The organism is Pseudonocardia sulfidoxydans NBRC 16205 (genome assembly GCF_007989085.1).
GTDB classification, from domain to species: domain Bacteria; phylum Actinomycetota; class Actinomycetes; order Mycobacteriales; family Pseudonocardiaceae; genus Pseudonocardia; species Pseudonocardia sulfidoxydans.
This window is the reverse complement of record NZ_BJVJ01000019.1, coordinates 1-88,610: the sequence shown is the minus strand read 5'-3', so window position 1 is coordinate 88,610 and position 88,610 is coordinate 1. Positions and strand designations below refer to the sequence as shown.

Here is an 88,610-nt window from a genome sequence, read left to right as displayed (position 1 = left end):
CCCCCGCCGCGCCCGCCCCGATCGCGAACGAACGGCACAGTGGCGCCACTGAGTTGCGTGACAGTGCCGTTCGTGCAGCCCCGGAGGCGGCGCCCGCGGCGGCACCCCCGGCGGCACCCGCGGCGGCACCCCCGGCGAACGAACGGCACAGTGGCGCAACTCAGTCGCGTGACAGTGTCGTTCGTGCAACGCCGGGGGTGGGCGGGGGCGTCGACACCACCGGGTGTGTGGCCGTCAGCTCGCCCGCGGTGGGGGCGTTCTGGGTGGCGCCGAGCCCCGGCCAGCCGCCGTTCGTGGCTGTCGGCGACACCGTGACCCACGACCAGCAGCTCGCGATCGTCGAGGTCATGAAGCTGATGAACCCCGTCGTCGCGCCGGTGGCGGGGACCGTCGTGCAGGTGTGTGCGGCCAACGCGGACCTCGTGGAGTTCGAGCAGACGCTGTTCCTCATCAGGCCGGCCGATGGCTAGCCCGGCGCTTTCCGCGACGCAGGTCGAGGCCCGTCCGCTGCGCCGGGTGCTCGTCGCGAACCGCGGGGAGATCGCGGTGCGGGTCGTGAAGGCGTGCCGGTCGCTGGGGATCGAGTCGGTCGTCGTGACCTCGACGGTCGACCGGGACGGTATGGCCGCGCGGCTCGCCGACCGGGCGGTCTGCATCGGCCCTCCCTCCGCGGGCCAGAGCTATCTCGCGATCCCGTCCGTGCTCAGCGCGGCGCTCGGCACCGGCTGCGACGCCGTCCATCCCGGGTACGGGTTTCTGTCGGAGAATCCGGAGTTCGCGGCGGCGTGCGTGAACGAGGGGCTGACGTTCGTCGGGCCGCGGCCGGAGGCGGTCGCGCAGGCGGGGGACAAGGCCCGGGCCCGTGAGCTGGCCCGGACCGCCGGCATCCCGACGCTGGACGGATCGCCGATCTTGGAAACGACGGCGGACGCCGTCGCTGCAGCCGACGCGTTGGGCTATCCAGTTCTCGTCAAGGCCGCGGCCGGGGGTGGCGGGCGCGGTATGTCGGTCGTGGAGGACGAGGCGCAGCTGCGCAGCCGGTTCGTCGCCGCGGCGGAGGAGGCCCGTTCGGCGTTCGGCGACGGCCGCGTCTACCTGGAGCGTTTCGTGCGCAACGCCCGCCACATCGAGGTGCAGGTGCTCGGCGACAAGCACGGCACCGTCGTGCACGTCGGCGAGCGGGACTGCACGCTGCAGCGCCGGCACCAGAAGGTCGTCGAGGAGTCCCCGGCCCCGAACATCCCCGACGACGTGCGGCGCGACATCCGCCGCAGCGGCGTCGCGTTCGCGCGGGCGCTGGAGCTGGACAGCGCGGGGACCGTCGAGTTCATCTACGACGCCGACAGTTCTGATGAAACCGGCCCGGCCGGCAGTTCTGAGGAAACCGGCCCGGCCGGCAGTTCTGATGAAACCGGCCCGGCCGGCAGGCAGCCGTACGCGTTCCTGGAGTTCAACGCGCGCATCCAGGTCGAGCACCCGGTGAGCGAGCTGGTGTCGGGCATCGACCTCGTCGCCGCGCAGCTCCGGGTCGCGGGTGGCGCGCCGCTCGGGTTCACCCAGGACGACGTCGAGGTGACAGGCCACGCCGTCGAGGTCCGCATCACGACGGAGGACCCCGCGCGCGGCTTCGTGCCGCACCCCGGCACGGTGTCGGTCTGGGAGCCGCCGACGGGCGAGGGCATCCGCGTCGACAGCCACTGCGAGCCCGGGTACGTCGTGACCCCGTACTACGACTCGTTGCTCGCCAAGATCATCGCCTTCGGGCCGGACCGCGACACCGCGATCGACCGGATGCTCGCCGCGCTCGACGCGCTTCGCGTCGAGGGCGTGCCCACGACCCGCGAGTTCTGCCGCGCGGCACTCGACCATCCCGACTTCCGCGCCGGGCGCGTCACCACGAACTGGATCGCCGAGCACGGCCTGCCCCACTACCTGGAGACTCGTCGATGAGTTATCTGAACGTCGCCCCGGAGAAGCGCAAGATCGAGATCATCGACCAGACGTTGCGCGACGGCCCGCAGAGCTGGTGGGGCATGAAGCTGCGCCGTGACATGGGCCTGCCCATCGCGGGCGAGCTGGACCGGACGGGCTTCCACACGATCGACCTCGTCGGCAGCTCGATCTTCGAGGTCCTTGCGCGGCACTGCAAGGAGGACCCGTGGGAGCAGCTGATCTCGCTGTCGCGGGCCATGCCGCGCACCACGGTCCGGGCCGGGACGCGCTCCAACGGGATCGTGACGTTCGGGCTCACCGCCGACAGCGTCATGGACCTGTGGGTGCAGCGGCTCGTCGCGCACGGGATCGGCAGCTTCTGGATCTACGACGGCCTGTTCAACACCGACAAGATCGGTCGCCTCGTCAAGACCGCGCAGGCCGAGGGCGCCCGGGCGATCCCGTGCATCCTTTACGCGGACAGCCCGTTCCACACCGACGAGTACTACGCCGCCCGCACCCGTGAGCTGGTCGCGCTCGGCGCCGACGGCATCGAGCTGGAGGACGCCGCCGGGCTGCTCACCCCCGAGCGGACCCGGACCCTGGTGCGTGCCATCAAGGCCGCCGCGCCGGACATCCCCGTCGAGATCCACTTCCACAGCAACAACGCGCTCGCCCCGATCAACTACCAGGAGGGTGTGCTCGCGGGCGCCGACGTCGTGCACACCGCGTCGGGGCCCCTCGCCGCCGGGGTGTCGTTGCCCAGCACGGAGAACACCGTCGCCAACCTGCGCTACGCGGGATACGACGTCGATCTCGACGAGACGCGGTTCGCGCCCGTCGCCGAGCACCTGCTGCGGGTGGCGGAGTACGAGAACCTGCCCGTCGGCAAGCCGGCCGAGTACTCGCTGTTCCTCTACCGCCACCAGCTGCCCGGCGGCATGACCGGCACGTTCAAGGACCAGCTCAAGGCGCGTGGGATGGAGGACCGGTTCGAGGAGGTTCTCGACGAGATGTCGCGGGTGCGCGAGGAGCTCGGCTACCCCGTGATGGCGACGCCGTTCTCGCAGCTCGTGGGCACGCAGGCGGTGCTGAACATCGTCACGGGCAAGCGGTACTCGGTCGTCCCGGACGAGGTGATGATCTACGCGCACGGCTTCTACGGGACGCCCGTGGCGCCACTCGACCAGAACGTCCTCGACACGATCATGGGCTCGGCGAAGGCGAAGAGCTACACGGACTGGCAGCCGCCGCAGCCGTCGCTGGACGAGCTGCGCACGCGCTTCGGCGGCAACATCTCCGACGACGAGCTGATCCTGCGGCTGCTCGTCCCGGAGGCCGACGTCGAGGCCATGCGGGCCACCCCGCAGCGCAACCGCGACTTCGCCCCGACCACGAAGCAGGCCCGCTTCATCCGTGAGCTCGTGGAGACGTCGGTGGGGGCGTACCTGCACATCGACGGCCCGGGCTTCGAGCTGACCCTGGAGGGGGACCACTGATGGCGCTCGGAGAGGGCCGCCCGACGAAACGGCGCCCGGGGTCGGCGGTCGGTGGGCTGCCCGTCGCCGACTCCCGCCCGGTGTTCGACGGCGACGCGGTCGTCGGCGTGCGGTGCACGGTGTGCCGGTACCCGGTGGCGCAGAACGGGATCCCGTGGTGCCCGTCGTGCTACGGCACGGTGGAGCCGGCCCGGTTCGCGACGACGGGCGCGGCGTGGACGTCGACGGTCGTCGGGATCCCGGTGGGGGAGCGGCGCCCGCCGTTCGGGCTCGCCTATCTCGATCTCGACGACGGCCCCCGCGTCCTGGTGCACCTCGTCGAGCCCGCGATCCTGAGAACAGGCGAGCGGCTGCGCATCACCGGCACCGACGCCGGTGACCTGGTCGCGGAGGTGACGGCGTGAACCCCATGCTCTGGGGCGTCGGCACCAGCGACTACGGCCTGCAGCCCGAGAAGCGTGTCGAACAGCTGTGCTGGACCGCGATTGCCGAGGCCGTCGCCGACGCCGGGATCACCCCGGCGGACATCGACGCGATCATCGTCGGCTCCGTGTTCGGCCCGCCCGGCGTCGCGACGCGGGTGCAGCGCGGCATCGGCCTGCCCGGTGTTCCGATGTGGACGGTCGAGAATGCCTGCGCCAGTGGGACGAGCGCGTACCACGAGGCCGTCGAGGCGGTGCGTTCCGGCAGGTTCGGCTGCGTGCTCGTCCTCGGCGTCGACCAGATGTCGACGCTGTTCTCCGGCGCCATCGTCCCCGAGGCCACCGACCCCGAGGGCGCGTCGTCGCTGCCCCTGCCGGGGCTCTACGCCCTGGGTGCGCAGCGCTACGTCCAGGAGTTCGGGGTGACGCCCGAGCAGCTCGCGGCCGTCGCGGTGAAGAACAAGCGCAACGGTCTCGACAACCCACGCGCCCAGCTGCGCAAGGCGGCGCCGACGATCGAGGAGGTGTTGTCGTCGCGCATGATCGCCGAGCCGCTGACGTTCCTGCAGTGCTGTCCCACCAGCGACGGCGCGGGCGCGGTGATCGTCGGCGGGGAGCGCGGCCGGGAAGGGGACCTGCGGATCGAGGCGTCGGCGATGGTGTCCGGCGCGCTGTGGGACCACCGCAGCGACGACGTCTGGGGCTATGCGAGCGTCGCCCGCGCCGCCGAGCAGGCCTACGCCCAGGCCGAGCGGACCCCGTCGGAGATCGACGTCATGGAGGTCCACGACGCCTTCACGATCGGCGAGATCGTCACCCTGGAGGCGCTCGGCGTCGCGCCCCGCGGCAAGGGCGCGGAGCTGGCCCCCTCCGGGCACACCGCTCGTGACGGCGTCCAGCCCGTCAACCCCAGCGGCGGCCTCCTGTCGCGGGGACATCCGTTGGGCGGCACCGGGACCGCGCAGATCGCCGAGATCGCCTGGCAGCTGCGCGGGCGCGCCGGGGCTCGTCAGGTGGCGCGCCACCGCGTCGGCATGGTCGAGACGATGGGCGGGGGCGCCGCAGGCATGGACGGCAACGCCTGCGTCGTCACGATCCTGTCCCGTCCCTGACACCGGTCGACACGAGCGACGTCCCGACCTCGTAAGGGTTCGGCGCCGCGGTCGGCCGATAGCGTGACCCGGTGCGCGCCATTCGCGAGCGGACCGGCGTCCGTACGGACGCAGTGGTCGTCGGCGCCGTCGTAGTGCTCGTCGTCGTGGCGGCGGTGGTGGGGCGCCGGCTGCTGGCCGCGGGCGTCGACATCTTCCTGGGCTGGCCGCCGCTGCTCGCGGAATGGCTGCCCCATGTCGGGCCGGGGACGCCGGCTGCGGTCGTCGTGGCGGTCGCGACGGTCGCGTGGGGTCCGGGCCTGGCGGCGCGGCTGCGCTGGGGGCCGCTGCTGCGGGCGGGGTTCGCGGCGGCGTTCGCGTGGACGGTCTCGCTGGCGCTGGTCGACGGCTGGCAGCGGGGCGTGGTGGAGCGGCTGACCAGCGGCGAGGAGTACCTGCACGACGTGCCGCGGGTCGCGGAGCTCGGCGGTGTCGGCCCGATGCTGCGGGTGTTCGCCGACCACATCCTGACCACGGCGGTCGACCCGGCGCAGACGTGGTTCTGGACGACGCACGTCGGCGGGCACCCGCCCGGCGCGTTCCTGGTGTTCACGGTGCTCGACCGGATCGGGCTCGGGTCCGGCGGCGCGGCGGGTGTCGTCGTGATGGCGGTGGGGTCGTCGGCGGCCGTCGCGGTGGCGGTGACCCTGCGGGCGCTGGGCCACGAGGACCTGGCGCGACGGGTGCTGCCCTTCTCGGTGCTGTTCCCCGGCGCGGTGTGGGTCGGGGTGTCGGCCGACGGGCTGTTCGCCGGGTGGCTGGCGTGGGGCGTCGCGTTGCTCGCGATCGCGGCGGCCCGGAAGAGCACGGTCGTCGCCGTCGGGGCCGGTGCGGTCCTGGGCTACGCGCTGTACCTGTCGTACGGCCTGGTGCTGGGTGCGTTGTTCCCGCTCGCGGTGCTCGTCGCGACGCGGCGGTGGCGGCTCCTCGTCCCCGCACTGGCCGGGGTCGCCGTCGTGGTCGCCGGGTTCACCGCGGCCGGGTTCTGGTGGGGCACCGGCTACGCGGACGTGAAGGTCATCTACGCCGCGAGCATCGCCGCGACCCGGCCGTACGGCTTCTTCGTGTGGGCGAACCTGGCGGCGGTCGCGTTCGCGCTGGGCCCGGCGACCGTCGCCGCGCTGTCGCGGGTCCGCGCCCTGCCACGCGCGGCGGGGCTGCTCGTCGGGGCCGCCGTCGCCGCGATCCTGCTCGCCGACCTGTCCGGCATGTCGAAGGCCGAGGTGGAGCGCATCTGGCTGCCGTTCGCGGTGTGGGCGACCCTCGCGTGCGGGGCGTTGCCGCGGCCCCGCGCGTGGCTGCTCGCGCAGGCGGTGGTGGCGCTGGCCGTCAACCATCTGCTGCTGACCGTCTGGTGACCCGCACGACCCAGACCAGCGCCGACACCCCGGTCATCGCCAGCACCAGCCACAGCCAGCGCACGAGGTACGGGCCCTGGTCCAGGCCCGACGCGCCGAGGACGACGGGTTCGCCCTGCCGGACGATCCCCGGCAGGTACACCAGCAACGTCAGCGCCGCGCCTAGCAGGGGGACCCGGACGTGGTTGACCAGCGGCACCCGGGTCGCGGGCAGCAGCCCGATCACCCGGTCGGCCGCCGTGTAGAGCGGGAACAGCACGAGGTCGTGCAGCAGCAGCGCACCGGCGAACCAGATCAGCATGCCGACGATCGACGGGTGCAGCGTCGGGTCCCGGACGATGATCGTCGCGGCGTACCCGGCGAGCGCGACGCAGGCGAGGACGCCGACCATCCTGACCCGGTTCATCGGGAGAACCCGATCGCGGCGACCCACTTCGTGCAGTGCACCCCGGGCAGCGCCGGGACGATCACCCGCGCCGGGTAGCCGTGGTCGCGGGTGAGGTCGGATCCGTTGACGCGCAACGCGAGCAGCGAGTCGGGGTCGAGGACCTGCCCGGCCGTGAGCGCGGCGCGGGCGAACGGCCCCTCCTCGACCGAGCGCACGGTCGCGCCCGTGGGGTCCGCGACGCCGGCGAGCGCGGCGAGGTCGCGCAGCCGCACCCCGGACCACGTCTGCTGCGTCGACCAGCCCTCGACGCAGGCGATCGGCAGGTCGGCGGTGTGCTGGGGCAGCGCGGCCAGCTCGTCGCGGGTCAGCCGGACGGCGCCGAGGTCGAGACGCCAGCCCGTACCCACGGCGTCCGGGGAGATGCCGGAGGCGACGAACGTGCGGTTGACGGGGAAGTCGCCGGGGGCGGTCCGTCCGCGGGGGAGCAGCAGGGCGGTGGCGCGCAACGGGCCGTCGAGGGTCTGGCCGACGGTGAGCCCGGCGAGCAGCACCGCGCCCCCGCCGACGAGCGCGAGCGCGCCGCGCCGGCTCGTCGTCGGCGGGTCGGGCTCGGGAGCGACGAGGCCGCCCTCGTCGGGCGGCTCCGGCCGGGTCCGCGCCGGCGGCGTGCGCAGCTCGGTCCGCAACGACCGCGACCGCAGGCTGCGCACCATCGTCGGCAGCTTGAGCGCGACGTGCAGCACGAACCCGGCGATGAACACCCACGCCCCCGCGTAGTGCGCGGCGTAGAAGCTGAACCCGAACACGTAGTCGTACTGGATGTTCAGCAGCCCGGTGACGATCTCGAACAGGATGCCGCCGACGAGCAGCACGAGCGTGGCGCGCTCGGCCAGCTTCAGCAGGTTGCGGTCGGGCCGGGCGAACAGCTTCGGGATGACCGACCACAGCTTGGCCAGCACGACCGGGACCAGCACGATCCCGAGGCCGACGTGCAGACCCTGGGTGAGCCGGAACAGCCACGCGGGCCGCGTCGGCCAGTCGAGGCGCGGCAGGTGCAGAGCCCCGACGTCGGCGGGGATGGCGCCGGGACCGTAGGCGACCCAGTCGAGGAGCCCGGTCACGATGACCACGGGCAGGGCACACAGCAGCACCAGGCCGAACACCGAGGTCAACCACGGGCCCCGGATCGGGCTGCGCCAACGTATCCGCATGGCGACCGACGCTAGGGCCGCGCGGGCCCGCCCGAGCCGTTCCGTCACCACCTCGTCAGCCCGCCTTACCGACCGGTGACGAACCCGCTCGACGGGTCCGCGGCGGTCTAGCGTGACGTGCGTGTGCGCACACGTCCTGGTGGTCGACGACGACGAGACCGTCCGCGACGTCGTCGGCCGCTACCTGGGCGCGGCCGGTCACGATGTCGCGCTGGTGGCCGACGGGGTCGCGGCGCTGCGGTCGGCCCGGGCGACCCCGCCCGACGTCGTCGTGCTCGACCTGATGCTGCCCGGCCTGGGTGGGCTCGAGGTGTGCCGCGCCCTGCGCGCCGACGGCGAGCTGCCCCCGATCGTCATGCTCACCGCGCTCGGCGAGGAGGACGACCGGCTGCTGGGCCTGGAGCTGGGCGCCGACGACTACGTCACGAAGCCGTTCAGCCCGCGTGAGCTGGTCCTGCGGGTCGCGTCGATCCTGCGGCGCACGGCCGCGCAGCCCGCGTCGGCGGTGCTCGTCGACGGCACCCTGCGCGTCGACCCGGCCGCCCGGACTGCCACGCTCGACGGCGGCCCGCTGGCCTTGACGACCCGGGAGTTCGACCTCCTCGCCTTCCTGCTGACCCACCCTGGGCAGGCGTTCACCCGTGAGGAGCTGCTCGCGCGGGTGTGGGGCTGGGAGTTCGGCGACCGCTCGACCGTCACCGTCCACGTGCGGCGGCTGCGGGAGAAGGTCGAGCAGGACCCGACGGCGCCCCGCCGGATCGCGACCATCTGGGGCACCGGCTACCGCTACGACCTGCAGGGGTGAGTGATGCTCGCCGACCTCGCGCACGCCGTCCCGCTCGCGCTGCTGTTCGCGCTCCCGGTCGCCGCGGTGGGCGGGGTGCTGTTGCACGTCATGCGGCGCAGGTCGATCGCCGCAGCGATGGTCACCCTCGGCCTCGTGCCGCTGGCCGCGGCCCTCGGCGGGGTCATCGGGGTCAGCGGGCTGATGTACACCCCGCAGCTGCTCGGGACGATCGCGGTGTGCGCCGTCGTCGGCGTCGTCACCGTCCCGGTGGCGTGGTGGCTGGGCCGCCGCTTCGCCCGGGAGGCGCTGTGGCAGCGCGAGGCCGACGCCGCCGAGCATGCGGCCGAACGGCACGCCGAGGCCGCCCGCCGCGAGCTGGTCGCATGGATGAGCCACGACCTGCGCTCCCCGCTGGCGGGGATCCGGGGGATGACCGACGCGATCGCCGACGGCATCGTCAGCGACCCGGTCGACGTCGCCGACTACCTGGCGCGCATCCGCCGCGAGTCCGACCGGATGGCGGGCATGGTCGAGGACCTGTTCCAGCTGTCGCGGGCCACGTCGGCGTCCCTGCAGCTCTCGCTCGTCCCCCTGGCACTGGGCGAGGTCGTGTCCGACGCCGTCGCCGCGGAGGGCCCGGTGGCCGCGGCCGCGGGCGTCGAGATCGTCGCGGACGACCCCGATCGGTGGCCGGTGGTGCGCGGCAGCGACTCCGAGCTCACCCGGACCGTGCGCAACCTGCTCGCCAACGCCGTGCGGCACACCCCGCCCGGCGGGCGCATCGAGCTCACCGCCGGGCAGCGCGACGACCACGCGTGGCTGCGGGTGCAGGACGGCTGCGGCGGGATCGCCGAGGAGGACCTGCCGCGGGTGTTCACCGTCGGGTTCCGCGGCGGCGGCGCCGCCCGCACCCCCGGGGAGGGCCCCGGCGCCGGTCTCGGGCTCGCCATCGCGCGCGCGTTCGCCGAGGCCCACGGCGGCACGATCGGCGTCCGCAACCGGGAACCGGGCTGCGTGTTCGAGCTGGCGCTCCCGCGGGCGTCCGCGTCGCGCGCCTGACCCGCTCACGCCGCGACCAGCTCCGCGAAGCACCTCCCGGCGGCCACCGCGACGTCCGCGACCCGCAGGCCGGCCCACGGCGCGACCGTGCGCAGCGCGTCGGCACCGACGCACGCCCACGGCACCGGGTCGCCGAGCGCGCCGTCGGCGCAGGGCCGCGCGGTCCCGCACCACCACTCGCCCGGGTGCGGCCCCGTCTCGACGAGCACCGTCCCGCCCGGCGCGAGCAACGCCGCCGCCCGCGCCAGCAGCCGCACCGGGTCGCCGCCGACGCCGATGTTCCCGTCGACGAGCAGCACGTGAGACCACGCGGCCTCGCCCGGCAACGGGTCGAAGACGTCGCGACGCACCATCGGCGCCCCCCGCCGCCGGCACAGGACGTGGGCCACGGGGGAGTGGTCGACCCCCAGCGCGGGGACCCCGCGGCCGGTGAGCGCGGCCACCAGCCTGCCCGGACCGCACCCCAGATCGACGACCGGACCGCGGCAGCGGTCCAGCACCCACCCGTCCGCCGCGCCGGCCGTTGCCCGCCAACGGTTCGTGTCCATCGCGACGACGACGCCGTCGTCGCGGTGCAGGTGGCCGCCGCGCCCGGCGAGCAGCGCGTCGAACGGCTCGTGGACAGCCGTGCTCACGCGGTCGACCCCGGCGGCGTGCCGATCGCGTCGACGGCCGCGGCGAACCGTGAGCCCGGCACGAGCGCCGCGACCGCCCGGGCGTCCTCGACGGTGTCGACGTCGGTGAGCTCGGGAAGCAGCGTGACGCGCAGTCCGCTGCCGAGCAACGCGGACAGCGTCCGCGCGCCGGTGTCGGACCGCGAGGTGGGCACGTCGGTGACCAGGGCCGCGTCGGCCGGGTCGCGCAGCCCGAGAGCCCACCAGCCGCCGTCGTGGGCGAGGCCGAGGACGGCGTCGGTGTCGTGCCCGCCGAGCCGGTCCAGGCAGTGGGCCAGCAACGGGGGATCGACCTGCGGGGTGTCCATTCCGATCTGCAGCGTGGCGAGGCCGGGGTGGCGGGCGGCGGCGTCGTGGTGGGCCGCGGCGATCCGGGAGCCGAGACCGTTCCCGCGCTGCGCGATCCGGTCGGCGCGACCCACCGCGGCACCGACCTCCCGGGCGCGGGCGGCCGCCGCGAGGTCCCCGGTGAACGCGACGACCGTCCGCGTGCGGGGGACCGCCGTGGTGGCGTCGAGGGTGTCGAGCAGCGCGCCCGCGGCGACGGCCGCGGCCTGCGCGGGTGTCGCCGGTGGACACAGCCGCGTCTTGGCCCGCCCCGGCACCGGCGCCTTGGCCAGGACGATCAGCATCGCCCTCACCGCAGCAGCCCCGCCATGTCACGGACGGCCCGGGCCGTCCCGGCGACCGACCCGGAGACCTTCGACCGGCCGCCGCCGCGTCGCGAGTAGCGCACGGGACGCTCGTCGATGCGCCAGCCTGCCGATCCCGCCCGCAACAGCAGTTCCAGCGGGTAGCCGAACGCACGGTCGGCGATCTCGAGACCCAGCAGCGCATCACGCCGGGCGACCCGGATCGGCGCGATGTCGTGCACCGCGACCCCGCGCCGTCGCAGCTCCGCCGAGATCAGCGCGTTGCCCGCCCGGGCGTGCCACGGCCAGCTCCCGGGATCGGGCACGCGGCGCCCGACGGCCAGGTCCGCCCGCCCCGACGCGACCTCGTCGGCCATCCCGGGCAGCGCGGCGGCGTCGAGGGAGCCGTCGCCGTCGAGGAACGCGACCAGCTCCGACGTCGCGTTCACCAGCCCGGTGTGCACGGCCGCGCCGTATCCGCGGCGGGGCTCGGCGACCACCCGGGCACCGTGCGCCCGCGCGACCGCGGCGGTGTCGTCGACCGACCCGTTGTCCACCACGAGTACGGGCCAGCCCGGCGGCAGCCCGGCCAGGACACCCGGCAGCGCGTCGGCCTCGTCGAGGCAGGGCAGGACGATCTCGGGACGGTGCACACACCGATCTTCGATCCGCGGGGGCCGATCGGATCGCTCACGCGTGCTTACCGATCGATGACGTCCACCTCCGTCACCCGACCGGGGACCGCAGCGGGTCGGTGGCGAACGCTGCCACGCCCTCGGCGAACGACGTCCGGGCCCGGAACCCGAGCCGCTCGCGTGCGAACGCCGGGTCCGCGACGACGTGCCGGACGTCGCCGGGCCGGGCCCCGCCCACGACCTGGGGCTCCGGACCGTCCATCGCCCTGGCGAGCTCGCGCGCCAGGGCGCCGACGGTGTGCGGTTCCCCGGAGCACACGTTCGCCGCGGCGAACCCGTCGACGGGCGTGGTCAGCGCGGCCAGGTTGGCTGCCGCGACGTCGCTGACGTGCACGAAGTCGCGGCGCTGGCGCCCGTCCTCCATGACCCGGGGTGCCTCGCCGCGCTCCAGGGCCGACCGGAAGATCGACGCGACCCCCGCGTACGGGGTGCCGAACGGCATCCGCGCCCCGTAGACGTTGTGGTAGCGCAGCGACCACACCGAACCGCCGGTCTGCCGCGCCCAGGCACTCGCCAGGTGCTCCTGCGCCAGCTTCGTCGCCGCGTAGGTGGAGCGCGGGTCGAGCGGCGCGTCCTCCGGCACCAGGCCGGGCACCAGCTCACGCGCGCACACCGGGCAGCGTGGCTCGAAGACCCCGGCCTCGACGTCGGCCCGCGCCCTCGGACCCGGCCGCACCACCCCGTGCTCCGCACAGTCGTAGCGCCCCTCGCCGTAGACGACCATCGAGCCCGCGAGCACCAGCCGCCCGACACCGCCACGGTGCATCTCGGCCAGCAGCACCGCGGTGCCGACGTCGTTGTGCGCCGCGTAGTCCGGCGCGTCGAACGGGTCGACCCCGTGCCCGACCATCGCGGCCTGGTGACAGACGACGTCGACGCCACCGAGCAGCCCCCGGACCACGTCGGCGTCGCGCACGTCCCCGCGCACGAACTCGTGACCGGCCGTCCACTCCGGCGCCCCGGCCCCGTGGGCCTGGGGGAGCAACGCGTCGAGCACGACGACGTCGTGGCCGTCGGCCGCGACCAGGTCGGCGACGTGGGAGCCGATGAAACCGGCGCCGCCGGTGATCAGGACTCGCATCGCGCGACCGTAGCAACGCCCCCTGGAGCCGGTCAGGGCGCCGTGGGGAGCGGGTCGAAGACGGTCACCCGCGGCGGCTCACCCTCGAAACGCTCGATGTCGACGAGGCAGCTGTGCGCGCTCGGGCCCTGGGCCAGCGGCGAGGTGCCGCGGTCGCCGGTGAGGACGTTGGGGTTGCCGTGCACGTCGAGGCCGTCGGGCCCGGACGGGTCGTACCAGGCCCCGGTCGAGAGCCGCGCGACCCCGGGACGGATCGCGTCCGACACCACCGCGCCGGCGAGGCAGGCGCCCCGGGCGTTGTGGATGCGCACGACGGCGCCGTCGACGATGCCGCGGGCGGCAGCGTCGACGGGGTTGAGCAGCACCGGCTCGCGGCCGGCGACCTTGCCCGCCGACGAGTGCGACCCGTTGTCGAACTGCGAGTGCAGCCGCCGCTCCGGTTGCCCCGACACCAGGTGCAGCGGGTAGGTCACGGCCGCGGGCGCGCCCAGCCACTCCTTCGGCTCGAGCCACGTCGGGTGCCCCGGGCAGCCGGGGAGGCCGAAGCCGGCGATGGTGTCGGAGAAGATCTCGATACGACCCGAGGGCGTGGCGATGGGGTTGGCCGCGGGATCGGCACGCAGTGCCGTGTAGGGGGCGACGGTCCGCGGCGGCTGCGGCAGCGCGACGGTGCCGACGCGGCGCAGCTCGTCGAGCGTCGGCAGGGTCGCGCCCAGCCGCGCGGCGCGGTCGCGGGTCTGCTCGTAGAGATGCTCGACCCACTCCTGCTCGGAGCGGCCCTCGGTGAACTCGTCGGCGATCCCGAGCTTGTCGGCGACGGCCGCGAGGATGGTGTGGTCGGTGCGGACGCCGGGTGGGGGCTGGGCCGCCCGCACCATCGCCGAGACGTACGGGTCGGCAGCGCCCGCCGCGAAGTCGTCGCGTTCGAGCCACGTCGCCGCGGGCAGCACGATGTCGGCGTGGCGGGCGAGCGCGTTGGCGAAGTGCTCGTGCACGACGACGGTGTCGGGGCGCTGCCACGCGCGCACCAGCCGGTTGAGGTCCTGGTGGTGGTGGAACGGGTTGCCGCCGACCCAGTAGAGGAGCCGCGCGTCGGGGTAGGTGTGGCGGCCGCCGTCGTAGTCGAACTGCTCGCCGGGGTGCAGGAGCATGTCCGCGATCCGGGCGACGGGGATGAACGAGTCGATGCGGCGCAGGCCCTGCGGCAGCGCTGCCGGGTGGAACCGGGACTGCTCGAGCCCCAGCTGGTGCAGGGCGCCCAGCGCCGCGCCGAAGCCGCCGCCGGGCCGGCCGAGCGACCCGCTGATCGCCGCCAGGGTGAGCGCCATCCACGGTGCCTGCTCGCCGTGGTCGGCGCGCTGCAGCGAGTACGACGTCGTGATCACTGTGCGCCTGCCGCGCATCCGCCGGGCGAGGTCGCCGATGTCGCCCGCGGGCAGCCCGCTGATCGGGGCGGCCCACGCTGGGGTCTTGGGGATGCCGTCGGAGCGCCCGAGCAGGTAGTCCTCGAACCGATTCCACCCGACGGTGCAGCGCTGCAGGAAGTCGACGTCGTGCGCTCCGGCGACGACGAGCTCGTGGGCCAGCGCCAGCATGATCGCGACGTCGGTCCCGGGCCGGGCGGGCAGCCGGGTGGCGTCGAGTGCGTCGTCGATGTCGGTGCGCAGCGGGGAGATCGAGACGAACTCCGCGCCCTGCTCGCGGGCCCGGCGCTGGTCGCGCAGGTTGGTGTGACGGCCGATGCCGCCCCCGTTGACCTGCGTGTTGCGGCCGGGCAGTCCGCCGAATGCGACGACGAGGGAGCGCTGCTCGCCGATCTCGCGCCAGATCGGGTTCGACGCCAGTCCCGCCGCGTAGCCGCCGCCGACCCGGCGCAGGATGACCTGCATCGCCGCCGACGAGTACGACTCCACCGAGCGCGTGTAGCCCCCGAGCAGGTTGAGGAAGCGGTGGATCTGCGACTGCGGGTGATGGAAGCGCCCGGCCGAGCCCCAGCCGTACGAGCCGCCGAACACCGCGGCGTTGCCGTGCACGTCGATCGTGTCGCGCAGGGCGTCGGCGGTGAGCGAGACGGCAGTGTCCCAGTCGACGCGGACGTAGGTGTCGCGCCCGCGCACCCCCCGCTTCCCGCCCGCCGGACCGGGACCGTGCTCGAGGTACCCGCGGCGCACGTACGGTGCGGTGAGCCGCGACGGCGCGGTCAGGCTGGACGGCACGCCCAGCCCGATCGGTGAGGGCTCCGGGTCGGCCGGGTCGGGGCGGAGGCCGAGGACGCGGGTGCCGTCGGTCTCGGCGAGGTAGGTACCGAAGTGGCCCGCGGTGGGGACCTCGTGTGGCGCGGACGAGGGCATGTCTCATCGTGACCCGACCGGACGGCGGTGCGGCCGGGCAGTGACGAGAGCGACAGGTGGTCGTCACGGGACGGGCCGGGGCGCCGGCGGGAATGTCCGGTCGATGTGGCCATCCGGTCGTGAACCGTCGTGCTGATCGGGATTCCGGGACGACTTGTTCGGACAGGTCGACGACTCGCGACCGGTTTCGGCGCCCGGTGCGTCACATCGTCGAGCGGATCATTGACGCGACACGACGACCCATACGTAGAGTGCGGGAGTCCCCCGGGACACCATCCAGAGCGGCCGAGAGACCTGGCTCGACGACGCCGCAGCAACCCCCCGCCTGGCGGGAGCGGGTGCTCACGCCGGGACCGATGGAGGATGCGATTCCGATGGCCCACTTCCACCCCGCCGCCTGGTGGGAGCCCGACGCCGGCACGACGCTGTGCGACGACCTGGGCCTGCACCCACCCGCAGGCCTCTGCGAGCCGCGCCGTCCGCGGGCGGTGTCGTGAGCGCACGACCTGCCCGCACGCTGCGGACGGTGACGGCGGCGGGCGCGGCCGACACCTACGACCTCGCCGTGGATCCGACCCGGTCCACACTGGACACCGCGCTGCGGGTCGCCCGGCTGGCCGAGGACGCCCGGATCGACATGCTCTTCACCGCAGACCTGCTGTCGTTCGGTGCGCAGGGCTCGATCGGGTCGCAGGAACCGCTGGTCTTCGTCTCCGCGCTCAGCCAGGTGACCTCGCGCATCGGGCTGATCGCCACCGTGTCGACGACCTTCCACCACCCCTTCAACCTCGCCCGCCTGTTCGGCACGCTCGACCACGTCAGCAACGGTCGGGCCGCCTGGAACCTGGTGACGTCCTCCCTCGGCGAGGAGAACTTCGGACCGGGCGGGCTGCCGAGTCCCGAGGACCGCTACGCGCGCGCCGCGGAGACTCTCGACGTCGTCAACGCGCTGTGGGACAGCTGGGATCCCGACGCGCTGACCGTGGGCGCCGACGGGAGGGCGGTCCTGCACCCGGAGCGCGTGCACCGCATCGACCACTCGGGCCGGTTCTTCGACGTCGCCGGCCCGATCAACATCCCGCCGCTGCCGCAGCGGCGACCGGTGCAGATCCAGGCCGGGCAGTCCGACGCCGGGCGGGCGCTCGGTGCGCGCTACGCCGAGATCGTCTTCACCTCGCTGCCCACGCTCGACATCGCGCTCGACTTCACTCGCCGCATCCGGGCCGAGGCCGCCGCGCACGGGCGCGCCGACGGCCTGCCGTTGATCTTCAGCTCGTTCCACGCGACGTACGGCGCCACCGAGGAGGAGGCCCGGCGGCTGCTGCGGGAGCGGCGGGAGTCGATCGACTTCGACCGTGGCCGGGCGCAGGTCGCCGACATGCTCGGCGGGGGAGTCGACCTCGCCGCGCTCGCCGAGCTGCCCCTCGACGCGCCGCTCCCGGAGAGCCTGCTGCCCGACGTCCGCACCGTGAACCGGCGGCGCGGGCGGGTCGGCATCTTCGCCGGCTACGTCCGGCAGGGCTACACGTTGCGTGAGCTGGTGGTCGCCGCGCAGGACACCGGGCACTGGGCCGAGGTCGGGACGCCCGAGCAGCTCGCCGACAAGGTCGAGGAACGGTTCCGGGCGGGCGTGCTCGACGTGATCTCGCTCAACGGGTTGGCCGACCCGCGGCAGCACGAGCTCGTCGTCGACGGGCTACTGGCCGAGCTGCGCAGGCGCGGGATCGTCGCCGACGACTACGAGGGGACCACGCTGCGCGAGAACCTCGGGCTGGAGCTGCCCGCCCGGCGGCCCGTGGTCAGGCTCTGAGGGAGTCGCCCGGCGGGGTCAGGTGCCGCAGTAGGTGACGTGCGGCTGCGCCCCGAGGGGTGCGGGCCGGGCGAGGTCCGCGGTGCCGGAGCGCTCCTCGAACGGGGCCCGGACCGCGTCGAGCACCCGGTGGAACGGTGCGAGGCCGCCGTCCTCGGCGGCCCGCAACGCCGCGTCGACGACGTGGTTGCGCGGGACGACCGCGGGGTTGACCCGGTCCATGTCGCTCGCGACGCGCGCCCGGTCCGGCGGCAGCGCCGCCTCGCGGCGCGCGGCCCAGGCGTCGAACGCGTCCCGGTCGAGGAACAGGTCGCGGGCGGTGCCGGCCGCGAGCGCCCGGAAGAACGTCGTGAAGTCGACGCGCTGCGCGTGCAACAGCGCCATCAGGTCGGTGCCGAGCGCGTGGTCCGGCCCGGTGAGGCCCAGCTTCGCGGCCATGCCGGCCGCCCAGTGGTGCTCGTAGGTGTCGGGGTAGGACGCGAGAACGGCCTCGGTGGCCGCGGGGTCGCCGATCAGGGGCTGGAGGGCCTCGCCCAGCCTGGCGAGGTTCCACTGCAGGATCGACGGTTGCCTGCCGTAGGCGTAGCGGCCCTTGTCGTCGAGGGAGCTGAACACGGTCGCGGGGTCGACGGCGTCCATGAACGCGCAGGGGCCGTAGTCGATCGTCTCGCCCGAGACGGTCGTGTTGTCGGTGCTCATCACGCCGTGGACGAACCCGACGAGCATCCAGCGGGCCACGAGCGAGGCCTGGACGTCGACGACGCGACGGAAGAGGTCGAGGTAGGGCCGCGCCGCGTCGGCCGCCTCCGGGTGGTGGCGGGCGATGGTGTGGTCGGCGAGGGCCCGCAGCATGCCGGGGTCGTCCGCGGCCGCGGCGTACTGGAACGTCCCGATCCGCAGGTGGCTCGACGCGACCCGGCACAGCACCGCGCCCGGCAGCGGTCGGTCGCGCTCCACCAGGGCACCGGTCGCGACGACGGCCAGCGCACGCGTGGTCGGGATACCCAACGCGTGCATGGCCGCGCCCATCAGGTACTCGCGCAGCATCGGCGCGACCGCGGCCATGCCGTCGTACCCGCGGGAGAACGGCGTGGGCCCGGTGCCCTTCAGGTGCAGGTCACGACGCCGGCCGCCGGTGTCGACGACCTCGCCGAGCAGCAGCGCGCGCCCGTCGCCGAGGCGGGGCTTGTAGACGCCCCACTGGTGGCCGGAGTACACCTGCGCGGTCGGGGTCACCCCGTCGGGCAGACCGTTGCCCACCAGCCACGACACCCCGGCAGGCTCGCGCAGCGCCGCGGGGTCGGCGCCCAGTTCGGCGGCGAGCTCCTCGTCGAGCACGAGCAGCCTCGGTGCCGGTGCCTCGGCCGCCGACCACGGCAGCGACATCCCCGGGACGTCGCGGGCGTAGGAGTCGTCGAGGTCGAGCAGGACCCGTGCTGCGGTCATGGTCGCGACACTACGTCGCCCACGCCGCGGCTCGCCGCCGTAGGCCGGCGTTCATCGTCGACGCAGTCAGACGGCCGCGGCGGTCGCCGCGGAGCGCAGCCGCGCGGCCTCGACCGTGTTCCACAGCAGCATCGCGATGGTCATGGGCCCGACCCCGCCGGGCACGGGCGTGACCGCGCCGGCCACCTCTGCGACAGCCGCGGTGTCGACGTCCCCGCACAGTCCCGTGTCGGTCCGGTGGATGCCGACGTCGATCACCGTGGCGCCCGGTGCGACCGCGTCGGCGCCCACCAGGTGCGGCACGCCCGCGGCGACGACGAGCACGTCGGCGGTGCGGGTGATCGCGGCCAGGTCGGTGGTGTGCCGGTGGCAGATCGAGACGGTCGCGTCGCGTTCCAGCAGCAGCTGGGCCTGCGGCTTGCCCACCAGGTTCGACCGGCCCACCACGACGGCGTGCCTGCCCCGGAGCTCGACGCCGGCGCTGTCGAGCATCCGGATCACCCCCGACGGCGTGCAGGGGCGCAGCCCGGGTTTGCCGAGGGCGAGGCGTCCCGCGCTGGCCTCGGTGAGGCCGTCGACGTCCTTGTCCGGGTCGATCAGGGCGAGCAGGTCGTCGGCGCGCAGGTGCTTCGGCAGTGGCAGCTGCAGCAGGATTCCGGTGACCGCGGGGTCGGCGTTGAGGTCGCTGATGATCGCGGCGAGCTCGCCCTGGCTGACGTCGGCGGGCAGGTGCCGGTGCAGGTCGCGCATGCCGACCTGGGTGCACAGCCGTCGCTTGTTGCGAACGTAGATCTCCGACGCCGCGTCGTCGCCGACCAGCAGTGTCGCGAGCCCGGGTGGTTCCTGCATCGATGCCACCTGTGTGGCGACCTCCTCGCGGAGGCGGGCGGCGAGCGCCCTGCCGTCGATGACCGTCGCGGGCATGGGTACCTCCTCGGAAGACGATTCGGACAACGATTCAGAAGACGATGGTGGTGCGGCCGTTGACCATGACGCGGTCCTCGCAGTGCCACTTCACCGCACGGGCCAGGACGGTGCGTTCGATGTCGGCGCCGAGACGGACCAGGTCGGCGGCGCTGCTGCGGTGGGTGACGCGGATGACGTCCTGCTCGATGATCGGACCCTCGTCGAGGTCCTCGGTGGCGTAGTGGGCGGTGGCGCCGATGAGCTTCACCCCGCGTTGCTTCGCGCGCTCGTACGGTCCGGCGCCGGCGAACGCGGGCAGGAACGAGTGGTGGATGTTGATGACGGGTGCACCGATGCGGTCCAGCAGGTCACCGGAGAGGATCTGCATGTACCGGGCCATCACGACCAGGTCGACGCGACCGTGCAGCAGATCGATCTGGGCCTGCTCGGCCTGCGGCTTCGTGGCCTTGGTGACGGGGATGTGTTCGTAGGGGACCCCGAACCCGGCGACGGCCTCGGCCATGTCCGGGTGGTTGGAGACCACCTGCACGATGTCGATCGGCAGGTCGCCGCGTCGCCAGCGCCACAACAGGTCCAGCAGGCAGTGGTCGTAGCGTGACACGAACACTGCCACGCGGGGTGCCACGTCGACGTCGCGCATCCGCCACGTCATGTCGAACCGGTCGCCGACCTCGGTGGCGAACTCGGCGGAGAACCGGGGCAGCCGCTCGGCGAGGTCGGGGAGGTGGAACACCAGGCGCTGGAAGAAGCGACCACCGACCGGGTCGGTGGTCTCCTGGTCGTACTGCACGATGTTCGCCCCACGGGAGTGGAGGAACGCCGTGATCGCCGAGACGATCCCGGGCCGGTCGACGCACGACGCGAGCAGCCGTCCGAGGTTGGACGAGCTCGGGGTGGCGGCGACCGGGCCCGGGCCGGTGGCGACCCGGGTCGTCGGCGGTGGGGTGACGGTCGTCTGTGTCATCGCGGGTGACCCGTGGCGTCGTCGTGCTCGGTCGGAGCGCCGACCTCGATCCCGTACTCGATGCCTGCGTCGACCAGCGAGTCGGCGAGGTACTGGCCCGACGAGCGCTCGCAGTGCAGGAGGTAGGAGCGGGTGCCGTCGACGTCGTCGCGCACGACGTCGGTGACGACCCGCGCCACCGACGACCGGAACGCGGCGCCGTCGGGGACGACGCGGTCGGCGAGGTCGACGGCGCAGACCTTGGACAGCAGCAGCGGGGTGTCGGCGCCGGTGAGCCGGACCAGCGCCCGGCCGTGGGTCACGTCGACGACGGAGGCGAACTCGCCGCTGTCGGCGATGATCGAGCGGACCCCCGCGAGCAGTTCGCCACCGGTGCCGGGGGCACCGAGGACCAGCCACTCGCCGGGCCCGGACCCGACGACGAGCGCGCCGGCCAGCGGCCCGCCGCGCGGGCGGACGGTGTGCCCGAACGACGTCCCGAGCGCGGCGCGCACGGAACCGTCGGCGGGGCCGCGGACGGTGAGCTTGACCAGCGGGCCGAGGTCGGCGAGCCGGAGCCCGCCCGCGGCGTGGCGCGCGGTCGTCTCCCAGCCGTCGGTGGTGCGCACCGGTCCCGGGAACGACAGTGCGGTGCGGGCGATCGGCGCAGCGGCGATGTCAGACACGCTGACGTTCTCCCTCGGGATCGAAGTGGGCGTGCTCGGCGGTGACCTCGACCGTCGTGTCGCTGCCGTTGCGCAGCCGGACGGTGAGGCGGGTGCCGGGGTCGGCCAGGTGCGCGTCGACCTGCCCGAGGCAGATCGGGCGGCCCAGCGTCGGCGAGAGCCGGCTGGAGGTGATCCGGCCGACGATGTAGCCGCCGTCGCTGATGATCTGGGCGGCCTCCTCGGGGACGACCGAGGTGTCGAGCGGGCGGAGCCCGACGAGCTTCGGGTGTTCCCCGCGCGCGGCCTGCCAGGCCAGCTCGGGCTTGCCGACGAAGTCGGGCTTGTCGAGCTTGACCGCCCAGTCCAGGCCCGCGGAGTAGGCCTTGGTGAGCCCGTCGGTGTCCTGGCCGACGATGAGGTGGCCCTTCTCCAGGCGCAGGATCCGCTGGGCCTCGACACCGAACGGGGCGATGCCCAGGTCGGCGCCCGTGGCCATGAGCGTCTCCCACACGTGCAGCCCGTAGCTCGCGGGGACGTGCAGCTCGTAGGACAGCTCGCCGGTGAACCCGATGCGCCACAACACGCAGTCGGCGACGCCGGCGATCGTGCCGGTGCGCACGTTCATGTAGCCGAACGCGGCGTTGTCGAGGTCGACGTCGGTCAGCCGGGCGAGCAGCTCACGCGACTTCGGGCCCGCGACGTTGATGCTGGCGTACGCCGTGGTCACCGGGGTGACGTGGACCTGCCACTCGGGGTGCTCGGTCTGCAGCCAGTTCTCGGCCCACTCCCAGACGGTCCCGGCGCCCGAGGACGTCGTCGACATCAGGTAGTGGTTCTCGGCGAGCCGGCCGGTGACGCCGTCGTCGAGGACGACGCCGTCCTCGGCGCACATGACGCCGTAGCGGACCCGCCCGATCCCGAGCTGGGACCACTTGTTGACGTAGAGCAGGTTGAGCAGCTTCGCGACGTCGGGGCCCTGCAGGTCGAGCTTGCCGATCGGCGTGACGTCGATGATCCCGACGTTCTGGCGGACGTTGCGGACCTCGGCCACGGGGTCGCCGTAGTGCTCGGGGCGGATCCACTGGCCCGCGATGAGCGGGGCGGCCTTGTGCGAGGTGTGCCAGGGCTGCATGGGGGAGTGCCGCACCGGCTCGAACTTGCGTCCCGCGAGGGCTCCGAGGGTGATCGGCGTGTACATCGGGCGCCACGTCGTCGCGCCGGTCTCGGCGATCGTCTTCCCGGTCGCGTGGGCGACGAGCGCGACGGTGTTGACGGTCTCGAGCTTGCCCTGGGCCGGGCCCATCGTCGCGGTCGTGTACCGCTTGACCAGCTCGGAGGAGTCGTAGCCCTCCTTCACCGCCGTCAGGATGTCCTTGGCCGACACGTCCTCGGACATGTCGACGAACCCGCCGGTCGGCAGCGCGAAGAACAGCTCCGGGTGGTGATGCAGCCCCAGCTGCGGGACCGCCACGGGATCGCGCGTGTCCGCCGAACCGGCGCGGCTCGCCGCGAGCGCCAGCGCACGCGCCGCGGCCTCGCGTCCCGCCGCGTCGGCGTGCGCGACGAGCTCGTCGCGGGTGCCGTCGCCGGCGATGCCACCCACGGCGATCACGGCGGCGGGCGTCGCGGCCGGGTCGGGCACGAACCGGGCCGCGTCGGGCCGGTAGCCGGGGTTGGCGCCGGACATGTTGAGCAGCGACGTCGGCGCCGTCCACCCGACGGCGGTGACGAGCAGGTCGGCCTCGATCCGGCTGCCGTCGGACAGCTCGACGGCCTCGACGCCGCCGCGCCCGGTGGCGCGCACGACGGTCCGGCCGTGCCGGGCGTCGACCTCGACGACGTCGACCCCGGCCGCGCGGAGGTCGGCGGCCGCGGCATCACCCTCGGGGTTGGCCGTGAACACGACGGCGCGGCTGCCCGGGCGCACCGCGTACAGGTTGAGCAGCCGGCGGACGGCCGTCGACAGCATGACGCCGGGAAGGTCGTTGCCCGCGAACACGTACGGGCGTTCGATCAGCCCGGCCGCGACGACGAGCGTGCCCGCGCGCGCCTTGACCAGCCGCTCGGCGACGTGGGGGAGTCCACGTTGGACGACGGCGAGCCAGTTGTCGTCGTAGCGCGCGGCGACCACCGAGTCGGTGAGGACCTCGATGTTCGACTCGGCCTCGACCGCGGCGACGAGCTCGTCGCGGCACCGCAGGTCCTCGGCGTCGCCCCAGCGCAGGTGCCCGCCCAGCTGGTGCTCCTGCTCGACGAGCATGACGCTCGCCCCGGCCCGCGCCGCCGCGACCGCGGCGGCCATCCCGGCGGGCCCGCCACCGGCGACGAGGACGTCGGGGTGGGCGTAGCGCTTGTCGAAGTAGGGCTGCTCGCTGTCCGGGGACACCTCGCCCGCGTGGACGAACCGGCGCAGCACCTTCTCGTAGGTCGGCCACAGCCGTTCGGGCTTGATGAACGTCTTGTAGTAGAAGCCGGTGGCGAGGAAGCGGCCCGCGAGCTGGTTGACCGCCTTGACGTCGTAGCGCAGCGACGGCCACGTGTTCTGCGAGCGCACGTCCATGCCCGCCTCCACGAGCCGGTGCGCGGCACGGACGTTGGGCTCGTCGCCGACCTGCAGGATGGCGCCCGGGTCGAAGATGTCGGCGGTGAGCAGGCCGCGCGGGCGGTGGTACTTGTAGCTGCGCGCGAACACTCGCACACCGGCGGCGGCCAGCGCGGAGGCGATCGTGTCGCCGGGGTGCGCGGTGTGGGTGACGCCGTTCCACCGGAACTCGATGGTCCGGCTGCGGTCGATGACCTCACCGGGCCGGGCACCGAGCCGGTGGCTGCCACCGGGGCGGGCGCGGCTCACGACGTCACCCCCGCCGGACGCTGCGCGTTGTCGACGGTGTTGCGCTCGATCCCGAAGTACCGCCGGCACCCCGAGCCGTGGTACCAGGTCTCCTTGATCCAGCCGGCCGGGTTGCGGTGGAAGTACAGGTACCGGCGCCACTGTTCGGGCGTGGCCGTCTCCGGGTCGGGCCGGGACTTCGCCTCTCCGACGTAGCGGAACTCGCTCACGTTGCGAGCCCCGCAGTTCGGGCACGTCAGCAACATCATGAAAGGTCTCCGGGTTCGATAACGGGTATGGGCGGCGGCTCAGTGCCCGACGGCGGCCGCACCCTTCTCACCGACGAGGCGGCCCTCCTCGAACCGGTCGAGGCCGAACGCGGCGATGATCTCCGGCGGTTTGCCGTGCGCGATGCACGCGGCCATGGCCTCGCCCGACACGGGTCCCGCCTTGAAGCCGTAGGTGCCCCAGCCGACGTCGACGAAGAAGCCCTCGACCGGGGTCAGGCCCATGATCGGGGAGTAGTCGGGGGTCATGTCGCACAGGCCCGCCCACTGGCGCAGCAGCCGCATCTTCGACAGCGCCGGCATGAGTTCGAGCACGTGCCCGGCGAGGCCCTCGACGAAGTCGAGCGACCCGCGTGTGGAGTAGGAGGCGAACGGGTCGACGCTCGCGCCGAACACCAGCTCGCCGCGGTCGGTCTGGCTGACGTAGGTGTGCAGCGTGCCCGACACGACGACGGTGTCGAGGAACGGTTTCACCGGTTCGGTGACCGCGGCCTGCAGCGGGAACGTCTGCACCGGCATGTCGACGCCGACCATGTCCGAGATCAGGGTCGACCACCCGGCGGTGCAGTTGACCACCACCGGTGCGCTGATCCGGCGGCCGTCGGCGGTGCGCACCCCGGTCACCCGGTTCGACGTGACGTCGATGCCGACGACCTCGGTCTTCTGGTGGATGTGCACGCCGTGGGCGTCGGCGGAGCGGGCGTAGCCCCACACCACCGCGTCGTGGCGGATGATGCCGCCCGGCGGGTGGTAGAGCGCGCCGAGGATCGGGTAGCGCGTCGAGGCGGACACGTCCATGTACGGGACGAGCTTCTTGATCTCGCCCGGGTCGATCACCGACGAGTCGACGCCCTGCAGCTTGTTGACCTCGGCGCGCCAGTGCATCGTGCGCAGCGAGCTGTCGTTGTGGGCCAACGTCATGTGTCCGCGCTGGGAGAACATGACGTTGAAGTTCAGGTCGGCGGCGAGGTGCTCGTAGAGCTTCACCGACCGGTCGTAGAACCGGACGCCTTCGGGGGTCAGGTAGTTCGACCGCAGGATCGCGGTGTTGCGCCCCGATCCACCCGACCCGATGTAGGACTTCTCCAGGACCGCGATGTTCGTGATGCCGTGGTTCTCGGCGAGGTAGTGCGCGGTGGCCAGCCCGTGCACGCCGCCACCGATGATGACGACGTCGTAGGCCTGTCTCGGTGTGTGGTGGCGGAACGCGCGCCCCCACTCGCCGCCCGCGCCGAGGCCGTGTCTGACCAGGCTCCACGCGGAGTACCGCGGTGTGCGTTGTCCGTTGCGGCTCATTCCGGCTTTCTCTCCGAACTGGGTCTGGGTCAGAACTGGGTGAGGTAGCGGTCGATCTCCCACTGGGAGACCGTCGAGTGGTAGGCGTCGAACTCGGCGCGCTTGACGCCGGCGAAGTAGTCGACGAAGTCGCTGCCGTCGGGCAGGACCCCCAGCCCGCGGCGCAGCACCGAGTCCTCGACGAGCTCGTCGACGGCACGGTCCAGCGAACGGGGCAGGTGCTCGATCCCGCGTGCGGCGACCTCGGACGGGTCGAGCGCGAACAGGTTGTCGGTGGTCTGCTCGCCCGGGTCGAGGGCGCGGTCGATGCCGTCGAGACCCCCGGCCAGCAGCACGGCCGACGACAGGTACGGGTTGGCCGAACCGTCCACGCCGCGGTGCTCGACGCGGCCACCCTCCGGCACCCGCAGCAGCAGGCTGCGGTTGTTGCCGCCGTAGGCGACGTAGGCGGGGGCCCAGGTGGCTCCCGAGTCCGGGGCGCCGACGCCGATGCGCTTGTAGGAGTTGACGGTCGGGCAGATGATGCCGGCGCTCGCGCGGCCGTGGTCGAGCAGGCCCGCGACGAACTGGTAGGCGATCTTGGACAGGCCGAGCGTGTCACCGTCGCCCGCGAACAGCGGCTCGTCGTCGGCGGTCCACAGGCTCAGGTGGGTGTGCAGGCCGTTGCCGGTGACGTTGCTGAACGGCTTGGGCATGAACGTCGCCGTCATGCCGGCGTCGTGGGCGAGCATGTGGACCATGTACCGGAAGAAGATCGTCCGGTCGGCCGTGGTGACGGCGTCGGAGTAGGTGAAGTTGCTCTCGAACTGGCCGTTGCCGTCCTCGTGGTCGTTGGCGTAGTTGCCCCACCCGAGCTCGTTCATGTGCGTGGACAGCGTCGAGAGGAAGTCCCACATGCGGGTCAGGCCCTTGACCTCGTAGCAGGGCTTGGCCGAGCTGTCGAGCGCGTCGGCGATCTCCAGGCCGCCGTCGGGGGCGCGGCGCAGCAGCGAGTACTCGGCCTCGACACCGGTCTTGAGCACCCACCCGCGCTCGGCCTCGAGCTGGGACAGCAGCCGCTTGAGGATGACCCGGGGCGCGTAGGGCCAGGGCTCCCCGTCGACCTGCGGGTCGCAGTGCAGCACCGCGACGCCCGGCTTCCACGGCACCCGGGTGTAGGACGCGGCGTCGGGCAGCACCGTGAGGTCCGGGTCGGCCGGGCCCTGGCCGATGTCGCCCGCGGCGAACCCTGCGAAGCCCGCACCGCCGTCCATCAGCATGTTCAGGCTCGACCGCGGTACCGCCTTCGCACACGGCTTGCCGTGCATGTCGACGAACATCGCGAGGAAGAACTCGATCCCGTCCTCGTCGGCCCGTGCCGCGAGGTCGTCCCGTCCGTCACTCATGCCAACTCCTTCATCGGGTGTGAAGAGCGAGTACTAGAAGCCTTGACCGGGGATCCACGAGGTGCCGGCGAGTGGCACCCGGGCCATCGCCGCGGCCTCGATCGTCAGCGCGACGAGGTCCTCGGGCTCCAGGTTGCGCAGGTGCGCCTTCCCGCAGGCCCGCGCGAGGGTCTGCGCCTCCAACGTCAGTACCCGCAGATAGTTGGCGACGCGGCGGCCGCCCTCGACCGGGTCGAGCCGCGCCGAGAGCTCCGGGTCCTGCGTGGTGATCCCGGCGGGGTCGCGCCCGTCCTGGTAGTCGTCGTAGTAGCCCGGCGCCGAGCCGATCTTCGCGTACTCGTCGGCGTAGCGGGGGTGGTTGTCGCCCAGCGCGATCAGCGCGGCGGTGCCGATCGCGACGGCGTCGGCGCCCAGCGCCATCGCCTTCGCGACGTCGGCGCCGGTGCGGATGCCGCCGGAGACGATCAGCTGCACCTTGCGGTGCAGGCCCAGCTCCGCGAGCGCCTGCACGGCCTGCGGGATCGCGGCCAGCGTCGGGATTCCGACGTGCTCGATGAACACCTCCTGGGTGGCGGCGGTGCCGCCCTGCATCCCGTCGACGACCACGACGTCGGCGCCCGCGGCGACCGCGAGCTTCACGTCGTAGTAGGTGCGGGTGGCGCCGACCTTGATGTAGATCGGTTTCTGCCAGTCGGTGATCTCGCGCAGCTCGAGGATCTTGATCGTCAGGTCGTCCGGGCCCGTCCAGTCGGGGTGGCGGCACGCGCTGCGCTGGTCGATCCCGGCGGGCAGGGTGCGCATGCCGGCGACGCGGTCGCTGATCTTCTGCCCGAGCAGCATGCCGCCACCGCCGGGCTTGGCGCCCTGGCCCAGCACGATCTCGATCGCGTCGGCCGAGCGCAGGTCGTCGGGGTTCATCCCGTAGCGCGAGGGCAGGTACTGGTAGACGAGGTTCTTGGACTGGCCGCGTTCCTCGGGGGTCATCCCGCCGTCGCCGGTGGTGGTCGAGGTGCCGACCTCCGTGGCGCCGCGGCCCAGCGCCTCCTTGGCCTGCGCGGACAGGGCGCCGAAGCTCATCCCGGCGATCGTGACCGGGATGTCGAGGTGCAGCGGGTTGCGCGCGTGCCGGTCGCCGAGGACGACGTCGGTGTCGCAGCGCTCGCGGTAGCCCTCCAGCGGGTAGCGCGACATGCTCGCGCCCAGCAGCAGCAGGTCGTCGAAGTGCGGGACGGCGCGCTTGGCGCCCCAGCCGCGGATGTCGTAGACGCCGGTCTCGGCGGCCCGCTGGATGCCGGCGATGGTGGCGCGGTCGAACGTGGCGGACTCGCGCAGCCCGGCCTGGGTGGGATCGGTCATCGAAGGCTCCCTGGGAACGTCGGGCGCGGGTCAGTAGGCGGCCGAGTTGTGGGCGGCGAAGTGGTAGAGCCGGCGGGCCGAGCCGAAGCGGCGGAACTGCGAGACGTCGTGGTCCATGCCCGCGGCGGCGAGCAGCTCGGTCAGCTCGGCGACGTGCTCGTCGCGCATCTGTTTCTCGACGCAGTCCGAACCCAGCGACGCGACGCTGCCGCGGACGTAGAGCCGCGCCTCGTAGATCGAGTCGCCCAGGCCCTCCCCGGCGTCCCCGCACACGACCAGCCGGCCGGCCTGGGCCATGAACGCGCTCATCGGCCCGACGTTGCCGCCCACCACGATGTCGACGCCCTTCATCGAGATCCCGCACCGCATCGACGCGCTGCCCTCGATCACGAGCAGACCGCCGTGCGCGGTGGCCCCGGCGGACTGCGACGCGTCGCCCCTGACCCGCACCGAGCCCGACATCATGTTCTCCGCGACGCCGGTGCCGACGTTGCCGTGCACGACGATGTCGGCGTGCATGTTCATCCCGGCGCAGTAGTAGCCGGCCGGGCCGTGGATCTCGACGTCGATCTCGTCGCGCAGGCCGACCGCGATGGCCTCCGCACCGCGGGGGTTGTGCACCTCGTAGCGCCGTGCCGTCGGGGCGTGCAGCTCGGCGTTCAGCTCGCGGATCGAGCTGGTGGCGAGGTCGATCTTCAGCTCCTGGGTGATCCCGGCGTTCAGCGCGACCATGCGTAGACCCTCTCCGGCTCGGGCTCGACGATCCGGGCGTCGGTGATCCCCGGCAGCTCGGCCAGGGCGTGGTACTCCGAGGCCATCGCAACGTAGTCGGTGGTCTCGGCGATCACGGCAGGCTTGCAGGCGAACGAGTCGCGCAACACCGCGAACTGGGTCGCGGTGGTCACGAGCAGGGTGAAGAACCCGTCGAACTCCTTGAGCACCATCCGCATGGCGTCCTCGAGGTCGGCGCCGCGCGCGATCTCGCGACCGATGAACCGCGCCGCGACCTCGGAGTCGTTGTCGGTGGTGCAGGTGATCCCGTCGAAGGCCAGGTTCCGGCGCACCGACGCGTGGTTGGAGAACGAGCCGTTGTGCACCAACGCGAGACCGGGCGCCGGGGTGAACGGGTGCGCGTGCTCGGGGGTGATCGCCGACTCGGTGGCCATCCGGGTGTGCCCGACGGCCTGGTAGCCGCTGCGCGAGGCGATGTCGTGCGCGGCGCAGATGTCGCGGGGCAGCCCCACGTCCTTGACGACGTGCATGCCCGTGTCGTCGTAGAGCGCGAGACCGGCGCTGTCCGGGCCGCGTGAGGTCATCGCCTCGATCATCGGCACGAAGAGCCGACCGAGCTCCGGCTGCAGCGCGGGGTTCTTCAGGTGCAGTCCGACGATGCCGCACATGTGCCACCGCCTCCTTCCGACGTGGGAGCCGGACTCGCGTGGACGACGTCCTCGTCGACGAGTGCCCGGGAAAGGTTTTGGTGCAAGGTATAGACCTTGTACCTTTGTAGGGCACCATCCCTGGCCACCGATGTCAAGGGCGTCCGGCGCAGCCGCCGACGAGGGTGCCGGGGAGAGGCGGTTACCGTGGAATCCATGGCGAACGGGGTCACCACGCAGACGTTGACGGAGGTCGTCGCCGACCACCTCCGGCGTCTGATCCACCTGGGCGAGGTGGGGCCCGGCGACCGGTTGCCGGCCGAACGCGAGCTGGCCGAACAGCTCGGGATCGCGCGCCTGAGCCTGCGCGAGGCGCTCAAGACGCTGCAGAACGACGGGTACGTCGAGGTCCGCCGCGGCGCACGGGGCGGCACCTACGTCACCGAGCTGGAGGTGCCCGTCGCCCGCTGGCGCGCCCGGATGCGCACCGTGTCCGGCGAGTTCGACGACATCATCGACTTCCGCATCGGCCTGGAGACCGAGACCGCACGCCTCGCCGCGGCCCGCCGCGCACCCGAGGACCTCGCGGCCGTCCGGGCGACGATCGAGGACCTCACCGTCGCCCACGACCGCACGGCGTTCCGGCTGGCCGACTCCCGGTTCCACGCCTCCCTCGCGCGCGCGGCCCGCAGCTCCCGGCTCGGCGCGGCCGTCGAGTCGACCCGCGCGGAGCTGTTCAACACCCATGACCTGCTCCCGTTCATCGACCCCGTACAGGAGTCGGTCGACGACCACGAGACGGTGTTCCGGGCCGTCGAGAAGGGCGACGTCGACGCCGCGGCCGCCGCCATGCGCGACCACATCGAGCACACCCGCACACAGCTGCGGGCGATCGTCTTCGCGACGGAGCCGCCGTCGCCGGAGTCCTTCGGGACCACCGTCAGCTGATCAGGTCCGACAACAGCTTCGCCGCCTCCATCGTCGCCCCGATCTGCTCGGTCATCACCGACGCGCGCGCCGCCGGCCCGGCCAGGCACAGTGCGCCCACGACATCGCCGCCACGGCTGCGGATCGGCGTGGCGCAGCAGGCGATCCCGTCGGTCAGCTCGCCGCGCTGGTGCGCGACGTCGGTGCGGCGCACCTGCGCGAGCTCGGCGTCGAGCACGTCCGGATCGATGATCGTGTGCTCGGTCAGCTGTCGCAGGTGCGGCAGCGCCTGGCGCCAGTCCGGCAGGTGCGCGAGCAGCAGCTTCCCCGCCGCCGAGGCGTGCGGATGGCGCAGCAGGTCGTGCTCGGAGTGCAGCGGCCGGTCGGGGTCCTGGTCGCCCACCCGGACCGTGTCGCCCAGGTAGATCATCAGATGCACCCCGAACCGGATGCGTCCCCGCAGCTCCTCCAGCACGTCGCGGGCGGCCGACGGCACGAACGGCGACACCGCCGCCGTCACGATCTCGTCCATCTTGCGGCCGATGGCGAAGCCGCGCAGGTCGTCGACGCGGACCAGGAACTCGCTGGCCGTCAACGTGTTCAGCAGCCGGTAGCAGGTCGCGGGCGGCATCCCGACGAACGCCGCGAGCTCCTTCGCGGTCACACCCGTGCCCAGCCGTGCGACGCCCTCGACGAGCCGCATCGCCCCGTCGATCGGCGCGGGTGGCCTGCCCCGCCCCAGTGGCCCCGACGTCACCGGAAGATCCCTCGCTGCGCTCCCCGGGAGACGTCCGAGGCGATCGTCTCGTCGTACACGCCGACGGCCGCCAGCCGCGCGGGTGCTCGTCGCCGGAACACCAGCGCGAGGCAGCCGCTGCCGAACAGCACGGCCAGGAACACCGAGACGAGCACCGGTTGTTCGCTGAACGTCTGCACGATCGCGAGCGCGATGATCACCGTCAGCAGCAGGGCCGCGGTGACCGAGACGATCCAGCTCGCCCTGGTCGCCTCGCCGATGCGCCGCAGGAACAGCGGTGTCGCGACGCAGACGACGACGTAGGTGCCCAGGTAGCCCAGCGCGGACAGGGTGAGCAGGTCGGCCAGCGCGTGTTGTTGCGCGCCGGCCAGGATCAGGACGAAGGGCGTCACGACGACCGGGGGCAGCACGACGGCCAGGGCGCGCGACGGCGTGCGGTAGCGGGGATGGGTGTGGCCCAGCCCGCGGGGGACCACCCCTTCGCGGCCCATGCAGAACAGCACCCTGACCAGCGCATTCAACGACGCGAGTGCACAGCTGAACCACGACGCCGCGATGGCCAGGTCGAGCACGATCGACATGACCATCGGCTCGTGCAGCGAGACGAGGTCGGTCACCGGCGTGACCTCGTGGGTGATCGTCGGCGACGGCATCGCCACCGACTGCACGAGGCTGGAGAACACGTAGAGCACGCCGGCGGCGGGCACGGTCCAGCGGACGGCGCGCGGCACCGACTCCAGCGGCTTGGCCGCCTCGACGCTCAGCGTCGTCGCGCTCTCGAAACCGATGAACGCGCTGATCGCGATGACGATGCCGACCGCGAGCGGGCGGATGTCGGGCTTCCACGCGAGCACCGCCGACAGGTCGGCCGTGGGCAGCACGACGACGAACAGCATGATCAGCACGACGAGCACCAGCAGGATCGACACCGACTCGACGAGCAGCGTGACCCGCGCCGACAGCCGGATCCCGGCGACGAGGATGACGCCGACCGTCACCCCGGCCACGAGCACGAACCCGGCGGCCAGCGGGGGACCGATCGACGCCGGCGCGCCGAGGCGTTGGGCCAGGTCGGCCAGGTAGAGGCCGACGGCGAGCAGACCCGCCATGGCCACGACCGCGTAGCCGAGCAGCGCGGACCAGCCCGTGACGAGCGCGCCGCCGGGATGCAGGGCCCGCGCGCTGTAGCTGTAGAGCCCGCCCGGAGCGCGCATCCGGCAGGCGAACTGCTGGATGCACCAGCTGACGAGCATGCACACGACCGTCGTGCAGACGAACGCGAGCAGCGCGCCCGGTCCGGTCGCCCCCAGGACGATCGCCGGGATGATCGCGGCGGCGCCGCTCGGGGCCACGGCGGCGACCGACTGCGCGAGCACGGGCAGCGGTCCGAGGCGTCGTCGGTCGAGCCCGGTCACCGACGACCGGGTGGGCAGCTCGGGGCGAGCGACACCGTGCATCCGCACCTGCCTTTCTGCCGTCGGTGACCGGCACGAGCGGAGCGAGCGTACTTGCCGGAACGGCCGGCGGCACATTACAGGCATGTTTCGCAGGGTGGGAAAAGATGCGCCGACAATTCTCGCGTGGATTCGTGTCACAGGGTTGGCAGCGGGGGGTCCGGTCTCTACTGTCGAGGCACGCGGAGCGCCGCCGATCTCATTTCGCGGTTGCCTGGCATTGTCGGCCCGGAGCTGCACGGGAAACGACCGGGTCACGCCATTCCTTCATCGTCGAAGGGGGACGTCCATGAGTCGGGAAACGTGTTTCCACCATTCGGTGGACTCGTCGTAGCGGGGTCGGACACGTCCGTCACCAGCAGACAGCCGCCGCTCCCGCGGGTGTGGAACAGGTCGTGAGGCCGCCACGTCCGCTTCCCGGCGGATTCGACGAGCGGTGTTCGAATTCGTTGTGCGAACACCGCACCATCCTCACGGAGTCGCCGTGCCCGCATCCCTCGATTCACGTATGGCCGCGTTGGCGCGCCGGGACCGAATTCTCGCGATCACCTTCACCGTTCTCATGTGGGTGGTCCTGGTCTTCGTGTTCTTCGCCGCCACCTCGGTCGCTCCCACGCCCGCGATCACGGTCGTCCTCGCCGTGGCCACCCTGCTGCTCGGGGTGTTCAACACGGCGTCGTTGCTCGCGCTGCTCACGCGGTACGCGGCCAACCGCGACCTGATCTACCGGCCCGACGTCATGCACCTCGACCAGCTCCGTGCCGCGCGCGGGAAGCAGGACTGATCCCATGGCCGAGTACCAGCCCCCCGAGCAGGGCCGGCGCGGACAGCTCGTCGACGCCGCGACCATCCTCGTCCTGCTGTTCGCCACCCTGTTCGTGACGACGTTCCTGGTGCAGGACACCGCGTCCGGCGGTGACGCCGCCGCGGCGGAGCGACCCGTCGCCGAGATGCCGGTCAACCCGACCGAACGCGAGCAGTACCAGGCCCTCATCGACTCCGGGACCACCGACCTCGCCACCGTCAACGCCGCGATCGACGCGCACACCGACAGGGAGGACAAGTACGCGATCAACGTCTGGGCGCTGCTGGGCACGGCGGCGCTGCTGGCGATCTACCTGGCCTTCGTCTACCGCACCTCGTTCCGGGAGTACCGCGAGGTCATCGAGGAGCGGTTCGGGCCGAGCGAACGGGAGCCGACGTCATGACCACCGCGAGCATCCTCAACCTCCTCGCCTGGGTCGTCAGCGCGGTGATCGCCGCCTGGCTGATCCACGACGTCGTCCGCGTCTCGCGCAACCACGACGAGAAGGACCTGATCAACGCCGCGGAGATGTTCGACGATCTCGACCCGCAGGCCGCCGCCCCCGCCGCGCCGTCCACGAAGGAGGACGGCCGATGACAACCGCGGGCGAGTCGGGTGCCCCCACCGTCGCGACGCAGACGCCCGGGCACCACGCACCGGCGCTGCGCAAAGTGTTGTCGCCCATGCACATCTGGGCTCTCGGTGTGGGCATCGTCCTCGTCGGCGAGTTCATGGGCTGGAACTTCTCGGTGGAGAAGGGCGGCATGTACGGAGCGCTGGTCGCCGCCTGGTTCGTCGGCCTGCTCTACACGTGCATCGTGATGATCAACTCCGAGGTCACCTCGGCGATCCCGGCCGCGGGCGGCCAGTACGCGCAGGCCAAGCACACGGTCGGCCCGCTGATGGCGTTCAACGTCGGGCTCTACCTGACGCTGGCCTACACGATGCTCGAGGCCGCCAACGCCAACGTCCTCAGCTACCTGCTCAGCCAGCTGTCGTCACTGACCGGCAGCTCGGAGGAGCTGTCGCCGTACGCGTTCGCGACGCTCGCGATCATGGCGCTGGCCTGGCTCAACTACCGCGGCGTCTTCGCGGCGCTCTCGCTCAACTTCGTCATCACCGGGTTCGCGTTCGTCACGATCATCGTGCTGTTCTTCGGCGTCTCCGGCTGGAACCCCGCCGTCTCGCTGCACCTCGACGGCCTGATCGGCAGCCTCGACAACGGCCTGCCCTACGGCTGGATAGGGGTCATCGCCGCGTTCCAGTTCGGGATGTGGTTCTACCTCGGCATCGAGGGCACCGCGCAGGCCGCGGAGGAGTGCCGGTCGGCGTCGCGGTCGGTCCCGATCGGCAGCATGGCCGGGATCATGACGCTGATCATCGCCGCCGGCCTCACCTGGTACGTCTGCGCGGGCCTGCTCCCGTGGCACTACCTCGGTGTGTCGATCACGCCGCTGTTCGACGCCGCGCGCGTCAGCGGCAGCGGTGTGCTCGTGCTCCTGCTGCTGCTCGGCACCCTGTTCGCGACGATCGCGTCGGCCAACGGCTGCATCAACGACGCCTCGCGCGCCTGGTTCTCGATGAGCCGCGACCGCTACCTGCCGGCCTGGTTCAGCGCGGTCCATCCGCGGTACCACACGCCGTTCCGCTCGGTCGTGTTCCTGGTGCCGATCGCGATCGCGTTCGCGCTGCTGCCGGTGCTGCTGAACCAGCCGACGCTGCTCGCCACCGTCATCACGTTCTCGATCCTGTCCGGCCTGCTGACCTACAGCTTCATGGGCCCCAACTTCATCCGGTTCCGCAAGCTCTGGCCGATGGGCACGATCACCCGTGGCTACGTCCTGCCGCTGCACCCCGCACCGGCGATCGCGCTGCTCCTGCTGTCGGGCATCGTCTTCTTCGCGACGTTCCTCGGCTACGGCACGGCGCTGCTCTCGCTGCTCGCGTTCTACCTGCTCGCGTCGATCTGGTTCGTCCGACGCCGATACAGATACGTCAAACGCGGCGCCCAGTTCACCGCCGACCTGCCCCGGCCCCGTGGCTACTGAGCAGGCCGTCACCCTGACGCTGGCCGCGCTGGTGGTGGCCGCGGTGGCCTGCAGGGAGGTCCGTCGATCGCGGGCCGAACGGGTCGCACGCGACGGCCTGTTCGACGCGGTCGTGTGGATGCTCACCGACGCCCACGTCAGCACCGGAGGCGGCCGCCACCCCGTCCTCACCGGGTCCCACGACGGGCACCCGGTGCGGGCGGAGGTCGTCGTCGACAGCCTCACGCTCCGCAAGCTGCCGCTGCTGTGGCTCGTCGTCACCGTGTCCCGGCCGGTCACCGTCGACGCGACGGTCGACGTCCTGACCCGTCCCAACGGGACGGAGGTGTTCTCGCGCAACGCCTGCCTGGCCCACCGGCTGCCCACCCCGGACGACTTCCCGGTGCCCGCCCGCATCGCGGCGTCACGTGCCGTCGGGCTGCCCGGACCCGCGCTCGCGGCGCTCGGGGAACTCGCGAGCGACGACCGGGTCAAGGAGGTCGAGGCCGGACCCGCCGGTGTCCGCGTCGTGTACCGGTTGGCCGAGGCCGACCAGACCCGCTACCGGGCCGGGCGCCGCGTCGACTTCGGGATGCCCACCCTCACGCCGCTCACGCTGGCGGCCCTGCTCACGGGCCTCGACACCCTCGCCTCGGCCTGTGCCACGAACCCGACCCGGGAGTACATCCGATGACATCCCGCCGGCCCCTGCTCGTCCTCGCGGCTGCGATCGTGGCGCCCGGGGCGGGTCACGTCCTCAACCGGACCCCCGTCCGCGGCTTGATGTTCGTCTTCTACATCCTGCTGCTCGGCGTGGTCACCTACCACCTGACGACACCCGACCACTCGATGATCGGACGCCTCGCCGGCGGGCTGTTCGTCTACGCGATCAGCATCATGGACGCCTACCGGACCGCAGCCCTGCGTGCGGCGCCACGACCGGCGAGCCAGGTCTGACGACCGGTCCGGCGACGCACGCGCGGGACCATCGGCCCTCCCCGGACCCCGCCGGGAGGGCCACGCTGTGACCCGCTGTCCGCTCGGACCCGAGCCCGACGAGAACGGAGGTCAGTGATGAGTGTGATCGTGATCGTGGAGTTCCCCGGTGCCCGTGTCGACGCGTTCACCGCTGCCTACCAGCGGAACGCGGAGACGATGACGGCCATCACCGCCGACGGGCGGAGCAAGGGCGCGCTGCACCACATGTTCGTCGAGAACGAGAACGGCGACGTCATGGCCGTCGACGAGTGGGAGACGCGCGAGCAGTTCGACGCGTTCTTCGCCGCGCAGGACGACATCCGGAAGGTCATCGCCGAGGTCGGCCTCTCGGGTCCGCCCCGCACGACGAGCTACCGCGTCATCGGGACCGCCGACAGCTTCTGAGCCCGACTGTCCTGAGCCCGACTGTCCTGAGCCCGACGGTCCTGAGTCCGGCTGTCCTGAGTCCGGCCACATCGGAGGGCGTCCGCGCGGGGAGGGCCGCGGCGGGCGCCCTCCGGGGTGCACGCGCACCCGCGAACCGGGCGCACGTCACACTGCGCGGGCGCGCAACGTAGGGCAGGCTCACCAAATCAGAATGTCGATGCACGGTCGGGAGCCCGGAGGAGCGGGTGCCGTGCACGGCCCGATCGACAGGAGTGAGATGAGCCGCGACCTCGATCGCGACCGGCGCCGCCACCGTGATCTGCTCGCCGAGGTGCTGGCCGGGTCATCGGCCGCCAAGGTGGCCTACCTCATCGGCATCCGCCGCGTCGAGGTGCTGCGCACCGCTCCGCTGGGCTCGGGTCTGCGGCGGCTGACGTTGGGCGGCCCCGGGCTGGCGGGGTTCGTGAGCCACGTCCCCGACGAGCACGTGCGCGTCGTCTTCCCGGATCCCGACGGCACCCTGCGGCTGCCGGAGCAGGACGGGACGGGGCTGCGGTGGCCCAGGCCGTCCCCGCCGTCGCGCGAGTACACCGTGCGTCGCCACGATCCCGACGCGCTCGAGCTCGATCTCGACGTCGCGCTGCACGGCAACGGTGTCGGTGCGACCTGGGCGGCGACCGCGGCACCCGGGGACCTCGTCCACGTCGCCGGACCACCCGGCGGCCTCGCCGTACCGGGCTCCTACGACCGCTACCTGCTCGCCGGCGACATCACCGCGTTGCCCGCGATCGCGCGGTCGCTGGAGCGGATGGGTCGTGACGCGCGCGGCTGGGCGGTGATCGAGGTCGCCGACGCCTCCGAGGAGACGGAGCTGTCGGCGCCACCGGGTGTCGAGGTGCGGTGGGTGCACCGGGGCGACGCCGCGCCGGGCCTCGACGACACCTGGGTGCGGACGGTGCTCTCGATCGCGGTACCGCAGGACGCGCGGGTCCACGTCTGGATCGCGGGGGAGGCCGCCGCGGTGAAACCGTTGCGCCGCTGGGCCCGCGACGTGCTGGGCGTGCCGCGTGTCGACTGCAGCATCACCGGCTACTGGAAGCGCGGCACCGCCGCCTTCGACGACGACCACGACCACGACCACGACGACGACCACGACCACGACGACGACCACGACCACGACGCCGACCACGACGACGCCGACCACGTTCGGTGACGACCCCGGCCCACCCCTGACCCGGGCCCCGCCACGGTCGCACCCCGAACCGCGACCGACCGCCGCCGCGGGTGTCCACAGGCCGCCGGCGGGGTAACGCGCCCAGGTGCCCGCGCAGGTTCTGCTCGTCGTCGCCGTCCTCGCGGCAGGGGTCGTCGTCGGGCGGTTGGTCAGCCGGCGCACCGGACTGCCCGAGGCGGCGGTGTTCGTCCTGCTGGGCGTCGGCGCCGCGTTCGTGCCCGGGGTGGAGGCGCTGCGGCTGTCGCCGGACTTCGTGCTGCTCGTCTTCCTGCCCCCGCTCATCTACTACGCCGCGTTCTTCAGCGACCTGCGCGAGACCGTGCGGCACCTCGTCCCGGTGGTCGGTCAGGCCGTCGGGCTGGTCGTCGCCACCGCGTTCGCCGTGGCCGCGACCCTGCTCGCGGTGTTCCCCGATGTCGGGTGGGCGGCGGCGATCGCGTTCGGGGCGGCGGTGGCGCCCCCGGATCCCGTCGCCGCGGGGTCGGTGCTCCGCCGGTTCGGGGTGCCGCGGCGGATGGCCACCGTGCTGGAGGCCGAGGGGCTGGTCAACGACGGCGTCGCACTCACCCTGTTCGCCGTGGCGGTCGGCGCGGTCGGGGCGGCGACGACCACCGGTGAGGTGGGGCTCGCGCTGCTCGTCGAGGTGGGCGGCGGGATCGGGCTGGGGCTCGTCGTCGGGTTCGTCGCGGCGGCGGTGCGGCGACGGATCCGCGACATCGCCGTGCAGGTGCTGCTGTCGCTGCTGGTGCCGTACCTGGCGTTCGTGCCCGCGCAGCAGGTGCACGCCTCCGGGGTGCTCGCGACCGTCACCGCCGCCGTCTGGCTCGGGGTGCGTGGCCGGGGCCTCGTCGAACCGACGGTCCGGCTGCACGCCGAGACGTTCTGGCGCGTCCCCAACACGCTGCTCGTCGCGCTGCTGTTCGTCCTGCTCGGCGTCCAGGTGCCGACGGTGTTCCGGGGCATCGAGGGCCAGGCCGTCCGGCCTGTCGTCGGCGCGGCGGTGGCGGTCACGGTGGTCGTGGTCGTCGTGCGGCTCGCGTGGGTGCTGGGGGCCGCGCCGCTGGTGTCGCTGCTGCCGGTGCGCGAGGAGGCGGTCGGGCAGATGCCGTGGCGGGAGCGGCTCGCGGTCGGCTGGTGCGGGCCGCGGGGCGCCGTCTCGCTCGCGGTCGTGCTGTCGCTGCCGTTGACGACCCCCGACGGTGCGCCCTTCCCGCGGCGCGACCTGCTGGTGTTCCTCACCGTCGTCGTCGTGCTGGTGACGCTCGTCGGGCAGACGCTGCCGCTGGCGCTGCTGCTGCGTGCGCTGGACCTGCGTCCGGGCGCGCGGGAACGGACCGAGTCGGTGCGGGCCCGGCAGGCCGCCGTCGACGCGGCGTTGCGCGAGCTCGACGGGGTCGCCGAGCGGGAGGAGCCGGTGCCGCCGGGTGTCGACGAGCTGCGGCAGGTGCTGGAGCTTCGGCGCGACCACCTGCGTGACCGGCTCGACGGCTCCGGTGACGGCGACCGCGACGGCCTCCGGTCGGGCGGGTCGTTCGACGTGCGCGCCCTGCGGTTGCGGCTGATCGAGGTCGAGCGGGCGGCGCTGCGGCGGATGCACGACGAGGGCGAGATCGGCCGGGAGACGGTGGTGGAGATCAGCCGCGAGCTCGACCTGGACGAGGCGCAGCTGCGGCAGCGCCGTCACTGACGACGACGCCCAGCGCGACGAGGACGCGTGCGTCACCAAGAGTGGCACGAGACTCATTGCACTGAGTGCAGCGAGATTCCTAACCTCGACCGGGTGACGGCCCCGACGGTGCGTGATGCGCAGAAGGCGCGGACGCGTCGTGCGCTCATCGACGCGGCCCTCGCCCTCACCGACGAGCGCGGCCGCCAGGGGCTCACCGTCGACGCCGTCGCCGAACGGGCCGGGGTGTCGCGGCGGACCGTCTTCAACCACTTCGCGACGCTCGACGAGATCGTGCTGGCCGCCTGCACGGAGATGCTCGACGTCCTGGTCGACGGGTTCGTCGAAGCCACGGCGGCCGCACCGCCCGGGGAGCCGGGCCTGGCCGCGGTGGTCGACGACGTCGTCCGCGCGTTGCACGCCACCGATCTCGTGGGCCCGATGGCCTACCTGACCCACGTCCTCGGCGGCCGCGGCGAGCAGGACGCCCGCGTCGAGGTGATCGTCGAGGCCGCGTTCGGGCGGTGCGGCCGGCACCTGCTCGGCGTCGTCGCCGCCCGCTACCCCGGCGTCGACCCGCTCGACGTGCAGCTCGTCGTCGGCTCCCTGCTCTCCGGTGTCCAGGTGCTGCACGGGCACTGGTGGGAGCGCACCGGAGCCGTCGACGACGCCGCCTCGCGTCGGGAGTGGGCCCGCCTGCTCGACCGTCTGACCAGCGCACTTCGCACGGGCTTCGGCCGCTGACCGCTACACCTCCCGGGAGCGTCTCCTCGTCATGGCAGAACTGCTGTACCGCCTCGGCCACTTCGCGGCCCGTCGTCCGTGGCGGGTCGTCACGGCCTGGGCCGCCCTGCTCGCCGCGGCCGTCGTCGCCGTCCTCGTCACGGGGGTCAACCTGACGGGCGCGACCTCCATCCCGGGCACCCCGACCGAGCAGGTGTCGGAAAGGCTGCAGGCCGAGCTCCCCGGCGCCGGTGGCGGCACCGGACTGGTCGTCCTGTCGACGGCCGACGGCCGGCCGTTCACCGACGAGCAGCGCGCCGCGGTGTCGTCGGTGCTGCAGCGCGTCGGCGGGATCGACGGCGTCACCCAGGTCGTCGACCCGTTCGCCGTCGCCGCGAGCCGCGCGGCCCAGGAGCGCCAGCTCGCGGGCGGGCGCGCACAGCTCGACCAGGCGCGGGCACAGCTCACAGCGGGGCAGGCGCAGCTCGACGCCGCCCGGGCCTCGGGTGTGCCCGCCGAAGCCCTTGCCGCGCAACAGCAGCAGCTCGACCAGACCCGCGCGGGCCTCGACGCCGGGACCGCGCAGCTGACGGCGGGGGAGTCCCTCGCGGCGCTCGCGGCCGGCATCCGCACGGTCTCCGAGGACGGCAGCGCGGCCGTCGTCACGGTCGCGTTCGGCGCGTCGCAGACGGCGATCCCCACCGAGACGAAGGACGCCGTCACCGCAGCGATGCGCGACGCAGCGATCCCGGGTGTCGACATCGACTTCTCCTCCGAGATCACCCAGAACCTCGACGGCATCGCCGGCCCCGCCGAGGTCGTCGGCGTCGTGATCGCCGCGGTCGTGCTGCTGGTCATGCTCGGCACCCTCGTCGCGGCCGGGCTGCCGATCCTCACCGCGCTCGTCGGCGTCGGCGTCGGCGTGGCCGGCGCGATGGCGTTCTCCGGGCTCGTCGAGATGACGTCGGTGACCCCGATCCTGGGCCTCATGCTGGGCCTCGCGGTGGGCATCGACTACGCGCTGTTCGTCGTGAACCGTCACCGCAGGCAGCTGCGCGCGGGCGTCCCGCTGCGCGAGTCGATCGCGCTGGCCACCGGCACGTCGGGCAACGCGGTCGTCTTCGCGGGCTTCACCGTCGTCATCGCGCTGGTGGCGCTGACGATCACGGGCATCCCGTTCCTGGGCCTGATGGGTGTCGTCGGCGCGGCGTGCGTCGCCGTCGCCGTGCTGGTCGCGGTGACGCTCACCCCCGCGCTGCTGTCGCTGATCGGGCCGCGGCTGTTGTCGCGCAAGGCCCGTTCGCAGCCCCCGGCCCCGCAGACCCCCCACCGCGCCCCGATGTCGACGGGCAAGGCCGTGCTCCGCGCCGTCGGCGGCATCGCGCTGCTGGTCGTGATCGCGGTCCCGGTGCTGTCGATGCGCCTCGGGCTGCCCGACGGCTCGTCCGAGCCGCAGGACTCCACCCAGTACCAGGCGTACGCGACGGTCGCCGACAAGTTCGGGGCCGGGGCGAACGGGCCCCTGGTCGTCGTCGCGGACCTGCCCCCGGGCCTCGACGAGCAGGGCCGCACCGCCGCGCAGGCCGCGGTCGCGCAGCAGATCGGCGACGCCGAGCACGTCGCGGCCGTCGCGCCCGTCGCCGTCGCACCGAACGGGTCGTTCGCGCTGTTCCAGGTGGTGCCCACCGACGGGCCGACGAGCGAGGCGACCGAGCAGCTCGTCGACGACCTGCGCGCGATGACGACGCCGTTCGAACCCGGCACGCCCCTGGGCGTCGCCGGCTCGGCGTCGGGCAACATCGACATCTCCGCCAAGCTCGCCGCGGCGCTGCCGATCTACCTCGCGGTCGTCGTCGGACTGTCGCTGCTGATCATGATCGTCGTGTTCCGGTCCATCCTGGTACCGGTCACGGCCACCGTCGGGTTCGTCCTGTCCTACTTCGCGGCGATGGGCGCGGTCGTCGCGATCTACCAGTGGGGCTGGCTCGGCCCGGTGTTCGGTGTGCACGACCCGGGGCCCGTGCTGAACTTCCTGCCGACCCTGCTCGTCGGCATCCTGTTCGGCCTGGCCATGGACTACCAGCTGTTCCTGGTCTCCGGCATGCGGGAGGCGTTCGTCCACGGCTCGCCGGCACGCCGCGCGGTCACCGAGGGCCTGCACGCGGGCCGCGCCGTCGTCACCGCCGCCGCGATCATCATGTTCTCCGTCTTCGGCGGGTTCGTGTTCTCCCACCTCGCGATGATCCGGCCGATGGGCTTCGGACTGGCCTTCGGCGTGCTGTTCGACGCCTTCGTCGTCCGGATGCTCGTCATCCCCGCGCTGATGCACCTGGCCGGCGACGCCGCCTGGTGGCTGCCGAAGTGGCTGGACCGCATCCTGCCGAACGTCGACGTCGAGGGCGCCTCGCTGGAGCGCGACCACCCGGCGGCGGCGCAGCGCCCCGACGCGCTCACCCCGGCCGGCTAGGCGTCCTACCGGGGCTCGCTCGACCCGACCCGGTCCCAGCCCCGCCGCGGCGGCCCCGCGGCGGGGCCACCGGAGCGGGAGCGGTACACGATGTAGGGACGGAACAGGTAGCCCACCGGCGCCGAGAAGGCGTGCACGAGCCGCGTGAACGGCCAGATCGTGAACAGCGCCATGCCGATCAGCGTGTGGATCCGGAAGGCGAGGCTCGAACCGGCCATCGCGTCGATGTCGGGCTGGAACACGAACAGCGACCGGAACCACGGCGACACCGAGACGCGGTAGTTGTGTTCCTCGCCCCCGGCGACACCGAGCAGCGTCGTCGACAGCCCCGCGACGATCGCCAGCACGAGCACGACGTACATGAGCTTGTCGTTGCGGGTCGTCGCGGAGAAGACCGGGCCGGTGGTGCGGCGCCGGTAGATCAGGATGGCGATCCCGGCGAGAGTGGAGACGCCGGCGATCCCGCCGAGCACGAGCGCCTGCACGTGGTAGGCCGGCTCCGACAGCCCGATGGCCGTGGTCCAGCTCTCGGGGATGACCAGACCGATGACGTGGCCGATGACGACGACGAGCAGCCCGAAGTGGAACATCGGGCTGCCGATGCGCAGCAGCCGCGACTCGTGCAGTTCCGAGGACCGCGTCGTCCAGCCGAACTTGTCGTAGCGGTAGCGCCAGATCGTGCCCGTGACCAGGACGGCGACCATGACGTAGGGCAGCACGCCCCACAGCAGCACGTTCATCGCGGGCCTCCGAAGGGGGCGAGCTCGAGGCCCACCTGTTCGCGGGGTGGCCCGCTGCGCGCGAGGGCCTTGGCGGCGGCGACGTCGGTGGGCGACGGGCCGGGCAGCAACGCGCAGACGGCCTCCAGGACGTGCGCGTACGGGGTCGCCGCCTCGTGCAGCGCCAGCCGCAGCAGCTCCACGCCGGCCCGGTGCTCCTGCAGCAGGGCGAGCCCGTCGGCGAGGTCGGCGGTGGCGGCGTACTCCAGGACCGCGGGCAGGAAGTCGGGAAGCTCGGTGCCCCTGAACTCGACCCCCGACCGCCGGTACCGCTGCTTGAGCGCGGCCAGTGCGCCGCCGCGGCGCCGGGTCTCCCCGTCGGTCCACCAGGTCAGGTAGAGGCAGCAGCGCCGACGGGTGTCGAAGACGGCGACGTAGTGCTCGGCGAGGTCGCGGCGCTGCGCGATGGCGTCGAGGAAGGCGTCGAGGCCGGCGCGGGCGGGCCCGGCGGGCAGCTCGGCCACCGCGGCGCGCACGAGCGGCCACCGGCCGGGGTCGTCGGGGTGGAGCAGGCACAGCGAGGCCGCCTGCAGGACCACCCGGGCGCTCACCGCCGGCCCCGGGGCGGGAAGAGACCCTCCGGTCTGCCCTTGCCGTCCCAGTTCAGCAGGTTGACGCGGCTCGCGGAGGTGTCGGCGACGGTGTCGCTGGTCTGGCGGTCGCGCAGGGCGTGGAACGTCTCGACCGACACCGGCGCGGGCCGCCCCGACGCCTCGCCGAACGGGCCGCCCATCCCGGGGCCGCCGTCGACGTCGAGGCTGCAGCCCAGCTCCTCCAGCTGGTGGGCCTCGCCGACGTGGGCCGTCGGGATGACGTAACGCTCGTCGTACTTGGCGATCGCGAGCAGCCGGTACATCTCCATGATCTCCTCGGCGCCCATCCCGACGGCGGCGGGGATCGACTCGTCGATCTCCCGGCCGAGGGTGACGTCGCGCATGAACGCGCGCATCGCGGCGAGCGTGCGCAGGACCCGGGTGACCGGCTCCGGGTCGCCCGCGGTGAACAGCTCGGCCAGGTACTCGACGGGGATTCGCAGCGCGTCGATCGCGCCGAACAGGTTGCCGGCGGACTCGCCGTCGTGGCCGGTCTCGGTGAGCCGGTCGACGACGGGTGAGAGCGGCGGGACGTACCAGACCATCGGCATGGTCCGGAACTCCGGATGCAGCGGCAGCGCGACCCGGTACTGCGCCACCAGCTTGTGGACGGGCGAGCGCTGCGCCGCCTCCACCCACTCGGGATCGATGCCGTCGCGGTGCGCGGCCGCCACCACCGCGGGGTCGTGCGGGTCGAGCAGCACGTCGAGCTGCGACTGGTAGAGGTCACGTTCGTCCTCGACCGACGCGGCCTCGGTGACGCGGTCGGCGTCGTAGAGGAACAGTCCGATGTAGCGCAACCGGCCGACGCAGGTCTCGCTGCAGACCGTCGGCAGGCCGACCTCGACGCGGGGGTAGCAGAACGTGCACTTCTCGGCCTTGCCGGTGCGGTGGTTGAAGTAGATCTTCTTGTACGGGCAGCCGGTGACGCACATCCGCCAGCCGCGGCAGCGGTCCTGGTCGACGAGCACGATGCCGTCCTCGACCCGCTTGTACATCGCCCCCGAGGGGCAGGAGGCGACGCAGGCGGGGTTGAGGCAGTGCTCGCAGATGCGCGGCAGGTAGAACATGAACGCCTGCTCGTACTCGAAGCGCACCTTGTCCTCGGACTCGCGCCGGATCCGTTCCACGATCGGGTCGAGCTCGCCCTGCTCGGGGATGCCGCCGAGGTCGTCGTCCCAGTTGGCGCTCCACTCGACGGCCATCGGCCTGCCCGACAGCAGCGACCGCGGCTCGGCCACGGGGAAGTCGTCGCCGAGCGGGGCGTCGACGAGCGTCTCGTAGTCGTAGGTCCAGGGCTCGTAGTAGTCGCGGATGTTCGGCAGGACCGGGTTGGCGAAGATCGACAGCAGCTTGCGGACACGCCCGCCCGCGCGCAGGGTCAGCCGGCCGCGCCGGTTGCGCACCCAGCCGCCGCGCCAGCGGTCCTGGTCCTGGTAGCGGCGCGGGTAGCCCTGACCCGGCCGGGTCTCGACGTTGTTGAACCACACGTACTCGACGCCCGCGCGGTTGGTCCAGGCCTGCTTGCAGGTGACCGAGCACGTGTGGCAGCCGATGCACTTGTCGAGGTTCATCACCATGCCCAGCTGGGCCATGACCTTCATCGGTAACGCACCTCCTGCGCGCGGCGGCGGATGACGGTGACCTCGTCGCGCTGGTTGCCGGTCGGACCGAGGTAGTTGAAGGCGTAGGACAGCTGGCCGTAGCCCCCGATCAGGTGCGTCGGCTTGACGAGGATGCGGGTGGCGGAGTTGTGGATGCCGCCGCGCCGGCCCGTCGCCTCCGAGACGGGGACGTTGACGACGCGTTCCTGCGCGTGGTGGACGTACACCGTTCCCTCGGGCATCCGGTGGGAGACGATGGCGCGCAGGACGACGACGCCGTTGCGGTTCACGGCCTCGACCCAGTCGTTGTCGCGCACACCCGCGGTGGCCGCGTCCTGCGGGCTCATCCAGACGACGGGCCCGCCGCGCGAGAGCGACAGCATGAACAGGTTGTCCTGGTACTCGGAGTGGATCGACCACTTCGAGTGCGGTGTGAGGTAGCGGACGGCCACCGACGTGCCGGGTTCGGCGGTGCCCACCGGGGCTTCGCCGAAGAGCCGGTGCATGTCCAGCGGGGCCCGGAAGATCGGCAGCGCCTCGCCGAGCTCGTGCATCCAGTCGTGGTCGAGCAGGAAGTGCATCCGGCCGGTCAGGGTGTGCCAGGGCTTGCCGCGCTCGACGTTGACGGTGAACGGCGCGTAGCGGCGCCCGCCCGACTCGCTGCCCGACCACTCCGGGCTGGTGATCACCGGGACGGGACGGGCCTGGGTGTCGGCGAACCGGATCCGTCGCTCCTCGCTGCCCTCGGCGAGGTCGGCCAGGCCCACCCCGGTCCGGCGCTCCAGCTCGCGGAAGCCCTGGACGGCGAGGCGGCCGTTGGTGGTGGCGGACAGGGCGAGGATGGCCTCCGCCAGCTTGGCGTCGGTGTCGATCGCGGGTCGTCCGTCGCCGGCGCCACCGAGCATGACGCCGTTGACGTGCGCGAGCTCGGCGATCTCCTCGTCGGGCCGGTAGGTGATTCCCTTGGTCGACAGGCCGAGCCGGTCGACGAGCGGCCCGATGCTCGCCATCTTGTCCGCGATCGAGGTGTAGTCGCGCTCGACGACGGTGAACCCGGGCATGGTCCGCCCGGGCACGGGTTCGCACTCGCCGGCGCGCCAGTCGAGGACCCGCCCGCCCGGCTGCGCCGTCTCACCCGGGGTGTCGTGCTGCAGCGGCACGGCGACGACGTCGCGGCGCACCCCGAGGTGCCCGGCGGCGAGCTCGTCGAACCGGCGGGCGACGGCGTGGAAGGCCTCGAAGTCGGTGCGGGTCTCGAACGGCGGGTCGATCGCCGGGTTGAAGGCGTGCACGAACGGGTGCATGTCGGTGGTGTTCAGGTCGTGCTTCTCGTACCAGGTCGCGGCGGGGAACACGACGTCGGCGAGCAGGGTCGAGCTGGTCATCCGGAAGTCGAGCGCGAGCAGCAGGTCGAGCTTGCCCTCTGGCGGGTCGCCGTCGCGCCACACGACGTCACGGGGCCTGCGGTCCGGCGGGGTCTGCGCGGCCCGCAGGTTGTCGTGGGTACCGAGCAGGTGGCGCAGGAAGTACTCGTCGCCCTTGGCCGAGGAGCCCAGCAGGTTGGCCCGCCACAGCGTCAGGCACCGCGGCCAGTTCTCCGGCGCGTCCGGGTCGTCGATCGCGAAGCGGAGCCTGCCGTCGCGCAGCCGCTCGGTCACCGCGGGCCCGACGTCGGCGTCGCCGATCTCGTCGGCCAGGTCGAGGGGGTTGCGGTCGAACTGCGGGTACGACGGCATCCAGCCCAGCCGCGCGGACAGCGCGATGGTGTCGATCGTGGACATCCCGGCGAGCGCGCCGGTGCCCAGCGGGGAGGCGAGCGCGTCGGCGCGGTAGCCGTCGTAGCGCCACTGGTCGGTGTGGGTGTACCAGAACGCGGTGCCGATCATGGTGCGCGGCGGCCGCTGCCAGTCGGTCGCCGACGCCATCGCGGCCCAGCCGGTGAGCGGGCGACACTTCTCCTGCCCGACGTAGTGCGCCCAGCCGCCGCCGTTGCGTCCCATGGCGCCCGTCAGCATGAGCAGGGCGAGGACCGCGCGGTAGGTGGCGTCGCCGTGGAACCACTGGCAGATGCCCGCCCCCATGATGATCATGCTGCGGCCGCCGGACTCCTCGGAGTTCGTGGCCAGCTCGCGGGCGACGCGGATCGCCTGCGCCGCAGGGACCGACGTGATCGCCTCCTGCCAGGCGGGCGTGTACGGCTCGTCGGCGTCGTCGTAGCCCGAGGGCCAGCGGCCGGGCAGCCCGGGTCGGTGCACGCCGTACTGGGCGAGCATCAGGTCGTGGACGGTGGTGACGAGCGACCCGCCCACCCGGCGCACCGGCACCCCGCGCCGCAGGACGCCCGCGTCCGCGGAGTCGAGCCGGGGCAACAGCACCTCCGCCGCCTCGCTGCCCAGCGCGCTCAGCCGCGGGACGACGTCCCCGAGGTCGAGGTTCCACCGCCCGGCACCCGAGTCGGTGTAGCGGAACCCCAGCGACCCGTTGGGCACGACCGCTTCGCCGCTACGGTCGTCGAGGACGACGGTCTTCCACGCCGCGACCTCGCCGGTGTCGCCGAGGTCGGCGGCGGTGAGGAACCTCCCCGGCACGTACGCGCCGTCGCGCTGCTCCAGCGTCACCAGGAACGGCAGGTCCGTCGTACGGCGCACGAAGTCGGTGAAGAACCCCACCTTCCGGTCGACGAAGAACTCCTTCAGGATCACGTGACCCATCGCCATCGCGAGCGCGCCGTCGGTACCCGGCTGGGCGGGCAGCCACTGGTCGGCGAACTTCGTGGCGTCGGAGTAGTCGGGCGAGACGACGACGACCTTCTGCCCCTTGTAGCGGGCCTCGGCCATCCAGTGCGCGTCCGGGGTCCGGGTGACGGGCACGTTGGAGCCCCACACGAGCAGGTAGGTGGCGTTCCACCAGTCGCCGGACTCCGGCACGTCGGTCTGGTCGCCGAACACCTGCGGGCTCGCCACGGGCAGGTCGGCGTACCAGTCGTAGAACGACGTCATCACACCGCCGAGCAGCTGCACGAACCGGGAGCCGGCCGCGTGGCTGACCATCGACATCGCCGGGATCGGCGAGAACCCGACGACCCGGTCCGGCCCGTGGGTCCTGACGGTGTGGACGTGCGCCGCCGCCACGATCTCGACGGCCTCGGCCCAGCTCACCCGCACGTGCCCGCCCTTGCCGCGGGCCCGCTGGTAGCGGCGCCGGCGCTCCGGGTCGCCGGTGACCTCGGCCCACGCGAGCACGGGATCGCCCAGCCGGGCCTTCGCCTCCCGGTACATCTCGACCAGCACACCGCGCGCGTAGGGATAGCGGATCCGGGTGGGGGAGTAGGTGTACCAGGAGAACGCCGCCCCCCGCGGGCAGCCGCGGGGCTCGTACTCCGGCGAGTCCGGCCCCACCGACGGGTAGTCGGTCTCCTGCGTCTCCCAGGTGATGATCCCGTCCTTGACGTAGACCTTCCAGGAGCAGGACCCGGTGCAGTTCACGCCGTGCGTGGACCGGACGATCTTGTCGTGGCTCCACCGGTCCCGGTAGAAGACGTCACCGTCGCGGCCACCGTCGAGGAACTGTGCCCGCAGGTCCTCCGACGTCGGGCGGCGGGTGAAGAACCTGCCGGTCCGCAGCAGCAGGTCCGACGCCGGACCGTCGGTCCCCGTCCCTGCCCCCTTTCCATTGCCCCGGCCTGTCATCGCACCGCCTCCTCGGGTCGTCGGACGAGCGTGTGGACGAGCCCGGCGAAGGTGGCCAGCCACGCCAGCAGTGCCCACCCCAGCGCGACCGGGGGAACCCAGGCCAGGAACCCGAGGTCGAGCGCGGTCCGCATCCGCGCGGTGGCCAGGCTGTACATCCCGATCGGGAACACCAGCGACCAGTACGACGGGTGGTAGCGCAGCGGCACCCGGTGCACGACGTGGCGCCACACCCCGATCGCGACCATGAGCGGCAACCAGAACGTCGCCGTGGCCCACGCCATCAGCGTGAGGAGCTCGACGGCGGGCGCGACCCGTTGCAGCAGCGGGTCGGCCCCGGCCCCGAGCAGCAGGTTCGACCCGGCGAGCGTGGTGATCGCGACCGCGCCCGCCGCGATCCAGATGGGCGGGTCCTCCTCGTCGGGGCTCAACCGGTGAAACGTCCAGCGGGTGAACACCATCGTCATCACGACGACGTAGAGCAACATTCCGAGACCGAAGAACGTCACCGCGACGAACGCGACGAGAGGGTTCTGCAGGCGCGGCGCCAGCAGGGCGCCCAGTACCGAGATCGACTGCGTCGACACCGTCAGCAGGAACCACGTCCCGTTGATGCCGACGCCGATCTCCGGCTTGTCCACCCGCAGCACCACGGCGATCAGCGGCGGGTAGAGCAGCACGACCCACAGCGCCACACCCACCACCCACAGGACCGTGGCGAGCGTCCACCACCCGAACACCAGTGCGCTCGAGGTGCCCATCACCTCGGTCGCGGCGACGGCCGTCGTGAAGGCGAAGCCCTTGGCGTGGCTGAGCAGGTCCGCCCGGAAGCGGTCGGGGTAGCGCAGCAACCGGGCCAGGGTCAGCGCGGCGATCACCACGTACCCGGCCGCGGCGACGACGTAGAGCACCTCGCCCGCGCCCGCCACGCCGAGCGCGCTGCACCCGAGCGCGACGACGCCCGTCGCCATCACGAACGCGAAGTAGCCCGGGAAGAACCGCGCCAGGGGCGGGTCGGGGATCGAGGTGGTCTCGTGCGGCAGTTCGCTCATGGCGCGCACGTCGGGACGAGCCGTTGGAATCGCATGCGTCACCCCGCCTGACGTGAGTGCGGTCCTGCTACCGGGTGCTCGCCGTCCGTCGTCGGACGGTGCCGAAAGGCTTCCACTGTCCGGTTCGGTTGTCCACGATCTCCACCGTCCCCCGGGCCTGCCGCGGGCGACGACCCTGTGAGTGGCGATAGTCGCTATAGCGACTATTGCCACTCACAAGGTTCACAGGCCCTGCTGCCCGAACGGGTAGTGCCGCACCGCTCGAAACGCGTGTGAACTCTGCCGACACGACGACCGCCTCCCTTGCTTGACTCGCTGCAGTACCGGCGACGAAGCGGAGGGCGCAGTGGCGACGCAGAGCAGGACCACCTACACGGTGCCGGGGCTCAGCGGTCCGGTCGAGATCCTCGTCGACCGTTGGGGCGTGCCGCACATCTACGCGACCGACACCTACGACGCCTTCCGCGCGCAGGGCTTCAACGCCGCGCGCGACCGGTTGTGGCAGATCGACTTCTGGCGCCGCCGCGGGCTGGGCCGGCTCGCCGAGGTGTTCGGCGCCGAGCACGTCGAGCGCGACCGGGCGGCGCGGCTGTTCCTCTACCGCGGCGACATGCGTCAGGAGTGGCTGTCCTACGGGTCGGACACCAAGCGGGCGGCGACCGCCTTCGTGGAGGGGGTGAACGCGTTCGTCGAGCTGACCCGCCGCGACCCCTCGCTGCTGCCGGTGGAGTTCCGCGAGCTGGGTTACGAGCCGGCCCTGTGGGAGCCGGCCGACGTCGCGCGCATCCGCAGCCACGGGCTGTTCTACAACGTCCGTGACGAGGTGGCCCGCGCCCGCACCCTGCGTGACCTGCCCCGGGAGGTCGAGGAGCTGCGGCGGCGTCGCCAGCCCGAGCGTGAGCTGACGATCCCCGAGGGGCTGGACCTCGACCTCATCCCGGACGACGTGCTCGCCGTCTACGACCTGGCGACGTCGGCGCCCGCATTCGGCCCGTCGGCCCCGCTCGACCCGCAGGGTGACGTCCTGCCGGAGGGCAGCAACAACTGGGTGCTCGCCGGGTCACGGACCCGGTCGGGCCGGCCACTGCTGGCCAACGACCCGCACCGTGCCGCGGCGGCGCTGCCGGGCCTGCGCTACATCGCGCATCTGTCCGCCCCTGGTTTCGACGTCATCGGCGGCGGCGAGCCCGCACTTCCCGGGATCTCCATCGGGCACAACGGGCGCATTGCGTTCGGCCTGACGATCTTCGCGATCGACCAGGAGGACCTCTACGTCTACGAGACGAACCCGGACGACCCGCAGTCCTACCGCTACGAGAACCGCTGGGAACCGATGCGCCGCGTCACCGAGACCGTGCAGGTCCGCGGCGGCGAACCCGTCGAGGTGGAGCTGCTGTTCACCCGCCACGGCCCGGTGATCCACCAGGACCCGGTGCGGCACACCGCGTTCGTGGTGCGGGCGGCGTGGCTGGAGCCGGGGATGGCGCCGTATCTCGGGAGCATGGACTACATGCGGGCGCGCAACTACGACGAGTTCCTGGCCGCGATGAACCGTTGGGGCGCGCCGCCGGAGAACCAGGTCTTCGCCGACACCGACGGCACGATCGCGTGGAAGACCGGCGGCCTGACCCCGATCCGCCCCAACTGGGACGGCACGCTCCCGGTGCCCGGCGACGGCCGCTACGAGTGGGCGGGCTTCCACGACGCCGACCAGCTGCCCGGCGACGTGAACCCCGAGCAGGGCTTCCTGGCGACGGCGAACGAGTGCAACCTGCCCGCCGACTTCCCGGCCGACCGGCACATCACCTACGACTGGTACGCGCCGTCGCGGCGCCACCGGCTCGACGAGGTCCTCGCCGAGACGACGGATGCGACGCCGGAGTCGATGGTCGCGCTGCAGGCCGACTTCCTGAGCGTCCCGGCCCGGCGCATCCTCGCGAAGGTCCGCGAGCTGGCCGTGCCCGCCGACACCGACGGCCTCGCCCTGCTCCTGGACTGGGACGCGACACTCGCCGCCGACTCGGCCGCCGCCGCGGTCTTCGAGGTCTGGTACCGACGCCACCTGCGCCCGGCCCTGCTGGCCGGGGCCCTCGACGGACACGTCGACGACCCCGCCGCGGTCGCCGCCCGGATCTCCCCGGCCGAGGACCTGCTCGCCGACTCCCGGATCGACCTGGAGCTGGTCGAGCACCCGGGGGAGCGGCTCGGCCCGGACCCGGACAAGTTCCTGGTCGAGACGGTCGCGCAGACGCTGCCCGCGGCGGTCGCCGAGGTCGCGGCGCTGCTCGGCCCGGACCGTGCGACGTGGGGCTGGGGCCGGTTGCACGTCGCGGTGGCCCGCCACCCCCTCGCCGCGCTGCTGACCGACCTGCCCGCCGGGCACCTCGCCGCCGGCCCGGAGCCGCGCGGCGGCAGCGGAGACACCGTCGGCAACACCGCCTACGGGCCCAACTTCGTGCAGAGCGCGGGCTCCACGTTCCGCCTCGTCGTCGACGTGGGGGAATGGGACTCGTCGCTGGCGATGAACGCGCCCGGCCAGTCGGGCAGGCTCGGCGACCCCCATGCCGCGGACCTCTTCGGTCCGTGGGCCCGCAACGAGGCGTTCCCGCTGCTCTACAGCCGTGAGCAGGTCGACGCGGCGACAGAGCACGTCATCGAACTCTGCCCCTGAGAATCCGCCCCTGAGAAGGAGACCAAATGGGCCACCTGCAACTGCCCGAGGGCAAGAAGATCGCCGTCAACCTCGGCACCGACTTCGATGCCCAGGCGCTGTGGCTGGGCGGGTTCAACCGGCCGACCCAGTCGTTCATGTCCCGCGGCCAGTTCGGCGCGGAGGTCGGCGTCCCCCGCCTGCTGGAGCTCTACCGCCGCTACGACGTGACGACGACCTGGTTCACCCCGGGCCACTCCGTCGACACGTTCCCGCAGCAGTGCAAGGACGTGGTGGAGGCGGGCCACGAGATCGGCCACCACGGCTACTACCACGAGATCCCGCCGGGCATCGAACGCGACACCGAACGCCGCCTCGTCGACCTCGCGTTCGCGAGCTACAAGAACGTGCTCGGCCTGCGCCCCACCGGCTACCGCTCGCCGTACTGGGACTACAGCGAGAACACCCTCGACATCATCGAGGAGTCGGGCTTCCTCTACGACACCAGCCTGATGGCGCGCGACCTGGTGCCGTACCACCCGCAGCGCTGGCAGATCAACTGGGAGAAGCCCAACGTCGCCGGCGTCGCGAGCGCGGTCCTGGAGATCCCCGTCAACTGGTACCTCGACGACTTCCCGCCGCTCGCCTACACCGGCGTCTCGACCGGCATGCAGGACACCGAGACGATCTTCCGGCGCTGGCGCGACATCTTCGACTACGCCTACCAGAACGTCGCGCACCCGGTGTTCGCGTCGTGCGTGCACCCGCAGATCATCGGCCAGGCGCACAACATCATGTGGTACGAGAAGCTGATCCAGCACATCGCTGGCCATGACGGTGTCTGGTTCGCGACCTGCGAGGAGATCGCGAAGGCGTGGGTCGACGACGATGAGGACAAGCGGCTCATGTCGCTGCCCGACGTGCGTGGCGTCGAGGCGCCGCCCGCGGACTCGAGCTTCGCGCGAGGCTGACCGACCCTGTGAGTGGCAATAGTCGCTATAGCGACTATTGCCACTCACAGGGTTCGTACGTTCTGCGGCGAGGGCTCAGCGCGTGTCGTCGATCAGGTGCAGGTCCATCGCGAGGCGCACCAGCTCGGCGCGGCGGCCCAGCTCGTGGCGGCGCAGCATCGCCGTCACGTGGAACTTGACCGTGTGCGGGCTGATGCACACCTGCTCACCGATGCCGTGGTTGTCCAGGCCCCGGGCGATGAGCCGGACGATCTCCAGCTCGCGCTCGTTGAACGCCGGCTGCCGCGACCCCGCGGCCCGGCGCAGCAGGCCGCTGGCCAGCCGCGGGTCGAAGTAGCTTCCCGACGACGCCAGCTCCCGGATGATGTCGGGCAGCCGCGCGGTCGTCGTCTCCTTGAGGATGTAGCCGGCCGCCCCCGCGCGGATGGCCTGCTCCAGCAGCTCCGGGTTGCCGTACCCGCTGAACACGGCGATCTTCAGTTCCGGGAACGCCGCCGCCAGCGCGGCGCAGGTGTCGGTGCTGTTGCCGCCGGCCAGCCGCATGTCGAGCAGCAGGACGTCGGGGCGGGCGCCGGCGACGAGCCCCTCGGCCTCGTCCGCGGTCGTCACCGAGCCCGCGAACTCGAGGTCGGCCTCGCGGTCGGCCATGGCGCGCAGGCCGTCGTGGACGATCTCGTGGTCGTCGACGACGCAGAACCGGATCACCGGCCGCCGCTCTTCGGCACCACGACGCGGACGATGTGCCCGCCGCCCGGCCGGTCGAACCGTTCGAGACGGCCCAGCACCCGGTCCGCGGCCCGCTGCATGGCGAGGAGTCCGATGTGGGCGCGGGTGTCGTCGGTCGGTGTGGCCCGGGCCGGGCGGCCGCTGCCGTCGTCGACGATCGAGAGCACCCATTCGTCCGGGGTCACACGCAGGCTGACCTCGGCGGCCCCGCCCGCAGCGTGGACGTCGACGTTGACCAGCGCCTCCTGGCCGATCCGGACCAGCGCGTCGGCGACCGGGTCGGGCAGCAGCCCGTCGGAGGCGTCGGTGACGTAGCGGTGGCGCACCTCGGGGCGCACCGACGCCTCGGCGATCTCCTCGAGGACGGTGTCGGCGCTGCGGCCCGACGTGCCCGCGACGAGCAGGTCGAGCTGCCCGCGCAGCGCCTCCATGCACCGTTCCGCCGCCGAGGCGATCGTGTCGAGCCCGGCCTGCACGTCGGGGGTGCCCTGGTCGACGGCGCGGGCCCGCTCGGCGGCGAACCCGATCTCCAGCAGCCCTCGCACGGCGGTGTCGTGCAGGTCGTAGGCCAGCCGCTCCTGTTCCTGACGACGCAGCACGGCGCGACGGTAGGCCTCCGTCGCCTGACGTTTGAGCCCGAGGGTGGCGTACTCGGCGAACTCGCCGAAGACCTCGCCGTCGGTCTCGCTGAACGGACGCAACGCACGATCTCCCACGTACAGCACTGCCTGGACCTGGTCGTCGACGAAGACGGGGGCCGCCATCGCCGACACGATGCCTTCCTGCGCGGTCTCGGTGACCGGCGCCGCGAAGAGCCGGGAGTCGCGCCCGTAGTTCAATGATCGGACGGGGCTGCGCAGCGACCGTGCGAGCCCGCCGAGGCCCTGCCCCTCGCCCATGCGCAGGTGCCGGAAGTCCGGGGTCCGGATGCCGAGCATCTGGTCGAACGTGAACGTGCCCGCGTCGTCGATCGGCAGCGAGAAGTAGGCGACCTCGGAGTCGAACAACCACTTCGCGGAGACGAGCAGCGTGGTCAGGGCCTCGCCGACGTCCTCGCAGTCGACGGTGGCGGCGGCGATGTCCTTCATGACCCGTTGGAGGCCGCGGTTGATCTCCCCGGCGCCGTCGCGGCGGCCCGCCACCATGCCGCGGCGGACGTCGCCGCGCAGCCGCCGGACGAGGTCGGCGGCGGGGGCGGGCAGCCGGGGCCGTTCCTCGCTGTGGCCGACGACGATCAGCCCGTCGCCGTAGGCGTCGCGCCATGGGACGACGACCGCCGACCGGAGCCGGAACCGGTAGGGGCGCAGCGTCGAGACGAAGTCGAGGTCGGCGAGCACCGCGGCCCGGCGGACGGCGGGCACGCCCGTGCGGAAGGTCTCGTTGGGCAGCGGCGGTTCGGCGAGCTCGGGCGCGTCGGCGGCCAGTACGAGCAGGTCGGCGCCGGGAGCTGCGGGGCGGTAGGCGACGAGTGCCGTCGTCGCGTCCAGCAACGACCGGATCTCCGACAGGACGGGGCGCAGCGCGTCGTGGATGGTGTGCGAGCGTCCCGCGTCCAGCAGGTACTCCGAACGGACACCCACCGGCTCGGGCACTGTGCCTTCCTCCCAGCCTTCCGCCCACGCTCCTCGGCTCCAGTAAAGCCGTACGGGTGCGGAAGCGGAACTGCGGTGCCGGGACGCCGCCGACGGGGGTGGTGCGGCACTGCCCGAACGGGCAGTGGTCCGTGGGGTCAGCTGTCGTGGGGGCGGACGCCGCCGTAGGTCTGCCAGTTCGGCGAGATGAGCCAGCCCGCGTCGACGGGGATGGTCACGCCGGTGATCGCCGACGACTCGGGGCCCGCGAGGAACGCGACGGTGGCGGCGATCTCCTCGGGCTCGATCATGCGGCCCATCGCGGTGGAGTTCGTGATCGACGACGCGTCGCGCTCGCCGGCCTCGATGAGGCGCCGGACCAGCGGGGTCAGCGTGTAGCCGGGGGCGACGCCGTTGACCCGGATGCCGGCGCGGCCCCACTCGCCGGCGAGGTTCTCGGTCATGCGGATGACCGCGGCCTTGCCGATGCCGTAGGAGTGCAGGGGCGTCGAGCGCAGGCCGGTGATCGACGAGATCGTGACGACGGTGCCCCTGCGGCGCTGCACCATGGCCTTCCCGAACCCGACGGCGGCCGACCAGGTCCCCCGCACGTCGACGCGCATGACCTCGTCCCACGTCTCGGTGGCGAGCTCCTCGGCGGGGACGGGCAGGTGCGTGATGCCGGCGGCGGTGACGACGATCGAGACCGGTCCGACCTCGGCCTCGACGCGGTCGGCGCAGGCGCGCACGGCGTCGTCGTCGGTGACGTCGAGGGTGCGGGTGACGTGGTCGGTCCCCTTGAGCGTGCCGACGGCGTCCTGCAGGGCGGACTCGTCGATGTCGGTGAGCACGACGCGGGCGCCGCGTTCGGCGAGCAGCTGGGCGCAGGCGAGCCCGATCCCGCTGGCGCCTCCGGTCACGACCGCGATCTCGCCGTCGAGTGTCACGTCGTCCTCCTGGGTCGTTCGTGTGGTTCGTTCCGGGTGCGGCCGAATTTTCGACCGACCGGTCGGTAGAACCGATGCTCGCAGGGTGTGGGGTGCGGGTCAACCTGCGCGACGAGGACCGGGGGTAGGGCCGCCGCGCCCGGGTAGGCCGCGGCCATGACGTCCTTCGGCTACACCCTGATGACGGAGCAGCGGGGCCCGCGCGAGCTCGTCGCCGACGCGGTCGCCGCGGAGCAGGCCGGCTTCGACTTCGAGGTCATGAGCGACCACTACTTCCCGTGGCTCGACGAGATGGGTCACGCCCCGTACGCGTGGAGCGTGCTCGGCGCGGTCGCCACCGCGACCGAGCACGTGCCGCTCATGACGTACGTGACCTGTCCGATCATGCGCTACCACCCGGCCGTGGTCGCGCAGAAGGCGGCGACGGTGTCCTTGCTGTCCGAGGGCCGGTTCACCCTCGGTCTCGGCGCGGGGGAGAACCTCAACGAGCACGTCGTCGGCCGCGGCTGGCCCACCGCCGACGTCCGCCAGGAGATGCTCGACGAGGCCGTCGAGATCATCCGCGACCTGTTCGCGGGCGGCTACGTGACGCGCGAGGGCGCGCATTTCCGGGTCGACTCGGCGAAGCTGTGGGACCGCCCCGACGAGGGGGTGCCGCTCGCGATCGCGGTGTCGGGGACGCAGTCGGTGCAGCGGTACGCGCCGGTGGCCGACGCGATGGTCGCGGTGCAGCCGGAGGCCGACCTCGTGCGCGGCTGGGACGCCGCGGCGGGAGCCGACCTGCCCAAGATCGGTCAGCAGCCAGTCAGCTGGGGCCCGGACGCCGACGCCGCGACCGACCGCGCGCACGCGCTGTTCCGCTGGTTCGGCGGTGGCTGGAAGGTCAACGCCGAGCTGCCGGGGACGGCGGGGTTCGCGGCGGCGTCGCAGTTCGTGCGCCGCGAGGACGTCGCCGGCGCGATCCCGTGCGGGCCCGCCGTCGACGGTGTCGTCGAGGCCGTCCGGCCGTTCGTCGACGCCGGGTTCACCCATGTCGCGCTCGTCGAGGTGGGCGGGCAGATGCAGCCGGACTTCTGCGAGTTCGCCCGGATGCGGCTGCTGCCCGCGCTGCGCGAGGAGTTCGGCAAGGCCGAGCAGCCCGGGATCGGCGTCCGGCGCGGCTGACCCCGCCCGGCCCGGGGGCGCGGTGCGCGGGGGCCGTGGGCCCGGCCCCCGCGCGGGGTGGGTGTCGGCTCGAGGGGGAGGTCGGCGCCGGCACCTGGGTCGGATCGGCTCCTTCTACCCATTCCCGCGCGGGTCATGCCTGCGGGGCGCGGATTTTCTCCCAGTCGCCGGTGTCGGGGTCGCAGCGGACGAGTCCCGCCGCCGCGAACGCCTCCAGCCAGCCCGTCATCGGCCACCGTCCCCACCGCCGCCGGAACAACGCGCCGTTGCGCAGGATGTCGTCGAGGTGCTCGACGGGCGGGTCGCTCACCGGATGGTGCTGGTGGAAGGCCATGGCGCCGCCCACCCATCGCAATCCCACCCGGGCCGCGGCGGCGGTGCACCCGAAGTCGGTGTCCTCGCCGCCGTAGCCGCGGTAGCCCTCGTGGAACCCGCCGAGGCGTGTCCACACCGGCGTCGTCACCGCGAACGACAGCGACCAGAACAGGTCGTGGTCGTCGGAGTCGACGACCGTCCCGTCGGCGGGGGCGGGCCGGGCGGGGTGCGGTGCGGCGGCCGCGGCCAGCGCGTCGGCCCGGTAGCCGCCCTCGGGTGGCGGTGGCAGGTACGCGACGGGCCCGCACAGCAGTTTCTCGGCCGCGCCGGCGGCGGCCTCCCGGTAGCGGCGGAACAGGGCCGGGCCGGGGATGCAGTCGACGTCGAGGAACACCAGCAGGTCGGCCCCGGCTGCGACCGCGGCGTCCGCGCCGACGTTGCGGGCGTGCGCGACGGGCAGCCCGCGGCCGTCGGAGCCGACCGGGACGGTGCGGACGGTCGGCGGACCTGCGGTGGCGCCGACGATCGTCGCGACCGCCGGGTCGTCGACGGCGACGACGACCCGGGTCGTGGGCGGGTCCTCGACGTCGGCGAGACCGGCCTGGTGACGACGCAGGTGCTCGTGCCGGCCGTGCACCACGGTGATCAGCGCGACGTGCACGGCGCCGCGTCCCCGGTCAGGTCCCCGGCCAGCTCCCGGATCAGGCCCGCGGCCTCGGCGGCCGCGCCGCCGGGGCACCACAGCCGCCACCGGGCGCCGTCGTCGGTGGTCGCGTCGTCGAGCAGGGTCGGCCACACGGCCGGGTCGGGCCAGCGCGGGCAGACGGTCGCGAGACCGGCCTGCGCGAGCGCCGCCGCGGCGGCGAACTGCTCGTCGTGCGGTCGCCGCTGGGGGACGACGATCGCGGGGCGCCGCGCCGCGGCGACCTCGGCCAGCGCGTTCTGGCCGGCGTGGGTGACCACGACGTCGGCGCCGCGCAGCAGCGGCCACGGATCGGGGAGCCAGCCGTCGGCGCCGCCGAGGACCGTCCAGTTCCAGCCGGGTGTCGCGCGCGCGGCCGCGGCCAGGTCCTCGTCGCCGACGTCGTGGCCGCCGGCCCCGAGGAGCACGACGACGCTGCGGCGCGGGTTCTGTGACCGTCCGGGCCCGGAGTCGGCCGAGCCGCCGTCGAACGCCGCGGGGGACGTCGCGATCCGGTCGTCGTAGCGGGACAGGGCGCCGACGAACCGTGTCTTCGCCGTCCATGCCGAGGGCCAGGGCGGGTCGAGGACCTCCCGCGGCCAGCACGCGAGCAGCGCGTCGGCCGCGTCGTAGGCGATCCGGTGGGCCCGGTCGGTCCGGTCCCCGGGCATCGCGACGACCAGGACGGGCACCCCCGCCAGCCGGCACAGGAGCGCGACCTCCACCGACACGTCGACGACGACCAGCCGTGGTGCGGTCCGCTCGATCCACGCCGTGATCGCCGCCATCCGCCCCCGCAGACCCGGGTCGTGGCGGGGCGCCCAGTGCAGCACCCCGCCCGCGGTCGGGTCCTGCGGCGGCTGCGTCTCGTCGTCGCGGGGAAGGTCCACCCAGTCGACGCCGGGGGCCGACCCGTCGGTGGGCCGCGGCATGCTGCTCAGCACCGTGGCGGGGCCGTCGTGGGCGGCGAGGATTTCCAGGGCGCGGGTGAGGTGGCCGCGGCCGTGGTGGTGCACGTAGTAGCCGATCACGCCGCCACCCCCGCGGCCGCGGCCCGCGTGTAGAGCGCCACGTACTCGTCGACCATCCGCCGGTGGCTCCAGTGACGCTCGGCCCGGCGACGGGCGGCCTTGCGGGACAACGACTCGACGGTCGGGACGACGGCGGCCAGCGCCGCGGTGTCACCGGCGGGCACCAGCCGCCCGCAGGTGTCGTCGACGATCTCGGGCAGCGCGCCGACGGCGAACCCGGCGACGGGTGTCCCGCAGGCCAGCGACTCCGCCACCACCAGTCCGTACGGCTCCTCCCAGCACGGTGTCACGAGCATCGCCGCGGCGTGCGCGACGAGCCGGGTCAGTTCGGCGTGCGACAGATGCCCGACGTGGCGGACGTCATCGCCCAGCAGGGGCGCGACCATCGCGTCGAAGTAGGCAGGGTCGCTGACGGGCCCCGCGATGAGCAGCGGACGGCCCGCGGCGCGGGCGGCGCGGGCCGCGAGGTGCGTGCCCTTCTCGGGAACGATCCGGCCGGCCCAGACGAGCGGGCCGCCACCCGGCCCGGGCGGCCGGGTCCCGATGTCGACACCGTTGCGGATCACCGTGATCTCCTCGGCGACGTGGCGCCACGCTCCCGCGGTGTGGCTGCTGACGGCCGTGAGGACCCCGTGGCGCCCGCCCGCCGCGGCGACGGCGGACTCGAGCCACGGCGTCGGCGGGGTGTGCAGCGTCGTGACGAGCGGGACGGGCAGCGTCCGCGCCATCGCCACCGGCAGGTGGTGGAGGCTGTTGTTGTGCACGACGTCGAACTCGCGCCCGCGGGCCAGGCGCAGCATGAGGTCGAGGTAGGCGTGGTGTTCCGCCATGAACCGCTCGGCGGGCCAGGAGCCGTCGCCGCGGGCGGCGTCGCTGAACGTCAGCGCCCGCATCTCCTCGACCTGGGCGCCGGGTACCGCGTCGGAGCCCGGCGCGGCGAACACGGTGACCGCGTGCCCGCGCGTCGTCAGCTCCCGGGCGAGCAGCGCGGTGTGCGCTTCCAGACCGCCCGCGAAGGGCTCGGCGATCGGGTGGGTCGACGACGCGATGAGCGCGATCCGCAGCACGCTCATCCGCGCACCCGCCGGAGTGCGCGGGAGTAGATCCGGTCGTGGGCGTGCGCGAGCGCGACCCGTTCCGCCGTGCGCCGGTCCTGGCCCGGCCGCTCCGGTGGTGTGCTCCGGCACGCCACCGCCACGGCGTCGGCCAGTGACGCCGTGTCGAGCCCGGTGGTCTCGTCGGTGCGGTAGCTCAGGCACGGCCGCTGCTCGCGGTAGTAGCCGCAGTCCGGCGCGACCACGGTCGTCCCGAGGTCGTGGCAGGCCTCCAACCAGCCCGAATGGGTGCCGAAGCGGTACGGCAGCACCGAGACGTCGATCTCGTCGCGCAGGTAGGCGAACAGCGCGGCGTCGGCGAAGAAATCGTGCACCTCCAGCCGGAGCAGGCCCTGCCGCTCGGCCTGCCGCAGCCTGCTCGCCACCTCGGGGTCGTGGTTCTCACCGGCGGGGTCCATGACGTCGCAGTGCACGTCGACGCGCAGCACCACGCCGTCGAGGTCGGCGACCGCGGCCGCCACCGTCTCCACCACGGGGAGGGGGTCGGTGTTGGTGCGCAGGCTCTTCAGATGGACCCCGACGACGCGTTCGTCGCGGGCGGCGCGGGGCGCGTCGATCGAGGTCAGGTCCACGACGTGCGGGTGCGGCAGCACGGTGGCCCCACGCCCCCAGCGGCGGGCGATCTCGTCGGCGGCGCCGCGGGTGAGCGTGACCAGCTCGTCGGCGGCCGGAATCAGGACGTCGAGGTGCCGGTCGTGCTCCTCGCGCCGCGCGTGGTGGGGGTTGCGGAGATCGTGGACGGTCTGCACCAGCGGGGTCCCGGTGGCGCGCAGCGTCGCGACCAGCTCCCGGAGGTCCTCGACGGGTTGGGCGTCGAATCCGAAGTGGACGTGGAACACGTCGAAGGAACCGTGGTTCGCGGCGACCCACGCCGGGTCGAGCATCACCGGTGGCCACCAGACCGACTGGTCGCTCGGCGCCGTGCACGGTCGCGGGTCCGGGAGCCTGCGCACCCGGTCGCGCTCCACCGGGTCCGAGAGGTGCTGGACGTAGACGTGGCCGGCCGGCACGGACGCCACGGTGAGGACGTCCTGGTGCGGCGGACGGCGCACGACGGTGGGGCCGCTCATGGCGCCGGGTCCGCGTCGCCACGGCCGGTGGCAGTCGAGGTCAGGGTCACGGCGCGGGCGATACCCGGGTGCCGGGCGGGGAAAACCGGCCGCGGGCCGTCGTCACGGATCGTGCGCGTGGACGCATCATCGTGCCCGGTATGGGAACCCCCGGTCCTGACGGACGGAGGTCGCATGGACACACACTTGCACCTGGGCGTCGACGCCCAACCTGCCGAGCTCGGTCTCGTCCGCCGCGCGGTGCAGACGTGGCTGGCCGCCCAGGAGTGGCCGGACTCGGGCACGGACGCGCTGGTGTTCGCGGTCGTGGAGGCGTTCGGCAACAGTGTCGAGCACGCGTACCGGGGACTGGACGCGGGTCGGGTGACGATCGACCTCGATGTGGCGCCGGTGCGGTCCGGCCGTCGCCGGGCCACGGCGGTGGTCACCGATTCGGGACGGTGGCGGGACGGGGCCGAGCGCCCGGACGGGCGCGGCAACGGGCTCGCGCTGATCCGCGCGATCGCGCGGGGGATGGACGTGACGACGGGGGAGTCGGGGACCCGGGTGACCGTGTGGACCGAGGACGAGGAGTGCCTGCCCACCCGGCCGTGAGTGCGCTGGTATCGGGTTTGCGCAGGTCGGAGGACGATTTCGCGACAGGGGGTTGCGCCGGGGAATGTGGGGTACCCACTCGTGTTGGGGACCGCGCACGTGCACGCCCCGCACGACGGACGAACCGGTGTCCGGTCCGAACCGCCCGATCCGACGCCCAGAGGTACAACCAGCTGCCTCCCAGTCGCCAACAGCGAGGAGGCTCGATGCACCACGCCGCCGGAACCAGCCCCGAACCGTTGCAGCCGCGGGCCGCCCCCGTCCAGGACCCGCCGGCGCGGCGGGCGGCGGCGGACACCGGACCCAGCGAGTACGCCGACCAGATGCCGTTGCTGCACCGCTACGCCACGCTCGCCGCCGACGATCCCGAACGGGAGCGGATCCGGTCCCGGCTGGTCATGGCGTTCCTGCCGGTCGTCGAGCACCTGGCCCGCCGGCACGGCCACGGGTACCGGGTCGCCGCCTACGACGATCTCGTGCAGACCGGGACCGTCGGTCTCATCACCGCGATCGACCGGTGGGACCCGGAACGGGCGAAGGGTGAGTTCCTCGGTTACCTGATCCCGTGCGTGCGGGGGGAGATCCTCCGCTACTTCCGCGACCGGACCTGGTCCATGCGGGTCCCGCGCCGGCTCAAGGAGCTCGGTGTGACGATCGGCAAGGTGTCGGGAACGATGACGCAGGAGCTGGGCCGGGCGCCCCGGCCCAGCGAGCTCGCGGCGCGTCTCGACGTGGACCGCGAGGAGATCATCGAAGCGTTGGCCGCGAGCGCCGACAGGCACGCCGCGCCGCTCTACCCCGTCGACGACGAGGGCTCCGGCGAGGAGCGGATCGGGACGGTCGAGAAGGCCTACGAGCAGGTCGAGTACGAGCTCGCGCTGCGCCCGCTGATCGACGAGCTGCCCGAGCGCGAGCGGCGCATCCTGCGGCTGCGGTTCTTCGAGGACCAGTCGCAGTCGCGGATCGCCGAGCAGGTCGGCGTCTCGCAGATGCACGTGTCGCGGCTGCTCACCCGCACGCTGCGGCAGCTGCGTGACGGGCTGACCGCCGACGGCCCCGCGCGCCCGTCACGTCCCGCGGACTGACCGACGCCGACGGCCGGCGAGCCGCGGCGGCTTCCGGGGCCCGTCAGCCCTCCGCGTGGTCGCGGCACCGGTCGGTCTCCGGACGCGCCTGCAGCCGCTCGTCGTCGATCTCGCGGCCGCAGACGGCGCAGCGGCCGTAGTCGCCGCTGTCGAGCCGCCCGAGCGCGGCCTCGACCCGCTCGCGCTGCTCACGCAGCGTGCTCTCGATGAGGTCGGCCTCCATCGTCTCGGTGGCGCGGGCCGCCTGGTCCGCATCGTCGACGGCACGTCGGTCGCTCTCGCCGGGGCGCAGCGGGCCACGCTCGCGGTGGGTGGCGGCCTCGGCGTCGATCCGCTCGAGCTCGGCGGTCAGCGCGGTGCGCGCACGGGTGTCGTCCATGTGGTCCTCCGCAGGATCGGGGGTGTCTCCTCGCGGACGCGTCGGACCGTCGGGTCCGGTCGTGCGGGGACGGACCCGCACGTACCCGGGGTGCCGGACGACGAAACCGGGTGCGGTGCTACCGCTGCGCCACGACGGGCTCGGGCCCGTCGGCGCGGTCGTCGAGCGCGGCGTCGGGCGCGGTGGGCCGGTCGTCGTCGCGGCGCAGGGCGCGGTGCGGCGATCCGGGGCGGGTGCCGGGCGCGGCGGGACGCCACAGTCGCAGGTCGCAGTTGTCGATGCTCACGTGTCGATCTCCTCGCTCGACCGGGCGAGGTCCCCGATCACCGTCGATCGGATACCCGCTGTGATCGGCGCGCAACCGCGTCGTGCGACGGGCCGGTGTGCGGGCGTCGTCGTGCGGCCAGAGGCCGCCCCTGGGCGGTGGGCCGGCGCGGCGGCACGCCCGGGCGGCCGCCGCACGGAAGGACGCGCCGAACGGCATGAGCGTCACGTCCGCGTGCCGGTGTCCTGACCCGGCGACTCCCGGTGGCGGGCCGCGATCCCGTCGAGGACCAGGTCGACCTTGTCGGCGACGTGCGGCCACGGGTCCCGCATGACCCGCGGCCGGGGCGATGATCGGCTCGCTGACCAGCGGCTGGACCGGGACCGTGGTGAGGGTGGGGCCGACCATGCTGCTCGCCGCCCTGCTCGCCTGCGCGGGGCTCGCCGCCGCCGGGGCCACGACCTCCGCGGTCGTCACCGGGCTCGCCCTCGCCGCCTTCAGTCTCGGCCGTGCGGTGGGGGACGTCGTCCGGTACGCCGCCGTCCTCGAGGCTACCCCGGATGCGTTGCGCGGCAGGGTGTCCGCCGTCTGGAGCGCGCAGCTGGTGACGTCGGCGGCGGTCGGTGCCGGCGTCGCCGGTGCCGTCGCGGGCCTGGTGCCGGTGCGCTGGACACTGGCCGGGTACGGGCTCGTCGCGCTCGTGGTCCTGGTGCTGGTCGCCCTCGTCCTACGGCCGCTGCGCACCTTGCGCCGCGCCGCCGCGGACGGCGTCGCCACCGGATGACCTGTCGCGCGCAGGCATATCCCGGCGACGACCGGGAAGACGACGGTTGACGGGGGCGGTGTCGCGGGAACCCCGGGTACATCACGCCACCACGACGAGAACGGGAGCACCGATGACCTCGACGCGACGACGGCAGGACGACCGTGACGGCGACAACGCCGATCCTGGGGACGACCTGAACCCTCGCGAGGTGTTCGTCCGACTGCTGCTCGACACCGTGCGCGACGACCCGTACCCGAGTGGGACACAGCTCGACATGATCGAGGAGTCGATCCCGGCGGGGATGGTCCCCGAGTACGTGCGGTTGCTGGCGGACAAGTCCCGGGAAGGCTGCTTCCCGAGCACCGACGTGCTGCGGCGCATGCAGCGCATGTCGTCGGGAGGTGGTGCGCCGCGCTGCTGAACCCCGCTGGACCGCCCCGACGTCGAACGGTCGCGCACGAGTAGCGGCCACGTATCCCGGGTAGAGCCTGATGTGTCCGAAAAGAACGGTTCGCCCGTCGTCGTGTTCGCGCCCTCGCCGATCGTCACCGTCACGATCGAAGACCGTGCCGGAGGCCCCGAGCTGCACGTCCACGCCGGCGGCCAGGGGGTTTGGCAGAGCCGCATGCTCGCCACGCTCGGAACGCCCGTCGTCCTGTGCGCCGGGCTCGGCGGCGAGACCGGCCTGCTGCTGGAACGCATGATCGCCGGCGACGGCGTCGACCTGCGCTGGGTGGCGACGGCGGGCCGCAACGGCGGCTACGTCCACGACCGCCGCGGCAGCGACGAGCGCACCGAGATCGCCGCCGAGCACCCCGCACCGCTCGACCGCCACGAGCTCGACGCACTCTACGAGCTCACCCTCGCCGAGGGGCTGTGCGCGGGCACGGTGCTGCTCTCGGGGGCCCAGGCCGACGACGTCGTGCCCGCGTCCATCTACCGCCGCCTCGCCGCCGACCTGCGCGCCAACGGGGTCCGCGTCGTCGCCGACCTGTCGGGCGAACGGCTCGAGGCCGCGGTCGAGGGCGGCCTCGACCTGCTCAAGGTCAGCGACGAGGAGCTCGTCGAGCACGACCGCGCCGACTCACGCTCGCTGGAGGACATCGTGCGGGCCGCGCGCGTGCTGCGCGACGAGGGCGTCGACCGCGTCGTGGTGAGCCGCGCCCACGAGCCGGCCGTCGCCGTGGACGGCGAGCGCGTCCTCGTCGTCACTCCACCCCCGGTGACCGCGGCCGACCCGCGTGGCGCCGGGGACTCGCAGACCGCGGGCATGACGGCCCGGCTCGCGGCCGGTGGCGACTGGGAGGACGTTCTGCGCATCGGCGCGGCGTGCGGCGCCCTCAACGTCGTCCGGCACGGTCTCGGCACCGGCCGTGACGAGACCGTCGACGTCCTCGCGGCCCGGGTCGAACTGGCCGCCCACCGCTGACACCGCTGGGCCCGCGCCGCGGCCTGTGGGTGCGGCCGGGAAAACGGAGCCCGCGGCGGCCTCCGACGGGAACGGCGGACGCGCTGATGTCGGCGGACGGTGCCGGACATGTCGCCGGTCGACACCGGCGAACACATCACCGCGGCGATGATCGAAATCGGCAGGTGAGCATGAATTCGTGGCTGCCGGTGGGCCGCCACTCGCGAACGTCCGGCCTCCCGGACGGCGGTGCGCGGCGGCCACCGGATGACCCGTTCATTGCGACGGCCGGTTGAAATCCGCGAATTTCGGGCCGGGAACGCGTAACGCGCCACCCTGGTCGGGTAATTCGCGTGCGTCGCCCCACCGCAGTGGGCGTGGGGCGGAGCGGAGGGGTGACGCATGCGGCCGACGACGGCTCTGGAGATCGACGCCGAACGGCACGTCTCGACGAACGGCCACCGGCCGTCCGACGCCGAACGGCGGGCCGCGGCTCTCGCCGACCTCAAGGACAGTCTGAAGGAGCTCCTCCGGTCGGCTCTGCGCGCGACGACGGGCATCGCGCTGGACCAGGTGGAGGGCCTGGCCGCCACGCTGGGCCGGGCGGCGGCCGCCGGCGGGCCGGCCGTCGGCGGCCTGCTCGGCGGTGTACGTGCAGGAATGCAGGGTGGCAACCCCGTCTGGGGTGCGTTCAAGGGGGCCATCGGCGCGCTGAGCCCCGGCATGCGGGCCGCGTTGGTCGGGATCCTCGTGCTCGCGATCCTGCTCCTGCCGATCACCGTGGTGCTCCTGCTCGTGGCGCTCATCGTCCTGGTGATCGTCGCCGCGACGAAGTCCTCGTCCTGACCGAGCGGCCTGCTCCGCCGGTCGTCATGTGCGTGCGTGCCCGCTCCCGGGTTCGCCGCGCGTGCGCAACCACCTGTCGGGGTGCAGCGGATCGCCGACGGGAGATTCCGACGTTCGGGCGCACGTCACCCGGTTGATTCACGATCATCTCCGTGAAATGCCACGGTGCTCTCCGCCGAACGGCGCAAAAATCAGTGAGAACAGCCCCGAAGGTGTGTGTCGGTAGTGCTCCGGGTAATTGGAGGCGTGCATGGTTCGCCCACCCCCCACGCTCGTCGAATTCGATCACCGAATTCGTGATCGCGGACTCCCGGCGCGGGCCACGGAGAAGGAGGAACGATGAAATGCGGCGCACGCGTCGCTCTCGGGGTGGCCGGTGGCTACTTCCTGGGCCGCACCAAGAAGATGAAGCTCGCCTTGATGCTCGGTGGGATGGCAGCGGGTCGACGCGCAGGTGGCCCGGGTGAGCTTCTCGCCGAGGGCAGCAAGCTGCTCGGCAAGTCGCCGGAGCTCGCGGCGCTGACCGACCAGGTCCGCGGCCGGCTGCTCGACGCCGGCAAGGGTGCCGCGATGGCAGTCGCGGCCCGGCAGGTCACTGCGTTGACCGACAAGGTCGGCAAGAGGGTGGAGTCGCTGGGCGACATAGGTTCCGGCGCGAAGGACGCGGGCACGGATGCCGCGTCGTCGGCCCGGGACACCGCATCGGCGGCCGGCAGCACGGTCTCCGACACGGCGCGCGGCCGCCGCCGGTCCGCCGACGACCAGGACCGTGACGACGGGGACCGTGACGACGAGGACCGGGCAGAGGACCGCGCCGACGAGCGCGCCGAGGACCGGGACGACGAGCAGGACGGCGCCGACCGTGCCGACGCCTCCGGTGAGGCCGCCGACGAGGCCGCCGACGAGGCCGCCGACGAGGCCGACGACGAGGCCGAGCAGGCCCCGGCGCCGCGCCGGCGCGCCGCCAAGGCCACCGGCGGGGCCCGGCGCACCGCTGCCGCGGGCAAGCGTGGTGCCGAGGAGACGGCGACCCGCGCGACGCGTTCGCGCAGCGGCGCGGCGTCACGGGCATCGGGCACCGCGGGCAAGGCGACCCGGACCGCGGCGAAGACGACCCGGACCGCCGCGAAGACCGCGGGCGGTGCCGCGAAGACCACCCGGTCCGCGGCGAAGTCGGGGTCCAGCGCGGCGGGCAAGGGCACCGCGCGACGGAGGACGAGCAATGCCTGACACCAAGCTCACCGACGCGCTGGCGACCGACGCGCTCAAGGAGTCCGGCCAGCGCCTGCTGACCCTGCTCGTGCAGCGCGCCGCCGAGGCGGCGACCGATCGGGTCAGCGGTCTGACCGACCGGCTCGACGGCATCACCGAGAACGGCGGCACCGGCGTCCGCAAGGCGCTCGGCCGCGGCGAGGACGACGACGATCGTGACCGTGACGATGATGACGACCGCGACGGCGATCGTGATGACGGCGACTCGGACAACGGGTCCGGCGGCGGGTTCTTCGCCGGCCTCAAGGACAAGGTGTCGGGCATGTTCGGCGGCGATTCCGGCGGTGGCGGTGGTGGCGGCTCCGGCAGCGGCAAGAAGCTGAAGGTCACCAACATCGTCGAGGAGATCGACGTCGGCCTGCCGCTGCGCACCACCTACGACCTGTGGACGCAGCTGTCCGACTTCCCCAGCTTCATGAAGAAGGTGGAGAGCGTCGAGCAGGTCTCCGACGAGAAGACCCAGTGGAAGGCGCAGATCTTCCTGTCCCACCGCGAGTGGGAGGCGACGACCCTCGAGCAGGTCCCCGACTCGCACATCGTGTGGCGGTCCAAGGGCGCGAAGGGACACGTCGACGGCGCGGTCGCGTTCACCGAGATCGGCCCGAACTTGACGCGGATCCTGCTGGTGCTGGAGTACTGGCCGCAGGGCCTGTTCGAGCGCACCGGCAACATCTGGCGCGCCCAGGGCCGCCGGGCCCGGCTGGAGTTCAAGCACTTCCGCCGGCACGCGATGGCGTCGGCGCTGCTGCGTCAGGACGAGATCGAGGGCTGGCGCGGCGAGATCCGCGACAGTGAGGTCGTCACGACGCACGAGGAGGCGCTCGAGGCGGAGGATCCCGACGCCGAGGATCCCGATGCCGAGGATCGTGACGCCGACGAGCGTGACGCCGAGGGTGCCGACGACGAGTACGCCGATGATGACTACGCCGACGAGGACGACGCCGACCGCGCGGACGACGGGTACCGCGACGACGACGAGCCCGACGACGTGGACGGCGCGGACGACGAGTACGCGGACGACGAGTACGAAGACGGCGCCGACGACACAGGCGACGACGAGTACGACGACTACGAGGACTACGACGACGACGCGGACGACGCGGACGACGAGCCGGAGGACGAGCCGCCGGCCCGTCGGCGCAACGCGCGGCGTCGGCCCGCGACAGCCGGAAGGAGCCGATGAATGACCGTCGCGACACAGCCCACCGGTGGCGGTTACGTCGACCGCGGCGGAGGCGGTGGCTCCAGCGGATTGGCCGACGTCGTCGAACTGATCCTCGACAAGGGGTTGGTCATCGACGTCTTCGTCCGGGTGTCCCTGGTCGGGATCGAGATCCTCACCATCGACGCACGGATCGTCGTGGCCAGTGTGGACACGTTCCTGCGGTTCGCCGAGGCCACCAACCGCCTCGATCTCTACGGAGAGGGCAAGGGTGGCAAGGACCTCACACAGCTGACCCAGGGGATGATGGAGGGCGGCGCCAAGGGCAAGACCTCCGGCGTGCTCGACGCGGCCGTCGACAAGGTCGAGGAGGTCCTCGGCGGGAACCGCAACGGTGACCGCGACGACGAGGAGGACGAGCCCGTCCGCAGGCGGCCGCGGCAGCGCGCCCGGGAGCGTGAACGGTGACGGCCACCTACGTCTACGGCCTGGTGGCCGCCGGTGCCGACCTCCCGGACGGACTCGTCGGCCTCGGGCCCTCGGGTGAGGTGCGGACGGTCGAGCACGACGGGGTCGCCGCACTCGTCGGCGACGTCCCGTCCGACCGGCCGCTCGGCACCCGCGACGACCTGATGGCGCACGAGGCCGTCGTCGACAAGGTCGCCGCGGCGACGACTGTGCTGCCCATGCGGTTCCCGGCCGTCGTCGAGGACGACCAGGTCGTCGACGAGTTGCTCGCCCCGCACCGCGACCGGTTCCTGCGGGCCCTGGACGCCCTCGACGGGCTCGTCCAGTACTCGCTCAAGGGCCGCTACGTGCAGGAGGTGCTCGTGCAGGAGATCGTCGAGGAGGAACCGGCGGTCGCCGACCTGCAGGAACGCATCCGCGGCGTGCCCGAGGACGCCTCCTACTACGACCGGGTCAAGCTGGGCGAGATCGTGGCCAGGGCGATGGAGCAGCGTCGCGACGTCGACGCCCGCGATGTCCTCGAGCGCATCGGTCCCTTCGCCGAGCAGGTGTCGAGCTCGACGCCCGCACAGCCCGACGACGTCGTCGAGGCGGCGTTCCTGGTGGCGCGGGACAAGGCGGAGGAGTTCGAGCGGGAGGTCGAGGAACTCGGTGGCGACACCCACGAGTGGCTGCGGCTGCGGCTGCTCGGGCCCCTCGCGCCCTACGACTTCGTGCCGGCGGAGGACTGATTCACCGTGGGAGTGGTATCCGGTCTCCTGGGTCTGCCCCTCGCCCCGGTGCGCGGGGTGTTGTGGCTGGCCCAGCAGATCCAGGAACAGGCGGAGGAGCAGTACTACGACCCGGCCCGCATCCGGGCCGAGCTCGAGGCCGTCGACGAGGCGCGCCGCAGCGGTGCGCTCTCGGAGCAGGAGTGCGTCGAGCGGGAGAACGAGTTGCTGCAACGACTGATGGTCCGCCGGACCTGACCGGCAGCACGTGACGAGAGGAACCGGCCACACATGACCGACGACGACCGCCCCCGCCGTCGGCCCACCGCAGGCCGGCGCCCGAGCCGACGGCAGGACACCGAACGCGACGACACCGAACGCGACGACACCGAACGCGACGACACCGAACGCGACGACACCGAGGACCGGGCCGCCGAGGACGAGCCGGACGGGGCCGGGTCCGAGGCCGAGTCCCGGGACGAGTTCGAGGACGAGGCCGGCGAGCCCGAGGGGGAACCCGCCCCACGCGACGGCGCCCGTCGCACGCGCAGCGCTCGCCGCCCCCGCCGGGCCGACCCGGGGCCGAAGCGGACGCCGTCGAAGCCCGGCCCGTCCCCGCGCCGTGGCAACCGGGCGCTGCTCCCCGCTGCCGCGGCCCGTCGTGCCGCCGAGCAGATCGTCGTCCTCACCGGACGCGAGCTGGAGGGCGTCGTGTCGGTCGAACGCGACCGCGACGAGGGCGGATGGCGGATCGGCATCGAGGTAGTCGAGACCCGCCGCATCCCCGACTCGGCCGACATCCTCGCGATGTTCGAGGTGTGCGTCGACGAACACGGTGACCTGGCGGAGTTCCGCCGTCTCGGCCGCTACAGCCGCGGCCGCGTCCAGCAGGGAGGAGGACGATGACCAGCGGTGGCATCCCGATGCCCGGCCGCGTCGCCAGACCGGCCGAGCACCGCGTCGAGTCGACGAACCTGGCCGACATCCTCGAACGGGTCCTCGACAAGGGGATCGTGATCGCCGGCGACATCCGGGTGAACCTGCTCGACATCGAGCTGCTCACGATCAAGATCAGGCTGCTGGTGGCGTCGGTGGACAAGGCGCGCGAGATGGGGATCGACTGGTGGGAGCACGACCCCAGTCTCAGCTCCGGCGAGCGTGACGTCCACGAGGAGAACCGCAGGCTGCGCCAGCGCATCGGCGAGCTGGAGGCCGACCGCACCGCGCAGCTCGACGAGCCGCCCCCACGCAAGAGGGCCGCGGCGAAGCGGCGTGCGCAGCCGGAGTCCGACGAATGAGCCTGGTGTGGGTGTACGCGGTCCAGGAATCCGGTGCCGGCGACGCCCCTCAGGTGTCCGGTGTGGACGGTGAGCGGCCGCGCATCGTCGGCACGGAGCGGCTCGGTGCGGTGGTGGGCACCGTCGCCGACGACGGCTTCGACGAGGCCGGGCTGGCGGCCGCGATGGAGGACCTCGCGCGGATCGAGATGCTCGTGCGCGCGCACCACGGCGTCGTCGCCGCGACGGCGGAGGACCGGACGGTGGCCCCGGTCCGGCTGGCGACCGTGTTCCGCGACGACGACGCGGTCGTGCACATGCTGCGGGAGCGCGGCGACGCCTTCTGCGACGTGCTCGACCGCATCCGTGAGCGTCGGGAGTGGGGTGTGAAGGTCTACGTCGACGGCGCGGCCGCCGGGCGCGAACCCGCGTCGGAGCCGGGCCCGGCGGCCGCCGCGGACCGGCCGGGGACCTCGTACCTGTTGCGCCGCAGGGCGGATCGTGACCGGAGTGCGGCGGTACGCGCAAGTGCGCGGGCCGTCGCGGACCGCGTCGCCGGCGTCGCCCGGGAGCACGCGGTGGACGTCCGCCGGTTCGCCCCGCAGGACGCGCGGCTGTCCGGCCGCGACCAGGAGATCGTGCTCAACGCGACCTTCCTCGTCGACAGGGCGCGTGAGCAGGAGTTCCGCGACGCGGTCTCGGCTGCGGGCGCGGGCGCGGTCGTCGAGATGACGGGGCCGTGGCCGCCGTTCTCCTTCGCCGACGAGGGGCAGTCGTGAGTGGTCCGGTGTCGCTGTCGCACCCCGACGACGAGCTGAGCCTGGTCGACCTGCTCGACCGGCTGCTCGCGGGTGGGGTGGTGCTCACCGGTGAGGTGACGATCTCCCTCGCCGAGGTCGACCTCGTCCACGTGTCGCTGCGGGCGCTGATCAGCTCGGTGTCGACGCTGCAGCAGGGCAGGCCGGGAGAGCCCGGTGCCTGAGCTGCCGGACCGTATCGACGCCCAGCCCGACACCGTCGCCCGGGACCTGGGGCGGCTGGTGCTGACGATCGTCGAGCTGCTGCGCCAGCTGATGGAACGGCAGGCGCTGCGGCGGGTGGACGCCGGTGACCTGCCCGAGGAGAAGATCGAGGCGCTCGGCGTCGGCCTCATGCGGCTGGAGGAGGCGATGGTGGACCTGCGCGAGCACTTCGGGCTGGAGCCAGGGGACCTGAACATCGACCTCGGCCCGCTCGGGAACCTGCTGGGTCCGGAGGCGGGGCAACGCTGACGGAAAGAACCGGGACGCGCAGATACGCCGGCGTTCCCACTGAAAAGGGACCCGGGAATCACGCCGACCACGAAAGGGTCGCCCTCGGCGGGAATGCGCGCGTTCAGAACGCCGGGTGCTCCGGTGTGCCGCCGCCGGAGTGCAGACGCGAGAGCATCTCGGTCACGGCCTTGTCGCCGGCATCGGTCAGCTGCTGGTCGGCGTAGATTCCCGAGGCCGTCTCCACGCGCTCCCGATCGGTCCCCGGGTCGGCGATGACCGTGTCCGGGGCCGTGCCCGGATCGGCGACGAGTTCTGCGACGGCGGCCCGCACGTCGTCGAGGGAATGCTGCTCCTCGAATGCGATGTCGGAAAGGCGACGGCCCATCCTGGCGACCTCCCGTGTCTCAGGACGACCATTCCGCCGTGGAATCGTCGTGTGACGGCCGGACGACTGTAGAACACGCCGTCCATTCCGGCGCGGCGCACGGGACGATTCCGGGGAATGGTCCGGAATCAGGCGTCGCGGGCGCCGCTGCGTGGCTCCGCAGCACCGTTGCTGACGGCGTGCCGCGTCTCCGCTCGCGGCGGGTCCCGGCGGTCGGAGGGTTGGGCCGTCACGATCGTGGGAACAGTGCCCATGAGGGCGCCTGCCTGACCGGCGCCCGACCCTCGAGGTACAGACAGCTGCCTCCCTCCGACCCCACGTAGGGAAGTGGCCTGTGCCCACGAGTGTTGCCGCGTCCACGTCCGATCCCGCCGACGCCCCGGCCCGGGGCGATCTCGGTCCGAGCGAGTACGCCGACCAGATGCCCCTGCTGCGCCGGTTCGCGGCGCTGCCCGCGGGCGATCCCGAACGCGACGACCTGCGCGCGTCGCTCGTCATGACGTTCCTGCCGGTGGTCCGCCATCTCGCGCGGCGGCACGGCACCGGTCTCGTCGGTCACGACGATCTGGTGCAGACCGGGACCGTCGCCCTGATCTCCGCGATCGACCGCTGGGATCCCGAACGTGCGCAGGGGGAGTTCCTCGGGTATCTGATCCCGTGCGTCCGGGGGGAGATGCTGCGCTACTTCCGCGACCGGACGTGGTCGATGCGGGTGCCGCGGCGGCTCAAGGACCTCGGTGTGGCGATCGGGAAGGCGACGGGTCCGCTGACCCAGGAGCTGGGCCGCGCGCCGCGACCCAGTGAGCTCGCCGCGCGTCTGGGCGTGGGGCGCGAGGAGATCATCGAGGCCCTCGCGGCGCGGTCGGAGCGGTACGCGGCACCGCTGTTCCCCGTCGACGAGAACCCCGGCGGCGCCGCGACGACCGAGACGATCGGCGCCGTCGAGGAGGCCTACAGCCGCGTCGAGTACCGCGAGGCGTTGCGGCCGTTGATCGAGGACCTCCCCGAGCGGGAGCGCCGCATCCTGTTGCTGCGGTTCTTCGGCGACCAGTCCCAGTCGCAGATCGCCGAGCAGATCGGGGTGTCGCAGATGCACGTGTCACGGCTGCTGGCGCGGACCTTGCAGCGGCTGCGCGAGGGGCTGACCGCCGAGCCGGGCGACGCCCGGTCCCGAACGGTTCGGCGGACGGCCTGACGCGCGTGCCCGAGCGACCGGTGCCGGCACCGACCGGTCAGGGCTCTTCCTCGGGGGGCGTCGTCTCGGATGTCGACGGTGTCCGCGAGCTGGTGCCGGAGTCGGGCGGTCCCTGCGGACGGTTCTCGTCGCGGTCGTCGGACTCGTCGTCGGTCCGGCCGCGCTGCGGCTGCAGCGCGTCGGGTTCGTCGCGGGGAAAGGTGTCGGCCGAGCCTTTCCGGTCCTGGCTCATGACCGGGGCGTACCGCGGGCAGGTGTCGGCAAACCCCCGCGGCCGACGCGGTTGTGTCGCGTCGCCCCGGGGTAGAGCCCTCTCGTCCCGCCGGGTCGAGCCACGGCCCGGCTCCGTCGTCGTTCCGCCCGGCAGGGGCGGTGTGAGGAGACCGGCCCCGATGACCGTCTCACCGCCCGGTGTCCGCACCCGCCTGCTCGACGCAGTACCGCCCGATCCGCTGCCGTTCCAGCCCGGTGCGACCTCCGCCGTCGCGCAGCTGCGCGCCCTCGTCGCGGCCGGTGGCGCCGACCTGCCGCTGCCCGCCGGGGGAGCGACGGCGCGCCGGTGGGCCGCGCTGGCGCGCTGGGGCCGGACCGATCTCTCGTTCGCACGGCTCGCCGAGGGCCACGCCGACGCCGTCGCGATCCTCGCCGAGGCCGGCCGGGCCCCCGAGCCATCGGCCGGCTACGGGGTGTGGGCGGCACGTTCGAGCGGAACCGGCGCCGTGCTCGACGGCGGCCCCGGCACCTGGCGGCTGCGTGGCCGGGTGCGGTTCTGCTCGGGCGCCCACGACCTGGACCGTGCGCTCGTCGTCGCGCTGACCGCCGACGGCAGCCGCGTCGCCGGCGTGGCGTTGCGCCGTCGCGGTGTGCGGCCGGTCGAGGGGACCTGGGAGACCGTCGGCATGGCCCGTAGCGACAGTGCCGACGTCGAGTTCGACGACGTTCCCGTCGCCGACGACGCCCTGCTCGGCGGCCCCGGCTGGTACACGGCGCGCGCCGGGTTCTGGCACGGCGGCGCGGGCGTCGCGGCGGTGTGGCTGGGCGGCGCCGCCGGCGTCGTCGACGACCTGCTCGCCGGGCTCACCGGCACCGAGCCGGACCCGCATCGGCTCGCCCTGCTCGGCGAGCTGCACGCCGGTGTCGCGGCGGCCGAGGCGCTGCTGTTCACCACCGCCGCGGCCCTCGACGACGACCCCGCCGACCCGCACCGCGACGCCGTGTGGACCGCCCGCGCGGCCGTCGAGTCGGTGTGCCGCCGCGTGCTCGACGTTGCGCCCCGCCTCGCCGGGGTCGCCGCCCTGACCCGCGGCGGCCCGCTCGCCGGCCGCCTCGCCGACCTCGGCGTCTACGTTCGGCAACACCACGGCGAACGCGATCTCGCCGCACTCGGCGCCGCGGTCCTGGACGGTGCCCGGTGACCGCACGGACCGTCGTGTCACCTGCGGTGTGGGCCGACGCCCTGGCCGCACACGAGCTGCCCGCGATGGACCTGCCGGCGGGCCCGCTCGTCGTGGTCGTCGCCCATCCCGACGACGAGACGCTCGGCGCCGCCGGCTACCTCGCCACGACGCACGCTGCCGGTACCGACGTCCGCCTCGTCGTGGCCACCGACGGCGAGGCAGCGTTCCCGGGCCTCGACTCCGCCGGCCGGGCCGCGCTGGCCCGGGCCCGCCGCGCGGAGCTGGACGACGCGCTGCGCGGGCTCGGCCTGCACGACGTCGACGTCACGTGGCTGGGCCTGCCCGACTCGGGGCTCCAGCAGCGTCGCGACGAGCTCGCCGACGCCGTCCGCCCCCTCCTCGACGGTGCCGCGACCGTGCTCACGCCGTGGGCCGACGACCCGCACCCCGACCACGCCGCCGTGGGTGCCGCCGCGGCGGCCGTCGCCCCCGTGACGGCCGCCTGCTGGGCGTTCCCGGTCTGGGTGTGCGTGTGGGGCACACCCGGGGAGGTGCCCGTCCCGTGGGAGCGCGCCGCCCGCCACGACCTCGACGCCGACGCTGCCGCCCGCAAGCGCACCGCGATCGCCGCGTTCACGTCCCAGGTCGGGGCCGCCCCCGACGGCGGCCCACCGGTCCTGGCCCCGGACGTGCTGGCGCACTTCGACTCCGGCGTCGAGCTGTTCCTGCGGGCGCCGCGACGGGCGGGGGCGCCGGCGGCCCGGTTCGCCGACCTCTACGCGACCCGCGACGGCGACCCGTGGGACACCCGCACCAGCTGGTACGAACGGCGCAAGCGCGCGGTGGCGCTGGCCTGCCTGCCCCGGGAGCGCTACCGGTCGGCGGCCGAACCCGGCTGCGGGACCGGCGAGCTCACCCGCGAGCTGGCCCACCGGTGCGACGCCGTGCACGCCTCCGACTTCGCGCCGGCCGCCGTCGTCGCGGCCAGGGCGGCCGTGGACGGCGCCGGCCACGTCACCGTGGCCGAGGCCGCACTGCCCGAGGTCGCCGCGCTGCCGGCGGGGATCGACCTCGCCGTCCTGTCCGAGGTCCTCTACTACCTGTCCGCCGCCGATCTCGACGCGACGCTCGACCGGCTCGCCGACGCGGTCGTCCCCGGTGGCGACGTGCTCGTCGTGCACTGGCGGGGCTGGCCGGAGGAGGCGCCCCACGACGCGCGCGCGGTCCGGGCACGGTTCGACGCCGACGACCGGTACACCCCGGTCGTCGAGCACGTCGACGACGGTTTCGCACTGCACGTGCACCGCCGCCGGTGAGCCGCGCACACCTGCCGGTGCGAGGCGTCGCCGTCGTCGTGCCCGCCCACGACGAGCAGACCCTGATCGGGCCATGCCTCGACGCGCTCGCCGTGTCCGTCGACGCCGTTGCGCGAGACGACCTCGGGGTCGTCGTTACGGTCGTCCTCGACCGCTGCACCGACGGCACCGCCGACGTCGTCCGCGACACCGTCCGGCGCCGGTTCCGTCCCGGGACCGTCGCCACCCTCGTCAGCGGGACGCCGCGCACGGTCGGCGAGCTGCGCACCCTCGGCCTCGACGACGGGTTTCGCCGCCTCGGCTGCGCGGCCGACAGGACTGTCCCCACCGACCGGGTGTGGCTGTTGTCCACCGACGCCGACACCCGCGTCCCACCGACATGGATCCGCGACCATCTGCGGTTGGCCGACGCCGGGGCCGACGCGGTGGTCGGGCTCGTCGACCTCGACGGGTTCCACGAGCTGCCCACCGACGTGCAGTGCCGCTACACCGCGATCGTCGACGCCGGCACGACCGTCGACGCGCACACCCACGCCTACGCCGCGAACCTCGGGGTGCGCGCCGACGCGTTCGTCGCCGCGGGCGGGTTCCCCGTCGTCGCGGCGGGGGAGGAGCACGCCCTGCTCGCGCAGCTGCGGGCCGCGGGCAGGCGGGTCGCGACACCGCTCGACCTGTGCGTGCACACCAGCGCCCGCACCCGCGGCCGCGCCGCCGGCGGGCTGGCCGACCTGTTGCGGGACCTCGCCCGCGTCGGGGGTGTCCGGGCCGAGCCGGGCTAGCCATGCGCCGACGGTACGAACGGGCGGGCGCCGCGACCGCGACGCCCGCCCGGGACCGGTTGCCCGATCGCCGTCATGCCTTCTGCGCGGCGTCCTCCTCGGTGTCGGCCGCGTCGGTGCTCAGCCGCCCGTCCGACGACTCGAGGTGCGCGCGGACGAACCACTGGTACTGCTCGAGCTCGCCCGCCTGCGAGATCAGCATGTCCTGGGTGACCAGGTCGAGCTTGTCGGTCGTGTCGATCGCGGACCGGTGGTCGCCGATCACGCCGGCGTAGACGAGGTCGAGCGCACCGAGGTGGGCGATCGCGTCGTCACGACCGATCGAGTAGTCGTCCCAGGTCCGCTGCTCGACGAGCGCGCCCGGCGTCCCGACCGGCGAGCCACCGAGGGTGGCGATGCGCTCGGCGACGTCGTCGACCATCGCCCGCACCCCGTCGACCTGCGGGTCGAGCATGGTGTGGACGGCGATGAAATGCGGTCCGGTCACGTTCCAGTGCACATGCTTCAGCGTCAGTGCGAGGTCGTTGAGCGCGTTGAGCCGACCCTGCAGCAGCGTGATCACGTCGCCTGCGGCCCCGGCGTCCAGGCCGGGCACGGTGTAGTGGACGCGAGCGGTGTGGGTCATGGTTCCTCTCTCCCGAGTTCTCTCGATGGTCGATGCGGGGCGGGGGTGCGACGTCGGCGTGCCCCGGTACGTGCGAGGTGAAACGTCACCGGTGCGTGTGGTTCTCCGGGTCCCGGCGGGGTAGGAGGGTCCGCATGGGACTTCTCCTGAGGGGGGTGCTGGTCCGGGCCGCGGCGATCGGGCTGGCCACCGGCGCCCGCAGCACGTCCGCGGCCACCGCGCTCGTCCTGACGGCGATGCCGACCGACCCGGCGCCGCTCGACCGGCTCGCGACGGTACCGGCGAAGATCGCCGCCGGTGTCGCGGCGGCGGGGGAGCTCGTCGTCGACAAGCTGCCCGTCGCCCCGCCGCGCAGCGACCCGCCCGGTCTCGTCCCCCGGTTGCTGCTGGCGCCGGTCGCCGCGGCCGCCGCCGACCGTCGTGACGGCGCCCGCCCCGACCGCTGGACCGCGCTGAACGCCCTGGTGGCGACGGCGGCCGCCGCGGCGTCGGCCGTCGGCGGGGTCCACCTGCGGGCCGCGCTGCAGCGGCGGCTCGGCTCCGACCTGCCCGGCGCGGTCGCGGAGGACGTGCTGGCAGGCGTACTGGCCCGGGTCGGCGGCCGCCGCGAGCCCGGCCCAGGTGTGACCGCGCGGGCGCGCGGGTACGCCGAGTGACCGCACCCGCTGCCCCCTCTCCCACCTGGAGGTCCGCTGTGTTCGACCGTCTCCGATCGCTGCTCGGCAAGCCCCGCACCGCCGAGGACGACGTCCGACCCGACGCCGACGTCGCCCGCACCCGCGAGACGGGTGGGCGCGACACCGAGCGCGGCGACAGCGGGTCCACCACCGGCGTCGGCCGCTCGGAGGAGTTCGTCGGCCGCGCCGCGGGCCAGGACGAGGGCTTCGCCGGGGAGACGGGTGCCGAGATCCGGCGCAACGGGACGTCGTGAGCGGTCGGCGCACGGTCTACGACGCCGTCGTCCTCGACGTCGACGGCACCCTCGTCGACACCAACTACCAGCACGCGCTGGCCTGGTACCGGGCGTTCCGCCGGGTCGGGATCACGCTGCCGGTGTGGCGGCTGCACCGCGCGATCGGCATGGGCGGCGACCAGCTCGTCGCCGCCGTCGCCGGTGACGACGCCGAACACGAGCACGGCGACACGCTGCGCGCGGCGTGGGCCGAGGAGTTCGAGCCGATGCTGGGCGAGGTCGCCGCGTTCGAGCGGGTGCGGGAGCTGCTGCGCGCCGTCGGCGACCGCGGCCCGACCGTCGTGCTGGCCAGCTCGGGCAAACCCGACCACGTCGACGCCTACCTGGACCTGTTCGACGGCCGTGAGCTGGCCGCCGCGTGGACGACGAGCGAGGACGTGGAGCGGACGAAGCCCGAGCCCGACCTCGTCGCCGCCGCGCTCGAGCAGGTCGGCGGGGGCGACGCGCTCGTCGTCGGTGACACGGTGTGGGACATGGAGGCCGCCGCCCGCGCGGGTCAGGACTGCGTCGCCGTCCGGACCGGCGGGTTCTCCGCGGCCGAGCTGCGCGACGCGGGGGCGAAGGCGGTCTACGACTCCGTCGGCGACCTGTGCGACGACCTCGACGCGGTGCTCGCCGGCTCGCCGTCGGTGGCGACGGCGCCGTCGGACTCGCCCGCGGCGTCGGTCACGGGCTGACCGGGCCGGCCCGTGGGCCCGGGTCAGGACGCGGCGGGGTACTGCTGCGCACCGAGCAGCGCGGCCAGGTGCGCGGCGTTCGCGGTCAGCGTCGCGGTCGCCGACGAGACGGCCTCGGGGACCTCGTCGAGGTCCTTGTAGTCCACACCCGACATCGCCTCGCCGTTCCAGTACACCGAGCCCTGGGCCGGCAGGCTGAACCCGACGTCGTTCAACGCCTGCTGCATGTCGGCGACGATCTTGTGGGCGCCATCCTCGTTCCCGACGACCGCGACGACGGCGACCTTGCCGAACATGATCGGGCGGCCGTCGTCGTCGGTCTCGGACAGCTCGGCGTCGAGGCGCTCCAGCATCCGCTGGGCGACCGAGCTCATGTGTCCCAGCCACGTCGGCGTCGCGACGAGCAGGACGTCGGCGGCCCGGATGCGGTCGCGGATCGCGGGCCATTCGTCGCCCGGACCCATGTCGGGCTCCACCCCGGGCTTGACGTCGTGGTCGACCAGCCGCACGACGTCGGAGGCGATGGTCGTGCGGGTCGCGAGGGAGACCAGCACCTCGTCGAGCAGCTTCTGCGTGCTCGACTCCCCGGGCGAGGGCGTCAACGTGCAGTTCAGGGCGACGACGGAGAGTTCTGGCATGACGAGTCGCTACCCGGCCGCCCGGGCATGAAACTCCGGTGGGCGGGCCCCGACACCGCTCCCTGTCCCTCGGCCGAGGTCAGCCGACGCGGCGACGCACCACCATCGGGAAGACGAGCCACAACGCCGCGAACACGGCCAGCGCACACGCCGCGGCGATCACGCCGGCCGCGGCGCCGAGCACGACGTCGAAGATCAGGTCCACGACCGCGACGACCGCGAACCCGAGCGTCCCCAGCCCCGCGATCGCGAAAGCCTGACCGGCCGCGACCAGCGGGCGCCGGGCGTGCAGGCGGAACAGCAGACGGTGCAGCAGGACCGGCGCGATCAGCAGCCCCGTCGCGGTGATCGACAGCCCGAGCGCGACGAGGTAGACGACCCGCTGATGGGTGAGCAGGTCGGGGAACCGGCTCTGGAACGGCACGGTCAGCAGCAGCCCCGTCAGCAGCTGCACACCGGTCTGGGCGACGCGCAGCTCCTGCAGCAGGTCGTTCCAGTTGCGGTCGAGACGCTCGGTCTCCGTCTCGTCACGCGCGGCCTCGTTCCACGCCGCGTCGGCAGGCGGATCGGAATCTGCGGCCACGTCGGGGACCTTTCCTCGTGCGCCGGAGCAGACCTCCGCATGGTCGCACGCGCCGCCGTGTTCCACCGGGCCGTTCCACCGGGCCGTTCCGCCAGCACCTGCCCGGGGTAGAACCGTGGCGGAGGTGGTGCAGGTGAGCGACACCGTCGTCGACGCGGTCGTCGTCGGCGCCGGGCACAACGGGCTCGTCGCCGCGAACATCCTCGCCGACGCCGGCTGGGACGTGCTCGTGTGCGAGGCGTCCGAGGCGCCCGGCGGAGCCGTGCGCAGCGCCGAGGTCACCGCCCCCGGGTTCGTCAACGACCTGTTCAGCGCCTTCTACCCGCTCGGCGCGGCCTCGCCGGTGCTGCGCGAGCTCGACCTGGAACACCACGGCCTGCGCTGGCGGCACGCCCCCGCGGTCCTGGCCCACGTCACCCCGGACGACCGGTGCGCCGTCCTGTCGCGCGACCTCGACACCACCGCCGCCGGGCTCGACGCCTGGGCACCCGGCGACGGCGACGCGTGGCGGGCGCTGGTCGCGCAATGGCAGCGCATCCGGGAACCGTTGCTGGACACCGTGTTGCGACCGTTCCCGCCGCTGCGCGGCACACCGCGGCTGCTGCGGGCCCTGGGTACCGCCGAGGCGCTGCGGTTCGCGCGGATGCTGGTCCAGCCCGTCACCACGTTCGGCCGCGAGCACTTCACCGGCGACGGCGCCGGCCTGCTGCTCGCGGGCAACGCCCTGCACACCGACGTCGGCCCCGACGCCCCCGGCAGCGCCGTGTTCGGCTGGCTGCTCGCGATGCTGGGCCAGGACGTCGGCTTCCCGGTCCCGCAGGGCGGGGCGGGCCGGCTGACCGACGCGCTCGTCACCCGCTTCGGCGGCCGCGGCGGCCGCATCGACGTCGGCCGTCCGGTGTCGCGGGTGCTGGTCGCCGGCGGCCGCGCGCTCGGCGTCCGCGACGGCGACGGGGTCGCGGTCCGCGCGCGGCGTGCCGTGCTCGCCGACGTCGCCGCCCCCGTCCTGTACCGGGACCTCGTGGGGGAGGAGCACCTGCCGGGCCGGTTCGTCGACGACCTGCGCCGCTTCGAGTGGGACCTCGCCACCGTCAAGGTCGACTGGGCGCTCGACGCCCCCGTGCCCTGGACCGCGCCGGGAGCCCGCGACGCCGGCACGGTGCATCTGGGCGTCGGCCTCGACGGGCTGCGCGGCTACGCCGCCGACCTGTCCGCCGGGCGGGTGCCCCGGGAGCCGTTCGTGCTGTTCGGGCAGATGACCACGACCGACCCGACCCGGTCGCCGACGGGCACCGAGTCGGCCTGGGCCTACACCCACGTGCCGCGCGACCTCGGCTGGACCGCCGACGACGCCCGCCGCCACGCCGACCTCGTCGAGGCCCTCGTCGAGCGCAACGCCCCCGGCTTCGCCGGCCTGGTCCGCGCCCGCAGCATCGCCGGCCCCGCCGACCTGCAGGCACGCAACCCCAGCCTCGTCGACGGAGCCATCAACGCCGGGACGGCCGCCATCCACCAGCAGCTGGTGTTCCGGCCCGTCCCCGGGACCGGGCGCGCCGACACCCCCGTCGACCGGCTGTTCCTCGCAGGCGCGTCGGCGCACCCGGGTGGTGCCGTCCACGGCGCCCCGGGTGCCAACGCGGCCCGCGCCGCGCTCGCCGCATCGGGTGCCGCAGGACCGCTGTACCGGGCGGCGGTCCGGGCGGTGCACAGGCGCATCCACCCGCCCGACCAGCCCTGACCGCGCGCCCGGACCGCCGCGCGGCGGCGCCGGGCACGGTGCGCGCGGGACCGATCGGGAGTATGGTCTGACGCTCGGTCGGCGCTCCCGGCCGTCGAGGTGCAACCGGTCGCCTCTCCGCCCTCCTGCGATGCGGAGGCGCCGTGCCCTCAGCAACCCCCGTCCTCCCCGACACGCCACCGGTCGCCGTGTCCGTCGACGACACCCGCCCGTTCGCCGCCGAGCTGACGCAGCTGCAGCGCCTCGCCTCACTGCCGCCCGACGACCCCGCCCGCGCCGCGTTGCGCGACGAGCTGATCGTCGCGTTCCTGCCCGTCGCCGGCCGGATCGCCGGCCGCTACTCGGGCACCCGGCCCTGGTCGCGGGACGACATCGGGCAGGCGGCGTCGGAGGCCGTCGTGCGGGCCGTCGACCACTGGGATCCCGACCGTGCTCGCGGTGACGTCCTCGGCTACCTCGTGCCGTGCGTGCGCGGGGCGATCCTGCGCTGGTACCGCGACCAGTCGTGGAGCGTGCGGGTGCCGCGCCGGCTCAAGGACGTCTCCGTCGCGATCCGCCAGGCCACCGGCCCGCTGACCCAGGAGCTGGGCCGCGCGCCGAAGCCGTCGGAGCTGGCCTCGCCGCCTCGACGTCGACCTGGAGGAGATCGTCGAGGCCCTGCACGCCGAGGACAACCACCAGGCCGCGACACTCGACGCCGCCACCGGGCCGGACGACATCCCGCCCGGCGAGCGCATCGGCGAGCTCGACCCCCGGCTCGGTCTCGTCGACGACCTGGCGACGCTGCGGCCGCTGCTCGCCCGCCTCTCCGAGCGCGAACGCCGCATCCTCGTCCTGCGCTTCTTCGACGGCCGCACCCAGTCGCAGATCGGTGAGGAGATCGGCATCTCGCAGATGCACGTGTCGCGACTGCTCAGCCGCACCCTGCAGAAGCTGCGCGCAGGAATGCTCGACAACCAGCCCTGACCCGGGAGCGCACCCGGGTGTCCGCGGCCCCGCCAGGACCGGCCGGTACTCCCCGACACGCACCAGGGCGAGCGTGATCTGCTCGGCCGCCGTTGCGACACCACGTGTGGGCCGTCGTCGGCGGGGTAGCCGACGGACATCGGCGGGCCACCGGCCCGCCGCGGTACCCCGATGCGGATGACGAGGTGACAGATGGCGGACACCGTCGGCGACGTGCTGCTCGCGCGGCTGCGCGACTGGGGGGTGCGGGAGGTGTTCGCGTACCCGGGCGACGGCATCAACGGGCTCGTGACGGCCTTCGGCCGGGCCGACGACGACCCGTCGTTCATCCAGGTCCGCCACGAGGAGATGGCCGCGTTCGCCGCGGTCGGCCAGGCCAAGTTCTCCGGCGGCGTCGGGGTGTGTGCCGCGACGTCCGGGCCCGGCGCGATCCACCTGCTCAACGGCCTCTACGACGCGAAGCTCGACCACGTACCGGTCGTCGCCGTCGTCGGGCAGACCGAACGCAGCGCGATGGGCGGGGCCTACCAGCAGGAGGTCGACCTCCACACGCTGTTCGCCGACGTGGCGAGCGCCTTCCTGGTCGAGGTGAACGTCCCCGAGCAGCTGCCCAACGCGGTCGACCGGGCCGTCCGCACCGCCCTGACCCACCGCGCCCCGACCGCGATCATCGTGCCCAGCGACGTGCAGGAGCAGACCTACAGCGCCCCGGCGCACGAGTTCAAGCACGTCCCGGCCGGCGGGACGACCGTGCTGCGGACGCCGACGGCCGTACCACCCGACGACGAGCTCGACCGCGCCGCCGAGGTGCTCAACGCCGGCGAGAAGGTCGCGATCCTCGTCGGGCAGGGCGCCCGAGGTGCCTCGGCGGAGGTCACCGCGGTCGCCGACATCCTCGGCGCCGGGGTGGCGAAGGCGTTGCTGGGCAAGGACGTCCTGCCCGACGACCTGCCCTGGGTCACCGGGGCGATCGGCCTGCTGGGCACCCGGGCCAGCTACGAGCTGATGCGCGACTGCGACACCCTGCTGATGGTCGGCACCGGCTTCCCGTACTCGCAGTTCCTCCCGGAGTTCAAGGAAGGGACGCCGCAGGCCAGGGCGGTGCAGATCGACCTCGACGGCAGCCGCGTCGGGATGCGCTACCCGACCGAGGTCACCCTGGTCGGCGACGCCGGGGCGACCCTGCACGCGCTGCTGCCACGGCTGTCCGGGCCCGCCGACCGGTCATGGCGCGAGACCGTCGAGTCCAACGTCGCCCGCTGGTGGGAGACCATCGACGCCCAGTCGCTGGTCGACGCGAAGCCGGTCAACCCCATGCGGATCGTCCGGGAGCTCTCCCAACGCCTGCCCGCGAACGCGATCGTCGCCGCCGACTCCGGGTCCGTCGCCAACTGGTACGCGCGACTGCTGAAGGTCCACGGCGACGTCCGCTGCTCGCTGTCGGGCACGCTCGCGACGATGGGCGCCGCGGTGCCCTACGCGATCGGCGCCAAGTTCGCCCACCCCGACCGGCCCGCGATCGCCCTGGTCGGGGACGGTGCGATGCAGATGAACAACCTCGCCGAGCTGCTGACCATCGCCCGCTACGCCCCACGCTGGGCCGACCCGCGGCTGATCGTGTGCGTCCTGCACAACAACGACCTCACCCAGGTCAGCTGGGAGCTGCGCGCAATGGGTGGGGCGCCGCGGTTCGACGAGTCGCAGGCGCTTCCCGACGTCTCCTACGCCGACTTCGCCGCCGGCATCGGGCTGCACGCCGTGACCGTCGACGATCCCGACGCGCTGGGCCCCGCCTGGGACGCCGCGCTCGCGGCGGACCGGCCGTCGGTGATCGACGTGCACTGCGACCCCGACGTGCCCCCGATCCCGCCGCACGCGACACCGGACCAGGCGATCTCGGTGCTGCAGGCCGTCCTCAAGGGAGACCCGGACGCCGGTCACCTCGTGGCCCAGGGCATCCGGACGAAACTGCGGGAGCTGCTGCCGGGCAACGGGTGAGGGCCGGGGCGCCCTCGGCTGCCCGGTCGGGTGCGACCCGGCCGTCGGTCAGTCGACGGTCTTCGCGCCCGACGGGCCGAGCGGCGGAACGGGGTCGGGCACCGCGGGCCCACCGCCGCCCCCACCGCCCGACATCGCCACCCGCACCTGGCTCGCGGCCTCCACCTGCGTCCCGGCCGCCGGCACCTGCGCCACGACCTGCCCGCCCTCGGCGAGCGCGCCCTCACGTTCGGCCACGATCACCACGCCGGCCTCCATCGACAGCGCGATGGCCTCCCCGCTGTCGAGCCCCACCAGCGCCGGGACCAGCGTCGTCCGCATCCATGCCTCCTCGAACCGAGAGCCGCTCACCGGAGGGTCCCTCCAGGAGCAGGCCCGTCAAACATCGGGCACGACCGACGGGTCAGGCCGTCACGGTCGCCGTCACCTTCGCGACGGTGTCCGGGTCGGCCCGGAACTGGTCCAGGACCTCCTTGATGCGCGTGGCGCCGGCATCACCTGCCGGGTAGGGCCGGTACTGCACCAGCGTCTGGGCCCACATGCCGGGATCGCTGACCCCGGCGTCGCGCAGGGTCGCGGCCAGGTCCTTCTCCGACGCGTCGTTGATCGACGTCTTCTGCGGAGCGACCCCGGTCGGGGTGGCGACGGCGGCGCCCGGGTTGTCGCTCCCGCTCCGCGAGCCGCCCTCGCACCCCGCGACCACGACGGTCGCGAGCGCCACCGCCAGCACGGCGGCGGCGACGCGGTGGGCGGGCCGGCGGCCCGTGTCGATGCCCATGTCGATCTCCCTCTCGTTCCGGACGGTGATCGACGCCTACCCACCACGACAGGAGTCAGACCTTCGTGATGCGGCGGACCCGCTGCCGCACCGGCGCGCACGTTCGGCCGCCGTCCGCGCGGGAGG

Annotated in this window: 92 protein-coding genes, 1 pseudogene and 1 riboswitch; of the genes and pseudogenes, 51 read left to right on the top strand and 42 right to left on the bottom strand. The window is 73.3% G+C overall.

The window, feature by feature from the left end:
* The first annotated feature begins 227 nt into the window (after positions 1–227).
* From PSU4_RS32295 to PSU4_RS12135, 6 genes are all read left to right on the top strand, one after another.
* Entirely contained in the window at positions 228–470 is a 243-nt protein-coding gene (locus tag PSU4_RS32295) for an acetyl-CoA carboxylase biotin carboxyl carrier protein (RefSeq protein ID WP_246115066.1), read from the top strand.
* Entirely contained in the window at positions 463–1,950 is a 1,488-nt protein-coding gene (locus PSU4_RS12155; protein WP_147106642.1) for an acetyl-CoA carboxylase biotin carboxylase subunit, read from the top strand. The genes PSU4_RS32295 and PSU4_RS12155 overlap by 8 nt, the downstream gene beginning before the upstream one ends.
* Positions 1,947–3,431, top strand: a complete 1,485-nt coding sequence (locus PSU4_RS12150) for a hydroxymethylglutaryl-CoA lyase-like TIM-barrel protein (protein WP_147106640.1) — start codon at positions 1,947–1,949, stop codon at positions 3,429–3,431. The genes PSU4_RS12155 and PSU4_RS12150 overlap by 4 nt, the downstream gene beginning before the upstream one ends.
* Complete coding sequence (locus PSU4_RS12145) at positions 3,431–3,835, top strand: OB-fold domain-containing protein (protein ID WP_222596232.1); 405 nt, start codon at positions 3,431–3,433, stop codon at positions 3,833–3,835. Before PSU4_RS12150 ends, PSU4_RS12145 begins: the two co-directional genes overlap by 1 nt.
* A gap of 5 nt (positions 3,836–3,840) precedes the next feature.
* Positions 3,841–4,965, top strand: a complete 1,125-nt coding sequence (locus PSU4_RS12140; RefSeq protein ID WP_186816893.1) for a thiolase family protein — start codon at positions 3,841–3,843, stop codon at positions 4,963–4,965.
* A 71-nt stretch (positions 4,966–5,036) separates the two neighbouring features.
* Positions 5,037–6,362 carry a hypothetical protein gene (locus PSU4_RS12135; RefSeq protein ID WP_147106632.1) on the top strand — a complete coding sequence of 442 codons (1,326 nt, stop codon included), beginning with the start codon at positions 5,037–5,039 and terminating at the stop codon, positions 6,360–6,362.
* Here the strand turns inward: PSU4_RS12135 and PSU4_RS12130 are convergent.
* Together PSU4_RS12130 and PSU4_RS12125 are read right to left on the bottom strand one after the other, a co-directional pair.
* A complete protein-coding gene (locus PSU4_RS12130) occupies positions 6,334–6,768 on the bottom strand; it encodes a hypothetical protein (RefSeq protein ID WP_147106629.1) in 435 nt (144 codons plus the stop codon). The genes PSU4_RS12135 and PSU4_RS12130 overlap by 29 nt on opposite strands.
* Positions 6,765–7,961, bottom strand: coding sequence for a molybdopterin-dependent oxidoreductase (locus PSU4_RS12125; protein WP_147106626.1), 1,197 nt, complete (start codon positions 7,959–7,961; stop codon positions 6,765–6,767). Before PSU4_RS12125 ends, PSU4_RS12130 begins: the two co-directional genes overlap by 4 nt.
* Positions 7,962–8,073: 112 nt before the next feature.
* On the opposite strand from PSU4_RS12125, the gene PSU4_RS12120 reads away from it, so the two are divergent.
* Together PSU4_RS12120 and PSU4_RS12115 are read left to right on the top strand one after the other, a co-directional pair.
* Complete coding sequence (locus PSU4_RS12120; RefSeq protein ID WP_222596231.1) at positions 8,074–8,766, top strand: response regulator transcription factor; 693 nt, start codon at positions 8,074–8,076, stop codon at positions 8,764–8,766.
* Positions 8,767–8,769: 3 nt separating this feature from the next.
* Positions 8,770–9,807, top strand: coding sequence for a sensor histidine kinase (locus PSU4_RS12115; protein WP_147106620.1), 1,038 nt, complete (start codon positions 8,770–8,772; stop codon positions 9,805–9,807).
* A 5-nt stretch (positions 9,808–9,812) separates the two neighbouring features.
* On the opposite strand, the gene PSU4_RS12110 is transcribed toward PSU4_RS12115, so the two are convergent.
* The 5 genes from PSU4_RS12110 to PSU4_RS12090 all read right to left on the bottom strand — a co-directional run bounded on the left by PSU4_RS12110 (position 9,813) and on the right by PSU4_RS12090 (position 15,240).
* Positions 9,813–10,442, bottom strand: a complete 630-nt coding sequence (locus tag PSU4_RS12110) for a methyltransferase domain-containing protein (protein ID WP_246115065.1) — start codon at positions 10,440–10,442, stop codon at positions 9,813–9,815.
* Positions 10,439–11,113 (bottom strand): TIGR04282 family arsenosugar biosynthesis glycosyltransferase, encoded by a 675-nt coding sequence (locus PSU4_RS12105; RefSeq protein ID WP_147106617.1) that lies wholly within the window; start codon positions 11,111–11,113, stop codon positions 10,439–10,441. Before PSU4_RS12105 ends, PSU4_RS12110 begins: the two co-directional genes overlap by 4 nt.
* 5 nt (positions 11,114–11,118) lie before the next feature.
* On the bottom strand, positions 11,119–11,766 hold the full coding sequence (locus tag PSU4_RS12100; RefSeq protein WP_147106614.1) for a glycosyltransferase family 2 protein: 648 nt from the start codon (positions 11,764–11,766) through the stop codon (positions 11,119–11,121).
* Between the two features lie 73 nt (positions 11,767–11,839).
* Positions 11,840–12,889: an NAD-dependent epimerase/dehydratase family protein gene (locus tag PSU4_RS12095; RefSeq protein ID WP_147106611.1), complete on the bottom strand. Its 1,050-nt coding sequence runs from the start codon at positions 12,887–12,889 to the stop codon at positions 11,840–11,842.
* 32 nt (positions 12,890–12,921) lie between these two features.
* Positions 12,922–15,240, bottom strand: a complete 2,319-nt coding sequence (locus PSU4_RS12090; protein ID WP_147106609.1) for a molybdopterin-dependent oxidoreductase — start codon at positions 15,238–15,240, stop codon at positions 12,922–12,924.
* A gap of 269 nt (positions 15,241–15,509) precedes the next feature.
* Positions 15,510–15,603: riboswitch (SAM riboswitch) on the top strand.
* Between PSU4_RS12090 and PSU4_RS31235 the strand changes: the two genes are divergently transcribed.
* Positions 15,597–15,737, top strand: coding sequence for a hypothetical protein (locus PSU4_RS31235; protein ID WP_186816892.1), 141 nt, complete (start codon positions 15,597–15,599; stop codon positions 15,735–15,737). (Overlaps the previous riboswitch by 7 nt.)
* Positions 15,734–17,050, top strand: coding sequence for an NtaA/DmoA family FMN-dependent monooxygenase (locus PSU4_RS12085; RefSeq protein ID WP_147106606.1), 1,317 nt, complete (start codon positions 15,734–15,736; stop codon positions 17,048–17,050). Before PSU4_RS31235 ends, PSU4_RS12085 begins: the two co-directional genes overlap by 4 nt.
* 18 nt (positions 17,051–17,068) lie before the next feature.
* Here PSU4_RS12085 and PSU4_RS12080 read toward each other — a convergent pair whose 3' ends face one another.
* From PSU4_RS12080 to PSU4_RS12030, 11 genes are all read right to left on the bottom strand, one after another.
* Positions 17,069–18,496, bottom strand: coding sequence for a protein adenylyltransferase SelO (locus tag PSU4_RS12080; RefSeq protein WP_147106603.1), 1,428 nt, complete (start codon positions 18,494–18,496; stop codon positions 17,069–17,071).
* A gap of 66 nt (positions 18,497–18,562) precedes the next feature.
* Entirely contained in the window at positions 18,563–19,420 is an 858-nt protein-coding gene (gene folD, locus PSU4_RS12075) for a bifunctional methylenetetrahydrofolate dehydrogenase/methenyltetrahydrofolate cyclohydrolase FolD (RefSeq protein ID WP_147106601.1), read from the bottom strand.
* 34 nt (positions 19,421–19,454) lie between these two features.
* The gene (gene purU / locus PSU4_RS12070; RefSeq protein ID WP_147106598.1) at positions 19,455–20,387 is read right to left on the bottom strand and encodes a formyltetrahydrofolate deformylase; all 933 of its coding nucleotides are present in this window, start codon (positions 20,385–20,387) and stop codon (positions 19,455–19,457) included.
* Positions 20,384–21,052 (bottom strand): sarcosine oxidase subunit gamma, encoded by a 669-nt coding sequence (locus PSU4_RS12065; protein WP_186816891.1) that lies wholly within the window; start codon positions 21,050–21,052, stop codon positions 20,384–20,386. Before PSU4_RS12065 ends, purU begins: the two co-directional genes overlap by 4 nt.
* Complete coding sequence (locus tag PSU4_RS12060) at positions 21,045–23,885, bottom strand: 2Fe-2S iron-sulfur cluster-binding protein (protein ID WP_147106595.1); 2,841 nt, start codon at positions 23,883–23,885, stop codon at positions 21,045–21,047. The genes PSU4_RS12065 and PSU4_RS12060 overlap by 8 nt, the downstream gene beginning before the upstream one ends.
* The gene (locus PSU4_RS12055; RefSeq protein WP_147106593.1) at positions 23,882–24,133 is read right to left on the bottom strand and encodes a sarcosine oxidase subunit delta; all 252 of its coding nucleotides are present in this window, start codon (positions 24,131–24,133) and stop codon (positions 23,882–23,884) included. Before PSU4_RS12055 ends, PSU4_RS12060 begins: the two co-directional genes overlap by 4 nt.
* A gap of 39 nt (positions 24,134–24,172) precedes the next feature.
* Positions 24,173–25,447 carry an FAD-dependent oxidoreductase gene (locus tag PSU4_RS12050; RefSeq protein WP_246115064.1) on the bottom strand — a complete coding sequence of 425 codons (1,275 nt, stop codon included), beginning with the start codon at positions 25,445–25,447 and terminating at the stop codon, positions 24,173–24,175.
* 29 nt (positions 25,448–25,476) lie between these two features.
* Positions 25,477–26,832 carry a type III glutamate--ammonia ligase gene (glnT, locus tag PSU4_RS12045; protein ID WP_147106591.1) on the bottom strand — a complete coding sequence of 452 codons (1,356 nt, stop codon included), beginning with the start codon at positions 26,830–26,832 and terminating at the stop codon, positions 25,477–25,479.
* A 33-nt stretch (positions 26,833–26,865) separates the two neighbouring features.
* Positions 26,866–28,188, bottom strand: coding sequence for an FMN-binding glutamate synthase family protein (locus tag PSU4_RS12040; protein WP_147106587.1), 1,323 nt, complete (start codon positions 28,186–28,188; stop codon positions 26,866–26,868).
* 30 nt (positions 28,189–28,218) lie between these two features.
* A complete protein-coding gene (locus tag PSU4_RS12035) occupies positions 28,219–28,920 on the bottom strand; it encodes a GltB/FmdC/FwdC-like GXGXG domain-containing protein (RefSeq protein ID WP_147106584.1) in 702 nt (233 codons plus the stop codon).
* Positions 28,908–29,588, bottom strand: a complete 681-nt coding sequence (locus PSU4_RS12030) for a class II glutamine amidotransferase domain-containing protein (protein WP_147106581.1) — start codon at positions 29,586–29,588, stop codon at positions 28,908–28,910. The genes PSU4_RS12035 and PSU4_RS12030 overlap by 13 nt, the downstream gene beginning before the upstream one ends.
* A gap of 195 nt (positions 29,589–29,783) precedes the next feature.
* Between PSU4_RS12030 and PSU4_RS12025 the strand changes: the two genes are divergently transcribed.
* Positions 29,784–30,515, top strand: coding sequence for a FadR/GntR family transcriptional regulator (locus tag PSU4_RS12025; RefSeq protein WP_147106577.1), 732 nt, complete (start codon positions 29,784–29,786; stop codon positions 30,513–30,515).
* On the opposite strand, the gene PSU4_RS12020 is transcribed toward PSU4_RS12025, so the two are convergent.
* Together PSU4_RS12020 and PSU4_RS12015 are read right to left on the bottom strand one after the other, a co-directional pair.
* Positions 30,508–31,251 carry an IclR family transcriptional regulator gene (locus PSU4_RS12020; protein WP_147106574.1) on the bottom strand — a complete coding sequence of 248 codons (744 nt, stop codon included), beginning with the start codon at positions 31,249–31,251 and terminating at the stop codon, positions 30,508–30,510. The two genes, PSU4_RS12025 and PSU4_RS12020, sit on opposite strands and share 8 nt — an antisense overlap.
* Positions 31,248–32,708 carry an APC family permease gene (locus PSU4_RS12015; RefSeq protein WP_186816890.1) on the bottom strand — a complete coding sequence of 487 codons (1,461 nt, stop codon included), beginning with the start codon at positions 32,706–32,708 and terminating at the stop codon, positions 31,248–31,250. Before PSU4_RS12015 ends, PSU4_RS12020 begins: the two co-directional genes overlap by 4 nt.
* Positions 32,709–33,189: 481 nt before the next feature.
* Here PSU4_RS12015 and PSU4_RS12010 point away from each other — a divergent pair, with 481 nt between their 5' ends.
* From PSU4_RS12010 to PSU4_RS11960, 11 genes are all read left to right on the top strand, one after another.
* Positions 33,190–33,489 (top strand): hypothetical protein, encoded by a 300-nt coding sequence (locus PSU4_RS12010; protein ID WP_147106569.1) that lies wholly within the window; start codon positions 33,190–33,192, stop codon positions 33,487–33,489.
* Between the two features lie 4 nt (positions 33,490–33,493).
* On the top strand, positions 33,494–33,913 hold the full coding sequence (locus PSU4_RS12005; protein WP_147106566.1) for a hypothetical protein: 420 nt from the start codon (positions 33,494–33,496) through the stop codon (positions 33,911–33,913).
* Positions 33,910–34,107, top strand: coding sequence for a hypothetical protein (locus PSU4_RS12000; RefSeq protein WP_147106563.1), 198 nt, complete (start codon positions 33,910–33,912; stop codon positions 34,105–34,107). The genes PSU4_RS12005 and PSU4_RS12000 overlap by 4 nt, the downstream gene beginning before the upstream one ends.
* Positions 34,104–35,558 carry an APC family permease gene (locus tag PSU4_RS11995; RefSeq protein WP_147106560.1) on the top strand — a complete coding sequence of 485 codons (1,455 nt, stop codon included), beginning with the start codon at positions 34,104–34,106 and terminating at the stop codon, positions 35,556–35,558. The genes PSU4_RS12000 and PSU4_RS11995 overlap by 4 nt, the downstream gene beginning before the upstream one ends.
* Positions 35,548–36,231 carry a hypothetical protein gene (locus PSU4_RS11990; protein WP_147106556.1) on the top strand — a complete coding sequence of 228 codons (684 nt, stop codon included), beginning with the start codon at positions 35,548–35,550 and terminating at the stop codon, positions 36,229–36,231. Before PSU4_RS11995 ends, PSU4_RS11990 begins: the two co-directional genes overlap by 11 nt.
* Positions 36,228–36,494 carry a hypothetical protein gene (locus tag PSU4_RS11985; RefSeq protein WP_147106553.1) on the top strand — a complete coding sequence of 89 codons (267 nt, stop codon included), beginning with the start codon at positions 36,228–36,230 and terminating at the stop codon, positions 36,492–36,494. The genes PSU4_RS11990 and PSU4_RS11985 overlap by 4 nt, the downstream gene beginning before the upstream one ends.
* 117 nt (positions 36,495–36,611) lie before the next feature.
* Positions 36,612–36,920 carry a hypothetical protein gene (locus tag PSU4_RS11980; RefSeq protein ID WP_147106550.1) on the top strand — a complete coding sequence of 103 codons (309 nt, stop codon included), beginning with the start codon at positions 36,612–36,614 and terminating at the stop codon, positions 36,918–36,920.
* 259 nt (positions 36,921–37,179) lie between these two features.
* Positions 37,180–38,115: a siderophore-interacting protein gene (locus tag PSU4_RS11975; protein WP_147106547.1), complete on the top strand. Its 936-nt coding sequence runs from the start codon at positions 37,180–37,182 to the stop codon at positions 38,113–38,115.
* Positions 38,116–38,221: 106 nt separating this feature from the next.
* The gene (locus PSU4_RS11970; protein ID WP_147106544.1) at positions 38,222–39,823 is read left to right on the top strand and encodes a Na+/H+ antiporter; all 1,602 of its coding nucleotides are present in this window, start codon (positions 38,222–38,224) and stop codon (positions 39,821–39,823) included.
* A 93-nt stretch (positions 39,824–39,916) separates the two neighbouring features.
* Positions 39,917–40,546, top strand: coding sequence for a TetR/AcrR family transcriptional regulator (locus PSU4_RS11965; protein WP_186816889.1), 630 nt, complete (start codon positions 39,917–39,919; stop codon positions 40,544–40,546).
* Positions 40,547–40,577: 31 nt separating this feature from the next.
* Positions 40,578–42,992 carry an MMPL family transporter gene (locus PSU4_RS11960; RefSeq protein WP_147106538.1) on the top strand — a complete coding sequence of 805 codons (2,415 nt, stop codon included), beginning with the start codon at positions 40,578–40,580 and terminating at the stop codon, positions 42,990–42,992.
* Positions 42,993–42,997: 5 nt separating this feature from the next.
* On the opposite strand, the gene narI is transcribed toward PSU4_RS11960, so the two are convergent.
* Genes narI through PSU4_RS11935 form a run of 5 tightly spaced genes read right to left on the bottom strand, consistent with a single transcriptional unit; the run spans position 42,998 to position 50,709 of the window.
* Complete coding sequence (narI, locus tag PSU4_RS11955) at positions 42,998–43,732, bottom strand: respiratory nitrate reductase subunit gamma (protein ID WP_147106535.1); 735 nt, start codon at positions 43,730–43,732, stop codon at positions 42,998–43,000.
* Positions 43,729–44,322, bottom strand: coding sequence for a nitrate reductase molybdenum cofactor assembly chaperone (gene narJ / locus PSU4_RS11950; RefSeq protein ID WP_147106532.1), 594 nt, complete (start codon positions 44,320–44,322; stop codon positions 43,729–43,731). Before narJ ends, narI begins: the two co-directional genes overlap by 4 nt.
* A complete protein-coding gene (narH, locus tag PSU4_RS11945; RefSeq protein ID WP_147106529.1) occupies positions 44,319–45,968 on the bottom strand; it encodes a nitrate reductase subunit beta in 1,650 nt (549 codons plus the stop codon). Before narH ends, narJ begins: the two co-directional genes overlap by 4 nt.
* Positions 45,965–49,657 (bottom strand): nitrate reductase subunit alpha, encoded by a 3,693-nt coding sequence (locus tag PSU4_RS11940; RefSeq protein WP_147106526.1) that lies wholly within the window; start codon positions 49,655–49,657, stop codon positions 45,965–45,967. Before PSU4_RS11940 ends, narH begins: the two co-directional genes overlap by 4 nt.
* Entirely contained in the window at positions 49,654–50,709 is a 1,056-nt protein-coding gene (locus PSU4_RS11935; RefSeq protein ID WP_147106523.1) for a tellurite resistance/C4-dicarboxylate transporter family protein, read from the bottom strand. Before PSU4_RS11935 ends, PSU4_RS11940 begins: the two co-directional genes overlap by 4 nt.
* Before the next feature lie 346 nt (positions 50,710–51,055).
* On the opposite strand from PSU4_RS11935, the gene PSU4_RS11930 reads away from it, so the two are divergent.
* Complete coding sequence (locus PSU4_RS11930) at positions 51,056–53,380, top strand: penicillin acylase family protein (protein WP_147106520.1); 2,325 nt, start codon at positions 51,056–51,058, stop codon at positions 53,378–53,380.
* 26 nt (positions 53,381–53,406) lie between these two features.
* Positions 53,407–54,330, top strand: coding sequence for a polysaccharide deacetylase family protein (locus tag PSU4_RS11925; RefSeq protein WP_147106517.1), 924 nt, complete (start codon positions 53,407–53,409; stop codon positions 54,328–54,330).
* Between the two features lie 75 nt (positions 54,331–54,405).
* On the opposite strand, the gene PSU4_RS11920 is transcribed toward PSU4_RS11925, so the two are convergent.
* The 3 genes from PSU4_RS11920 to PSU4_RS11910 form a co-directional block, all read right to left on the bottom strand.
* Entirely contained in the window at positions 54,406–55,035 is a 630-nt protein-coding gene (locus PSU4_RS11920; RefSeq protein ID WP_147106514.1) for a response regulator, read from the bottom strand.
* Positions 55,032–56,648, bottom strand: a complete 1,617-nt coding sequence (locus PSU4_RS11915; protein ID WP_147106511.1) for a GAF domain-containing sensor histidine kinase — start codon at positions 56,646–56,648, stop codon at positions 55,032–55,034. Before PSU4_RS11915 ends, PSU4_RS11920 begins: the two co-directional genes overlap by 4 nt.
* Positions 56,649–56,785: 137 nt before the next feature.
* Positions 56,786–57,574 (bottom strand): SDR family NAD(P)-dependent oxidoreductase, encoded by a 789-nt coding sequence (locus PSU4_RS11910; protein WP_147106508.1) that lies wholly within the window; start codon positions 57,572–57,574, stop codon positions 56,786–56,788.
* A gap of 156 nt (positions 57,575–57,730) precedes the next feature.
* Between PSU4_RS11910 and PSU4_RS11905 the strand changes: the two genes are divergently transcribed.
* Positions 57,731–58,738, top strand: coding sequence for a TIGR03557 family F420-dependent LLM class oxidoreductase (locus PSU4_RS11905; RefSeq protein ID WP_147106506.1), 1,008 nt, complete (start codon positions 57,731–57,733; stop codon positions 58,736–58,738).
* 133 nt (positions 58,739–58,871) lie between these two features.
* Here PSU4_RS11905 and PSU4_RS11900 read toward each other — a convergent pair whose 3' ends face one another.
* The 4 genes from PSU4_RS11900 to PSU4_RS11885 are packed head-to-tail and all read right to left on the bottom strand — an operon-like array spanning position 58,872 to position 62,951.
* On the bottom strand, positions 58,872–59,714 hold the full coding sequence (locus tag PSU4_RS11900) for a glycosyltransferase family 2 protein (RefSeq protein ID WP_147106503.1): 843 nt from the start codon (positions 59,712–59,714) through the stop codon (positions 58,872–58,874).
* Entirely contained in the window at positions 59,699–60,766 is a 1,068-nt protein-coding gene (locus tag PSU4_RS11895; RefSeq protein WP_147106500.1) for a glycosyltransferase, read from the bottom strand. Before PSU4_RS11895 ends, PSU4_RS11900 begins: the two co-directional genes overlap by 16 nt.
* Complete coding sequence (locus PSU4_RS11890) at positions 60,763–61,839, bottom strand: glycosyltransferase (protein WP_147106498.1); 1,077 nt, start codon at positions 61,837–61,839, stop codon at positions 60,763–60,765. Before PSU4_RS11890 ends, PSU4_RS11895 begins: the two co-directional genes overlap by 4 nt.
* Positions 61,836–62,951, bottom strand: a complete 1,116-nt coding sequence (locus tag PSU4_RS11885; RefSeq protein WP_147106495.1) for a glycosyltransferase family protein — start codon at positions 62,949–62,951, stop codon at positions 61,836–61,838. Before PSU4_RS11885 ends, PSU4_RS11890 begins: the two co-directional genes overlap by 4 nt.
* Positions 62,952–63,125: 174 nt before the next feature.
* Here PSU4_RS11885 and PSU4_RS11880 point away from each other — a divergent pair, with 174 nt between their 5' ends.
* Together PSU4_RS11880 and PSU4_RS11875 are read left to right on the top strand one after the other, a co-directional pair.
* A complete protein-coding gene (locus PSU4_RS11880; protein ID WP_147106492.1) occupies positions 63,126–63,545 on the top strand; it encodes an ATP-binding protein in 420 nt (139 codons plus the stop codon).
* Positions 63,546–63,751: 206 nt separating this feature from the next.
* Positions 63,752–64,630: a sigma-70 family RNA polymerase sigma factor gene (locus PSU4_RS11875; protein ID WP_147106489.1), complete on the top strand. Its 879-nt coding sequence runs from the start codon at positions 63,752–63,754 to the stop codon at positions 64,628–64,630.
* 43 nt (positions 64,631–64,673) lie between these two features.
* Here PSU4_RS11875 and PSU4_RS11870 read toward each other — a convergent pair whose 3' ends face one another.
* Positions 64,674–65,009, bottom strand: coding sequence for a TraR/DksA family transcriptional regulator (locus PSU4_RS11870; RefSeq protein ID WP_147106486.1), 336 nt, complete (start codon positions 65,007–65,009; stop codon positions 64,674–64,676).
* 118 nt (positions 65,010–65,127) lie between these two features.
* The gene (locus PSU4_RS31230) at positions 65,128–65,295 is read right to left on the bottom strand and encodes a hypothetical protein (RefSeq protein WP_186816888.1); all 168 of its coding nucleotides are present in this window, start codon (positions 65,293–65,295) and stop codon (positions 65,128–65,130) included.
* Positions 65,296–65,668: 373 nt separating this feature from the next.
* Here PSU4_RS31230 and PSU4_RS11865 point away from each other — a divergent pair, with 373 nt between their 5' ends.
* The 14 genes from PSU4_RS11865 (at position 65,669) to PSU4_RS11800 (ending at position 74,454) form a co-directional block, all read left to right on the top strand.
* A complete protein-coding gene (locus PSU4_RS11865) occupies positions 65,669–66,058 on the top strand; it encodes an MFS transporter (protein ID WP_147106483.1) in 390 nt (129 codons plus the stop codon).
* Between the two features lie 112 nt (positions 66,059–66,170).
* Complete coding sequence (locus tag PSU4_RS11860) at positions 66,171–66,461, top strand: hypothetical protein (protein ID WP_147106479.1); 291 nt, start codon at positions 66,171–66,173, stop codon at positions 66,459–66,461.
* Between the two features lie 72 nt (positions 66,462–66,533).
* Positions 66,534–67,469: a 1-phosphofructokinase family hexose kinase gene (locus PSU4_RS11855; protein ID WP_147106476.1), complete on the top strand. Its 936-nt coding sequence runs from the start codon at positions 66,534–66,536 to the stop codon at positions 67,467–67,469.
* 381 nt (positions 67,470–67,850) lie between these two features.
* The gene (locus PSU4_RS11850) at positions 67,851–68,294 is read left to right on the top strand and encodes a hypothetical protein (RefSeq protein ID WP_147106473.1); all 444 of its coding nucleotides are present in this window, start codon (positions 67,851–67,853) and stop codon (positions 68,292–68,294) included.
* 339 nt (positions 68,295–68,633) lie between these two features.
* Positions 68,634–69,524, top strand: a complete 891-nt coding sequence (locus tag PSU4_RS11845; protein ID WP_147106470.1) for a hypothetical protein — start codon at positions 68,634–68,636, stop codon at positions 69,522–69,524.
* Entirely contained in the window at positions 69,517–70,749 is a 1,233-nt protein-coding gene (locus tag PSU4_RS11840; protein WP_147106467.1) for an SRPBCC family protein, read from the top strand. The genes PSU4_RS11845 and PSU4_RS11840 overlap by 8 nt, the downstream gene beginning before the upstream one ends.
* Positions 70,750–71,196, top strand: coding sequence for a gas vesicle protein GvpJ (gvpJ, locus tag PSU4_RS11835; protein ID WP_147106465.1), 447 nt, complete (start codon positions 70,750–70,752; stop codon positions 71,194–71,196). It abuts the gene before it with no gap.
* Positions 71,193–71,927 (top strand): GvpL/GvpF family gas vesicle protein, encoded by a 735-nt coding sequence (locus PSU4_RS11830; RefSeq protein WP_147106462.1) that lies wholly within the window; start codon positions 71,193–71,195, stop codon positions 71,925–71,927. The genes gvpJ and PSU4_RS11830 overlap by 4 nt, the downstream gene beginning before the upstream one ends.
* A 6-nt stretch (positions 71,928–71,933) precedes the next feature.
* Positions 71,934–72,164 carry a gas vesicle protein GvpG gene (locus PSU4_RS11825; protein WP_147106459.1) on the top strand — a complete coding sequence of 77 codons (231 nt, stop codon included), beginning with the start codon at positions 71,934–71,936 and terminating at the stop codon, positions 72,162–72,164.
* Between the two features lie 33 nt (positions 72,165–72,197).
* Positions 72,198–72,812 carry a gas vesicle protein GvpO gene (gene gvpO, locus PSU4_RS11820; RefSeq protein ID WP_147106456.1) on the top strand — a complete coding sequence of 205 codons (615 nt, stop codon included), beginning with the start codon at positions 72,198–72,200 and terminating at the stop codon, positions 72,810–72,812.
* Positions 72,809–73,204 carry a gas vesicle protein gene (locus PSU4_RS11815; protein WP_373866046.1) on the top strand — a complete coding sequence of 132 codons (396 nt, stop codon included), beginning with the start codon at positions 72,809–72,811 and terminating at the stop codon, positions 73,202–73,204. The genes gvpO and PSU4_RS11815 overlap by 4 nt, the downstream gene beginning before the upstream one ends.
* The gene (locus PSU4_RS11810) at positions 73,201–73,962 is read left to right on the top strand and encodes a GvpL/GvpF family gas vesicle protein (RefSeq protein WP_147106453.1); all 762 of its coding nucleotides are present in this window, start codon (positions 73,201–73,203) and stop codon (positions 73,960–73,962) included. The genes PSU4_RS11815 and PSU4_RS11810 overlap by 4 nt, the downstream gene beginning before the upstream one ends.
* Complete coding sequence (locus tag PSU4_RS11805; protein WP_147106450.1) at positions 73,959–74,165, top strand: gas vesicle protein; 207 nt, start codon at positions 73,959–73,961, stop codon at positions 74,163–74,165. The genes PSU4_RS11810 and PSU4_RS11805 overlap by 4 nt, the downstream gene beginning before the upstream one ends.
* Positions 74,158–74,454: a gas vesicle protein K gene (locus tag PSU4_RS11800; protein WP_147106447.1), complete on the top strand. Its 297-nt coding sequence runs from the start codon at positions 74,158–74,160 to the stop codon at positions 74,452–74,454. The genes PSU4_RS11805 and PSU4_RS11800 overlap by 8 nt, the downstream gene beginning before the upstream one ends.
* A 103-nt stretch (positions 74,455–74,557) precedes the next feature.
* Here the strand turns inward: PSU4_RS11800 and PSU4_RS11795 are convergent, their stop codons facing one another.
* A complete protein-coding gene (locus PSU4_RS11795; RefSeq protein WP_147106445.1) occupies positions 74,558–74,821 on the bottom strand; it encodes a hypothetical protein in 264 nt (87 codons plus the stop codon).
* A gap of 334 nt (positions 74,822–75,155) precedes the next feature.
* Here PSU4_RS11795 and PSU4_RS11790 point away from each other — a divergent pair, with 334 nt between their 5' ends.
* On the top strand, positions 75,156–76,016 hold the full coding sequence (locus tag PSU4_RS11790) for a sigma-70 family RNA polymerase sigma factor (protein ID WP_246115063.1): 861 nt from the start codon (positions 75,156–75,158) through the stop codon (positions 76,014–76,016).
* 37 nt (positions 76,017–76,053) lie between these two features.
* Here PSU4_RS11790 and PSU4_RS11785 read toward each other — a convergent pair whose 3' ends face one another.
* Positions 76,054–76,248 (bottom strand): hypothetical protein, encoded by a 195-nt coding sequence (locus PSU4_RS11785; RefSeq protein WP_147106442.1) that lies wholly within the window; start codon positions 76,246–76,248, stop codon positions 76,054–76,056.
* Between the two features lie 160 nt (positions 76,249–76,408).
* Here PSU4_RS11785 and PSU4_RS11780 point away from each other — a divergent pair, with 160 nt between their 5' ends.
* From PSU4_RS11780 to PSU4_RS11770, 3 genes are read left to right on the top strand one after another with little or no spacing between them, the layout of a single operon-like run.
* Entirely contained in the window at positions 76,409–77,431 is a 1,023-nt protein-coding gene (locus tag PSU4_RS11780; RefSeq protein WP_147106439.1) for an acyl-CoA dehydrogenase family protein, read from the top strand.
* Entirely contained in the window at positions 77,428–78,729 is a 1,302-nt protein-coding gene (locus PSU4_RS11775) for a bifunctional PIG-L family deacetylase/class I SAM-dependent methyltransferase (protein ID WP_246115062.1), read from the top strand. The genes PSU4_RS11780 and PSU4_RS11775 overlap by 4 nt, the downstream gene beginning before the upstream one ends.
* Positions 78,726–79,508, top strand: a complete 783-nt coding sequence (locus PSU4_RS11770; protein WP_147106435.1) for a glycosyltransferase family 2 protein — start codon at positions 78,726–78,728, stop codon at positions 79,506–79,508. Before PSU4_RS11775 ends, PSU4_RS11770 begins: the two co-directional genes overlap by 4 nt.
* Before the next feature lie 73 nt (positions 79,509–79,581).
* On the opposite strand, the gene PSU4_RS11765 is transcribed toward PSU4_RS11770, so the two are convergent.
* Complete coding sequence (locus PSU4_RS11765; protein WP_147106432.1) at positions 79,582–80,133, bottom strand: Dps family protein; 552 nt, start codon at positions 80,131–80,133, stop codon at positions 79,582–79,584.
* 134 nt (positions 80,134–80,267) lie between these two features.
* On the opposite strand from PSU4_RS11765, the gene PSU4_RS11760 reads away from it, so the two are divergent.
* From PSU4_RS11760 to PSU4_RS11750, 3 genes are read left to right on the top strand one after another with little or no spacing between them, the layout of a single operon-like run.
* Entirely contained in the window at positions 80,268–80,789 is a 522-nt protein-coding gene (locus tag PSU4_RS11760) for a hypothetical protein (protein WP_147106428.1), read from the top strand.
* A gap of 38 nt (positions 80,790–80,827) precedes the next feature.
* On the top strand, positions 80,828–81,064 hold the full coding sequence (locus tag PSU4_RS11755; protein ID WP_147106425.1) for a hypothetical protein: 237 nt from the start codon (positions 80,828–80,830) through the stop codon (positions 81,062–81,064).
* Positions 81,061–81,783, top strand: coding sequence for an HAD family hydrolase (locus tag PSU4_RS11750; protein ID WP_147106421.1), 723 nt, complete (start codon positions 81,061–81,063; stop codon positions 81,781–81,783). The genes PSU4_RS11755 and PSU4_RS11750 overlap by 4 nt, the downstream gene beginning before the upstream one ends.
* Before the next feature lie 23 nt (positions 81,784–81,806).
* On the opposite strand, the gene PSU4_RS11745 is transcribed toward PSU4_RS11750, so the two are convergent.
* A complete protein-coding gene (locus PSU4_RS11745) occupies positions 81,807–82,421 on the bottom strand; it encodes a flavodoxin family protein (protein WP_147106418.1) in 615 nt (204 codons plus the stop codon).
* A gap of 79 nt (positions 82,422–82,500) precedes the next feature.
* Entirely contained in the window at positions 82,501–83,004 is a 504-nt protein-coding gene (locus tag PSU4_RS11740; protein ID WP_147106415.1) for a DUF6328 family protein, read from the bottom strand.
* Between the two features lie 133 nt (positions 83,005–83,137).
* Between PSU4_RS11740 and PSU4_RS11735 the strand changes: the two genes are divergently transcribed.
* Both PSU4_RS11735 and PSU4_RS32290 read left to right on the top strand, forming a co-directional pair.
* Positions 83,138–84,742: a phytoene desaturase family protein gene (locus PSU4_RS11735; protein ID WP_147106412.1), complete on the top strand. Its 1,605-nt coding sequence runs from the start codon at positions 83,138–83,140 to the stop codon at positions 84,740–84,742.
* A 143-nt stretch (positions 84,743–84,885) separates the two neighbouring features.
* Positions 84,886–85,191, top strand: a pseudogene (locus PSU4_RS32290) (flagellar biosynthesis protein FliA); the annotation flags it as partial.
* An 82-nt stretch (positions 85,192–85,273) separates the two neighbouring features.
* Here PSU4_RS32290 and PSU4_RS33180 read toward each other — a convergent pair.
* Positions 85,274–85,771 (bottom strand): hypothetical protein, encoded by a 498-nt coding sequence (locus PSU4_RS33180; RefSeq protein WP_445009147.1) that lies wholly within the window; start codon positions 85,769–85,771, stop codon positions 85,274–85,276.
* Between the two features lie 129 nt (positions 85,772–85,900).
* On the opposite strand from PSU4_RS33180, the gene PSU4_RS11725 reads away from it, so the two are divergent.
* The gene (locus PSU4_RS11725) at positions 85,901–87,706 is read left to right on the top strand and encodes a thiamine pyrophosphate-requiring protein (RefSeq protein WP_147106409.1); all 1,806 of its coding nucleotides are present in this window, start codon (positions 85,901–85,903) and stop codon (positions 87,704–87,706) included.
* Positions 87,707–87,754: 48 nt separating this feature from the next.
* On the opposite strand, the gene PSU4_RS11720 is transcribed toward PSU4_RS11725, so the two are convergent.
* A complete protein-coding gene (locus PSU4_RS11720; protein WP_147106407.1) occupies positions 87,755–88,027 on the bottom strand; it encodes a PASTA domain-containing protein in 273 nt (90 codons plus the stop codon).
* A gap of 82 nt (positions 88,028–88,109) precedes the next feature.
* Positions 88,110–88,484, bottom strand: a complete 375-nt coding sequence (locus tag PSU4_RS11715) for a hypothetical protein (protein WP_147106403.1) — start codon at positions 88,482–88,484, stop codon at positions 88,110–88,112.
* Positions 88,485–88,610 lie beyond the last annotated feature (126 nt).

Bases quoted from the DNA above. Each gene is read 5' to 3' on its own strand.
- narH (WP_147106529.1), bottom strand. From the start codon at position 45,968: ATGAAGGTCATGGCCCAGCTGGGCATGGTGATGAACCTCGACAAGTGC.
- PSU4_RS12055 (WP_147106593.1), bottom strand. From the start codon at position 24,133: ATGATGTTGCTGACGTGCCCGAACTGCGGGGCTCGCAACGTGAGCGAG.
- PSU4_RS12145 (WP_222596232.1), top strand. From the start codon at position 3,431: ATGGCGCTCGGAGAGGGCCGCCCGACGAAACGGCGCCCGGGGTCGGCG.
- PSU4_RS11925 (WP_147106517.1), top strand. From the start codon at position 53,407: ATGGGCCACCTGCAACTGCCCGAGGGCAAGAAGATCGCCGTCAACCTC.
- PSU4_RS12000 (WP_147106563.1), top strand. From the start codon at position 33,910: ATGACCACCGCGAGCATCCTCAACCTCCTCGCCTGGGTCGTCAGCGCG.
- folD (WP_147106601.1), bottom strand. From the start codon at position 19,420: ATGCCCGCGACGGTCATCGACGGCAGGGCGCTCGCCGCCCGCCTCCGC.
- PSU4_RS11760 (WP_147106428.1), top strand. From the start codon at position 80,268: ATGGGACTTCTCCTGAGGGGGGTGCTGGTCCGGGCCGCGGCGATCGGG.
- PSU4_RS12150 (WP_147106640.1), top strand. From the start codon at position 1,947: ATGAGTTATCTGAACGTCGCCCCGGAGAAGCGCAAGATCGAGATCATC.
- glnT (WP_147106591.1), bottom strand. From the start codon at position 26,832: ATGAGTGACGGACGGGACGACCTCGCGGCACGGGCCGACGAGGACGGG.
- gvpO (WP_147106456.1), top strand. From the start codon at position 72,198: ATGACCGACGACGACCGCCCCCGCCGTCGGCCCACCGCAGGCCGGCGC.
- PSU4_RS12015 (WP_186816890.1), bottom strand. From the start codon at position 32,708: ATGCACGGTGTCGCTCGCCCCGAGCTGCCCACCCGGTCGTCGGTGACC.
- PSU4_RS11795 (WP_147106445.1), bottom strand. From the start codon at position 74,821: ATGGGCCGTCGCCTTTCCGACATCGCATTCGAGGAGCAGCATTCCCTC.
- gvpJ (WP_147106465.1), top strand. From the start codon at position 70,750: ATGACCGTCGCGACACAGCCCACCGGTGGCGGTTACGTCGACCGCGGC.
- PSU4_RS11905 (WP_147106506.1), top strand. From the start codon at position 57,731: ATGACGTCCTTCGGCTACACCCTGATGACGGAGCAGCGGGGCCCGCGC.
- PSU4_RS12030 (WP_147106581.1), bottom strand. From the start codon at position 29,588: ATGTGCGGCATCGTCGGACTGCACCTGAAGAACCCCGCGCTGCAGCCG.
- PSU4_RS11715 (WP_147106403.1), bottom strand. From the start codon at position 88,484: ATGGGCATCGACACGGGCCGCCGGCCCGCCCACCGCGTCGCCGCCGCC.
- PSU4_RS11765 (WP_147106432.1), bottom strand. From the start codon at position 80,133: ATGACCCACACCGCTCGCGTCCACTACACCGTGCCCGGCCTGGACGCC.
- PSU4_RS12130 (WP_147106629.1), bottom strand. From the start codon at position 6,768: ATGAACCGGGTCAGGATGGTCGGCGTCCTCGCCTGCGTCGCGCTCGCC.
- PSU4_RS11810 (WP_147106453.1), top strand. From the start codon at position 73,201: ATGAGCCTGGTGTGGGTGTACGCGGTCCAGGAATCCGGTGCCGGCGAC.
- PSU4_RS12025 (WP_147106577.1), top strand. From the start codon at position 29,784: ATGGCGAACGGGGTCACCACGCAGACGTTGACGGAGGTCGTCGCCGAC.
- PSU4_RS11815 (WP_373866046.1), top strand. From the start codon at position 72,809: ATGACCAGCGGTGGCATCCCGATGCCCGGCCGCGTCGCCAGACCGGCC.
- PSU4_RS11850 (WP_147106473.1), top strand. From the start codon at position 67,851: ATGCGGCCGACGACGGCTCTGGAGATCGACGCCGAACGGCACGTCTCG.
- PSU4_RS11870 (WP_147106486.1), bottom strand. From the start codon at position 65,009: ATGGACGACACCCGTGCGCGCACCGCGCTGACCGCCGAGCTCGAGCGG.
- purU (WP_147106598.1), bottom strand. From the start codon at position 20,387: ATGACACAGACGACCGTCACCCCACCGCCGACGACCCGGGTCGCCACC.
- PSU4_RS31235 (WP_186816892.1), top strand. From the start codon at position 15,597: ATGGAGGATGCGATTCCGATGGCCCACTTCCACCCCGCCGCCTGGTGG.
- PSU4_RS12115 (WP_147106620.1), top strand. From the start codon at position 8,770: ATGCTCGCCGACCTCGCGCACGCCGTCCCGCTCGCGCTGCTGTTCGCG.
- PSU4_RS11875 (WP_147106489.1), top strand. From the start codon at position 63,752: ATGCACCACGCCGCCGGAACCAGCCCCGAACCGTTGCAGCCGCGGGCC.
- PSU4_RS11860 (WP_147106479.1), top strand. From the start codon at position 66,171: ATGACCTCGACGCGACGACGGCAGGACGACCGTGACGGCGACAACGCC.
- PSU4_RS11885 (WP_147106495.1), bottom strand. From the start codon at position 62,951: ATGAGCGGCCCCACCGTCGTGCGCCGTCCGCCGCACCAGGACGTCCTC.
- PSU4_RS11780 (WP_147106439.1), top strand. From the start codon at position 76,409: ATGACCGTCTCACCGCCCGGTGTCCGCACCCGCCTGCTCGACGCAGTA.
- PSU4_RS11995 (WP_147106560.1), top strand. From the start codon at position 34,104: ATGACAACCGCGGGCGAGTCGGGTGCCCCCACCGTCGCGACGCAGACG.
- PSU4_RS11745 (WP_147106418.1), bottom strand. From the start codon at position 82,421: ATGCCAGAACTCTCCGTCGTCGCCCTGAACTGCACGTTGACGCCCTCG.
- PSU4_RS12080 (WP_147106603.1), bottom strand. From the start codon at position 18,496: ATGACCGCAGCACGGGTCCTGCTCGACCTCGACGACTCCTACGCCCGC.
- PSU4_RS11785 (WP_147106442.1), bottom strand. From the start codon at position 76,248: ATGAGCCAGGACCGGAAAGGCTCGGCCGACACCTTTCCCCGCGACGAA.
- PSU4_RS11935 (WP_147106523.1), bottom strand. From the start codon at position 50,709: ATGAGCGAACTGCCGCACGAGACCACCTCGATCCCCGACCCGCCCCTG.
- PSU4_RS11985 (WP_147106553.1), top strand. From the start codon at position 36,228: ATGACATCCCGCCGGCCCCTGCTCGTCCTCGCGGCTGCGATCGTGGCG.
- PSU4_RS12040 (WP_147106587.1), bottom strand. From the start codon at position 28,188: ATGACCGATCCCACCCAGGCCGGGCTGCGCGAGTCCGCCACGTTCGAC.
- PSU4_RS12095 (WP_147106611.1), bottom strand. From the start codon at position 12,889: ATGCGAGTCCTGATCACCGGCGGCGCCGGTTTCATCGGCTCCCACGTC.
- PSU4_RS11840 (WP_147106467.1), top strand. From the start codon at position 69,517: ATGCCTGACACCAAGCTCACCGACGCGCTGGCGACCGACGCGCTCAAG.
- PSU4_RS12005 (WP_147106566.1), top strand. From the start codon at position 33,494: ATGGCCGAGTACCAGCCCCCCGAGCAGGGCCGGCGCGGACAGCTCGTC.
- PSU4_RS11890 (WP_147106498.1), bottom strand. From the start codon at position 61,839: ATGAGCGTGCTGCGGATCGCGCTCATCGCGTCGTCGACCCACCCGATC.
- PSU4_RS11980 (WP_147106550.1), top strand. From the start codon at position 36,612: ATGAGTGTGATCGTGATCGTGGAGTTCCCCGGTGCCCGTGTCGACGCG.
- PSU4_RS11960 (WP_147106538.1), top strand. From the start codon at position 40,578: ATGGCAGAACTGCTGTACCGCCTCGGCCACTTCGCGGCCCGTCGTCCG.
- narI (WP_147106535.1), bottom strand. From the start codon at position 43,732: ATGAACGTGCTGCTGTGGGGCGTGCTGCCCTACGTCATGGTCGCCGTC.
- PSU4_RS11975 (WP_147106547.1), top strand. From the start codon at position 37,180: ATGAGCCGCGACCTCGATCGCGACCGGCGCCGCCACCGTGATCTGCTC.
- PSU4_RS12105 (WP_147106617.1), bottom strand. From the start codon at position 11,113: ATGCTGATCGTCCTGGCCAAGGCGCCGGTGCCGGGGCGGGCCAAGACG.
- PSU4_RS12140 (WP_186816893.1), top strand. From the start codon at position 3,841: ATGCTCTGGGGCGTCGGCACCAGCGACTACGGCCTGCAGCCCGAGAAG.
- PSU4_RS12125 (WP_147106626.1), bottom strand. From the start codon at position 7,961: ATGCGGATACGTTGGCGCAGCCCGATCCGGGGCCCGTGGTTGACCTCG.
- PSU4_RS12035 (WP_147106584.1), bottom strand. From the start codon at position 28,920: ATGGTCGCGCTGAACGCCGGGATCACCCAGGAGCTGAAGATCGACCTC.
- PSU4_RS12090 (WP_147106609.1), bottom strand. From the start codon at position 15,240: ATGCCCTCGTCCGCGCCACACGAGGTCCCCACCGCGGGCCACTTCGGT.
- PSU4_RS11725 (WP_147106409.1), top strand. From the start codon at position 85,901: ATGGCGGACACCGTCGGCGACGTGCTGCTCGCGCGGCTGCGCGACTGG.
- PSU4_RS11940 (WP_147106526.1), bottom strand. From the start codon at position 49,657: ATGACAGGCCGGGGCAATGGAAAGGGGGCAGGGACGGGGACCGACGGT.
- PSU4_RS11720 (WP_147106407.1), bottom strand. From the start codon at position 88,027: ATGCGGACGACGCTGGTCCCGGCGCTGGTGGGGCTCGACAGCGGGGAG.
- PSU4_RS12050 (WP_246115064.1), bottom strand. From the start codon at position 25,447: ATGAGCCGCAACGGACAACGCACACCGCGGTACTCCGCGTGGAGCCTG.
- PSU4_RS11845 (WP_147106470.1), top strand. From the start codon at position 68,634: ATGAAATGCGGCGCACGCGTCGCTCTCGGGGTGGCCGGTGGCTACTTC.
- PSU4_RS12155 (WP_147106642.1), top strand. From the start codon at position 463: ATGGCTAGCCCGGCGCTTTCCGCGACGCAGGTCGAGGCCCGTCCGCTG.
- PSU4_RS11880 (WP_147106492.1), top strand. From the start codon at position 63,126: ATGGACACACACTTGCACCTGGGCGTCGACGCCCAACCTGCCGAGCTC.